General features: G+C 51.9%; 74 protein-coding genes, 1 pseudogene and 1 riboswitch (1 of these 76 cut by a window edge). Of the genes and pseudogenes, 2 read left to right on the forward strand and 73 right to left on the reverse strand.

The genetic code is table 11. The annotated features are described in order from the left end of the window. From cobA to uxaC, 32 genes and pseudogenes are all read right to left on the reverse strand, one after another. Nucleotides 1-824 carry the 5' portion of a uroporphyrinogen-III C-methyltransferase gene (gene cobA, locus ACTNDI_RS07560; protein ID WP_441100322.1) on the reverse strand. The gene continues 688 nt to the left of window position 1, outside the view, so only the first 824 of its 1512 coding nucleotides appear in the window; the start codon lies at nt 822-824; its stop codon lies beyond the left edge, outside the window. Nucleotides 825-1085: 261 nt separating this feature from the next. Continuing rightward, complete coding sequence (gene hemC / locus ACTNDI_RS07565; RefSeq protein ID WP_441100323.1) at nt 1086-2072, reverse strand: hydroxymethylbilane synthase; 987 nt, start codon at nt 2070-2072, stop codon at nt 1086-1088. A gap of 179 nt (nt 2073-2251) precedes the next feature. Further along, nucleotides 2252-2764, reverse strand: a complete 513-nt coding sequence (locus ACTNDI_RS07570; protein ID WP_441100324.1) for a precorrin-2 dehydrogenase/sirohydrochlorin ferrochelatase family protein — start codon at nt 2762-2764, stop codon at nt 2252-2254. Next, on the reverse strand, nt 2761-4008 hold the full coding sequence (gene hemA / locus ACTNDI_RS07575; RefSeq protein WP_441100325.1) for a glutamyl-tRNA reductase: 1248 nt from the start codon (nt 4006-4008) through the stop codon (nt 2761-2763). The genes ACTNDI_RS07570 and hemA overlap by 4 nt, the downstream gene beginning before the upstream one ends. Nucleotides 4009-4020: 12 nt before the next feature. Beyond that, nucleotides 4021-4851: a sirohydrochlorin cobaltochelatase gene (locus tag ACTNDI_RS07580; protein WP_441100326.1), complete on the reverse strand. Its 831-nt coding sequence runs from the start codon at nt 4849-4851 to the stop codon at nt 4021-4023. Between the two features lie 26 nt (nt 4852-4877). Then, nucleotides 4878-5609: an ABC transporter permease gene (locus ACTNDI_RS07585; RefSeq protein ID WP_441100327.1), complete on the reverse strand. Its 732-nt coding sequence runs from the start codon at nt 5607-5609 to the stop codon at nt 4878-4880. Nucleotides 5610-5690: 81 nt separating this feature from the next. Continuing rightward, the gene (locus tag ACTNDI_RS07590) at nt 5691-6536 is read right to left on the reverse strand and encodes an ABC transporter ATP-binding protein (protein ID WP_441100328.1); all 846 of its coding nucleotides are present in this window, start codon (nt 6534-6536) and stop codon (nt 5691-5693) included. A 173-nt stretch (nt 6537-6709) separates the two neighbouring features. Beyond that, entirely contained in the window at nt 6710-8050 is a 1341-nt protein-coding gene (locus ACTNDI_RS07595; protein WP_441100329.1) for a hypothetical protein, read from the reverse strand. Beyond that, nucleotides 8047-8730: a precorrin-2 C(20)-methyltransferase gene (cobI, locus tag ACTNDI_RS07600; protein ID WP_441100330.1), complete on the reverse strand. Its 684-nt coding sequence runs from the start codon at nt 8728-8730 to the stop codon at nt 8047-8049. Before cobI ends, ACTNDI_RS07595 begins: the two co-directional genes overlap by 4 nt. A gap of 110 nt (nt 8731-8840) precedes the next feature. Then, a riboswitch (cobalamin riboswitch) is annotated at nt 8841-8959 on the reverse strand. A gap of 157 nt (nt 8960-9116) precedes the next feature. Beyond that, nucleotides 9117-9461 (reverse strand): annotated as a pseudogene (gene hisI / locus ACTNDI_RS07605) (phosphoribosyl-AMP cyclohydrolase); the annotation flags it as partial. A 278-nt stretch (nt 9462-9739) separates the two neighbouring features. Continuing rightward, nucleotides 9740-10327 carry an imidazoleglycerol-phosphate dehydratase HisB gene (hisB, locus tag ACTNDI_RS07610; protein WP_441100331.1) on the reverse strand — a complete coding sequence of 196 codons (588 nt, stop codon included), beginning with the start codon at nt 10325-10327 and terminating at the stop codon, nt 9740-9742. A 12-nt stretch (nt 10328-10339) separates the two neighbouring features. Next, complete coding sequence (hisD, locus tag ACTNDI_RS07615) at nt 10340-11641, reverse strand: histidinol dehydrogenase (RefSeq protein WP_441100332.1); 1302 nt, start codon at nt 11639-11641, stop codon at nt 10340-10342. A gap of 100 nt (nt 11642-11741) precedes the next feature. Continuing rightward, on the reverse strand, nt 11742-12392 hold the full coding sequence (hisG, locus tag ACTNDI_RS07620; protein ID WP_441100333.1) for an ATP phosphoribosyltransferase: 651 nt from the start codon (nt 12390-12392) through the stop codon (nt 11742-11744). Beyond that, complete coding sequence (hisZ, locus tag ACTNDI_RS07625; protein ID WP_441100334.1) at nt 12389-13657, reverse strand: ATP phosphoribosyltransferase regulatory subunit; 1269 nt, start codon at nt 13655-13657, stop codon at nt 12389-12391. The genes hisG and hisZ overlap by 4 nt, the downstream gene beginning before the upstream one ends. 251 nt (nt 13658-13908) lie before the next feature. Beyond that, nucleotides 13909-14478, reverse strand: coding sequence for a Holliday junction resolvase RecU (locus ACTNDI_RS07630; RefSeq protein WP_441100335.1), 570 nt, complete (start codon nt 14476-14478; stop codon nt 13909-13911). A gap of 12 nt (nt 14479-14490) precedes the next feature. Beyond that, nucleotides 14491-15243 (reverse strand): signal peptidase I, encoded by a 753-nt coding sequence (lepB, locus tag ACTNDI_RS07635; protein WP_441100337.1) that lies wholly within the window; start codon nt 15241-15243, stop codon nt 14491-14493. Nucleotides 15244-15428: 185 nt separating this feature from the next. Then, nucleotides 15429-16574, reverse strand: a complete 1146-nt coding sequence (locus tag ACTNDI_RS07640) for an RluA family pseudouridine synthase (RefSeq protein ID WP_441100339.1) — start codon at nt 16572-16574, stop codon at nt 15429-15431. Nucleotides 16575-16675: 101 nt separating this feature from the next. After that, on the reverse strand, nt 16676-17248 hold the full coding sequence (locus ACTNDI_RS07645; RefSeq protein WP_441100340.1) for a hypothetical protein: 573 nt from the start codon (nt 17246-17248) through the stop codon (nt 16676-16678). 87 nt (nt 17249-17335) lie between these two features. Further along, nucleotides 17336-18169 carry a GTP pyrophosphokinase gene (locus ACTNDI_RS07650; RefSeq protein ID WP_441100341.1) on the reverse strand — a complete coding sequence of 278 codons (834 nt, stop codon included), beginning with the start codon at nt 18167-18169 and terminating at the stop codon, nt 17336-17338. 70 nt (nt 18170-18239) lie between these two features. Next, on the reverse strand, nt 18240-18905 hold the full coding sequence (locus ACTNDI_RS07655) for an ATPase (RefSeq protein ID WP_441100342.1): 666 nt from the start codon (nt 18903-18905) through the stop codon (nt 18240-18242). A 144-nt stretch (nt 18906-19049) separates the two neighbouring features. Then, a complete protein-coding gene (gene coaD, locus ACTNDI_RS07660) occupies nt 19050-19553 on the reverse strand; it encodes a pantetheine-phosphate adenylyltransferase (protein WP_441100343.1) in 504 nt (167 codons plus the stop codon). Between the two features lie 3 nt (nt 19554-19556). Then, nucleotides 19557-20120 carry a 16S rRNA (guanine(966)-N(2))-methyltransferase RsmD gene (gene rsmD / locus ACTNDI_RS07665; RefSeq protein WP_441100345.1) on the reverse strand — a complete coding sequence of 188 codons (564 nt, stop codon included), beginning with the start codon at nt 20118-20120 and terminating at the stop codon, nt 19557-19559. Then, nucleotides 20117-20527: a methylglyoxal synthase gene (locus tag ACTNDI_RS07670; RefSeq protein ID WP_441100347.1), complete on the reverse strand. Its 411-nt coding sequence runs from the start codon at nt 20525-20527 to the stop codon at nt 20117-20119. The genes rsmD and ACTNDI_RS07670 overlap by 4 nt, the downstream gene beginning before the upstream one ends. 260 nt (nt 20528-20787) lie before the next feature. Then, nucleotides 20788-21480 carry a DUF6465 family protein gene (locus ACTNDI_RS07675; protein ID WP_441100348.1) on the reverse strand — a complete coding sequence of 231 codons (693 nt, stop codon included), beginning with the start codon at nt 21478-21480 and terminating at the stop codon, nt 20788-20790. A 427-nt stretch (nt 21481-21907) separates the two neighbouring features. After that, nucleotides 21908-23986 carry an ATP-dependent DNA helicase RecG gene (gene recG / locus ACTNDI_RS07680; RefSeq protein ID WP_441100349.1) on the reverse strand — a complete coding sequence of 693 codons (2079 nt, stop codon included), beginning with the start codon at nt 23984-23986 and terminating at the stop codon, nt 21908-21910. 114 nt (nt 23987-24100) lie between these two features. Continuing rightward, nucleotides 24101-25771 carry a DAK2 domain-containing protein gene (locus tag ACTNDI_RS07685; RefSeq protein WP_441100350.1) on the reverse strand — a complete coding sequence of 557 codons (1671 nt, stop codon included), beginning with the start codon at nt 25769-25771 and terminating at the stop codon, nt 24101-24103. 20 nt (nt 25772-25791) lie between these two features. Then, on the reverse strand, nt 25792-26148 hold the full coding sequence (locus ACTNDI_RS07690) for an Asp23/Gls24 family envelope stress response protein (RefSeq protein ID WP_441100352.1): 357 nt from the start codon (nt 26146-26148) through the stop codon (nt 25792-25794). A 334-nt stretch (nt 26149-26482) separates the two neighbouring features. Beyond that, nucleotides 26483-27148, reverse strand: a complete 666-nt coding sequence (locus tag ACTNDI_RS07695; protein WP_441100354.1) for a bifunctional 4-hydroxy-2-oxoglutarate aldolase/2-dehydro-3-deoxy-phosphogluconate aldolase — start codon at nt 27146-27148, stop codon at nt 26483-26485. Beyond that, nucleotides 27145-28116, reverse strand: coding sequence for a sugar kinase (locus ACTNDI_RS07700; RefSeq protein WP_441100355.1), 972 nt, complete (start codon nt 28114-28116; stop codon nt 27145-27147). The genes ACTNDI_RS07695 and ACTNDI_RS07700 overlap by 4 nt, the downstream gene beginning before the upstream one ends. Nucleotides 28117-28243: 127 nt before the next feature. After that, a complete protein-coding gene (locus ACTNDI_RS07705) occupies nt 28244-29089 on the reverse strand; it encodes an SDR family oxidoreductase (protein WP_441100356.1) in 846 nt (281 codons plus the stop codon). 84 nt (nt 29090-29173) lie between these two features. Next, nucleotides 29174-30244 (reverse strand): mannonate dehydratase, encoded by a 1071-nt coding sequence (gene uxuA / locus ACTNDI_RS07710; RefSeq protein ID WP_441100357.1) that lies wholly within the window; start codon nt 30242-30244, stop codon nt 29174-29176. An 87-nt stretch (nt 30245-30331) separates the two neighbouring features. Continuing rightward, nucleotides 30332-31735: a glucuronate isomerase gene (gene uxaC / locus ACTNDI_RS07715; protein WP_441100358.1), complete on the reverse strand. Its 1404-nt coding sequence runs from the start codon at nt 31733-31735 to the stop codon at nt 30332-30334. Nucleotides 31736-31964: 229 nt separating this feature from the next. On the opposite strand from uxaC, the gene ACTNDI_RS07720 reads away from it, so the two are divergent. After that, on the forward strand, nt 31965-32852 hold the full coding sequence (locus ACTNDI_RS07720; RefSeq protein WP_441100359.1) for an AraC family transcriptional regulator: 888 nt from the start codon (nt 31965-31967) through the stop codon (nt 32850-32852). Between the two features lie 136 nt (nt 32853-32988). On the opposite strand, the gene ACTNDI_RS07725 is transcribed toward ACTNDI_RS07720, so the two are convergent. From ACTNDI_RS07725 to ACTNDI_RS07785, 13 genes are all read right to left on the reverse strand, one after another. Continuing rightward, entirely contained in the window at nt 32989-34389 is a 1401-nt protein-coding gene (locus tag ACTNDI_RS07725) for a glycoside hydrolase family 2 TIM barrel-domain containing protein (RefSeq protein ID WP_441100360.1), read from the reverse strand. 89 nt (nt 34390-34478) lie between these two features. Then, on the reverse strand, nt 34479-34664 hold the full coding sequence (gene rpmB / locus ACTNDI_RS07730) for a 50S ribosomal protein L28 (protein ID WP_441100361.1): 186 nt from the start codon (nt 34662-34664) through the stop codon (nt 34479-34481). Nucleotides 34665-34866: 202 nt separating this feature from the next. Then, complete coding sequence (locus ACTNDI_RS07735; RefSeq protein WP_441100362.1) at nt 34867-35259, reverse strand: GerW family sporulation protein; 393 nt, start codon at nt 35257-35259, stop codon at nt 34867-34869. A 265-nt stretch (nt 35260-35524) separates the two neighbouring features. Next, complete coding sequence (locus ACTNDI_RS07740) at nt 35525-36589, reverse strand: DUF2953 domain-containing protein (protein ID WP_441100363.1); 1065 nt, start codon at nt 36587-36589, stop codon at nt 35525-35527. A 123-nt stretch (nt 36590-36712) separates the two neighbouring features. After that, on the reverse strand, nt 36713-37078 hold the full coding sequence (locus ACTNDI_RS07745) for a hypothetical protein (protein ID WP_441100365.1): 366 nt from the start codon (nt 37076-37078) through the stop codon (nt 36713-36715). Further along, on the reverse strand, nt 37060-37506 hold the full coding sequence (locus ACTNDI_RS07750) for an NUDIX hydrolase (RefSeq protein ID WP_441100366.1): 447 nt from the start codon (nt 37504-37506) through the stop codon (nt 37060-37062). Before ACTNDI_RS07750 ends, ACTNDI_RS07745 begins: the two co-directional genes overlap by 19 nt. 111 nt (nt 37507-37617) lie before the next feature. Then, entirely contained in the window at nt 37618-39132 is a 1515-nt protein-coding gene (locus tag ACTNDI_RS07755; RefSeq protein ID WP_441100420.1) for a peptidoglycan D,D-transpeptidase FtsI family protein, read from the reverse strand. Beyond that, complete coding sequence (locus ACTNDI_RS07760) at nt 39014-40567, reverse strand: FtsW/RodA/SpoVE family cell cycle protein (RefSeq protein ID WP_441100367.1); 1554 nt, start codon at nt 40565-40567, stop codon at nt 39014-39016. Before ACTNDI_RS07760 ends, ACTNDI_RS07755 begins: the two co-directional genes overlap by 119 nt. Nucleotides 40568-40618: 51 nt before the next feature. Further along, the gene (locus ACTNDI_RS07765) at nt 40619-42979 is read right to left on the reverse strand and encodes a peptidase U32 family protein (protein WP_441100421.1); all 2361 of its coding nucleotides are present in this window, start codon (nt 42977-42979) and stop codon (nt 40619-40621) included. A gap of 7 nt (nt 42980-42986) precedes the next feature. Then, on the reverse strand, nt 42987-43358 hold the full coding sequence (locus ACTNDI_RS07770) for a cell division protein ZapA (RefSeq protein WP_441100368.1): 372 nt from the start codon (nt 43356-43358) through the stop codon (nt 42987-42989). Nucleotides 43359-43577: 219 nt separating this feature from the next. Next, entirely contained in the window at nt 43578-44579 is a 1002-nt protein-coding gene (gene ruvB, locus ACTNDI_RS07775) for a Holliday junction branch migration DNA helicase RuvB (protein ID WP_441100369.1), read from the reverse strand. Nucleotides 44580-44772: 193 nt separating this feature from the next. Next, nucleotides 44773-45396, reverse strand: a complete 624-nt coding sequence (gene ruvA, locus ACTNDI_RS07780; RefSeq protein WP_441100371.1) for a Holliday junction branch migration protein RuvA — start codon at nt 45394-45396, stop codon at nt 44773-44775. A gap of 617 nt (nt 45397-46013) precedes the next feature. Then, a complete protein-coding gene (locus tag ACTNDI_RS07785; RefSeq protein ID WP_441100373.1) occupies nt 46014-47000 on the reverse strand; it encodes a uroporphyrinogen decarboxylase family protein in 987 nt (328 codons plus the stop codon). A 505-nt stretch (nt 47001-47505) separates the two neighbouring features. Here ACTNDI_RS07785 and ACTNDI_RS07790 point away from each other — a divergent pair. Continuing rightward, nucleotides 47506-48738, forward strand: a complete 1233-nt coding sequence (locus ACTNDI_RS07790) for a ribonuclease H-like domain-containing protein (RefSeq protein ID WP_441100374.1) — start codon at nt 47506-47508, stop codon at nt 48736-48738. Nucleotides 48739-48846: 108 nt separating this feature from the next. Here ACTNDI_RS07790 and ACTNDI_RS07795 read toward each other — a convergent pair whose 3' ends face one another. From ACTNDI_RS07795 to rpmF, 28 genes are all read right to left on the reverse strand, one after another. After that, a complete protein-coding gene (locus ACTNDI_RS07795) occupies nt 48847-50130 on the reverse strand; it encodes a cation:proton antiporter (protein WP_441100376.1) in 1284 nt (427 codons plus the stop codon). Between the two features lie 4 nt (nt 50131-50134). Next, a complete protein-coding gene (locus ACTNDI_RS07800) occupies nt 50135-50746 on the reverse strand; it encodes a TetR/AcrR family transcriptional regulator (protein ID WP_441100378.1) in 612 nt (203 codons plus the stop codon). A 332-nt stretch (nt 50747-51078) separates the two neighbouring features. After that, on the reverse strand, nt 51079-52161 hold the full coding sequence (rpsA, locus tag ACTNDI_RS07805; protein ID WP_441100380.1) for a 30S ribosomal protein S1: 1083 nt from the start codon (nt 52159-52161) through the stop codon (nt 51079-51081). Beyond that, nucleotides 52142-52993 carry a 4-hydroxy-3-methylbut-2-enyl diphosphate reductase gene (gene ispH / locus ACTNDI_RS07810; protein WP_441100382.1) on the reverse strand — a complete coding sequence of 284 codons (852 nt, stop codon included), beginning with the start codon at nt 52991-52993 and terminating at the stop codon, nt 52142-52144. The genes rpsA and ispH overlap by 20 nt, the downstream gene beginning before the upstream one ends. A gap of 13 nt (nt 52994-53006) precedes the next feature. Next, complete coding sequence (gene cmk / locus ACTNDI_RS07815; RefSeq protein ID WP_441100384.1) at nt 53007-53690, reverse strand: (d)CMP kinase; 684 nt, start codon at nt 53688-53690, stop codon at nt 53007-53009. A 407-nt stretch (nt 53691-54097) separates the two neighbouring features. After that, nucleotides 54098-55378, reverse strand: a complete 1281-nt coding sequence (locus tag ACTNDI_RS07820) for an NAD(P)/FAD-dependent oxidoreductase (protein ID WP_441100386.1) — start codon at nt 55376-55378, stop codon at nt 54098-54100. 27 nt (nt 55379-55405) lie between these two features. Beyond that, nucleotides 55406-56509 carry a MurR/RpiR family transcriptional regulator gene (locus tag ACTNDI_RS07825; RefSeq protein ID WP_441100388.1) on the reverse strand — a complete coding sequence of 368 codons (1104 nt, stop codon included), beginning with the start codon at nt 56507-56509 and terminating at the stop codon, nt 55406-55408. Then, on the reverse strand, nt 56502-57158 hold the full coding sequence (locus tag ACTNDI_RS07830; RefSeq protein ID WP_441100389.1) for a DUF3786 domain-containing protein: 657 nt from the start codon (nt 57156-57158) through the stop codon (nt 56502-56504). The genes ACTNDI_RS07825 and ACTNDI_RS07830 overlap by 8 nt, the downstream gene beginning before the upstream one ends. 269 nt (nt 57159-57427) lie before the next feature. Then, entirely contained in the window at nt 57428-58840 is a 1413-nt protein-coding gene (locus ACTNDI_RS07835; protein WP_441100422.1) for an MATE family efflux transporter, read from the reverse strand. 400 nt (nt 58841-59240) lie between these two features. Continuing rightward, complete coding sequence (locus tag ACTNDI_RS07840) at nt 59241-59663, reverse strand: flavodoxin (RefSeq protein ID WP_441100391.1); 423 nt, start codon at nt 59661-59663, stop codon at nt 59241-59243. Between the two features lie 24 nt (nt 59664-59687). Next, a complete protein-coding gene (locus tag ACTNDI_RS07845) occupies nt 59688-60242 on the reverse strand; it encodes a DUF3793 family protein (protein ID WP_441100392.1) in 555 nt (184 codons plus the stop codon). 340 nt (nt 60243-60582) lie between these two features. Beyond that, entirely contained in the window at nt 60583-61269 is a 687-nt protein-coding gene (locus ACTNDI_RS07850) for a metallophosphoesterase family protein (protein WP_441100393.1), read from the reverse strand. Nucleotides 61270-61291: 22 nt separating this feature from the next. After that, nucleotides 61292-63235, reverse strand: a complete 1944-nt coding sequence (locus ACTNDI_RS07855; protein WP_441100394.1) for a BMP family ABC transporter substrate-binding protein — start codon at nt 63233-63235, stop codon at nt 61292-61294. Then, the gene (locus ACTNDI_RS07860; RefSeq protein WP_441100395.1) at nt 63232-65154 is read right to left on the reverse strand and encodes a YgiQ family radical SAM protein; all 1923 of its coding nucleotides are present in this window, start codon (nt 65152-65154) and stop codon (nt 63232-63234) included. Before ACTNDI_RS07860 ends, ACTNDI_RS07855 begins: the two co-directional genes overlap by 4 nt. Before the next feature lie 95 nt (nt 65155-65249). Beyond that, nucleotides 65250-66269: a GGGtGRT protein gene (locus ACTNDI_RS07865; RefSeq protein WP_441100397.1), complete on the reverse strand. Its 1020-nt coding sequence runs from the start codon at nt 66267-66269 to the stop codon at nt 65250-65252. An 18-nt stretch (nt 66270-66287) separates the two neighbouring features. Next, on the reverse strand, nt 66288-66980 hold the full coding sequence (locus ACTNDI_RS07870; protein ID WP_441100399.1) for an iron-sulfur cluster assembly scaffold protein: 693 nt from the start codon (nt 66978-66980) through the stop codon (nt 66288-66290). A 121-nt stretch (nt 66981-67101) separates the two neighbouring features. Next, nucleotides 67102-69144, reverse strand: a complete 2043-nt coding sequence (locus ACTNDI_RS07875) for a DNA topoisomerase (protein WP_441100401.1) — start codon at nt 69142-69144, stop codon at nt 67102-67104. A gap of 257 nt (nt 69145-69401) precedes the next feature. Next, entirely contained in the window at nt 69402-70487 is a 1086-nt protein-coding gene (gene asd / locus ACTNDI_RS07880; RefSeq protein WP_441100402.1) for an aspartate-semialdehyde dehydrogenase, read from the reverse strand. A 97-nt stretch (nt 70488-70584) separates the two neighbouring features. Next, nucleotides 70585-71961 carry an argininosuccinate lyase gene (gene argH / locus ACTNDI_RS07885; protein WP_441100403.1) on the reverse strand — a complete coding sequence of 459 codons (1377 nt, stop codon included), beginning with the start codon at nt 71959-71961 and terminating at the stop codon, nt 70585-70587. 132 nt (nt 71962-72093) lie between these two features. Beyond that, nucleotides 72094-72729 (reverse strand): epoxyqueuosine reductase QueH, encoded by a 636-nt coding sequence (locus ACTNDI_RS07890; RefSeq protein ID WP_441100405.1) that lies wholly within the window; start codon nt 72727-72729, stop codon nt 72094-72096. Between the two features lie 232 nt (nt 72730-72961). After that, nucleotides 72962-74173 (reverse strand): threonine ammonia-lyase, encoded by a 1212-nt coding sequence (ilvA, locus tag ACTNDI_RS07895; protein WP_441100423.1) that lies wholly within the window; start codon nt 74171-74173, stop codon nt 72962-72964. Nucleotides 74174-74286: 113 nt separating this feature from the next. Continuing rightward, nucleotides 74287-75216, reverse strand: coding sequence for a signal recognition particle-docking protein FtsY (ftsY, locus tag ACTNDI_RS07900; RefSeq protein WP_441100406.1), 930 nt, complete (start codon nt 75214-75216; stop codon nt 74287-74289). 53 nt (nt 75217-75269) lie between these two features. After that, the gene (smc, locus tag ACTNDI_RS07905; protein ID WP_441100407.1) at nt 75270-78836 is read right to left on the reverse strand and encodes a chromosome segregation protein SMC; all 3567 of its coding nucleotides are present in this window, start codon (nt 78834-78836) and stop codon (nt 75270-75272) included. Continuing rightward, nucleotides 78827-79570, reverse strand: coding sequence for a ribonuclease III (gene rnc, locus ACTNDI_RS07910; RefSeq protein WP_441100408.1), 744 nt, complete (start codon nt 79568-79570; stop codon nt 78827-78829). The genes smc and rnc overlap by 10 nt, the downstream gene beginning before the upstream one ends. Before the next feature lie 224 nt (nt 79571-79794). Further along, nucleotides 79795-80064, reverse strand: coding sequence for an acyl carrier protein (locus ACTNDI_RS07915; protein WP_441100409.1), 270 nt, complete (start codon nt 80062-80064; stop codon nt 79795-79797). Between the two features lie 9 nt (nt 80065-80073). Continuing rightward, the gene (gene plsX, locus ACTNDI_RS07920; protein WP_441100410.1) at nt 80074-81141 is read right to left on the reverse strand and encodes a phosphate acyltransferase PlsX; all 1068 of its coding nucleotides are present in this window, start codon (nt 81139-81141) and stop codon (nt 80074-80076) included. Nucleotides 81142-81264: 123 nt separating this feature from the next. Beyond that, entirely contained in the window at nt 81265-82008 is a 744-nt protein-coding gene (locus tag ACTNDI_RS07925; protein ID WP_441100411.1) for a hypothetical protein, read from the reverse strand. A 391-nt stretch (nt 82009-82399) separates the two neighbouring features. Then, a complete protein-coding gene (rpmF, locus tag ACTNDI_RS07930; protein ID WP_441100412.1) occupies nt 82400-82585 on the reverse strand; it encodes a 50S ribosomal protein L32 in 186 nt (61 codons plus the stop codon). Nucleotides 82586-82818 lie beyond the last annotated feature (233 nt).

Here is an 82818-nt window from a genome sequence, read left to right on the forward strand (position 1 = left end):
TGCGCTCTGAGCTTTGCGGCCATATCGGAGGAGAGACCTCTTGGACGAGTCACAAGAACCCGGAAGCCGGAGAGCGGAAGCTTTTCGTACCATTCGAAGGTATCCGCCAGCGTGCAGACCCTGCCGACCACAATGATAGCCGGTGTCTCCACACCCTGCTTTTTTACTTCATCCGGGAGTGTGGAGACGGTGGCGATGATTCTCTTCTGGCGTGCTGTGGTACCTTTCTGGAGCACCGCTGCCGGCATGTCCGGTTCCATTCCGGCATCCAGAAGTCCCTTGCAGATATCGTTGAGGGAGGCGATTCCCATGAGAAAAACGAGGGTTCCCTTTGTCTGTACGAGGGCGTGGAAATCGATGTCATAGACATCACCGGCTTTTTTGTGTCCGGTGATGATATGAAGGGACGAGGTGAAATCTCTGTGCGTGACCGGAATGCCATTGTACGAGGGAACCGCGATCGGCGAGGTGATGCCGGGAACGACCTCAAAGGGGATGCCGTTCTCGGCCAGGAGCTCCAGCTCCTCTCCGCCTCTTCCGAAGAGGAAGGGATCTCCGCCCTTCAGGCGGACCACCCGGTTTCCCTTCTGCGCTTCTTCCAGAATCAGCTCATTCATCTTCCACTGCGGCATGGTGTGATGGCTGGACCTTTTCCCGACATTGATGGTGCGCGCGGTGTCGGGAATCATGGCAAGCACGCCGGGACCCACGAGGCTGTCGTACAGCACTACATCTGCATTCTGAAGGACTTCTTTCCCCTTGATTGTGAACAGGCCCTGATCTCCGGGACCGGCTCCTACGAGCCATACTTTACCTTTCTTCATTTCTTGATTCCGTACCTTTCTTGCGATTGTGTCTTTCCATATCTGCGATTTTCCTGGATCTGTGTTTTTATGGATCTGTGTTTTTGGTGGATCTGTAGCAGAACGTTCAGAAAATAAGCAAACCAATTATTATACAGGACGACGCTCTGCGAAGCCGTGTCCGGTATATCTATTGGTCTGGACAAATAAAGAACGCTCTGGTAGTTTTTCCGGAGCTTCGTTGTTCGCGGATCTGCGCCTGAAGTCAGTGGTGTTATGTTTTCAGATCTCTGCCTGAAGTTTCCGAGCGAGAGCGATGCCAAGAGCGGCCGAATCGCCGGCGCGGGCAGCCGCAACGCCGGTGGAATACCTGCCGGTTTCTTCGCTGTAGTACAATCCGCGGAGGTAGATCAGTTTCTGACTTCTGCTTGCGGCTTTTTCGGGATCCATGCCTGCTTTAGGGGCGTGAAAAAGCTCCGGCGCCTTGTCCCCGAGGGCTTTCCGAAAAGCGTCTTCGTTCGCGTAGACAGTGGCGTGAGCAGCGATGGGCGAGGAACAGCCTCCGTTCAGATAACGGACGAACGCCCGCTCGCAGGTTGCGGCATAGAAGGAATCCTCGTCCGCAAAATCGTCAAATACAGAGGAGTCCTCTCCTCTTCTGCCCTGTACAGCCAGTATGGCCTGACCGGCAGAGGGAATCACCTCATCGACCGAAAAATAACGGCTGATCCGGTCCTGCATACCGAGACGTTTCATGCCTGCGGCGGCGAGTACGATGGCGCCATACTGTCCGTCGTCGAGCTTTCGGAGGCGGGTCTGAAGATTGCCGCGCACGCTCTGGAAGACGGCACCCGGGAACAGCTTTTTCAGCTGCAGGATTCTTCGGAGCGAGGAGGTTCCGATCGGTTTTGTGAGATCCGGCTCTGTCTGACCTTTCGGAAGGACGAGCACATCCCTGGGGTCTTCCCGCCTTGAATAAGCGACGACCGGAAGCTCATCCGGTACTTCCATGGGAAGATCCTTGAGGCTGTGAACCGAGTAGTCACTCCGGTGTTCCAGGAGAGCCTTGTCGAGCTCCTTGACGAAGAGCCCTTTTCCGCCGATCTGGTCGAGCCGGCGGTCGAGGATTTTATCTCCGGTCGTCTTCATGGTCAGAAGCTCGGTATCCAGCTCCGGATGATCCTTGTTCAGATATTGAATAACGAGATTGCTCTGTACCACCGCGAGAGTGCTCTCACGGCTTCCTATTATTATTTTTCGTTTCTTCATAATTGGATGCTCTTTCATGACAGATATCAGATGTTTGAATATGATGGATATACATGGCCGGGTTTGTATGCGCCGGCTCGCCGCCCTCGTACCGCTGGCAAATAACGAACTTACCGGTTCTCGTCCCGGTGGCGGAAGAACGGACATAGCGGTTCTCGTCTTGCTGGCGAAGAACGGACTTAGCGGTCCGTGGGGTCATCGGAATAGAGGGAGGTCTTGCATTGAAGGGCCTCTTCTACCCGCTGACGGACAGCCTTGACACGGTGATGGTCCGCGCCGCCTGCGTTGATGCCGACGACGATGCCGTCCTTCTGTACAACGCTCGGAAAGTAAAAATCGCATTTGTTCTTGTCGCTGCAGTCATTGACCATGATTCCGAGACACTTGCAGGCGACATAGATGTCGTTGTTCAGATCGGGGTCATCGGTGCAGGCAAGTACAAGGTCCGCATCCATGATATCGGTGCGCTCATAGGATTTCGGAATCCAGGTTACCGGTGCCTGCTGCGTATCGGAAGCGATCCGGCTGATGGCATCGGTGACTTCCGGCGCTATCACGGTGATGCTGCCGACAAAGCCGGACAGAGTAAGAATCCGGCGCTCTGCAATGGATCCACCGCCGACGACGACAACTTTTTTTTCGGATAAATCAAGAAATACCGGAAAAAATGGTTTTCCCTGAGAGGTGCTCATGAGTTCTCATCCTCCTTTTCAAAAACCTTCTCCATCCCTGCGACACACTCCCGGAATTCATGGTCGGGCAGATGGTCCTGAAGGTCAAAGATCAGCTTGGCAATTACTTTTCCGACGGCACGATCCATGTCTCCGTTAAGCACCATCTGCTCATCTCCGGTGAGGGGAAGCTTTCGGATGATCTTTCGCATCCGGAGGTTGTAGTCCTCCACCGCCTGATCCTTGATCCGGTGAATCCTCGGCACAAGATCGCGGTCATTCATCCAGAACCAGAACTCGCTTTCTTCTTCGGCAAGGATTTCCCGCGTCTGCCGATAGGCAGCCCGGTTGGCTTCATTTTCGGGGTCCGCATCCGAATGAAAGTCATCAATATTGTAGAGCGTGAAGCTCTTCAGATGAGAAATGCGGGGATCGATGTCCTGAGGGATCGCGAAATCGATCAGAATGATCGGGTGGTCCGGGTGCATGCCCAGAAGATCATCATATTCAATGGTGAGGTGGGGACTGGTTGTGGCGCTGACTACGAGGTCGCACTCCGGAAGATACTGCATGCGGTCGCCGTAATTGATGCGGCTGCATTCTGCAGGGATTTCCACATGGCCGCGGTGATACTGGCGGACCGTGACCGTGACATTGGCTCCGTTTTTGACAAGAGTATTGGCGGCGATTTTTCCGTATTCGCCATTTCCGATGACCATGCAGTTCGCGCCTTTGAAGTTGAAGCGCTGTTCCTTCAGCATGGACACGGCCTGCTCGATGGCAGTGGAATCGGCATGGGTGAAGGTCACGCTTGTCTTGACTTTCTTTGCGGCGGTCACGGCCATCCGGAACAGAACTTCGATGACGCTGTCGGTAAAATAGTTCTCTCGGGCAAAGGCGAGGGAGGATTTGACCTGAGTGAGAATCTGGTCCTCTGCGAGGATAGCGGATTTTAGTCCGCAGGTGAGAGCAAAGAGATGCTCCACAGCTTCCTCATCGGTGCGTCCCTGAAAATAGCCGCGGTATCTCTCCTCGTTCACATCCTTGAACAGGCAGATTTCATGGAGAAGGTTGTCCGGCTCTTCGCGGTCCGTGCTGACCCACAGCTCCATCCGGTTGCATGTGGACAAAAGCAGTACGCCGTCTGCTTTCAGATCTATCTGGATCTGTGTCATGAATTGTATACTCTCCTCTTTTGTAAAGGAGAAAAAGGACCTGACATTGACGGGTGCCAGTGTATGGTCCGTTCCGACCATCTGAATCATAACTTACCTCACTTACTTACCAAGGGCATGCCGGATCAGCAGGCGGCGAATCGCCTCTGATTCGCCGAGACCCTGCAGGACGCAGGTGACCTCATATCCGGCGTTTTCGAGCCGGGACTTCCAGGAATCCGGCTGGTTTCCGGCCATGTCGACGATCACATGATTTCCCGCAGTCATCAGAAAGGGCATCAGGATGAGATGATGGATGTGGCGTCCGTTTTTGGCAGCTGTCTGCAGTTCAGAGAGCACATGATCAAATCCGATTTCCGGGGAATCGATGGTGCCAAGCATGATGTTTTGAAGTCCCCGCTTCTCAAGTTCCCGATCAAGCGTGGAATAGATTCCGCCGAGCCCATAGGTGGTACCGTGGCCCATGAGGATGACGGCTTCATCATCTTTGCGGCAGGGGAAGCTGTCCGTGAGAAAGCGGATGATATCGTCCAGATCCTCATCGGAGCTGAGAAGCGGTCTGGCGATGCGGACTTTTTCAAACTTAGCGGACGCAGAGGAATTCCCGGCTTTCGTTTTTTCCCCTTTCTGAATATCCGCAAATCGGGCGCAGAGATCTCGGTACTCCTTTCCCTCGAATACGAATGCGGGGAGTACGAGCACATCCCGGATTCCGTCGCGAAGCATCCGCGCAATGGCCTCTTCTGTGCTGTCTGCCGGCGCGCGGCCGGAGGATAACAGACGTTTCCGGATAAAGGCACTTGTCCAGGCGCGGTAAAGAGTTCTGTCAGAGAAAAAAGATGCGGCCTCTGTCTCGAGAGCGCCAATCGATTTTCTCTGACTGTCTTCCTGGAGAGTGCCGAAGCTTGCAACAAGGATCGCTTTATCAGACATTGTATTTCCTTTCCGGCGAAGGCGCCTTACAGGTTTTTCTTTTTGTAAATAAACAGGACGGAGAGCAGGGTGAAGGCTGCCTGATAGATCAGCAGAATGACAACCCCGCCCCAGCCCGGATCGATTCCGGCTGAAATACTCCGGATCATGTTGCTCGCCTGGGACAGCGGGAGAAATCCCACAAAATACCGGAAAGCGGCAGGCATCTGATCCGTCGAGAAGAAGGTATTGCACAGAAACGACATGGGAACGATGATGTAGGCGTTGTATCTCGGTGCGTCGGAGTAGCTTTTTGCCAGAAAGGACAGAACCAGAGCCATCGTTGAAAAAACCATGCCGTTCAGGAACATGATCAGGAAGGATTTCCAGTTGAAGATCAGTCCCGTCCGGATCGACATGGTGAGAAGCAGGATGATGCAGGATGCGTACATCCCGCGGAGTGCGCCGCCGATAATCTGTCCCGCGATGAACTGCCACAGGGGCGTCGGCGAAATCATCACCTGATCGAGTGCTTTCTCATACAGCCGCTGAACGCTCATGTTCTGGGCCACCGCGCTAAAGCTTCCGGTCATAGTGGACATGGCTACGATGCCGGGAATCAGGTAGTTGAGGTACGGTTCTCCGTGCGAAGTTGCCTGTATACCGAGGCCGAATATGATCAGATACATCAGGGGCGAGATCATGGATGCCAGCGTGATCTTGAAAAAATCCCGCTTGAACTCCGCCCATTTTTCCCATAATACGGTAATTATTCCCATTCGTTCTTTCCTGTCTGTTCGTATGCCCGCTTTGCTATCGTTGTCGGTACTGTAAGGAAATCCATTGGTTCACTGCTGCCATCATCTGCGAATGCGGTTCCCGATGCGTTCCACAAACGCATCCTCAAGGGTGGTCCTGCGAAGAGATGCCGTAGCGTCCGGATCGAGTCCATCCAGATAATCAATCGCTGCCCTTCTGTCGGAGAAGAACCGGCTCTTCTGTCCCTCATCGGTGGCTTCATCGACAGCGTATTTTCCAAGGGAAAGGATGAGATTTGAGGGAGTGTCAACAACGTCCAGTTTGCCTTTGTGAAGAAAGGCAACCCGGTCGCAGAGCGCCTCTGCTTCCTCGATATAATGCGTGGTCAGGATAATTGTGATGTTCTGGCGCTGCAGCTTCCTCAGAAGTTCCCACATCTGCCGTCTCGCAAAAGCGTCCATGCCTGCGGTGGGTTCGTCGAGAAGGATGATTCCGGGATCCGTCATCAGCGCCCGGCAGATCATCAGCTTGCGTTTCATGCCGCCGGACAGATGTCGGACAATGCGCCTGCGGTAGTCGATGAGACCGGCGAATTCGAGCAGCTCATCGGTTTTCCGGCGAATAACCTTGCGGGGCATATAGTAGAGCCTGCCCTGATATTCCATTACCTCATCCATGGTCATGTCCTGACGCATGGAGTATTCCTGGGTGACGATGGAAAGCTTTCGTTTCTGCGCCGAGGATTTGCGGGTGACTTTTTCGCCGTCGATCAGGACCGCTCCCTCCGTAGGAAGAAGGACCGTCGAGATCATGCTGATGGTCGTTGTCTTACCGGCACCGTTTGAGCCGAGAAGTCCGAAAAATTCTCCGGTATTGATCGTCAGATTGAGATGGTCCACGGCAGTGAAGTCATCAAATTTTTTTGTGAGATTTTGTAATTCGATCATTTCGTATATCTGGTATTTCTGATTATCCGTTTGTTGCAAAATCGTCCGGAGAGTACCGTTTCACATTGCTTTTGGTGCGGAGAATGTCGCTTTGTACTGCTCTTTGGCTCGGAGAGCGTCGCATCACACTGTTTTAGGTGCTGAGAGCGACGGCTCCGTCCTGTGCGCGCGGCTCAGCGATACCGGGTCTTGCGGGTGAGAAAGCTGAGGACAGCGCCGGCCAGGATGATAAACAGGGCGACAATGAGCACCCGCCTCGTTGCAATCTGTGGAACAAGATTCCTGCTTCCGATCGTGTCCGCATAGAAGGTGAGCTGATAGCTGATTTCCACAGGATCCCCCATGGCGGTTGTGTCGGCAATTACCGGTACGGGCGCGTCCATGGAGGTGATCGGAATGATAAAGGTCGAGGTTCCGCCGTCTCTGGTGTTGTTCTGGTATTTGACGCCGTCAACAATCATGTAGTCGTAGTAGGTGCTGCTCCAGTAAAGCTTAGCGTATGCCTTTCCGTTCCGGATGATCAGAAGGGTGGGTGAGGTGACACTTGCTCTTCCGCTTCCGCCGGTCATGTTGACCTCGATGGAATACTCGCCGTCTTTCCGGTCAACCGATACGGCATTCCCGCTTTCGGCGGGGGCGTCCGGCGGGGATCCGGCAGAGGAAGCCGAGACTGAGGACAGGCTTTCGCCTGTGTCTGCGGAAACATCTGAGGAGGGCTCTTTGTCTGTGGAAGTGCTCTCTGAAGAAGAACCGGCAGTGCCAGAAGCGCCTTCTGAAGAAGAGCCGGAAGTCCCGGAAGCGCTTTCTGAAGAGGAACCGGAAGCCCCGGAAACGTCTCCTGAAGAGGAGCCGGCGATCTCAGAAGTGTCTCGTTTGGCTTTAGCGAGATCGCTGGCAGCGTCAAGCTTATCCGTGTCGTAGCCGATTGCCTTCAGTCCGTCCTCGATGGCATCAAAGTCCGGCAGAGTCACGCGAAGGCTCGATGCGGGCAGAGAGGTCGCGTCAAACAGGATTGTCCGGTCGTACCATTTATTCTTCCGTGTGCTGAAGGACGCAATGGAAATCTGCTTATCCAGCGCGTCCACCGGAATCGTGAAGGAGGCATAGCCTTCCTTATCCTCAATGATTTCAATATAATCAGAGACATCGGCCTTGGCGGCTTCTTTCCCGGTTCCGTTATAGATCAGCGAGTAGGAAAAGGTATCAAGCTGGATGGCTGCGGTCATTTTTCCGTCTTTGATTGTCAGTTTGCAGGAGTCAATCCGGAAAAACTGTGAGCTGACATCGACGTCGATATCGTAGGTGCCATCATTGACATCGCTTCCACTGATCGGTGTCATTCCGTATCGGCCGACAGGCCTGGTGGAAACGGTCTCTCCGCTTCCCGCCACGTCGCTGTGTTCCTGATCAGCGAAAACAGATATGGGGCCGAACGATGCGGCTGTGGTCATCAGAACCAGAAAGAGGACGGGAAGTACCCTTCGCAGGTTGTTTTTTAATGGAAGCTTCTTCATTTTTCCTTTGCGACGATCAGTGAAAAATATCCCGCGTCATCGGGAATCTCATCCAGAGAACGGTAGATCTTCTGCCCCGGCATGCCGCAGTTCTCGACCATCTCAACCTTTTTGCCCGAGGCACGGAGATTTTCCTTGACGGCGTCCATATGGCTGCCAGATTTCATCAGCACGTAGGTGCCGGGCTGGTCGAGGGGAACATCCAGCTTATGTACCGCGGGAATGATGTGAAGCTGCTCCGTCCACTCCGTGAGCGGTATGTTCAGGGTGGCGGCAGCGGCGCAGAACGAGGTGATTCCGCTGACGAGGGCGGTCTCATATCCGTCCGCCTCTACGATTTCCTGTACATAAGAGAAAGTAGAGTAAATCGTGGGATCCCCGAGAGTGATAAAGACGACATTTTTTCCCTCGTCGAGAACCTTTTCGATCTGACGGGCACCCTTTTTGTGATTCTCAATTTGTTCGGCCTTGTTCATGACCATCGGCATGAAGATCGGCATCAGCGTTTTGTCCGCGATTTCCGGGACCGCCTGCACCGCGATTTTATACGCGACAGTATCCTTCACAGATTCACCGGGAGCAGCGATGACCTCGTTTTCGCGGAGGATACGACAAGCCTTCAGCGTCATTAATTCCGGATCTCCGGGTCCGACTCCAATTCCAAATAATATTCCTGACATTATAAATTTCTCCTTAGACAAAAATAAAAGCCGTTTCCGGTAGGGGAAACGACCTGCGTGGGACACAAGCACAGTCAATCGCTATGTTCTGCAATCATCCATCCGTCGTGTCATTTGCAGTGCCGTATGCGGGTGCTCTGGCTTGTATCAGAACGATACTCACAGTTGCGGGACAGCGCAGGATTCGCACCTGCTTCCCCCTTCACATACAGTCAGAATTTGTGTTTCAAAATCTTCCGTGTGTATCCACTATTATAGTTTAACGGAGTAGTATATGCAAGGTAAAGATTATGAAATCGCAAGAGGTAAAGATTTTGAAATCGTCATAAACGAGAACTGTTCACATTTCATGACTTCACGCTGCGGTGAAAACAGTACTATGCCTCCTCGCGACGGTAAAGCTCCTTGAAGAAGCAGGAATAGCTTCCGGTGTGGCAGGCAGCTCCTATCTGCTCTACCTTTGCCAGAAGGGTGTCGTTGTCGCAGTCCAGGGTAAGGGACTGAACATACTGGAAATGTCCGGATGTCAGTCCTTTGATCCACAGCTCCTGCCTGCTCCGGCTCCAGTATGTCATACGTCCGCTCTCCAGCGTCTTCTGGAAGGACTCCTCGTTCATATAGGCGAGCATGAGAACTTCTCCGGTGCGGCAGTCCTGCACGATGCAGGGGACAAGGCCGCTCTCATTGAGTTTGAAGTCCTTCCAGGCAAGGCTGCACTTCTGTGTATTGGTCTTTGCTTTTTCTTCCTGATTTTGTATCATCAGCTGCGTCCTTTCCAAATTTTGCGGATTCATGATATGCGCGGGCAGTGAGCCACATCCGCTCACACAAAGTGTGAAGCGGTGGGGCGAACGCCGCGACAGACCGACGAAGTCGGTCACCTGTAGGATTGCAGGAGTGCGAAGCACGGAGCAATCCGTAGCTTATACAGTATGTGGCACGACTTATCGTATGAGGTTTATTATAAAATCGGGCCGGATATTCGATCTTCCGGTTTACGGGCAGTGGATCAGAGGCTTCCCTTCGTGGACAGGACGTCTGTGATTCTTGAATCCGGAGAGGTGGCCTGATCGAGGGATTTTGCGAAGGACTTGAACAGTGCCTCTGCCTTGTGATGATCGTTTTCGCCGTACATGACCTTCATGTGAAGATTCATTTCCGCAGAGTAGGAAATCGCGTAAAAGAATTCCCGGACCATCTGTGTGCTCATGTCTCCCATTCTGTCCGTGGTGAAGTCTGCGTCATATACGAAATAGGGACGGCCGGAAAGATCAATGGCAGTGAGCACAAGGGTTTCATCCATCGGAAGGATACAGCTTCCGAAACGGCGGATCCCCTTCTTCTCTCCGCAAGCCTGCCGAATGGCAGTGCCGAGGACGATGCCGGTATCCTCGATGGTGTGATGATCGTCAACATTCAGATCGCCATTTACGTGGATGGTCAGGTCGAAGAGACCGTGACGGGCAAAGCCGTCCAGCATATGGTTGAAAAAACCAACGCCGGTATCCAGGTCTGTTTTTCCGGTGCCGTCCAGGTTGATGGTGACGGTGATCTGCGTCTCCTTTGTATTGCGGGTTACGGTAGCTGTTCTGTTCATAAATTTGTCCTCTTAGTCCTCGTCATTTTCAAAGCGGACCGCAATGGAATTTGCATGTGCGGTGAGCTGCTCACATTTCGCGAATTGTTCAATATCCTTGTGAATCTCCTTGAGGGCCTCTCTGGAATAATGGATGATGCTGGATTTCTTGACAAAATCATCTACACTCAGAGGCGAGAAAAATCTGGCGGTTCCGCTCGTCGGAAGAATGTGGTTCGGTCCGGCAAAATAGTCGCCGAGCGGTTCACTGCTGTATTCACCAATAAAGATGGCGCCGGCGTTGCGGATCTTTGTCATAACCTCGAAGGCGTCTCTCATGACGATTTCCAGATGTTCCGGCGCGAATTCATTTGCCGCGTCGATTGCCTCCTGTCTGTTTCGCGCCACAAGAATCCGTCCGAAATTGTCCAGGGATTTCTGAATAATCTCACGTCTGGACAAAATCTTGAGAAATCCGTCAACTTCGGCGCTGACCTTCCGGGCGAGATCTTCACTTGTGGTGACGAGAACGGCGGAGGCCATCTCATCGTGTTCCGCCTGGGACAGAAGGTCTGCGGCGACGTATCTCGGATTGGCGGTCTCATCTGCGAGAACCAGGATTTCGGAGGGGCCGGCGACAGAATCGATGCTTACATTGCCGTATACTGCTTTCTTTGCAAGTGCGACAAAAATATTGCCTGGACCGACGATTTTATCAACTTTCGGGATGCTCTCCGTGCCGAAGGCAAGCGCGGCAATCGCCTGTGCTCCGCCCACCTTGAAGATCCTGTCAGCTCCTGCCTCATTGGCGGCAACAAGGACGACAGGATTCACCTTTCCCTCGGCATTGCAGGGGGTTGTCATGATGACCTCTTCGACACCCGCAACCTTTGCGGGGACGATGTTCATCAGTACGGATGAAGGATATGCTGCTTTCCCGCCGGGTACATAGACTCCGACTCTCTGCATGGGCGTGATTTTCTGCCCGAGAATGGTTCCTTTTTCCGTGGTCGTGATCCAGCTGTTCTGCTTCTGCTTCTCATGGAAGGCACGGATATTTACGAGTGCTTTGCGGACAACATCGAGGAGTTCCGGGGGCACCTCCTTGTATGCGGCCCGGATTTCTTCCTCTGTTACCTGGAAATTGCTTCCGGTGATCTCTGCGCGGTCAAATTTTTTTGTGTATTCAAAAACCGCCTCGTCGCCGCGCGCCTTGATGTCCTCGATGATGGAGCGAACGGTGGCCTCCTGTGTTCCAAAGGTGGAAGGACTTCTCTGGAGGATATTTTTCTGTACTTCCTTTTTGTTTTCTTCACTGAGTTCAACGATTTTCATTTTCTTATCTCCTGCAGTGTTCATGCTGCCTGTCACAGCCTTGTGTTTCATATGAAATAAATGAAAAGATGATTTCAGATGCCCGGTTCAGACCTGTTCTTCATGCCTGTTCCTGCGCGCGAACCGCCTTGATCCGGCGGATCAGGTCCGTGATTCGCATGTTGTCCATTTTCATGCTGACCGGGTTCACGACCATTCTCGCGGAGAGCGGGCATACCTCTTCGAGAACCTGAAGACCATTTTCTCTCAGGGTGGTTCCGGTCTCAACGATATCTACGATCACCTCGGACAGTCCAACGATGGGGGCAAGTTCAATGGATCCGTTCAGCTTGATGATTTCCATGTTCTGATTTTTTTTATTGTAAAAATAGTCCTTGGCGATGTTCGGATACTTCGTCGCCACGCGGATCAGCTGGTTGTGATCGAGGTATTCTCTTGCGGATGCCGGGCCGCAGACACACATCTTGCATTTCCCGTAGCCAAGATCGAGAACTTCATAGATCTTCCGGTTCTCTTCCATTATGGTGTCCTTGCCGACGATGCCGATATCGGCCGCGCCGTACTCGACATAGGTGGGGACATCCGGGCCTTTTGCCAGGAAGAAACGCAGACCGTACTGTTCGTTGGTGAAGATCAGCTTGCGGGTGCTCTTGTCCTTCATCTCATCGCAGCTGATGCCGAGCTTTTCAAGCGTGGCCATGGTCTGATCCGCCAGACGGCCTTTTGTGAGCGCAAAGGTAAGATATCTCATTGTGCCTGTCCTCCGTTTCCGCCAAAGGGATAGATTCTTTCGGTACTGCCGTTTGAAAGGTTGATCGCGTAGACCTCATCCATCGAGCGGAAATAGATGATGCCGCCGAACTGATTGCGCATCCCGTATCTGCGGTAATCGTCCAGAACCTTTCCGTATTCAAACCTTACACAGGCGACATCGAGGCCATTTGCTCTCCGGGAACCTGCATAATGAATGGCCATCTCCTCCAGCTCCGCCGGGTAAAGAATCATTGTCTTGATATCTTCTACGGGAAGGGAGATCTTCTGCCGCTCTATGGCGTTCAGAAGGGAGTCAATCTCCGTGGCAAAACCGACAGCAGCGCATTTCTTTCCGAAGTGTTCAATAAGCCGATTGTACCGGCCTCCCTTGATCAGCGCGTCACCTGAGCCATATGTATACGCCTGGAAGATGATCCCTGTGTAATACCGGTATTCGGTTACCAGACCGAAGTCAAAGGTAACGTAATTTTCACAGCCGTACATCTTCAGGAAATGATAGATCCGTTCCAGCCGGTCGACCGCGGCACGGCAGCTCCGATTTCCGGTCAGTGTTCTCGCCTGTTCCAGAACCTCCTCATTGCCGAAGAGACCGGGCATTTCGACCAGGGCTTTTTTCAGATCCGGCCGGATATTCAGGTGATCGATCAGCTCCTCCGCGCCGAAGCGGTTCTGTGCGGCAAGAAGGTTTCTGAGCTCCTGCAGAGAATCTTCGCTCATGCCGGCTTCTTCCGCCAGGGCATTGAAATAATCCACGTGGCCCATGCTTACCTGAAAATTCTCCAGTCCCGCCCTGCGCATGGTGGATACCACAAGGGCAATGATCTCCGCATCGGCCTCCGCACTGTCATCGTTCATAAATTCTACACCCATCTGAGTGCTTTCATTCAGGCTTCCGTGGTAAGAATGGTTGTTGCGGTAGATGCTTCCGTGGTAGCAAAGGCGGAGCGGCATCTCCTCTTCGCCGAAATACATGGCAACGGCGCGGGCAACGGAAGGCGTGAAATCCGAGCGCAGCACCAGAGTGTTACCGTCGCGGTCGAAGAATTTATAGAGGTCGCGGGAGGGAGTCGTACCGACTTCCTTTGCGAAGACGTCGAAGAATTCAAAGCCCGGGGTTTCGATCGACTGATATCCGAAGGAGCGGTAGAGCTTCTCGATCTGTCTCTCCAGATATCTCTTCCGGTCGCATTCGCGGCCGAATATGTCGCGGACACCCTCCGGGGTGTGGATTAATTTTTTCATGGCGTTCTCCTGTTTGTCTGAACGGTTAAGATTGTTCTTCAGATGTTTTTTATTCGTCACTTTAGTATGCTACCATACTACTACGCTAAATACAAGGAGTAATTGCAATGGTTTTCGATCCGCTTTTCACTCCCATACTCTTTCCCCTTCCCTGTGCACACGACGGAGAACATCAGAAAGGAAGTTCATGTGCGTTTCTTTTCCAGGTGCCCCTGCCTCCTGGGCACGGCGAAGAAAGACTGGAAGAGGGCTTATTCACCGTCAAAATCGGCACCCTCGGCTGCATCCGCGTCCCGCAGGGCGAGATCTCTCGAGATTCCGTCCAGATAAGGCACCAGAATGCCGGCTCTCTTCCGGAGAAAAAAAGCGGGCGTAAGCTCATCAAAATGAAAACGCTTCAGCCCGCCTGCTTCCATACGATTCCAGAACCGGAGCAGTTCTTCGTAGCGAAGATAATAATATTCATCCCGTGAGGAATAGAAAATGAGGAGAAAGGATATCCCCTGCTGCTTCTCGAAATCGGACATAAAACGGATCTGATGCGGATGAATATTTGCCAGAGGAAAGGTATCGGTCTTGCATTCCTTGGCATCGAAGCAGACGGGAATGCCCTGCACTGCTCCGATGTAATCAATGGTGCTTTTCTGATCGAAATATGCCAGAGTGATGCGTCGTGTCTCCTTGTCCATTCTGACCGGAGTAATCGGGGTTGGGATTTTCTGGATCAGCGCAAGTCCCTGGTCCCGGTACTGGTCATTTGTCCGGTTAATCATGTCTTCGAGGGTGGAACCGCGAAGCCCTCTTGAATTCCAGGTCGCCATCGTGAGGCCGCCTCAGAATCCGAATACAGAAGCAGGATTCAGCGCCGGGAATCCCGCAGATGTCGTTGCTGCCCCGGAAAATCCAGAGACCGAGGCACTGGCAGTATCTGCTGTCGGATCATAATAGTCCGCCTCTTTGCTGTTGATTACCGAGATCTTGTTCAGCGGCCAGTAGCGGAAGAAGGCCTTTCCAAGGATTTTTTCCTTCTTGACAAAGGGATTTTCCCAGTATCGGGAATCCTTGGAATAAACGCGGTTGTCGCCCAGCATGAAGTAGCTGTCTGCCGGAACGGTGAGCGGGAACGTCAGATTTCCGGTGTCGGTGGAGTCCGGCGCAGCGCAGAAACTGTCATCCAGAGGAGTCTTGCTTCCGTTGATATAGACATCACCGTTCCGGATGTCAACAGTCTCGCCCGGAAGGCCGATGACCCGTTTGATGAAAAGACGCGATTCGTCATCAGGATAGCGGAAAATGACGATGTCATATCTCTTCGGATCGCTGTTCAGGTAGGCCAGGCGGTTTCCAAAGATCTGGTCGTTGGTCATGATCGTCGGTTCCATGGATGCGGATGGAATCCGTGCATTGACAATGATGAATTTCTGAAGGACAAACATAACGATCAGAACGATCGCAATGATTTTCACGTAGTCGAAAACATCCTTACGGATACTCTCCTTCCGGTCGTCCGGTGTGGTTACCGGTGTTTTCTCGTCCGGCCCTTCCGGCCGGGGATCAGTAGAATTGGTATCAGGTTTTTTACTCATGTGTTCTTCTTTCCTGTCAGGTAAAATGAGGTTATTGTGCAGCCGCCAGTGCCGCAGCCTTGGGATGCGGAACCATGCGGACAGGCAGCACGCAGGCCTGTGTGACCGTGCGGCTGAATGACGGTTCGCATGATTTGTCTGATGAACAGTGCAGCACAAAGATAAGTATGATCATGCGGCGGATGTTACAGCCGGTTGGCTGCTTCAAGCTTTTTCAGCGTGGTTCTGAGGTCATCGGGCAGGGGAGCCAGAAAGGTTCTTCCCGACAGATCAGAGAGAACGCCGTTCATCGGGGGAAAAACAAGCTCCGACGCGTGGAGAAACTGTCTGCGAAGGCCGAAGTGCTTGCGGAAATCTTCGTTCCGGTTTCTGAGACCATATTTTACATCACCGATGATGGGATGTCCAATAAAAGAGAGATGGCTCCGGATCTGGTGAGTCTTTCCGGTGATCAGGTTTACCTTCAGTAAGGTAAAGGAAGCAGGCTGCCCGTGCGGGTCTGTGATCCGGAAATGCTTCACCGGGCTGTATTCCGTTTCGATGTATTCGCCGGGATTCTGCACACCTTCCGCGGCGAATGTCAGCTTCGCATCAGGGATCTGAACGTTGTCCGGTATGGATGCTGCAGATGTTCGGGAAGGCACTGCGTCTGCGGCAGATGTTCGGACGGATGCTCTGTCATGAACGGTCACCCGGTTGGTCCGGGGATCCTTCGTGAGATATGCACTGATGCGGGCGGGCTCCCGGATTTCGCCCTCTGTCAGGGCATAATAGTATTTGTGTACGGTCCGGTCTCTCAGGCATTCGGAAAGCTCCCGGGCGGCGGCGAGCGTCTTTGCGGCAAGCACAATTCCGCTTGTATTCCGGTCGATCCGGTTGACCACAGAAGGACGGAAGATGCGGAGACTCTCTTCTGTGAGCTCGCCCTTTTCGGTCAGGTATGACTGGATCATTTCCACCAGGGAGATGTCCTCGGGGGCTGCCTTCTGGGAGAGAATCCCGGCCTTTTTGTTCAGAATCAGCACGTGAGAGTCCTCAAAGAGGATGTCCGATGCGGCAAGTGGGGCAGGCCCGGGCTTTCCGGATTTGTTCTTCTGCGGGAGAGGTCCTGCTGCGGAAAATTTACGCAGCGTTTCATCTGAGAAAAAGATTCGGATTTCGTCTCCTTCCCGCAGAAGTTCCTTTCCGGTAGCCTTCGCTCCGTTGAGTGTAATATTCTTCTTTCGCAGCTGTTTATACAGAAAACCGCTTCCCGCCTCCGGAAGATATCTTCTGAGAAATTTATCCAGACGCTGGGAAGCAGTTTCGGTGTCAATGGTGATTTGAATCATTCTTTTTCCTACATATTATTGAAAGCGGCTGAAAGCCATAAAAAGCGAATAAAAATTAAAGCAATGCAAAACGATAAAAACAATTAAGTGCAATAAAACAATTAGAGGGCAAGCTGCCGGAGGATTGCTGCGACCTCGTCATCGCGGTCCATGCGGTATTCCGCCTGCTTTTCCCGCATCTGGTCGATGCGCTCCAGGAAATTCTTTCGATTAGAGAAGATCTTGACGGTGACCTTATATCCGCTCTGCAGAACCGATTTCCGGATGTGGCCTTCCATAAACTGAAGAACACCGGGCGCAGCATTCTCATGGGTATATGCGGTGATATACTCTCCGCACACGGCCGCCGCGTCAATAAAGAGATTCTGGTCGCGGGTGGTCAGGTACAGTTCGTACAGCATGGGGAGAGAGCCGGCGTGGGTCTCGATATCCGTATGGAGTTCCTGATCCATCGGCTTTCTCATCAGCATCATGATCATTCCAACCATTGACATTGCCGCGGGAACGCAGCCGACTGCTGCGATAATCGAATAGATGTTGCGGCGGCTGCCGTTGTTCATGATCAGGCCAAAAGCAAAGATGGCGAAATCAATCGCAAACGCGATAACGGTTCTCAGAACTCTCTTAAACTTTTCATGTCGGATGTAGCCGTACTGACCCTTTTCGATTTTCAAACCTCTGTCTCCTTTTATTCTTCACTGATTTTTTGCCTTCATCGACGCCGGATCCGTATCGTATCACGATCAGGGTCGGAGGAATCCTTATTCTTCACTGATTTTTATGCCTTCATCGACGCGGTTTTTCTGGGCGTGATAGGCCTGAGCGATAAGATCCAGCTGATGATGGTAGCGGACTAGCTCTTCCACGTCACCGGACTGATAGATCCGATAGAATTCTTCCTGAATTTTTTCCACCTCGCGCTTCGAGGTCATCCGGTAGAGACTCTCGATGGTATTTACGATATCTTCCACGAGATTGTAGCGGAGCTTGGAGGAAAGCTGGGCGTCCATGATCTCATCGCGGACGGAAGACATCTCGCTGTCCAGAGAAATGATGGCGTCCGCGGCATTGGACAGACGGCTGCCGACCCGCTCGGGGATTTGTCCTTTGTACTTGTACTGGAGAGAGTGCTCCGTCGTAGCCCAGAAGTCCATCGCCATGGTCCGGATCTGGATCTCGACCAGAATTTTCTTCGGCCCGTTGATGGTGTTCACTTCATAATGCACAACCATGTGATAGCTGCGGTAACCGCTCTGCTTCTGGTTGCGGATATAGTCCTTGATTTCGACCAGCTCGATGTCGGTCCGGCTGGTGATGAGACTGGCAACTCTGTTGATATCCTCGGTGAACTGGCAGATGATGCGTATGCCCGCAATGTCTTCTATCTGCTCTTCCATTTTTTCCGGCGGGATATTTTTCTTTGCCATTTTGTCGAGTATGCTGGAAATGCTTTTGACGCGTCCGGTCACATGCTCGATCGGGCAGTACTGCCCCTGCTCCTGAAATTCTCTCCGCAGGGAATCAAATTTCAGAATCAGTTCATCCACAGCCATTACATAGGGGCTGAGGACCTTATGCCACATGATGATATCCATATTCTGCACCTTGCTTCATAACAAAAAACAGCCCATCCCTTTCCGGAATGAGCTGCGATAAGTTCAAAATTTACTCTTCATCCTCGTAATCGGCGTCATCATCCTCATCCACGTCGTCGGAATCGTCATATGCTGTCTGTCCGCCGGTCTCCTGAGCAGTGTCCGCCGGATTGCCGGATGTGGAACTGTTGTCCTCCATCGGAGCAAGCTGACTTCTGTTCTGATTTACAAGATCATAGTAGCTCTGCAGGGAACCGGAGAAATCGTTGTACTTCTCTCCGACCTCGGCCATCGCATTGCTGAGGATCGAGGAAATATTCCCGAGAAGCTGATCAGTATAAGTGATCGCGCTCGAGCGGATGTTGTTCGCGTCATTCTGGGCGGAATCCAGAATATCCTGCGCCTGCTGATTTGCCTGATTGACGGTATCATTTGCCTGCGCGTAGGCTGCCTGCATGACCTCGGTCTCTGAAGTCAGCTCCTGGGCCTTCTTCTCTGCCTCCGCGATGATATTGTCCGCCTTTGACTGCGCGTCCGCAAGAATCGCATCCTTGTTGCCGATGATCTTCTGGTAGCGTTTGATCTCATCCGGCGTCTTCAGACGAAGCTCGCGGAGAAGCTCTTCCAGCTCTTCTTTATTTACAATGATCTTGGTAGTGGATAACGGCTGATACCGGCAGTTCTCCACATATTCTTCTATCTCCTCAATGATCTGTTCAATTCTGCTGCTGCTCATTATTTATACTCCTTACCTTAATTTACCTGTATCATCTGAATTCCGGAAGAATAATCCGTCCGATTATGACCGGCAACTGCCCCTCAGCTGTGCCGATCCGAATCCGCACGCGGCGTTGTCCGGAAAAAGTATTCAGCGGGTATCTCAGTCCTCGCTGTGAATGCGTCGGATGTCACCAAGCTTCCGGTGTATTTCACCCGCCACAAAAGGAGGCACAAATTCGCTGATATCGCCTCCGAACGCAGCAACCTCCTTCACGGTTGTAGAGCTCAGATACGAGTACTGAAGTGCCGTATAGAGAAAAGTGGTATCGACATCGGGGGCAAGCTTGCGGTTTGTCTGTGCCATCTGAAGTTCATATTCAAAATCAGTGATGAGGCGCAGCCCCCGTACAATCACGCTTGCGTGACAGGTCTTCGCGAAATCGACAGAAAGACCTTCGAATGCCTGTACCTCGACGTTCGGGATCCCACTCGTGGCTTTCTTAAGTATATTAACACGTTCCTTTGATGAAAACAACGGAGTTTTTGCAGAATTGTGCAAAACCCCAATGATGAGCTTGTCGTATAATTTTGACGCGCGGGTAATGATATCGAGGTGACCATAGGTCACAGGATCAAAGGTACCCGGATAAACGGCGATAACCATCTGTTATTCTCCTGCTGAATCGAGCCTCAGGAAAAGGTGCTCGTTAGTTTTGTATGTCTTCCATTTAATACATGTATAGCCTGAATTGTCAAGCCAGGAAAAATCGTTTTTGATGGAAGCCTCGACCACAAAAAGCGTATCCCCTGTCACACAGGAAGCGGTGCGGAGCGCCTCAAGTGCCTCCTTTTCCAGATCATGAAGATACGGCGGATCCAGAAAGACGACGTCAAAGGGCGCGTGGCCGGAAAGGTAACGGACTGCTGACATGACATCCATCTGAAGAACCGTTGCCTGATCCTCAAGCTTTGTAAAGCGAAGATTCTCGTTTATGATACTTACAGCCTGGCGGCTTTTGTCTACGAAACAGCAGCTTTCCGCGCCCCGGCTCAGCGCCTCGATACCGATTGCTCCGCTTCCTGAAAAAAGATCAAGGAAACGGCACCCCGGAATGTCATTCTGGAGTATGTTGAAAAGCGTTTCCTTGATCCTGTCAGTTGTCGGGCGGGTATCTTTACCGGGAAGTGTCTTCAGCGGAAGACTCCTGCATTTTCCGGCGATTACTCTCATTCTTCCTTTGCCTCTTTATATTGAATTCTCCAGTCAAGATCACCGCGGTCCAGCCCGAGGATCAGCATCTCCGCCGTGGCGATATTTGTTGCGATCGGGATGGTATACTGATCACAGCATTTCATGATCTTGACGACATCCGGCTCTCTCGGATCAATGATTGCCGGATTATAAAAGAAAATGACCATATCCATGTCATTTCTTTCAATCATTTCCGTAAACTGCTTGTCACCGCCGAGGCTTCCCGCCAAAAACTTATGAATGTGAAGATTTGTTACCTCTTCAATTCTTCGTCCGGTTGTACCGGTTGCATAAATTTCGTGCTTTGCAAGAATCCCCTTATATGCGATGCAGAAATCTTCGATCAGACTCTTTTTGCTGTTATGTGCGATTATTCCAATGTTCATGCGTTGTGATGCTCCCTTTCCTGCACTGCCTGAATCTCTGTCAGCGGCACGGAAGCTGCGTAGCAGTGAAGTGCCGCAGGGACATATACAAATAGTTGTGCTGATATAGCACGCGTGTATTCTAAACACATTATAACAAATGCACAAACATTTCGCAACTGCAAACGTTTTGATTATGGGTTTTTACTACAAAAAGAGGCCGCCGAGCAGATGTCCGCTGCGGAAGCCCCTTAGAGGTCTCACTTGAATTGGTGATAAACTCAGATGTCGAAACTGCCGATCTCTTCGCCGTCATTAAGTACGTAGTATGCCTTGTTCTCTTCCGGTTTTACATATACCTTGACTTCCTTCAGAGCGGCTTCGTCTTTGCCGGCTGCCTTCCAGGCATCGACTGCGCGGTCAACAAGCTCGCTGTAGGGAATCTCCTTCCCGAGGTACTGGAGAACAACGGTCTGCTTTGCCTCGGCAGCGCGTGCTTCCTTTGCGGCAACTGCCTTCTCGGCTTCCTTCTTCACGGTGGCTGCGGCCTTTGTCACAGCAGCCTTTGCGGATTTCGCCGCTTTGTGAACTGCCGGTCTGGATGCCTTTGAAGGCTTCTTTGCAGCAGTTTTTGCCGCAACGGCAGTCCTCTTCTCTGCGGCTTTAATATCAGCTGCGGTCTTTGCACCTGCAGTCTTAATGTCAGCTGCGGTCTTCGCGCCAGCAGTCTTTATATCAGATGCCGCCTTCTTCTCAGCGGTTTTGATCTCGTCGGCTGCCTTCTTCTCTGCAGTCTTGATGTCAGCGGCTGTCTTTCTGACCTCTGCTGCCGCCTGTTCGACCTTATGCTCCACCTTCTCGGCTTTCTTCTCAACCTTTGCCGCTACTTTTTCAACTACGTTCGTTTTCGCTGCTTCCGGTGTCTTTTTCATTTCGGTCTTAGCTACAGCAGCTGTCTTCTTAGCCTCTGCCATTTTCTCTCCTCCATAATGACTCAACTGATAATTGTTTAAAAATTTGATGGTCAAATATGATTCTTATCTATATTATTCTTTTTTCTTTATTTTTTCAAGAATACCGGAAAAAAATCAGCGATTCGGATATAACCATGATAGAATAAAGCGCTTCGGTCGGCATTTCGTACAACGTAGTTGCTCACACCTGAAGGATTTCAGGAGTGCGAAGGACGAAGCAATGAGCCGCTTATATATGAAAAAGAGAGCTCTTCGAAATCGGGTCCGGTAACGACGCATGATAGAATCTTGTGCAGAGATCGTTCGCACAAAAGGAACATCCCAGAACGACGCGCGCGACGCGCGAGAGAACCCCGGCCATTCGCGGGTAGGTGTTGTGGCCGTTAACGTAGAATGACGCGCGAGAGAACCCGGATACGAATATGTTTCACCCGGGAAATCCGGAAGCAATTCCCGAACGATTGATATACTGATCCAAGGCCTTTTTCAGCTCACGGTTCTGTGGCAGAGTAAGCTCCGGGTCCATGGAAAGCAGGTCATTTACTGCCTGGGATGCTGCTTTCAGGATAGCGGAATCCCGGTAGATGTCCGCAATCTGGAAAACCGCGATGCCGCTCTGCCTTACGCCGAAGAGGTCTCCGGGTCCCCGCAGCTTCAGATCCTGTTCTGCAATATAGAACCCGTCGTTGGATTCGTTGAGAATTTCCAGTCTCTTTGAGGTCTCTTTTTTTCCATCGCCCTGCATGAAGATACAGTAGGACTGGGCGCTTCCCCGGCCGACCCTGCCGCGGAGCTGGTGAAGCTGGGCGAGGCCGAAACGCTCCGCATTCTCGATCATCATTACGGTGGCATTCGGCACATTGACGCCGACCTCTACGACCGTCGTGGAGACGAGAATCTGGATTTCCCCGGCGGCGAAGGCGTTCATGATCTCCTGCTTCTGCTGCGGCTTCATCTGGCCGTGGAGGGCTTCGACCCGGATGGCGGCGTCAAAACGCTTCCGTATCTTCTGGCAGTATTCCGTAACATTCTCGCAGGGGATTTCCTCATTGGGCTCGACCATGGGGCATATGATATAGACCTGATGTCCGTCCGCAATCTGCTTTTCCATAAAACGGTAGGCGGTCTCCCGGTAGGAGGTCCCGACGACACAGTTCCGGATGGGAAGCCGGTTCCGGGGCATATCGTCAAGTACGGAAATGTCCAGATCCCCGTAGAGGATCATCGCCAGTGTGCGGGGAATCGGCGTGGCACTCATGACAAGCACATTCGGAGGATACCCCTTCCCGGCAAGCGTCATGCGCTGTCGGACACCGAAACGGTGCTGTTCGTCCGTAATGACGAGACCTAGATTCGGATATGTGACGGCCTCCTGGATGAGCGCGTGCGTGCCGACGATCATCTTTGCCTCTCCGGAGGCGATTTTCTCGTATATTTCTCTTTTTTCCCTTGCCGTACAGCTGCCGCGCAAAAGAACGGGGCATGCGTCCTCGATGCCGCTGCTTTCAAGAAGCGCCGTGAGGGATGCGAAATGCTGCTCGGCGAGAACCTCTGTCGGAACCATGATTGCGCTCTGCCAGCCGTTTTCAAATGCCATGATCATGGCCAGAAAAGCGAGAATCGTCTTTCCGCTTCCGACATCGCCCTGAATCAGCCGTTCCATCAGCCGGTTCGATGCAAGATCCTTCTCCAGTTCGTTCCACACCCGCTGCTGAGCGCGGGTGAGACGATATGGAAGGCTGTCGATGACTTCCTCTGTCTTCCACACGGTCTTCATCGGAAAATGGTTGACTCTGTCGCGATTCCGGTCCTTCATACGGGCGATTCCCAGAAGAAAGAAAAAGAACTCATCGAAGCAGAGACGGTTTCGGGCTGAGAGGAGGCTGTCACGGGAATCCGGGAAATGAATCTGATCGAGCGCAAAATTTATCTCCGCAAGACCAAGAGATTCACGGATTTCTTCCGGAAGGATTTCAGGGATGCGGTCCCGGGTCTGTATAAGCTGTGCCACAGCCTTCCGAATCGCTTGATTTGTGAGCCCCTTCGTAAGTGCATAAATCGGGAGCAGTTGTCCCCGCAGATGATCGTAAGCAGCCGGTGTGAAAAGCTCGGGATGCTCCATGATCCGTCTGCCGCTTTTCTCTATGACGGGCCCCCGGAAAATATAGACCATGCCGGGCTTCAGGGTGGAGGCGAGAAACGGCATGTGGAACCAGTTCACCTGAAGAGAACCGGTCTCGTCCTTCAGAACAGCCATGGTAATGGAATTTCCTCCGAATGTCCGGACCGAGGGTTTTCGGGTAATCCGCGCGGACACCGCGTTTTTCTGACCGGGGACGACCTCTCCGACGGAAACGGGCTCCTCGTATGAGTCATATTCTCTTGGATAATACCGGATCAAATCATCTGTGGTGAAAATTCCTGCCCGGTTGAACAGAATTTCGGATTTTTCCCCGATTCCTTTGAGGTTTCGGATGGAATGGGGAGGGATTTTTCTGGATGGCATATGTTCTTCCTCTGCAAAAGAAGCTGCCTCACCGGTCTTCTGACCGGACGGGCAGCTTCATAGATTTACGCGAACAGTGAGCCGCAGCCGAATGCGAAGTATTCGTGTGCGACTTTACTCAACGGACAGGATACAGTAGTAGACAGGCTGTCCGCCGTTGTTCACCTCGACGTCCACATCCGGGAACTTCCCGGTGATCTTTTGAGCAAGGCGGTTCGCGTTCTCTTCTGAGAATTCCTTACCAAAATATATGCTGATAAGCTCGGCGTCGTCGGACATCATCTTCTCCACGGATGCGAGAGAGGTATCCTCGATATCCTTGCCTACGGAGAGGATTCCGTCGTCGCCGACTGCCATGATGTCTCCCTGGTGAATTTCAACGTTATCGATCGTGGTATCGCGGATTGCGTAAGTTACCTCTGCGGTGCGGACATTTGCGATGGCATCCATCATTGCCGTTTGATTTGACTCCACATTCTGCGCGGGATCATATCCGAGCAACGCGGTGATTCCCTGCGGGATCGTCTTTGACGGGATCACGATGATGTTCTTCTCACGCACCAGATCCTGCGCCTGGCGGGCTGCCATGATAATGTTCTTGTTGTTCGGGAACAGGAAAATGTTCTCCGCATTGACCTGATCAATCGCGTCCAGTACATCCTCGGTGCTCGGATTCATGGTCTGGCCGCCCTTGATAATGTAGTCGGCGCCGAGCCCCCGGAAGATTTCCTCGAAGCCGTCGCCGGCGCAAACCTCGATGAAGCCTACCGCCTTGGCCGGCTGCGCTTTCCGGAGAAGCTCCTCCGCCTGATCCTTGGAGGCCTTTGCCGCATCCTTGATGAGCTTTTCGTGATGCTCAATCATGAGGTTGTCGATGTGGACCGTCTTCAGCTGCCCGAGTGTCAGTGCCCTGGTGAGAACCGCGCCCGGCTCATTGGTGTGCACATGAACCTTCAGTTCCCTGGCGTCGGGGATGATGACAACCTGCTCTCCGGTCTGCACAAGAAAGGCGCGAAGCTCATCAATCTGTGCCTGCGGGAGAGATTTCCCGCTGCTGATGATAAATTCTGCGCTGTAGATGAAACGCGGCTTCGCGGGTGCGGCCTCCTCGGCTGCCTCCTCTTCCGCTGCCTTTTCCTTCGCTTTTCCGAGATCCGGATCGACTTCCTTTCCCATGAGTCCGTCATAGGCACCCTCGAGGATGGTCATGAGTCCCTCACCGCCGGAATCCACGACGCCCGCTTCCTTGAGTACCGGGAGCATATCAGGCGTCTTTGCCAGAACCTCGTTGCCATAGTCGATGATATTCTTGATATAGACGTCGAGCGTCATCTGCGCATCTACAAGCTTGCGGGCGATTTCCGCCATTCCCTTTGCAACGGTGAGGATGGTGCCCTCCTTCGGCTTGATGACTGCTTTATAGGCGGTTTCTACTGCTTTTTCGCAGGCGTCCGCAATCATGGGAATATCGATCTCATCGGAACCCTTTACGGTCTTGGTGAATCCGCGGAAAAGCTGAGACAGAATGACACCGGAGTTCCCTCGTGCGCCCCGGAGAGAACCGGAAGAAATCGCCTTTGACAGATCCTTCATATTCATGCTGTCGATATCCTGCACCATCCGGACTGCAGACATGATCGTCATCGTCATGTTCGTACCGGTATCGCCGTCGGGAACCGGGAATACGTTTAGTTCATTGATCCAATCCTTTTTGGCATCCAGATTCTGGGCGCCGGTTAAAAACATATGCGCCAACAGACTGGCGTCAATTGTATTTTCAGCCAAAACAATATCCTCCTAAGAGATCAGTCTATTACCCGTACGCCTTCCACAATGATGCGTACATGCTCCACCTTCATCCCGGTAAACTCCTCAAGCTGGTACTTTACACTGTCGATCAGATTCTGCGCCACGGTCGAAATACTCACACCATAGGCGATGATTACATGGAATTCCAGAGAGATTTTATTCGCATTTATGGTTACGTTGATGCCGTGCTTCAGGCTGTCCTTCTTCAGAAGACGCACGAGGCCGTCTTTCATATTGACGGCAGCCATTCCGACGATTCCGAAGCACTCAACAGCGACACTTCCGGCATAGGTAGCGATGACATCAGGATTGATGACGACTTCGCCAAGTTCCGAATTTACCCGTCCTTTCATCTCCTGCTCCTTTCTGGTATCGATGATTTATGGATTTGTGAGCGGTTGCCTGTCCGGCAATTCCGAAAAACCCAATTTAACAGCCTTTAGTATAGCGTAAAAGATCGTGCTTGTGAAGCGAAACCTGCCGACTCAGCCTTTTTCCGTCTTTCTCCATTGGGAGCAGCTTCTGCATAATGGTAGTTGAGCTTCGGACTGAATTATTTCGATCTGTAAGCGCAGAAGGAGCGCAGGTGGATTTTCTGCTTTGGCATAAATCCGTCTGCGCTCTTTCTTTATACGTTTTTTCCGATATCTTCTCCTTTCCGATGGTACTGCTCTTAATCTGTAAGCTTTAAGCGTTTCGCGCGCGGATCCTGTCGGTGGCTTCCCTGGACAGAGCAGTGATTTCTGCAAAGCGACCATCTTCGATCAGGTCCTTCGGGCAGACCCAGCTTCCGCCGACAGCCGAAACACAGGAAAGCTTCAAATACTCTTCCATATTATCGCTGTTTACGCCTCCGGTGGGAAGAAATTTGAGATCCGGAAAGGGGGCGTGGAGCGCCTTGATGGCGGATACGCCTCCATAGAGCTTTGCCGGGAAAAATTTAACCATGGAGAGCCCCATCCGGACACATTCGGTAATTTCCGTGGGGGTTGCGCATCCCGGGACGACCGGAATTCCGTTTTCCTGACAGTACCGGACGATATCGGCGGAAAATCCGGGGGCTACGATAAACTGCGCACCGTTTTCCAGAGCCTGTACGCATTGTGTCATGGTCAGGACCGTTCCTGCTCCGACATGCATGTCCGGCACTTCATGAGAGACGTTTGCAATGGCCTGAGCCGCTGCCCTTGTGCGGAAGGTAATCTCCATGAAGTTAATACCTCCTGCAAGAAGAGCCTTTGCCAGCGGAACGGCGTTATCTGCGTGATCGAGCGCGACTACCGGGACGATTCCGGTAATCGCAATCTGCTCTGGGAACTTCGATTGTGATGCTGAAGAATTATTGGCATTCATTTTGATTCCTCCGTAGTGAAATGCGCATGGGTAAACTGCTGCAGTATGTGTCGGTCGGGAAGCGCGTCATTATCTCCGGGCGCGGCAATCATAAGCGCTCCCATGGCATTGCCTCTCCGAACGGCTTCTTGCATATCCATGCTTTCGAGCAGTGCGGAAAGGACACCTGCGGCAAAGGCATCTCCGGCGCCGACCGTATCGACAATTTGTGGTACAAAGAATCCGGGGACGTCTCCTCTTTCACCGTCAATGGTCTGATAATAAGCTCCCTGCGCGCCGTTTTTGATGATGACGGCTTTTTGTGTGCCATGTTCAAAGTAATAATCGGCGATCGCTTCCGGTTTACTCTTCCCGGTCAGGAGTCTTCCTTCGGCGATTCCCGGCATCACAAGATCGGATCGAAAAGCCAGAGCGTTGATTCTGGAGATCATCTGGTCTTCGGACTTCCAAAGGCTGAGGCGCAAATTGGGATCAAAGGTGAGGAACGGTCGATTAGCGGCGCTCCACGCCATATCCTGAATCCGAAGGGATGTTTCATAACAGCTTTCAGAGAGAGCGGCCGTAATCCCGGTCAGGTGGATGATATCGTTATCGGAGGCGGAAATATTCGCAAGCGAATCCGGAGATAGGTGCGATGCAGCCGAGGTTTTTCGCATATAAAAAACTTCAGGGTCTCCCTGCTCTGTCTTCGTTTTAAAATAGGTTCCGGTCAGATGGTCAGGGTCAATTTTTACCGCCGTCGTGTCAATGTGTTCTTTTTGCATTTTGCCGAGCAGAAAGCGGCCGGCAAAGTCATCGCCTACCGCAGAGAGGTAGGTTACCGTGTGACCAAGCCTTGAAAGACCGATGGATACATTGAGTTCTGCTCCGGCTGCCGCCTTCTGAAAATGTGTGACTTCAGAAAAACTTCCGGTTTCCTGCGGAATCCAGACAAGCAGCGGCTCTCCAAAAGTCAGTACATGTGTCATGTTGTTACCTCCGGCGTTATGGTATAAGCTATGGACTTCCCGACATCATGAATTTACGTAATTCTCATACAGCGATAGTTCGTGGATGTCCGAGAGTAGAAACAGGTAATTTTACGTGTGAAAATTTTCAGACTCCGGAATAAGCGGAAAATCCGCCGTCGATCGGGATGACAACGCCTGTGACAAAGCCGGACATTTTCTCATTCAGCAGATACAGCAGGGTTCCGTTGAGCTCTTCTGGTTCTCCAAAGCGGTTCATAGGTGTCGCCGCAAGGATTTTTTTTGTCCGAGCAGTCGGATTGCCATCGACGTCAAACAGAAGGTCCCGGTTCTGATTTGTCACAAAAAATCCAGGCGCCAGTGCATTGACGCGTATGCCGGCTCTGGAGAAGTGAACGGCAAGCCACTGAGTAAAATTACTGATGGCAGCTTTTGCTCCGCTGTATGCGGGGATCTTTGTCAGTGGGGTGAAAGCGTTCATAGAGGAAATGTTGATGATGCTTACGTTCTTCTTCCCGATCATATCCTTTGCGAAAACCTGTGTAGGAAGCAGGGTGCCGATGAAATTGAGGCTGAACACAAACTGCACGCCCTGTGGATCGAGATCGAAAAAGCTCACCGTTTCCGGATCCATTTCGTCGCCGGGTTCGAAATATTCCTTGTCTGTATTTGCCATTTTGTTGTTGCCGCCGGCACCGTTGAGAAGAATGTCGCAGCTTCCGAGATCGGTGAGAACCTGTTCGTGTACCTGCTTCAGGCTTTCAAGCTCCAGAACATTTGCCTTATATGCCTTTGCGATTCCGCCGGAAGCGCAGATCTCGTCGGCTACTATCTGAGCGGCTTCCTGGTTCAAATCCAGGAGAGCAACCTTTGCTCCCTGTTCTGCGAGTACTTTTGAGAACATCCCGCACAATACACCGCCGGCACCGGTCACAACCGCTACTTTATCGTTGATATCTAATGAATAATCCATGTTTTTTCCTCTCTATATCCAATGTTCGATAATTAAATGTTCGAGTTTAAATGTTCGAGTATTAATTGTTCCATTATGAAAGGCTCAATTACGGCTATTTTTCTCGATGGCCTCCCAGAGACCGTTGATATAGGCGGCGCCGAGCGCACGGTCATAAAGTCCGTAACCGGGCATGGCTTTTTCGCCCCAGATCATTCTTCCGTGATCGGGTCGGATGGGGCCGTCAAAACCGATATCGTGCAGAGCTTTTACGATTTCATACATATCAAAGGAACCGTCTGAGGAAAGATGCGCCGCCTCCTCGAAGTCCTGCTGTGAATGGAACTTGAGATTCCGAACATGCGCAAAGTGAATTCTTCCCTTCAGGGAACGAATGATATCGGGGAGATCATTCTGTAGATTTGTTCCAAGGGAACCGGTGCATAAGGTAACGCCGTTATGCGGATCATCGACCATATGCATCATGCGAAGGAGGTTTTCTTTGTTGATTATGATTCTGGGAAGTCCGAAGACACTCCATGCCGGATCATCCGGGTGGATCGCCATATAGATATCGTACTTCCGGCAGACCGGCATGATTCTCTCCAGGAAATATTTCAGGTTGTCGAACAGGTCCTCTTCTGTTACTCCTTTATATTCGGCAAAGAGCTCCTTGACATGTGCCATGCGTTCCGGTTCCCATCCCGGCATGACAGATCCGTTCATGTCGCAGGCAATGGACTGGAACATTTCTTCGGGAATCAGTGCATCCACAGCCTTCTGGGTATAGGCAAGTACGGTGGAGCCGTCCGGCCGTTTCCGCGCCAGCTCTGTTCTGGTCCAGTCAAAGACCGGCATAAAGTTGTAGCAGACCATATGGATATCTTCTTTTCCGAGATTCTCGAGCGTTTCGATATAGTGATCGATCAATACATCCCGATCCGGTTTTCCAAGCTTGATATCTTCATGTACATTTACGCTTTCAATTCCGGCTATCTCCAGGCCCGCAGATTCCACCTCTTCTTTTAAGGCGTTAATGCGCTCCCGGCTCCAGACCTCTCCCGGTTCTGTATCATACAGGGTAGTAATTACTCCCCGGACGCCCGGGATCTGACGGATCTGTTCGAGGGTGACGGTGTCGAATTTTTTTCCATACCATCGCAGTGTCATTTCCATGGTTCTTTTTCTCCTTTTCGTTTGCAGAGCATGTGTTCTATCTGGATTGTGAGGAAAACGCTTTCTCTCTTCCGGTTCTTTATCTCTTTACAATTCAAAATATTCTTTCGCGTTCCGCAGGGAAATGCGTTCAATCAGATCGTTCAGATAACCGCGATCATCCGGATATTCTCCGTTTTCCACCCACTGTCCGATCTTTCGACATAAGATTCTCCGATAGTATTCATGTCGAGAAAAAGACAGGAAGCTTCGGGAATCTGTTACCATACCAATGGAGGTCGAGAGCAGACCGAGATTGGCAAGACTGTCCATCTGCTGCTCCATTCCTCTACGGTGATCGCAGAACCACCAGGCGGTACCCAGCTGAATCTTTCCGCGGATGCCGCGGGAGTTACTCTGGTAATTACCTGCCATTGCCGCAAGCATGTCTGCGTCTTTCGGATTCAGGTAGTACAGGATGGTTTTGGGAAGCTCATCTGTCTGATCCATAGCATCCAGCAGAGCGGCGAGCTCCGGCGCGTAATTGAAATCATTGATGCTGTCGAATCCGGTATCCGGTCCGAGTTTCCGGTACATGCGAGTGGAAGTGTTTCGGATGGCTCCGATGTGAAGCTGCATGGCAAGGTCTCTGTGCGCGTACATTTTCCCCAGGTATGTCAGCAGGAATCCGTGGTACATTCCACAGCCTGTTTCTGTGAGCGCCTCACCGCGCAGTCTTTTCTGCAGGATCTTGTTTACCTGGTCCTCCGTGGCCGGGATATAGAAGTGATTCTCCAGACTGTGGTCTGTGACACGGCACCCGGCTTTTACAAAAAAGTCAAGACGAAGCTCCAGAGCTTTTAGAATGCCTTTGATATTGTCGCAGGGGACATTCGTAAGATCTTCCAGTTTCTTGAGATATTCCGGAAAACCCTCCTTCTCAATGCCGAGCGCCTTTTCCGGACGGAATGTCGGATAGACGTGAAAGGCATCTTCTTCCGATGCGAGAAGCTCATGATAATGCAGGGAGTCTGCGGGGTCATCTGTGGTGCAGAGAACCTGAACCTGCATCCTTTTCAGCAGGTTTCGGACGGAAAAATCCTTTTGGGAAAGCTTTTGGTTGCAGGCATTCCAGATTTCCGGAGCGGTTTCCGGAGAAAGACACTCGTCAATTCCGAAATATCTCTGAAGCTCGAGATGCGTCCAGTGATACAGCGGGTTCCCAACGCTGTTCCGGATGGTATCCGCCCATGCCAGGAATTTTTCGTAGGGATCCCCGTCACCGGTGACAAGTTCTTCCGGAACTCCGTTTGCCCTCATTGCGCGCCATTTATAGTGATCTCCGGCAAGCCAGGCTTCGGTAATGCTGCGATAGCACGGGTCCTCATAGATCTCTTGAGGGCTGAGATGATTGTGGTAGTCGATAATGGGGCTTCGGCTGGCCGCGCTGTGATATAGTTCGCGGGCGATATCCGTGTCGAGAAGAAAATCCGGATCCATAAATTTTTTCATGTGATTCCTCCGTGTTTCTTTCTGCTTTTACAAGGGAACTGTTAGATCCTATGATACCTGGTCTGCTTCGGAGGGCCCATTGTGTTCCTTGTCGGATACATTGCAAAAATTGCTGTATCATGGTATGCTCTTCGAAAATGCAAACGGTCTGGTTAACGAAAAGGTATGTGATGGACAAGGCGGTAAGTAAGGGTGAGATGCATGGAACAACCCGCATCAGGGGGCAGAAATGAAGAATGAACTGAGGTCGCCTTTTGCGCAGCGGCAATATATGCTATCGGGAGATTTTGAGCTGTATTATTATGATGATCAGACACTGACTTCGGTGGAGAACCATACGCACAGTTACTGGGAATTTTACTTCTTTCTTGAGGGAAGCGCGGAAATGTATCTGAAAAACCAGCCGGTTTCGCTGTGTCATGGGGACATTATAGCAGTTGCACCAAAGGTTCCGCATCATGCGGCGATTCATTCGGAAAAGACTTCTTACCGACGGTTTATTTTCTGGGTGAGCTGCTCGTTTCTGGAGAAGCTAATGGAGAGTTCGCCGGATTTCGGCTATTTGACGGAGCGGGCATCGGAAAACGGGTATCTGATTTTTCATGTAGAGGATCTGATCTTCAATGCAGTGCAGGCGGAGATTTTTGAGTTCCTGGAGGAAATCCATTCCCGGAGATTCGGGCGGGAGGCCCGTCTTATGCTGCTCGCCGGCCAACTTCTTCTGGAAATCAGCCGTATTTATCATGAACAGAAAAATCAAAGGGAAGACAATGGAGAACCGCTCTATGACAATATTGCACATTTCATTGAAGGGCATCTGGATGAACCTCTCTCTCTCGATCTTCTGGCACAGCATTTTTTTGTGAGCAAATATTATATTGCACATCTTTTCAAGGACAATATGGGAATTTCGGTTCATCAGTACATACAAAAAAAGCGGCTTCTGATGAGCCGCAATGCTATTTTGAATGGCGTCGGTGTAAATGAAGCCTGCCTCATGTATGGCTTTAATGATTACTCTGTTTTCTATCGCGCATTTGTACGGGAGTATGGCATCTCTCCAAAAAAATACAGAGAAAGAATGCTGAATGCCTCTAAAGAGAAGGAATGGGTGTAGAGAACACGATAGAAAGGAATCAGAAAGGAGCCTCTGCATGATTGTTTATACGACTTACGGAAAATTTCAGGAAGAAATGAAACGTTATCATCAGCGAACCGGAATGAGGCTGCGTTGCAGCCTCTGTTGGAATATTCTATGACTTTTTGATTTTGGTTAGCTCTGCATTTAGTGTTCGAATTTCCTCTTCGGAATAGTCTGGCTTTGCGAATGCAAAAAATTTGTCGAGCTCGAAAGTACCGACCATATCTCGCATGCCAGCTCCTACATCAGGCATTCTTCTGTCGATTGTCTGCATTGCCTTCTCGTTCGCCAGCAATTCGTTGATGGTGCTTCGAATAGATAAGAAACCTTCGGGAAACAGCTCAGCTTCTTCTTTTTCATCCAGGAACCAGTTGCGGACATTTAATCCGGGATGCTGATCTACATAGGTGTAGGAAGGATCTTCTTCCGTCTTCCGATAAAAGGTGGCTTCATCGCTGGTGTGCCCTGACTGTGCTGTAATCCTGTTTGCCCCCATGTTCAGTGCTATATTAGAAAAAACAGTGTTTCCATTTAATACAGCTTGCGTGACTGTCTTACCGTTAACGGTGAGTGTTACGTTTGGCTGATTTGAATATACCTTAACGGAAATCGATTCTTCTGCCCGGTTTTGATAACGTTTGCCTGCTATATAAACAAAGGGGTCTTTTGCCCACATCGCTTTATAATAGAAAAAGCTGTCTTTCCGGGTCTGTCTGTCAAAGGTTACCAGACCTTTGATGTTTCTGTTTTTAACGTCAGCGGTTTGCCGGATAGGACTGGTAAAATCGAACATATTCCATACAAAGCTGCCCCAGACGAAATCGCGCTGTGCGATCATTGGATATACGGTCTCGTGATAGAGGGCCTGGAATTCTTCTGAATAATCATTTACCTTTGGATCTGCACTGTGAAATTTTATGCTTGCGTCTGCTCCGTATTCCGATATTGCAAGCGGCATATTGGGATTAGTCTTATGAAAATCGTCTAAGAATTTACCATTGTCCGCGAAGTCTCCATAATACCAGCCGTAATATATATTATATGCGGTAACATCTGTGATTTGGTTCAGAGTACTTTCAGGATGTACCACATTCAGATTGGCACATGCGGTTAGACGGGTTGAATCCAGTGCGTGCGCCATCTCGTTTAAGGCCTTCATCTTTTCGGTCATAAACGGAAATTCCCCGTAAATCGCGATCTCATTCTGGAGGCCCCAAAAACAAATGCTGGGATGGTGCATGTTTTGAAGGACCATTTCTTTCAATTGTTGTTTGGCATTTGCAAATAATGTCTCGTTTTCCGTGAGTTTTAATAGTGGGATTTCCGCCCAGACAACAAAGCCATATTTATCACATAGATCGTAAACTTCCGTTGGATGCGGGTAATGCGATAAACGAATGGCGTTGGCTCCTATTTCATGAATAAGAGCGATATCTCTTTGCCACTGGTCCATTGTAGCGGCGGAAAAGACGGAATCAGAATCCTGATGCTTTGCTACACCGTGAAGTTTCATGAGGATTATGAAATAGAAAAAAGCTATGCAGAAACACTTTTGTATTTCCGCATAGCTCCCGGATGTTTTCTTCTTATGGAGTCGTGACTTCAGGCACGCTCTACAGCACCGCTTCTCAGGCAGCTGGTACAAACGTACATCTTCTTTGTACCCTGTGGTGTCTTTACACGTACAGCCTTAACGTTAGCTTTCCACATATGATTAGATCTTCTATGAGAATGGCTTACATTATTGCCAAAGTAAACAGCCTTATCGCAAATAGCACATTTTGCCATGATCACACCTCCTTAACCACAAACTAAAGCCGATTCTGACACAACGGCTTACAACACTCAGCTATTGTATCAGAAGGTCCCGTTCTTTGCAAGAACTTTTTGAGAATTTCGCGGGAAACTTTTTTGAGTGGTGAACAAAAATTCGAGGGCCCACCGCACCAGCGCCTGGAATGGAAGAAAATTGCTCCGAAATACTCCAGGCTTATTCTTCCGCGTCCGATTCTCCAGCGGAGGATCCGCTGCCATCTTTACCGACAGCTTCCTTGATCTTGGTCACGATGTCCGGGGCCATATCAATGATCTTGGAAACAGCATCCTGGCTCTTCATGCTGATCAGCTTTGTGGTGCCGTCCTTCGCTACCATCAGGACAGCGGCAGGAACCATCTTGGCGCCTGCCGCGCCGCCGCCGTTATCCTTGGAATTGTTGCTGAAAGCGCCGGCACCCATACCGAAGGAAACCTCTGAGAGGGGAATCATGATGCTGTCGCCGACCGGAACGGGCTGGCCGACAACTGCCTTCGTGGTAAGGAAGTTATTCAGTCCCTTGAAAAGCGAGTCAACATTATTTTCAAAGCTGTTCTTCTTGTCTGACATAATCCGTATTCCTCCTGTAGTCCGTTGTTATTTCAGATTCCTGCCGGCGGCGGGCTGCCTGTCCGATTTGTTTCGGGATTCCCGTTATGACGGCCCTGTACGGCCGGGTGTTTTTTTTAAATATGAAAACTACTGCCTGGTTTAAAACTACTGCTGCCTGGTTGGGCATGACAGCGTGGAGACTGTATGGCCGGGTGTTATGCAAAATCATTTGAAGACTCTGCAGGCTGTCCTCCTGTCTGTCGGTGCAGCAGCTGAATCGCAATCAGGCAGCCCTCTTTCTGCGAGGAATGATGCCTTTTCTCTTTTTGCGACCGGTATCCGGTTTTCCCTCGCTTGTATCCGCTTGAGAGGACCCCTTGCGGCGGATCCGCCGCATCAGGATCCGGAATTCTCTGGCGGTGACGATTCTGAGAATTCGCACGAGTGGTACAATCAGAATGATATGACCTCGAAGATCCATATCTGCCTCAAGGATTTTCTGTTGAAAATCCGGCCGAATCTGCAGGCTGCCCGGTATCTTCGGATAAAAAATCGCGAAGATGCCGAGAAGCTGTCCGGTCAGTGCCGGATCGTCCGTGCCAAATTCGGCGTACCCGTCAATCCTCCGCGGAAGAATATGATGAAGCAGAGCTCCGATCTGCTTCAGTGCCATTTCCTTGAAGCAGTAGAAGGATTCCGATTCCAGGTAGTCGATCCAGTCCGCCGCGATGTTCAGAAAATGACGGATTTTCCGGAGAGCTTCCCCTGCAGAGGTGAAAAACCGGCGGATGGCCTTTCGAATCCGGCAGAACAGACTGCTGATCCGCGCTCCGAACCGGGCGAGCGGACCAGGCGTTTCACTTGCAGCCACCTCTATATCGAGTGCCGCAGCGTTTTCTTCGGTGCTCCTGTCGGGCATGTATTTCCATTGACCGGGACTTACCGTCGGCCGTTTCTTTGCCGCGGACCAGGTCTCTCCCCTGGCCTCAGAGGCACTGCGGAATGTTTTCGCACCGGCCCCGGTGGCTTCTTTTGTTTCTGTTGATTGGTGATTCCTTTTCTCTTTTCTTCTGTTGATCAGCTTCAGGAGTGGAATCCCGAGAATTCGTATCTCCCCGCTGTGCGTGCTGCTTCCGCCGCTTCGTCTGAAATGAAAGTCAGCATGGAAGAAGTGAAACAGCCACCAGACCTTTGCGTCTGCGCGGATTTCGTCTCCGTGCTTCTTCAGTTTCACCCGGTATAAAAAGGGGGTGAAAAGCAGGAGAAGGATGAGGACAAGAATAATCCCGATTATCCACAGCAGAATGATACCAATCGTTGACAGAATGTGAAGAAAAACTGACAGCATCCTTCCTCCTCTATCTTTCTGTCCGTGTCAGCTGCGACAACGGTGTCGCAGTGAGCGACATCTGTGCGTCAGTCTGCGGCAACTGCGTCTCAGTGCGCGGCAGCTGTGTCCTGGTCCGGAGATTCAGGATATGCTTCTGCTCCGGGTGCACATTCCGGGAGCATCCGTCTGCCTCAGATAGGATTTCATATCACATGATCCGGTCGCCTGGAATGTTTCCCCGGCGATCTGCGCCAGAACCTCGTACGATTCACGCTTTCCGACTGCCAGGCCTACTACCGGCGGAAGCGTACGCAGGATGATATCATTTCTAAGATATTTTGCCTCAATGATATCCAGCTGCTCCGCCTCGTTCAGAGGGTAGGTGATCAGAAACAATCCGGGAAACCAGGCACCCTTTCGGAGCGCGCGGCGGATTTTCGCTTCCTGCTCCTCCGCCCGTGTGCCGAGATACAGTTTGCCTGAAAATTTTACTTTTTGGGTACCCATAATCCTGATTTCTTCATCTCCATGTAAGTGCTGTATCCCTTTTCGAGGATCTGGCGCTCATTCGTGAATTTCAGCAGATGATAGGCCTCGTGGTATTTGTAATATCCGGAATCGATGAAATATTCCTCCCACTGCGGCTTGCTGTAATAACTGCTTCCCATCATCAGATACCAGTGGACCTGTTTGTCTACCGCTCCCTCCGGAACCTCAAATGTATAGTGGCTCGTTCCGATATATTTCATGATTGTAGCCTTTGCCCCGGATTCTTCACGAACTTCCCGAAGAGCCGTATCTGTGAACGCTTCTCCCTGTTCGACAGTACCCTTTGGGAGAACCCAGCCTTCATAGCGACCTTTGAAATTTTTATACAGGACGAGGATTTTTCCCCGGAAGATGACGATTCCTCCGCAGCTTACCGCATTTATCATGTGTCTTATCCTCCCATAATTATGATAAGTATACGACAGTTGTGCGCCGTTCGCAAGGAAGGATATAAAATGCGGGAGTGCCGGATTCCGTCTGATTCCGACAGATCCCGTTCAGCTTTCGCTTCCGAAATATGTGGCGAATACCTGGCGGACGACATTGATTGCAGGGGCTGTGCCATCTCCTCCGTTTTCCACAATGGCGCAGACCACGATATCATTATTCCCGGTGTTGGAGAAACCAACAAACCAGGAGTGGGAGTCACCCGCACTGTCGTATTCGGCGGTTCCGGTCTTTCCGACAATGTCATAGGGAAGGTCGGCGATGGCAGTTCCGGTTCCGCCCTGCACAACGCCTCTCATCGCTTCCGTCAGGTTTGCAGCCTGTCCCGCGTCCATGACCTGCTTTAAGGTTGTGGTCTGTGTGGTTTTTACCGTTCTTCCCTCAGCGCTTACAACGCTTTTTACAAAATAGGGCTTCAGCATCACGCCTTTATTGGCAACAGCCTGCCCGATCATGCACATCTGAAGCGGCGTGACTCTGGTGTCGCCCTGTCCGATCGCGGTCTGCATGGTCAGCTGGTCCGGTGTGCTGGAATCCAGCGTGAAGGTACTTGTTGTGACATCAAGATCGGTATCAACCGCCTGATTCAGACCGAAATCATCGGCAGTCTGCCGTAAGGTGGATTTGTCGATGTCGTTCTGACTCATGTAGGCGAAGGCACAGTTACACGAATTTGCGAACGCGCTGGCAAAGGTCTCCTGCCCATGCGCCTCGTAGTTGTAGCAATGTATCGTGAAACCTGCGTTTTCGTATGTTCCGGTGCAGTTGTAGGAAAAATTGTCGAAGCTGCCATTCTGCCGCAGGTACGCGAGCGCGGTGACGATCTTGAAGGTGGAGCCCGGCGGATAAAGTCCCTGGGTTGCGCGATTCAGGAAGATGCCGTTGTCGGAATTCGTCAGGGTGTCCCAGTTCTCCTCGACGGTGTTCGGATCATAGGTCGGGCTGCTGTAATCCACGAGGACGCTTCCGGTATCGACATCCATGGCGATTACTGCTCCCGAATTGTCACCCATCGCAGCGGCTGCTGCCTGCTGAAGGGGCACATTGAAGGTCGTCACGATGTTGTCGCCTGCCTTCTTCTGCTCGTTCAGATCGTTTTCCATCTGGGTGACGATGCCGGAGTGAGACTGGATCAGATCGTTGTTGTGGGTCGATTCCAGCCCGCTTCCTCCGTAGACGGAGTAACCGACTGACTGGGCAAACAGTGAGCCATAGGGATAGACTCTGGTTTCTGTACCGTCGTCTGCCGTGTCAGTTCTTGCCAGGGCGGTTGTGCCATCATCCGCCAGAATGGATCCGCGGATGATCTCCCGTGCCGCTTCCTCCTGCCGTTTATTGTACGGGCTGTTCAGCAGGGCATCACTGTCGTTGATCTGAAAGTATACCATGTAGACGATCAGAGACGCAAAAAGCGCAAGGGAGACGAAAGACACAATCCGGTAGGGCCTAATGATTGCGGAGCGCGAGATCTTCTTTTGTCTGTTCTTCGATCTTTCGTTCGAGGTCTCCGGTGTCCTGTCGTACCTGTCCGGATTGTCCCTGCGGTCTGTACGGCTGCTGTTCATACTGCTGTTCCGGTCGGAACGGCTGCTCCGGCCGGTACTGCTGCGGCCGGAATCCCTGATCCCGGTTCTGCGGCTGCCTCTGGAGCTCTCTGTTTCTCCGTATCCTCTCTCGTCTTTCTTCCTCAAGTTCTTCGTCCTCGTCCTTTCTCATGATGTACAGTCCCTGGATGATGGATATCATGGCAATTGTGCACATCAGTGAACTTCCTCCGTAGCTGACCAGCGGAAGCGTGATGCCTGTCATCGGGATGAATTTTGTCGTGCCGCCGATCGTCAGGAATACCTGAAAGGCATATTCCGTACCGAATCCGATCGCGACCAGCTTATAGAAGGGCCGGTCAAGGCGGAGAGCGATGTTTACGATCAGCAGATACATTCCCATGCAGAGTAGGATCAGGCAGATGGAAAAAATGATCCCGAATTCCTCACAGATAGCTGCAAAGGTGAAATCCTCATACGCAAGAGGAATCATCTCCGGATGACCGTTGAACAGGCCGGTGCCGAACCATCCGCCCGCGCAGACACCGAAGAGTGCCTGGATGATCTGATATCCGGTGCCTTCATAGTCGGAGAACGGATCCTTCCAGACCTGTACCCGGACGCGGACATGCTCAAAACGGCGGTAGGCAACGACACATGCGCCTGCCATGCCTCCCAGACCGAGAGCTATGTAGCCGGGATTCCTGGTGGCGACGTAAACCATGACGATATACGCGACAAAATATACAAGCGCAGCGCCAAGATCGGCGGACAGCGCCAGAATCCCGACATGGATCGCGACCACGATCGTGGTGATGACAACCTGCTTAAAGTCGGTGCGCTTCTGAAGCATGCCAGCCATGAACAGAACGACACTGATCTTGACAAATTCGGAAAACTGGAAGGAAATGCCTCCGATGTTCAGGTTGAGGTTAGCGCCGCCGGTAACCCGGCCGAGCGCCAGAACTGCTCCGAGCAGCAGGATGCCCACTATGCCGTAGAGCCATGTGAGCTTTGAAACCCAGCGGACTCTCCGGACAAAGACCGGGATAATGAAGCAGACCATCGTGGCAAACGCGGCTATGATGAACTGCTTTCTGGCATTATCGATTCCAAGCCTTGACTGCATGACCAGCCCGACGGTCAGGATCATGCACATTGTATTCAGCAGAATGAGAGAGGCTTTCCGGTATATAATCCGGTACAAAATCTGCACCACCAGGATATATCCGATCACACAGATCAGCATGAGGATCATATAAGGCTCCTCGGACTGAAGGTACATGATGACATAGCTGACAGTGTTGAAAAGAACCATGAGCCAGATCTGGTTTCGCATGATCCGGCGCCGTGCCTCATCTGATTTCCTCTTGAGGACCATGAAAGTTTCCACCGTGAAAAAAATCATGATCAGAAGAAGAACGTATTTCGATACCTGTACTAATATTTTTACCATGAAACGGACACCTCATGTTGTGGGGATCTTTCTGTCTTCTGCCATTTACGCCTACTCTACACCGCGGCGGAAATGTCCACGTGTGGTTTCGATATCCGAAAGATCACGCCGTTCAAGGAAGGCGGTCGCGATTTTCGAGGCGAGCGGACCGCTTTCATCTGTAAACTGCAGACGGAAGGATCGAAAATGCAGCCTGTCCAGCGGGGATAAGGAATCTCTGCCGTCGCTCAGATGCTCTTTTAACAGCGAGGAAGGCAGACTGTTGTAGATGATATTGTAGCAGGAAACGCAGTGACATTCCGCGGGGAACCTGGCTCCCTTTCTGTCCTTCAGAACAAGACGCGCATCGGAATGAGTGCAGCGGTCCATTGTCTTCTTCAGGCAGTGAGCCGACAGCATCATCGGAGCGCGGCCGTATACAATGATTTCGCTCGTGCGGTTATCTCTTTTTTGAAGTTCCCGGTAATTGAGTTCGAGGGAGGCCGTGTTGCGGGAATATCCCCAGCGGGCCAGGAAATCTTCTGCCCGCGTATTCATCGTGTAGATTCCGGCGTCTGCCACTGTATATCCGGTAAGACCAAGGAAGCGGAGCAGGCCGAGCTCCTCGAGGTTTCGCACCAGAATGGCACAGGAAGACGCAGCCGTGGATTCCGGGAACAAGGACATATATGCACGGACAAGGGAGGTCAGCGACGCTTCGCTGTCTTTTCGCATCACATAGGGGAGCATCAGAAAGGCGGACTTTCCAGATTCCTGTGTCCTCCGTACTGCTTCTGACAGAAATCCGGAGTGTGCGTTGTCTCCAAGGAACATCTCGGCGTCGAGCCAGAGTGCGGAGAGACCCTTTACGTCCAGAAGAGCACGGAGCTGTTCCACGGTGCTGACGGATGCGGTACAGCAGGTCCGCCCTGGCTCCGCAGCATCTGTATCTGTACGGAAGAAATCCCTTGATGTATTTGAAACAGCCGGGGCGCTGCGGCGGTATGTCTCGCGGATTTTTTCGGAAAGCGCAGAAAAACCCTCTCTCCGAAGCTCGTTTAACAGCTGCATCGGAACGAAGAGATTCTTCTCCGCTTTCAGACGCAGATCCTGAAAATAGAAAGGGCTGTTACCGGTTTTGTTCATTTGCGCGAGAATTCGCTCTTCGGTGACCGGACGGTTTTCTGCGATCTGTACTCCGCCTTTTTGAATCCGGACATGAACAGATCCGGTTTCGCCGGAGACAATTTTCCCGGAAAAATCCGGGCCGGCAGGGAAACGGGGCGTCTGGTCCGCTGACCATGACAGATCAAGAACGGCGCCTTCGTCTACAGTGAGTCTGAGCCTTGCGGCGACAGGAGTCTGTAGCCTGTGGGCAGCCTCGCGGGTGCTGAGATCGGCGCGTATTCGTCCGGTCAGCTCCTGTGCCGCTTTCTGACGGACATCGCTCAGCTTTTCATTTTTGAGGGCAATCATATCCCTGCCGTTTCGCTGCAGATAACAGCCGGGATGAAAGCCGTCGCGGTTGAAGAGATTCCATAGAAACTCCAGGTCTTCGCTGTCTATGCGGTAGTGGTCCGGATCCGAGAGGAAGCGGTCGATGTATTTGCGGTAGACCTGCACGACGCCGGCGGTGTACTCCGGTTTTTTCATGCGGCCTTCTATTTTAAAGGAAGAAATACCCGCGCGGATGAGATCCGGGAGAATCTTAACTGTGTTCATATCCTTCATGTTCAGCGGATATCTGGTGTTCTTCCCGGTGAGGAGCTTTCCGTCTTCATAGACTTCGAAAGGAAGGCGGCAGACACCGGCACATCTGCCCCGGTTTCCGCTGCGGCCTCCGATAAGGCTGCTCATCAGGCACTGGCCGGAATAGCTGTAACACATCGCTCCGTGGATAAAGCTCTCGATCTCCATACCGGTCTTGTCGTGAATGAGACGGATCTCTTCCAGAGAGAGTTCCCTTGCGGGGACGATTCTGGACATGCCGATCTCCTTCAGGAAGGCAGCACCGTGAACACCGGTCACCGTCATTTGCGTGCTGGCATGGAGGGAAAGATCCGGAAATACATGCTGAAAAAGATCGATGACGCCGAAATCCTGTACAATGACCCCGTCAAGCCCCTCCTCCACATATGGTTTCATGAAGTCTTCGAGGTCTTTTTCCATCTCGGAATCCTTGACCAGAGTGTTGACGGTCATGTAGAGCTTTTTTCCGAGCCTGTGTGCAAGGTCAATGGCTTCACAGAGCTCGGTTTCACCGGGATTGTCGGCATACGCTCTCGCGCCGAACCGGCTGCCTCCGATGTATACGGCGTCGGCTCCTGCAATGTAGGCGGCCTTCAGAGCTTCGACAGAACCGGCAGGGGCCAGAAGCTCTGTTTGAACGGCGGGGATGCCTGCCTTTCTTCCACCGGAAATCCTTTCGGTCATCTCTCGCTTATTTGCGGGTACTGTCATTGCTTCTGCTTTCACGAAGTCTTGCATTTTCCTTCTTGAGCCTTTCAATTTCCATCTGTGCCGCCACGAGGTCGTGCTTGATATCGTAGGTGCTCTGGTCCTTGTTCTCGAGATCCTGCTCCATAGAATCTACCTGGGATTTTGCCTTGAAGTAGTCATCTGCGATGTTGAACTCGAGAAGCATGGATTTCGTATCCTGTGTCAGGCGGCCGTAGCCGCTGATGGAGCTGAGCTCGGCGATCTTGTTGTTGAGATAGAATGCAACTCTCTGCAGGTATTCCTCACTCTCGTAACCGGAAAGAGTAATTGCCTTTCCGTCAATCAGAACCTTTACTGAATGCTTTTCCGCCATATGTTTATCCCTCTGTATCTGTATTGTCTATATGTTATAAATACGGATTCTGCCGGATGCAGGCGATCCGGTTTCCGCTTCCGGTGTATCTGTGCTGCGGATTGTTCTTTTGACAGATTTGCTGTATCTGCGGTGCAGATTCCTCTTCTGTCACATCCGCGGTGCATCTTCCGCACCTGGTATGTCTGCGCTTCTTCTCTGATGAATCTGCGCTGTGCCTTAGTTCTCGGGGATATCTATCCCGAGATGGTGGTAGGCGAGCTCGGTCGCCACTCTTCCGCTGTGCGTCCGGTTCAGAAAACCGTTCTTGATCAGATACGGTTCGTAGACATCCTCGATGGTGCCGGAATCTTCGCCTATGGCAGCCGCAAGCGTATCCAGGCCTACCGGTCCGCCCTTGAACTTGTCGATGATTGTGGTCAGCAGCTTGCGGTCGGTGCGGTCCAGCCCGTACCGGTCCACCTCCAGAAGATTCAGCGCCATATTCGCGACATCCGCGGTGATCCTTCCGTCATACTGAACCATTGCGAAATCCCGGACACGTTTCAGAAGACGGTTGGCAATCCGCGGGGTTCCACGTGACCGTCTGGCAAGCTCGTGCGCACCTTCATCGTCAATTTCAACGTCCAGAATTCGTGAGGAGTGAAGGATGATTTCACTGAGCTCATCAACGGTATAGAATTCCATGTGCTGGATCACGCCGAATCGATCCCTCAGGGGCGCGGTCAGGAGTCCTGCTCTTGTCGTGGCACCCACCAGAGTGAATTTCGGGAGATCGAGCCTAATGGACCGCGCAGAGGAACCCTTGCCGATCATAATATCGATGGCGTAATCCTCCATCGCCGGATAGAGGACTTCCTCCACCTGCCGGTTCAGGCGGTGAATCTCGTCGACAAACAGGATATCGCCCTCCTGAAGATTGTTCAGGATCGCTGCCATCTCTCCCGGCTTTTCAATTGCCGGTCCTGATGTCACCTTCATATGCGTGCCCATCTCATTGGCAATGATGCCGGCAAGGGTGGTTTTCCCGAGACCGGGCGGACCGTAGAACAGGACGTGATCCAGAACATCGCCTCTCTGCCGGGCGGCCTGTATATAAATCCGAAGATTGTTTTTGGCCTTTTCCTGGCCGATATATTCGTCGAGGCTCTGCGGACGGAGACTTTTTTCTACCGGTTCATCTTCCTGCCGTGCCTCGGTTTGTATGATTCGTTTTTCCATAAATACCTGAATGATGTATTACGCCACTAATTATGTCAGTTACAGATCGTTCCGTGCTGTGTGCTCTCGCAACCCTGTACATGGGCGGATCTGCGGCCTGCCGCGGAGCGGATAGAATGCAGGTCAGAATAAAAAATTCAGCAGCTGTCTCTGCGGCAGATGCGCGCCGTTGAGAGAGCGGACAGAACGCAGGTCAGAATAAAAATTTCAGGGCTGCCTTCAGGATGGCTTCAGAGTCCATGCTTTCATCGGTGGCTGCCTTTCGAACAGCCTGCAGGGCCTCGGCTCCCGAGTAGCCGAGAGCGACAAGTGCCTGCACGGCATCATCCGCAGCGGCGGACTGTCCGCCGGAACCGGGCTCAGCGGCACTGTCCGCTTCCGCCCCGTGTGCAAGCTTTTTCTCAAAGGCTTCGTCGAGACGGAACTTGTCCTTCAATTCCAGTATGAGCTTCTGGGCGGTCTTTTTTCCGATGCCCGGCGCCTTCGCAATCGCGGCAGCGTCGTCGGCGAGCACCGCAAAGCGCAGATTGTCTGATGTCATGGTGGAGAGAACGCCGAGAGCTCCCCTCGGACCGATTCCGCTGACATTTAACAGGAGCCGGAAGACCTCGAGATCATCTCTTGTGAAGAACCCGTAGAGAGTCACCGCGTCTTCGCGGACGGCCATATGTGTGTACAGCTTCACGTCATCTCCTGTGCGGAGATCCCGGTCGATGAGGGCTGCCGGTACATAAACGATCCAGCCGATCCCGTGATTGTCTATGACGACGTAATCCGGGCCTGTTTCTTCAATTGTGCCTTTCAGAAATCCTATCATGCGCGTGTGCCTTTCAGAAATTCTATCCCTGGTACAGAGTGACCCATATTTCAATCATATTACCACGAAACGGAGGATTTTGTAAACCGTGCCACAAACCGTACAGGGATGTTTCACGATTGTATACTCTACACGACTTTCTCTTAAGCTGCGTTTTTTTGTTGCCTTCGATCTCGGATTCTCTTTTGACAGCATTCTTCTTCCGTTAGGACAAAAAACGCACATTACTCCTATATATGAGCATAACAGAAAAAGCAAAAAAGAAAGGCCCCCATACCAGGTGTGTAAATATAAACCCAGCATGACAGCCATATCATCACTTTATTTGATTGTATAGTTCATTTATGAAACAGCCCCAAAGTGATTTTGTCAGATTTTATGTGAGTTTCTAGATGATCAGTTCATCTGCGAAGGATTCCGTATCGGTAGATCATATCGATAAATACATCAATGATTGAATCATACCTCTTGTCCCCTGCTGCGAAAATGTCCTGTCGGCACAATCTTTGCAGCTTCTGCCGCACCGAAAATTGTACCAAGACTCTCCCTCTATCCATCCGGTTGCTGTAAACCAGACGGTCTGACGGATATCTGACACATGCTTTTTTAGCCCACGTTTATGTAACAGGGTGCTCCTGCGCATACCTTCTTCCGTATTTTTCCAGCTCATCACGATAGATTTGGTTATTCCATTCCCGGAAGCAGACGCCGTTCGGAATGGACGGATAGAACCGCCCGGCAGGACAGTATTCATCAATTGCTCTTCTGACTTCCTGCCGGATTGCCTCTTCCGAGATGCCGTCCACATCTATGGCAGGACCGTCCACCCCGCCGACCATGGCAAGTTTGCCCTCCGTAATCTGCTGGATTTTAACAATGTCATTCTGCGCAATGACTCCCTGCCAGATATCAATGCCCAGATCTACCATATCGGTCACCAGAGGCTGGCAGATGCAGTCTGCATGGTGCATGTAAATCATGCCGCAGTCATGGATCGCGTCGGAAATTTCCTGCTGCAGAGGTTTTATGATGTTTCTCCAGACAGCCGGAGGCAGAAAGACATTCTGCTTGGAGCCCCAGTCATCATGATAGAAAATGATTTCCGGGTGAACCTTTTCAGCCATCTGCCTGATGTAGGCAATTTTGAAATCCTTGATGACGGACAGCAGTTCCTTCATCTCATCCGGATATTCCAGATAATCAATCAGGGCATTTTCCATACCAAGAAGGAAATGCGACCTCTCAAACAGTCCTCCTCCGAACATTATTCCGACAAATTTTTCTTTCCGGTCAACTCCCTCGGCCACTTTCTGCGCAGGCCCCCAGTCCAGATTTTCCAGAGACGGCACGTTGACATAGCGGTCCCAGTTTTCGATATCCTTAATGACCACATTATCGGGAGTGATATACGGATGAGCCCCCGGCGCACCCGGTTTCCAGACGTAGGGGACTCCCCAGGAATCCGGATGAATTTTCCCATCCTGCGGCGGGATATCCCGCATCAGTACCGGATCCGGAAGCAATACAATCGCATCCATCAAATCCCCGTAGTAATCCGGCTGTCCTCTGTTGTAAACTGCTATAGCATTTTCCCTTGGTGTCATTTCTCAGCCTCCTTTATGTATCTTTTTGCTAAAACTGCCAGAGTATGATTGCACCATAGAGTCATCACCCCATCGGCGGGAATTCTCTCCATATTTCGTAACTTTTATTGCTGTAATCACCATTGTAAGAAAGGCATGCGTTCTGCAACAGATGCCGACAGCACAATTATTACACGTCTCTTCTTTGGAATTTTGTGCCCGCTGCGAAAATGCTGAAGGGTTAGCTGGAAAACGGAACTTCTGTTGAAGAACTTTCTGCTTCCGGGCAGGAGAAAGCTGCCAAATATCTGCAGATTCGGCATTACGGGAGTAAAACAACCGTTGTTTTCAATGAAAAAGTAATCCGCGAGCTAGTTCATTCGTGATACAGCTCTACAAACTGTACAACTGTGCAATGCTCCGTGCTTCGCTTGCGGCAGGATGGCGTGAAAGCTATAATGTAGGAATATGACTGCAGGATACAGACGTTTTGACTTGAGAAAAACTGTGCAGAAAGGAGAAGATAATGCGGAAAAGACAGGAAACTGCGGAGCAACATCTGACGGAAAAGATCCGGGAATATTTTCCGGATGAGGACGTGGTTTTGTTTGATATAGAGACGACGGGACTTTCCTGGAAAACCTCTCATGTATATCTGATCGGTGTCCTGTACTGCTGCTGCGGCGAGTGGATTCTGGTTCAGTGGTTTCTGGACAGGCCTTCAGAGGAGAAAAACCTTCTGCAGATGTTCGGAGATTTTCTGCACGATCTGAAGGGGAAAGAAAAAAACGGGAATTCCGAAGAAGGTGGAGGCAGTGTGCGGCTTCTGCATTATAATGGCAATTTGTTTGATCTTCCGTATATCCGGCATAAATGTGAGTTTTACGGTCTGACAGACCCGTTTGAGAGTATGGAGAGTGTTGATATCTACCGGGAGGTGCGTCCTCTTCAGAAGTTTCTCGGCCTGCCCTCTCTGAAGCAGAAGGATGTGGAGAAATTTCTCGGGGTCGAAAGAGAGGATCGCTCAAGTGGCGGTGATCTGATACCGGTATACCGGCGTTATCTGGAGAGCCGTGATGAGGAGCTGCTGCATCTTCTCTTCCTTCACAATCATGACGATGTCGCGGGCATGGCTGATATTCTGCCGGTACTCTCCTATCCTCTCTTTTTCAGCGGAGGCTTCCGACTGTCCGGAGAAGCAATGGTTGGAGAATCCGGAGAAACAATGGCTGGCGGAGATGACTCGTGCTTTGAAGAGAACGGGGAGAATCCATCGGAGAGACAGGCACTGCGGATCCGCATGAAAGCCGATCACGCCTTCCCTGTTCCGGCTGCGGTCGCGGACCGGGAGTACGGGGCGGTTCTCCGTTTAGGATGCGAGGAGAATTCGCTGAGCGCGGATCTTCTGATCCGCACACGAAAGACGGAGATGAAGCATTTCTTTTCCGATTACAGGAATTACTTCTATCTGCCGGATGAGGACAGGGCAATTCATCGGGACGTTGCGATATATGTAGATCCGGAGCATCGGGAAAAAGCCAGGGCGGCAACCTGTTACCAAAAAGCCCGGGGGACCTTTCTGCCGCAGTTCTCCGGTAAGATCGAGCCGGCCTTTTACATGGACTACAAATCAAAGCCCGCCTATTTCCGGTGGGAGGACCTTCGGCCAAAGCCTGACGGGAGCGAAGAAACGGAAAATGCGGTCCTCCGACAGTATCTTCTGGATTTTTTGGAAGTTTTTCGCAGGACCAGCCGCTAAACCGGTCATTAGACCAGCCGTTAAACCGGTCGCTTAGAAAAACCGCTAAATTATCCCCTTAGATAGCCGTTAAGGGGCATACCGGCTCCGATCTTTTGCCTCTGACAGTCAGTTAACCGGGCCTGAGGTCCTGTCCGTTGTGCTGTCGGATGCATGAATGGTCTTTGACTTTGCTTCAGTCTCTCCGGCAAGTTCAAAGCCCTTTTTTGCCGCGATTACCGCGATGATCTCATTGATCACGGCTGCGGCCGCGATGGTCCCCTTCACCAGTGATGAGAGCTCGGGCCGGGAAGCCGCGAGAACACTGCATACAATTCCGGTAAACACCAGAGATACACCGGAATGCGGGAGAAGCGTGAGCCCAAGATATTTCTGAACCGTGACCGGCATATGCGTTGCCCTGGCACCTGCTCTTGCACCGAAATATTTTCCAAAGGCACGGGAAGCAATGTAGACAAAGGTATAGAGCCCCGCTCCCAGAATCAGGTGATAGTCAAGCGGAGCACCAAGGTCGGTGATGGCGGCCAGCAGGCTGACGCCGAGGATGGGATGAAACCATGTCGTTGTCTGCTCCAGCTGTCTCTGCGGGATCTGGTTGGAGAATACAGCGGAGAAGGATACTCCCATCAGCATGTAATTCAGTGTGATATTTGTAAAAACCACCCGGTTGAAAAACAGACCAATTGCTGCGGTAAGCGTAATTCCGGCCAGTAGAATCAGAAGTGTTCCGGACTTTCCCGGTTTTTTCTTCAACAGCATTCCTGCCGGAACACCGGTTACAATGCCGATCGCGATCGGCAGAAAAATCATGACAGGAATCATATACAGGGGTACTGCTCCGCCGGAAACTCTGCTGGCAATAAAGGAATTTACGGTAAAGAAGACGGCAATTCCGACAATATCATCCAATACCGCCATGGGAAGCAGCGTGTCTGTAACCGGCCCTTTCGTATGAAATTCCTGGACAATGGATAAGGCAGGCGCAGGAGCTGTGGCAAGAGCGATGCCTCCAAATGCGGGCGCAAGCCAGACGGGCTGACCCGCAAAACAAAGCACCACAGCGAAGGTCACAGAGACTATGGCAAAGGTTCCGAGGGACTGCGTCAATGTCGTAATGATTAACGCCCGCCCATAAGATGCTATTTTCGTCCAGATAAGTTCCGTCCCCAGCATCAGTCCAAACGCGCACTGCATCCAGATAATCATCATCTTATACCATCCGGTATCCAGAATTGACTGTGAAAGCAGGTCCGCTCCGCAGGGACCGAGCAGCATGCCGGCAATCAGCCATCCCAGAATCGCCGGCATTTTTATTTTTGTGATCAGCTTTCCGCAAAGCCAGGCAAGAACCAGGGTCCCTGCCCAGCGAAGAATCATAACCAGAGTCTCCATGTCTTTACTCCTCTCTTTTCAGAATTCCGTACAAGAAGATATTCACGAGAGTTCTGCAATCCTTTTCGTGTTTCGCCAGATCCAGACCGTCCTCTGACGGATGATGGTAACTGGCATTCAGTGAATCCTGCATCATGCGAAAAGCTCTTATGATTTCTTCTTCCGTGAGATCACTGCGCAGCTTCCGGTTTCTGAGAATCCTGCGCAGGTAATTATCATTCACTTCGTCAAAATCCCGCCGGATATCTGCGATTTTGCTCTGCAGACAGGCCGGTGGAAAAATAACGGCACCGCAGAAAATACGGGCATAGTCCTCGTGTGCCTGAAAAAAATCCAGGCGGGTGCTGAAATAGGCGGTAAGAGGATCCTCCGGTTCTGCTTCCCCGGTGAGATGATCCTTCAGGTATCCTGTAAGAGAGTGAAAACATTCCTTCAGACAGGCCAGATAAAGATCGTCCTTGGATTCGAAATAATGATAGATGATCCCCTTGGAAATGCCGCCGGAAAGGCAGACGGTATTCAGTGAGGCGGCCTCATATCCATGCGCCGCAAATTCAGCGGTTGCGCCTGCCAGAATTTTCGCCCGGGTCTGACGGTTCTTCTCTTCTCTGTTCATACATATAATCCTTTCGTTTGCTGCAGTCGGAAACCCACTGCCTTGCCAATGCTGGAACTGACAGATCAGGTATCTCTGAAATAAATGACCATGCGGTCGATACATGAAATATACCACTTATCGACTACATGGTCAATATATTGCTGTATAAGCTCTTCGAAAAAGCAGACAGGCCGCCTGCCGCGAAGCGCGCGTAAGAGACTGTATGCGATATTGAGCTTTCATGAAACGAAGAAGAGAAAAAACCCGCAAATCCTGAAAAGGCAGGATCTGCGGGTTTTACATGCTATAAACTCTGATATATAAGAGAAATCCGGGGATTCTCCGGCGGATTACTGTTCGTCAGAAGTCTCATCCTGAGAATCGTTCTGAAGAGCCTTGATGCTGAGGGAGATCTTGCGATCCTCTGCATTGAAATCAACGATCTTCGCAGTGATGATGTCGCCGACATTCAGCACATCAGACGGCTTGTCGACATGATCTCTGGAAATCTGAGATACATGAAGAAGAGCGTCAATGCCGGGCTCAAGCTCAACGAAAGCGCCGAAGTCAGTCATGCGGGCTACTCTGCCCTCTACAACGGTTCCAACCGCGTACTTCTCATCGGCGGTAAGCCACGGATTCTGATCGTCAAACTTCAGGCTCAGCGCAATGCGATCGCCTTTGATATCCTTGATCAGGCAGGTAACCTTCTGTCCTACCGAAAGGATAGAACGCGGATTGTCAACGCGGCCCCAGCTCATCTCGGAGATATGAAGCAGACCGTCCGCTCCGCCGAGATCAATGAATGCACCGAAATCAGTGATATTCTTAACAGTTCCCTCGACAACATCGCCCACGTGAATTCTGGAGAAGAGCTCCTCCTGGGCTTTCTTCTTCTCGGCTACAACAAGCTGCTTGCGGTCGCCGATGATTCTTCTTCTTCTCGGATTGAACTCGATGATCACGAATTCAATCTCCTGATCCATGTATTTGTTGAGATCCTTCTCAAAGGTGTCAGATACGAGGCTGGCCGGGATGAATACACGCGCGCCGTCTACGTTGACACTCAGTCCGCCGTTCAGAACGCGGACAACCTTTGCCTTCAGAACCTCATGGTTCTCAAATGCCTCTTCGAGTTTCTTATTGCCTCTCTCGGCAACCAGCTTCTTGTAGGTGAGAAGTACCTGACCCTCGCCATCGTTGACCTTCATGACCTTGACTTCCATCTTGTCACCGACTTTAACGACGGTTGTCAGATCCAGAGAGTTATCATTAGAATACTCGTTTCTGGTCAGAATGCCATCAGCCTTAACCCCGATGTTCAGGATGATTTGCTCCGGTTTGACGTCGATGACCGTTCCCTCGACTACCTCTCCGTTATGTACGGTCTTGAAAGACTCGTTCAGCATTTCTTCAAAGCTTAATTCTGACATGTTCTGTAACCTCCTCAATTATACTATTTGGAGTAGATGCTCCAGCTGTGATACCTACACGAGAATAAGATTGAAAAGGTTTCAAATCCAAATCAACAAGTGTCTCAATGAAGTAAGTATTCGCACATTTCTCACTGCAAATATGATACAGCTTTTGTGTGTTAGAACTATGCCTGCCTCCGATGACAACCATAGCATCTACTTTCTGCGCAATCTCCCGCGCTTCTGTCTGCCGCTCGTCAGTTGCATTGCACACAGTATTTACAACATAACTACTATAACGCGTTCTGGCAAAAATTTCAACAATATCTTCAAATTTTACTTTATCAAAAGTGGTCTGGGCGACCAGAACCGCCTTCCGGCCCTCCGGGATCTTCAGATTCTGCAATTCTTCAGGGGATTCGACTGCATAGACCTCTCCTTTGGTCCAGCCCATGATGCCCTGTACTTCAGGGTGATTCGGGTTCCCGGCGATGATGAGGATGTCACCGTTTTCGCCTGTCCTCCGGGCAATCTCATGGATTTTTTTGACAAAGGGACAGGTGGCGTCCACAAGGTTCACTCCCAGTGATTCCATTTTTTTCTGTATCCGCTCGGGAACGCCGTGAGAGCGGATGATGATGGTACCCTCATGGATCTGATCGAGCTCTTCCTCTGAGCGGATGACCCGGACTCCCTGGGCCGCGAGCTTATTTACCACCTGTTCGTTGTGAATGATCGGTCCATAGGTATAGACGGGCTTCCGGCCATCGCGAATCTGTTTCTGAACCTCGTCAACTGCTCTTTTTACGCCGAAACAGAATCCTGCGCTCTTTGCTTTGATAATCTCCATCTGTCTCCTCCTCTCAGCAGCTGCCCTTTTCTGCAATTCTGGCACGGGCAAGGTCCGTGATGGTATCTGCAACCTCCTCGATCGTCATGTCAGAGCTGTCTACGAGGACGGCGTCTTCTGCCTTTCGAAGCGGGGAATTCTTCCGGTGCATGTCCTGGTCATCCCTTGCGGCAATGTCCTTTTCAATCTCCTCAAGAACGGGAGTCTGACCCTTCTGAAGTAGTTCCCGGTACCTGCGGAGAGCGCGGACCTGAACGCTTGCGGTCAGGTAGATCTTCAGCGGCGCATCAGGCAGGACGACGGTTCCGATATCTCTTCCGTCCATCACAACGTTCTGCGAGCGGGCGATCTCCTGCTGCATGGCTACCATTTTCTCACGGTTCGCGGCGTACCGGCTTGTCTTGGAGGCCATCATTCCCGCCTCCTCGGAACGAATCCGTCCGGTAACGTCTTTTCCGTTTAAAAATACATGCTGACTGCCCTCGATGATTTGAAGACTCAGTCTGGCGCCGGGAAGGGACGCGTTGACGGCGTTTTCATCCTCTGTGTCGATCCCCAGGTCCAGAAAATATAGGCCCATGGCCCGGTACATGGCTCCGGTGTCAACGTAAATAAAGCCAAGCGCTTCGGAAACTCTCCTGGCTATGGTGCTTTTCCCCGCTCCGGCGGGGCCGTCAATTGCAATCTGAAAACTCATTTCTGACCTCGTGCCTGCCGGACGTCGGAGACGCATATAATTTACGCGAACAGTGAGCCGCAGCCGAATTCGAAGTATTCGTGTGCGGCGAGCGTCGCGATAGCGAGATAAAACTCGCGCAGCGTGTTTTATCTCGTTGGACAATCCGCAGGCTGAATAATTGTTGTGTCCCGCCCTCGCGGGCGGCTGTTTGCCTAGTTACATTGCCGGCACATGATAAACCGTCCGGCAGAAATAATGCGGCGCTCCGCGGTGGCGGAGCAGCTGTTTGCATAGATACACTGCAGAAAATTATAAACGATCCGGCAGAAATTGTGAAGAGCGTCATCCGCTTCCCTGTCCACGAGTGACTCGACTGAGTCCGTTTCTTCTGTCCAGAGCTGCCACGGCCGGCCCATCTGAGCTGGTTATGAAGACCGGTTATTGTCTGAAAGCGCGTCGGCGCATACCTTTGCCGTAGACCACGCGATCTGCAGATTGAAGCCTCCGGTGACGGCGTCAAGGTCAAGGACCTCTCCGATCGCGTACATGCCGCGCACCAGACGGGATTCCATGGTGGACGGATTGATTTCCTTCACAGAGATCCCGCCCTGGGTGATGATGGCCTCGTTGTAACTGCGAAGACCGGTTATGGTGAATGGAAAGGCTTTTACCAGTCGGCGGAAGCCGGCTCTTTCCTCTCTGGTGATTTCATTGACCGGTTTGTCTTCGGGAATTGCGCTCAGCTTCATCATGACCGGGCGAAGTTTCGCCGGGAAAAGGGAGGCGGTGGCGTTCTTCAGTTCTTTATTCCGCGCGTTTTCGAATTCTCTGAGGAGCCTTGCGTCAAGCTGTTCGTCGGTGAGAGCGGGCTTCAGGTCAATGTATGCCGCAAGAGGTCCGTCTTCCAGGTACTTTCCAATATACGAGCTCGCGGTCAGAGCAAGTGGACCGCTGACTCCGAAATGGGTAAAGAGCATTTCGCCGAATTCGCGGAACTGTTTTTTCTTTCCGTAGGGGATGGTCAGTGTGACATTCCTCAGGGACAGTCCCTGCAGTTCGGGTATATAGGGCTCGGCGGTCTCGAGAGGAACCAGCGCGGGGCGTTGCTTCTGGAGGGTATGGCCGAGACTTTCCGCGATGATAAGGCCGTCTCCGGTGGAGCCGGTGGAAGGATAGGAAAGCCCTCCGGTCGCAAGGATCACATCATCGCAGGGGATTACGGATCCGTTTTCCAGAAGGATGCCGCTGACTCTCCGGTTCTGCTTCTTTATGGTTTCCTCCGGGGAGAGATCCTCCGTCAGAACTTTCATGACCCTGGTCTTCAGATGAACCTTCACATCCAGCAGCCGGAGACGGCTTTCCAGCGCGCGGATGATGTCAGAGGAGTGATCAGACGATGGGAATGCCCGGTTGCCGCGTTCCACCTTTGTGTGCACGCCAAGGCTCTCAAAGAGACGGATGGTATCCTGACTGCTGAAGCTGTTGAAGGCGCTGTACAAAAAGCGCGGATTGGTCACGACGTGGGGGAAAAGCTCGTCTTTCTCACACGCATTTGTAAAGTTGCAGCGGCCTTTGCCGGTAATAAAGAGCTTTTTGCCCAGTTTTTCGTTTCGCTCAAAAAGGTGAACTTTGAAGCCGCGTTCCGCCGCGAACATGGCACAAGCCATGCCTGCCGCTCCGCCTCCGATCACGCAGATTTTAGACATAGATATTCCCCCGGTCTTTTGAAAAATTCAGTCATCAATTGTATTCCGGTCAGGATCCTTCAGGTTTATCCCACGGTGATCATCCAGAGGATTGATCTCGTCGCGCGAGTATACCTGGTATTCATTCCAGATCCGCTCCAGTGTGGTCATGGTGTTCACGACCTCATTCTGCCGCCGCATGGAAAGCGCCACAATCAGCGCGTTGATCACGGAGAGGGGCGCAGCCAGCGAGTCTACGATGGAAGCCATATCGCTTCTGGCAATCAGATTGCAGGAGGAATACAGGTTCATCGGGGAGTGAATGCTGTCGGTCAGCGTGATGACTTTTGCGTTGCGGTTGTTGGCAAATTCCATCGCCTTAAGCGTGCGCATCGAGTATCTGGGAAAGCTGATCCCGATGATGACATCCTTCTCTCCGATTCGGATCAGCTGCTCAAATACCTCACTTGAGCCTGTGGAATTCACCAGCCGGACATTGTCAAAAATTTCATTCAGATAGAAGGCGAGAAAAGCGGCAAGCGGCGCGCAGCTCCGGAGCCCCATGACATAGATGGTTTTCGCGGAGAGAATGGTCTCGATGGCCAGATGGAAGGCTTTTCGGTCCATGTGCTCCTGTGTCAGCTTGATTTTCTCAATGTCGCTTGTCAGAACGGTGTCCAGAATTTTGTCCTGAGGAATTCGTTCGTAGGTGACCTCCATACGCTGGATAGAATTCAGACGGTTGCGGACGAGCTCCTCCAGTGTCTGGTGAAATTCGGGAAATCCGCGGTATCCCAGAAGGGTTGCGAAGCGCACCGTGGTGGATTCGCTGACGCGGGCCTGCTTGCCGAGCTCTGCCGCAGTCATAAAGGCGGCTTTCTCGTAGTGCTCGGTGACATAGTCGGCAAGCCGTTTCTGCCCCTTGCTCATGTTTGGATAGAGCCGGCTGATTCTGGAGGAGAGACTGTCCTCCTGTGCTTTCCGGTGATCTGCAGAGGGACTGCTGATGGAGAATTCCTGAATGTGTTTCTTTTCGCCGGGATCCGGGGATTCGTCCGGTTCCGGACAGGAGCTGCCTTCACAGATGTTTTCATCTGACCTGCCGGACCGGGGCGCCGCGCTGAAAGAAAAGCTTTCGTCTTCCTTACGCATGATCTGCCTCCCATGCACTGAAGGCGTTGAGGCAGACGCCGCCGGCCTCTGCGAGGTCGTAGGTCGCGAATGCTTTTTTGAAGTTATCGGAAAAAAGAATCTGAGAGGATGCCGGGAATTCGTCATCGCCTTCCCACAGGATAAAGCGGATGTACAGCTCCGGGAGAAGCTCGACGTCATAGCAGGCGTCGGCATAGTCTACCTTTGTGGCTCCCATACCCTCAAGGACTTTTTGAAAGACGCTTTTCCGGCTGCCGTATTTGTGATTGAAGCGGAAGATGCATCTGCCCTGGAAGGGACCGAAATACAGATCGCCGGAAGGCATGTCGCGGAACGAGATGAAGTGATTGCTGAATGCTTCATATTCCGCAAAAAGCAGATAGCGGAGAATCAGTACTCTTCCGCTGTTGTCTGCGATTTGCGGTGTGATCTCAAAGCCGGGCCAGGAAATGCTGTAATCCCTGCCCAGAAAACGCAGGGTGAAGCGCTGCTTCTCTTCGTTGTAATCTGTGTGAGTCCTGGCCGCAATCTCTGCAGGATCGGCTTCACGAAACTTTTGCGTATAGAATTCGATGGGCTGCTCCTGCAGGCTGTGTCTGTTGTAGTCCGGCTTCCTGTTTTGTGCTGCTGTTTCTGTTTTTTCTTCCATTGATATACCCCCGGTATTATTATGACGGATATTTATTCATATCGGCCCCGATTTTTGAGCCGGCAGCAAAAAAACAGGTACTGCCGACAGTTTTTCCGGGGATTCTGCAAGATTACACGTCATACTTTTTATGCCGATGGTATCACACTTCCGGTTCGGGTGCAACTGACAGGAAAAAGATTTCCAGGTGTCCTTTCCGGCGCTGCAGCGACAGAAATAACTGTGAAAGCAATGCCCGTCAATTGCGCTGTTAACAGCAGCCGTTATTTTCATTTCGCAGACTGGGTTTGATTCCTGCTCCAGTTCCTCATCGGTTCAATCTTCTGAACGCGGGTGCGCTTCAGGAGGAAAGCGGCGACGAGCATGGCGACAGCCTCTGCGATCGGGAAAGCAAACCAGATCAGGAATTCCGCGCTCTCCATGATAGAGAAGAGGTAAGCGAGGGGCAGAACAACAATAACCAGCCGCAGCAGAGAGACATACAGAGAGTATGTGCCCTTTTCAAGCGCCTGAAAGATTCCCTGCGAGGAAATGTTGATTCCGGCGAAGATGAATCCGGGAGCGATAATGCGCATCGCCCGCGCGCAGAGAATTTCCGTGTGTTCGGACAGGCCGAAAATCTGTGCGAGCGGATGCGCGAACACCTCCATGGCGATGATTCCGATGATCATGATAAGACTTGTGTCAAGGATTCCGTACCGGACTCCTTCTTTGACCCGTTTATAGCTTCCCATGCCGTAATTGTATGCGATCAGCGGCGTGATGGCATCACGGAGGCCGAAGCCGGCGAAGAAAATGAACTGCTGGATCTTGTAGAAAATGCCATAGGCGGTGACGGCTGCTGTCGAAACTCCTGCAAAGATGATGTTTACGCCATAGGTCATGACGGACATGAGGGCCTGCATGATGATGGCGGGAATACCGATCTGGTAAATTTCCTTCACCGTCTGCGCGTCGAGCTTCAGATAGCGGATACCTGCCGGAACCTCCTTGTTCATCTTGTAGTGGAAGAACATATCGAGGGCGAGAGATACGAACTGACCGAGGACTGTCGCGTAGGCGGCGCCGGCAACTCCCATGGCGGGACAGCCAAGCAGTCCGTAGATCATGATCGGATCGAATATGATATTGGTGAGAGCACCGGCAATCTGGGCAATGGTGGAGAGCAGAGTTTTTCCTGTGGACTGCAGCAGCTTCTCATAGATTCCGTACATAATGTTTCCGAAGCTGAGGTAGGTGCAGATCGCCAGATAGGTTGTACCCATGGAGAGGATTACGGGATCGCTGGTCTGGGTTTTCAGATATCCGCGGATACCGAAGACGGCAAAGACAAGAAAACACAGGTAGATGATGATTCCGAGCATAATTCCGTTTCCCGCGGCTTTCGCGGCTTTCGTCCGGTTTCCCTGCCCGAGGGTTCTTGACATCAGTGCATTCACGCCGACGCCGGTACCGATGCCAAAGGCGACGATCAGCATCTGGATGGGAAACGCCAGAGTCAGCGCGTTCATGGCGTATTCTCCTGTGTGAGCCAGTCCGTTCATATCCGGCATCCGGCTTACAAACATGCTGTCCACAATGTTGTAGCACGCCTGCAGGATCATCGAAACGATGATTGGAATTCCCATCGCCCACAGGATACGGCCCATCGGCTGCGTCCCCATTTTGTTTTCTGTGTGCACGGTATCTGCTGTTTCGTTCATGATATGAATATCCTCCTGTTCTATAGATCAGCCGGTCTGCACAGGGGCCGGCTGCGGCACAAACGAGATAAAACACGCTGCGCGAGTTTTATCTCGCTATCGCGACGCTCGCCGCACACGAATACTTCGCATTCGGCTGCAGTTCACTGTTCGCGTAAAAAAAACAGCGTGTGCAATCAACTGGAATTACGCAGTAACTGCAACACGCTGTTTCCCTTATTTTAGTATATTATGACCAAAAACTCAATGATATTTTTGATGAAAATTGAGAACTGAGGATATCGGAGAATATCCCGGAAGGTATCCGGAATCAGACGAGAGGCACCGAGTGAGCGAATCACAGCTGTACTTCCGGGTGAGTTCCAACGGGTATGCGGAATCAGACGAGAGAGGCACCGAGTGAGCGGCATGCCTCGACGGCGTCGTCGTCAGGAGCTTCGTTCGCAATGACGGGGTCAGATGCAAGCGTGATGCCGAGCTCTTTACATTCCGCTTCCCAGCTGCGCATCCATTCGCCGTCTCCCCAGCCGTATGAACCGAAAATGCCAACCTTCTTTCCGATCAAATTGCCCTTCACGGAATCCCACAAGGGCTGAAATTCGGAATCCTCCAGCTGCTCGTCTCCCATGGCCGGGCATCCGAAGGCAAGCCCCTGATACCCGGAGACGCTGGCAGGTGAAAAATCAGATGTCTCCAGAAGATCGACATCTGCGCCTGCATTCTTTGCGCCGTCGGCTACCGCCTGTGCCATCTGCTCCGTGTTCCCTGATTGTGTCCAGAATATTACTGCTACCTTGCTCATGACATTTTCTCCTTTTTTCTTTGATTACCGGTTAGAAACCAGAAGCTTCTCCAGGGGAATACCAACCGACAGAAGCTTCTGGTAACACCGGGTGCATTTTCTGTACCGGTCGAAGGAATTTCTAGCCTCATCCTCGTTTGCGTAAACCTTCCAGGTCCCGACAAATTTGAAGTTTTTCGCATGGTTCTGTATGAACCCTTCGACATCTTCCGGCGGATATCCGAGAAAGACGCCGACTTCGTGGGGAAAATCCCGGTTCTGCCGCATGCGGCAGACAAGTTCACAGACGCACTCCGAGGCATGTGTCCCTGTGTAGCCCGCTGACGCGAGGATTCGCCGGCTCTTCTCCTGCCCGAGATCCCGGTCCAGATCTTTTCCGCGGTACAGATACAGCAGAGCGCGTCCGTCTCTGTAGCGGACCGGAAGAAGCCGGAGCCCGGCCGTCTGCATGCGTCTGTTGTAACGTCGAATATCTTCTCTCATGGATTGTTCGTCCGGGTAATGAACAGGAAAAAGGGCCCCTGTCTTCAGTCCGGCGAGTGTAGGCGAGGCGTGATCGACAAGTGTCTGGTCTGACATGATTCCTCCGATATCCGGCCTTCATCAATAATGAATGACCTGAATCATACCGGCTCTGCGGCTTGAATAACGCGGTTTCTCCGGCATCTGTGCACAGAAGTACAAGTTTGTTTACAAATATTAGATATATCTAACGCAGATTCAATATATCATACGAATGTAGCGCTGTCAACGGGAAGTGTGTGCAGAATCGGATAAGGATCAGATAAGAATCCAAGAAGAATCCAAGAAGAACTGAATTCATATCGCGCCGATGAATCCCCCGGTTCTGTGAACTACTCCGACTTCTATAAGTCGGAGTAGTTCACAAAGAAGGTTCATCGGCGTGATTCTGCTGTTGTTAATATGGATTCTTTTTGTTCTTCATGGACATTACAAGGTCGTAAATAAAAGAACCGGTATGTCCGACGGAAGGATATTCGTCATCACCGATCTCCAGCTCGTATTTCTGGTAGGCGTTGATCAGACGGGCTCCGCTCGGATGAAGGATTTCGCGTTCGAAATGGCAGTTGTTGTAGGATTTGTGAACGTGGCCGTAGAACATGTATTTCGGGTGCCATTTGTTCATCAGCTCATTGAAGCATTCAAATCCCCTGTGCGGGAGATCCTCGAGGTCTCCGTAGCCCTTTGCGGGAGCATGGGTGACAAGGACGTCGAAGCCGTTGCGAAGACGGATTTCGCGCGTGATTCTGCGAATACGGTCTTCCATCTCCTTTTCGTTGTACATGTTGTCGGCGTCCGGACGGTAGCGCATGGATCCGCCCAGTCCGAGAAGCCGCAGACCATGGTAGTCATAGACGGTGTCTTCAATGCAGATGCATCCTTCCGGCGGCTGTTCCCTGTAAGTTTTGTCGTGGTTGCCCCGGACGTAGAGGATCGGGCAGCTCGCCATTGTGACAAGAAATTCCAGGTATTTTCTGTTGAGATCTCCACAGGATACGATCAGATTGTAATCCCTGAGCATGCCGGGTCTGTAGAAATCCCAGAGCTGTTTGACTTCCTCGTCGGCCAGTAGCAGTAATTTCATTTTTATCTCTCCGTTCTGTTCCTTATTTCTGCTCTTCGGCAGTGGGGATTCCCTGAACTCCGCTCCGCTCCATCGTGGAATGAATCGTATCTGTGAGCTGCGAGGGATCCGGGAGTGATCCGATGATGTTGTCGTTGAGCCAGTTCATGTGAATGATCTGGTCATTGGTCAGCTGTGATCCTCCGCCTGCATCCTGGATGAGTCCGGTCTGGCTGCGAAGTTCGCCGCAGAATGGGTTGATGGTTCCGTTCTCGATTCCCTGCTGGAACAGAAATGCCATCTTGCGGGAATAATACGAAATATTCTGGGAGAGAATCACATTGATGGCGCCGCTGGAAAAGCCGAACCAGTAGTTGATTGCCTGCTCCTTGCTGATGTTCTCGCGGTTGTTCCAGGAGCCGTCGAGGATGGTGTCTACAATCTGAATATAAAACTGTCCCCAGTTCCACAGGGGCGCGGCGATATTGTGTATGGTTCCGTCCGCCAGACGTTTGTACACACCGTATTTCCGGGATGCTTCATCCGGCCGGATAAGATCCGGACCGGAAATGACACCGATCGCCTGCTCATTGAACTCCTCCTCCCATCGGCTGTTCTTTATGCCGCTCCATTTCAGGATGATCCTGACCTCCGGATCAATCATGGCGGCTCCGATCGCGAAAGCGTTGATGTTCGCGATGTTTCCGTTCAGCGGATAGTCTGCCACGTAGCCGATGCGGTGGTCGTCTGAGTAGGATGCGGCCAGTGCGCCCATGATGAGCTTTGCCTCGTACATCTTCGGATAATAGGTGCGGACCGCGCTGCTCATAAGGTCGATGGAGCAGTTAAGGATCTTCATGTTCGGATATCTTATAGCGGCGCGTTTGGAAGCGTCCATCATGTCCGGTGAGGTGGTGAAGACCACTTCATCGAGATCCGCCGCAGCGGCATCAAAGGCGGCGTCGAGCTTTTCCTCTGTATTGCAGTCATCGAAACAGATGGCATCCACGACGCCCTCGTAGGTCTGATTCAGCTCATTTCTGCCGAGCTCATGTCCATAAAGCCAGCGCGAGGTCTTCGGCGGACGGGAGTAGAGGAAGGCGACACGGAGAGGCTGCTCTTTTGTGTATACAGGGGTAAACAGATTGGTGAGGATGTTCCCTTTTCGTGAGGTGTCCGGAGTATCGAGCAGGGCCGCATTTCCCTCGTTCTCTGCGCTTAGGAGCTCGTTCCAGATCAAGCCGATTTTTTTCTCGATGGAGGACCGGCTGTCTTCCTGAAGACTCTGGCGGTGGTAGAACCCCAGATAAATCAGGAAGGCGTCACCTGCGGAAATTCGAAGATTTTCACCGCCTTTTGCGTCATATGCGTCGGAAAAACGGTTGAAATCCGAGCGCAGGTCTTCGACTGTCTCGATGGGCCAGGGTTCGGTCAGGTCTCTTCCGTACAGTGTGGCCAGTCTCGCATAGCAGCCGGGTTTGGAAAAAACAATACCATAGAGCTGAGTGACTTTGTAGTAATCCAGGAATTCATAATATACGCGGATATCGATGTCATCCGACTTTATCGGAAGAATGCGGGTAATGTCCGCGGCAATCGATCTGGCTCCGCAGTAGCTGAGCACGGATACCCGTTTGTTGCCCTCGAGAACATAGAAACGGTTGAGATATTCAAAGCACTTGATCGGGTCGTGGATTCCCTCGGCCTGCTGGGCGTCGTAGAGGGTGGACCACTTCTGCCCGAATTCGGTGTAGTATCTCAGAGTCGGCAGAAAGTTCCAGGTAAAAGCATTCTGCCGGCTTTCTGTTACGGTGCCGGCAATCATGCGGATGGGGATGTCCTTGACTCCTACGGGTACCTTCGCCAGTGTCATGTAATTGGGAAGGAAACTGTCCAGAGAGGTCAGATACGGATATCTTCCCTCGCTGGCTGCTTTCCGGAGCGCCTTGTCAGCCTGTTTTTTTGCCTTTACATAATCTTCTCTCATCTTCTCTTCCTCCTTCCGGACGGTTTTTTGTGAGGATGAACGTTTCTTCCGGTGCTGTGTGCGGAATGCTCTGCCATTTTTCTCGGCGGGATCAGACAACGGGGACCGAATCCGATCAGATCCTCTCTCCCCTCTTTCTGGAGGGCCTCTTTTACCAGATCATAATTTTCCGGCCTGCGGTACTGGATCAGGGCCCGCTGCATCGCCTTTTCGTGCGGATTTCTTGCAACATACACCGGCTGCATGGACAGAGGGTCCAGGCCGGTATAATACATGGTGGTGGAAACCGTGCCGGGTGTCGGATAGAAATCCTGAACCTGTTCCGGCATGTATCCCATGTCGCGGATATATTCGGCGAGGGCAATTGCGTCTGAGAGACGGCTGCCGGGGTGGGAAGACATCAGATACGGAACGATGTACTGTTTCATCCCGAGCTCACGGTTCACCTTTTCGAACTCATGTACGAAGGCATTATATACCTTCACCGGCGGTTTTCCCATCTCCCGCAGAACATTGTCGGAGATGTGCTCGGGGGCGACCCGGAGCTGTCCGCTCACATGATAACGGCAAAGCTCCCGGAGAAAATTCCTGTCCCGGTCCGCCATGAGATAATCGAAGCGGAAGCCGGACCGGACGAATACCTTTTTCACACCGTCGAGACTTCTCAGCTCTTTCAGAAGCTTCAGGTAGTCGGAGTGGTCGACGCGCAGATTGCTGCAGGGGCGGGGATAGAGACATCGTTTGTGCACGCAGGCACCGTACTTCAGCTGCTTGTCACAAGCGGGAGCGCGAAACTCCGCCGTGGGACCTCCGACATCGTGGATATAGCCCTTGAAGTCCTTCTCCTTTATCATCTGCCGCGCCTCCCGGAGAATGGATTCATGGCTTCTGGCCTGGACGATTCTGCCTTCGTGCATGGTGAGCGCGCAGAAGTTGCATTCGCCGAAACAGCCCCGATTGCTGGTCAGACTGAAGCGGATCTCGGCGAGGGCGGGGATTCCACCCTGCCTGTCGTACATCGGATGCCAGCGGCGCATATAGGGAAGCGCGTAGATGTCGTCCATCTCCATCTGCGTCAGCGGTTTTGAGGGCGGGTTCTGGACGACATAGGTCATCCCGGACCCGTGATCGGAGCCGTCGCTGCCGCGGACACCGTTCCCATAGCCCTCATAGATCCGTTTTGCCTGAAAAGGATCTGTATTGGCGTATTGCACCGCATAGCTTTCGGCGTATTTTCTGCGGCCCCTTTCACTGTCCTCGCTGATCTCGCTGAAATCGGGCAGTCGGACGGCATCGTAGATGCTCTCTTCATCTCTGGTCTTGTAAACGGTTCCGTCGATGTAGGTAATATCCCTTGCGGGGATGCCGGAGGCGAGAGCGTCAGCGATCGCAACAATACTGCGCTCTCCCATCCCGTAGGACAGGAGGTCCGCGCCGGACTCCAGAAGAATGGACCGGCGTACCTTATCGGACCAGTAGTCATAGTGGCCGAGTCTTCGAAGACTTGCCTCAATTCCTCCGATGATGACCGGGGTGTGCCTGAAGGTTCGCCGGATCAGGTTGCAGTAGACGATTACAGCCCGGTCGGGGCGGCAGTCGCCCTTCCCGCCGGGACTGTACAGATCCTCGTGCCGGCGCTTTTTCGCGACAGTATAGTGGAGAACCATGGAATCCATATTCCCCGCGGATACCAAGAAACCGAGCCTCGGCTCACCAAGAACGGCGATGCTTGCCGGATCCCTCCAGTCGGGCTGGCAGATCATACCGACGCTGTAGCCGTGGGAAACAAGGACTCTTCCGATGATCGCGGAACCGAAGCTGGGGTGGTCCACATAGGCGTCTCCGCAGACATAGACAAAGTCAAGCTGTGTGATGTTCTGCTTTTTCATGTCTTCTCTGGAAACGGGCAAAAAACTCATGTAACAGTGCCTCCGTTATGAAAAAACCCCGGAACATCCGATTCGGATGTTTCCGGGGTGTGGAAACCGGTGTATACAGCCCGGGCGGTGTCAGATCAGAAACGTCCTGCCTTTGCAGCTTCCTCAACCGCAACGGCAACCGCAACGGTCATGCCGACCATGGGGTTGTTACCTGCGCCGATCAGACCCATCATTTCTACATGAGCCGGAACGGAGGAGGATCCTGCGAACTGAGCGTCGCTGTGCATACGTCCCATGGTATCTGTCATACCGTAGGATGCAGGGCCTGCAGCCATATTGTCCGGATGAAGGGTACGGCCTGTGCCGCCGCCGGAAGCAACGGAGAAGTACTTCTTGCCTGCCTCGAGGCGCTCCTTCTTGTAGGTGCCTGCGACCGGATGCTGGAAGCGGGTCGGGTTGGTGGAGTTTCCGGTGATGGAAACATCAACGTTCTCATGCCACATGATGGCAACGCCTTCCTGTACATCGTTGGCACCGTAGCAGTTAACCTTTGCGCGCGCGCCGTTCGGATCCTTGGAATAGCAGGTGCGGCTTAATTCCTTGAGCTCGCCTGTCTTGTAATCATAGGAGGTCTCCACAAAGGTGAAGCCGTTTACACGGGAGATGATCTGAGCCGCATCCTTTCCGAGACCGTTCAGGATGACACGCAGCGGTTTTTTACGTACCTTGTTTGCCTTCTCGGCGATACCGATCGCGCCCTCTGCTGCTGCGAAGGACTCGTGGCCGGCGAGGAATGCGAAGCACTCGGTGTCCTCTTCCAGGAGCATCTTGCCCAGGTTTCCATGTCCGAGACCAACCTTGCGGCGGTCAGCTACGGATCCCGGGATACAGAAGGACTGAAGTCCCTCACCGATTGCGGCAGCAGCCTCAGCGGCTGTGCGGCAGTTCTTCTTGATCGCGATTGCTGCGCCTACAGTGTAAGCCCATTTTGCGTTCTCAAAGCAGATCGGCTGGATGCTCTCAACCTGATGGTATACATCAAGACCTGCGGCCTTTGTTACTTCTGCTGCTTCTTCAATAGAGTTGATCCCGTACTCAGCAAGCTTTGCGAGAATCTGTTTTTCTCTTCTTTCATATGATTCAAATAAAGCCATCTTTGTCGTCCTCCTCTATCAATCTTTTCTCGGGTCAATGAACTTCACGGCGTCAGCTACGCGGCCGTACTGACCGGAAGCCTTCTCAAATGCGGTATTCGCATCGTCGCCGGCTTTGATGAAGTCCATCATCTTTCCGAAGTTTACGAATTTATATCCAATGATCTCATCATTCTCGTCAAGAGCAAGTTCCTTTACGTAGCCGTCTGTCATCTCAAGATAACGCGGTCCCTTCGCAAGAGTACTGTACATGGTTCCGACCTGAGAACGATGACCCTTTCCAAGATCTTCAAGACCAGCGCCGATCTGAAGACCATCCTCGGAGAACGCACTCTGGGAGCGGCCATAAGCGATCTGAAGGAAGAGCTCACGCATAGCAGTATTGATCGCGTCGCAGACAAGGTCTGTGTTCAGAGCCTCCAGAACGGTAAGTCCCGGAAGAACCTCTGCTGCCATTGCAGCGGAATGGGTCATACCGGAGCAGCCGATCGTCTCGATCAGAGCTTCCTGGATGATTCCTTCCTTGACGTTCAAAGACAGTTTGCAGGCACCCTGCTGCGGTGCACACCAGCCTACACCATGTGTAAACCCGGAAATATCTTTAACCTCCTTTGCCTGAACCCATTTAGCTTCTTCAGGAATAGGAGCAGCGCCATGATGTACGCCCTGATGTACAACGCACATATCTTCTACTTCTTGTGAATAAATCATTGTAAAACTCCTTTCAAAAAAGTTTTTCACATAGCCGTTTATATTCTCGCATAAATCCGCCTTTTCGTAAAGGGGATTTCGTCAGAAAAAGAACGATTCCACACGGGGATCACGGGCGTCTTTATGATTTTTTGCGCCGGCCTTTCTTGTAGAACTGGGAGATGTAATCGTATCGTTTCTGAAGGATTGCCCGGTTGTTCGTCTGCTTGACCGCGTTTGTGTGGTTTGCCACGAAGGTCTCGAGTTTGTTCAGATATTCAGAGGGCTCAATGGTTCCTTCCGCGACATAGGTGAGTCCCTTCTCCCAGGATGCGGTGAGCTCCGGATTCAAAAGAGAGCGGATTGAGCAGTAAACCACATCATGGATCATTTCTCCGATCTGTGTAGGTGTGATGACCTGGGTTTTTTTGTTCAGTTCGAGGTATTTATTGTTGAATAGCTTTTTCAGGATTTCCGCGCGGGTCGCGGAGGTGCCGATGCCGCTTCCCTTGATCTGTTCCCTCAGCTCTTCGTCCTCGATCAGCTGTCCGGCGTTTTCCATCGCAAGTATCATGGAACCGGAAGTATATCTCTTCGGCGGAGAGGTTTCCCCTTCCCTGATCTTATAACCGCTGACCGGAAGAACACTTCCCTTATGCAGCTGTTTTAATGCTTCGAGGAATCCCGTGTCGACCTGCTCTTCGGCATTGTCCGGCGGAGAGGATTCTCCGGAGTCATCTGCAGACGCGTTTGTTTTTTTGGCCGGGTTCCGGTACGCCAGCTTCAGGTATCCCTCTTCTGTGAGTACGCTGAAATTGGAGAAGAAATGCTCGGTCTCGATCTGTGTCTCGAGACTGACCTTCTGGTAGACTGCGGGCGGATAGAAAATGCTCAGGAATCTCCGGACAATCAGATCATAGACCTTACCGGCGAGCGGAGTCAGATTTTTCAGGTTCTGGAGGCCCTGTCCGGTCGGTATGATCGCATAGTGGTCGGTGATCTGTTTATCGTTGGTGTAGCGGGTCTTTCCGATGCCCTTCCAGGTACCCTTCTCCAGAATCTCGGAGGCGAAGGACGCAGCCGGGGCGTAATTCCGGAGGCCTCCGATGTTCCGGTTGATTTCCTTTGCGATCGCGGTGGACAGAACACGCGCGTCCGTTCTGGGGTAGGTCACCAGTTTCTTTTCGTAGAGCTCCTGAATGATGTTCAGTGTCTGGTCGGGGCTGATCTTAAAGAACCGGGAGCAGTCGTTCTGAATTTCCGCCAGATTGTACAGGAGGGGAGGATTCTTCCGGGCGGTCTTCTTCTCCACGCGGACCGCTTTCATTTCCTGCGGATGGATTCCGCCAAGATATTGTATCAGCTCTTCCGCATCCTCTTTCTTCCGGAAGCCGTTCTCTTTGTAAAGCTTCGGGGACTGAAAGCAGCGGCTGCCTTCAACGGCTTTCCATTCGCCCTCAAATGACCGGCCCTGCCAGGACAGGCTTGCAAGAACACGGAAAAACGGGGTTTTTACAAAATCCCGGATTTCCCGCTCTCTGCGTACTACCATTCCCAGCACACAGGTCATGACTCTTCCGACAGCAATGGCGTGATATTTGCCGCCAAGGTAGGAGGAGAGATCGTAGGAATAACGCAGGGAAAGGGCCCGGGAAAAATTGATTCCCATCAGATAATCCTCCTTTGCCCGCAGAAACGCGGCTTCGGACAGATTGTCGTATTCGGATATGTTTTTCGCCTCGCGGATTCCTCTGAGAATTTCTTCCTCTGTCTGTGAGTCGATCCACACTCTCCGCTGGTCCTTGGCAGGGGGAACCTTCGCCATCATAGCGACAAGGCGGTAGATATATTCTCCTTCCCGTCCTGAGTCGGTGCAGACGTAGATGGTTTCTACATCTGCGCGGTTCAGAAGCCCGCTGACAATCTGGAACTGTTTTCGGACGGAGCTGATGACTTCATACCTGAATTGTGCGGGAAGAAAAGGAAGGGTGTCAAAAGACCACTTTTTGTATTTTTCGTCGTATTTGTCCGGATAGGACATGGTCACGAGATGCCCTACACACCAGGTGACGACACTGTTATCGGATTCCATATATCCGTCATGGCGGACCGGGTTTTCATGGAGCGCCTTGGCAAATTCCTGCGCAACGCTGGGCTTTTCGGCGATATAGAGTGATTTTGGCAATGAGGGGCCTCACTTTCCTTTATACAGAGATACTGCGCCTGCTGTGGATGGAGCTTTCTTTATTAACGTGAACAAGGGTTCTTCTACAAAGACTCTGATTGTCATATGGAAGACGGGACAGACAAGGGCTGGCGACAAAAGGGAAAATAGAAGGGAGGGGGAAAAACGGAAAAAGATCCTGCCCGGCATTGCCGCGGCAGGATCCCGGCTTTCTGAAAAAGGTGTCGGTCGGCAAAGCACCTTCCGACGATCGGATTTTATTTTGCGGTGATATAGCCCTTGTCAACGAGGGTCTCTGCACAGAGAACAGCGCCGCCGGCAGCTCCGCGGAGTGTGTTGTGGGAGAGGCCGACAAACTTCCATTCAAAGATGCTGTCCTCGCGGAGACGTCCTACACTGATGCCCATTCCATTTTCGAAGTTTACATCCAGACGAACCTGAGGACGGTCATCCTCGGTCATATAACGGATGAACTGCTTCGGAGCGCTCGGAAGATTGTGCTCCTGCGGATATCCGCGGAAGCTCTCCATGGCTTCGATGAGTTCTTCCTTGGAAGGATTCTTCCGGAAGTTCACAAAAGCGGCGGCGGTGTGTCCGTTCAGTACGGGAACACGAAGACACTGACTGGTGATCTTCACACCTTCCGCTTTTACGATTTCGCCGTTCTCAATATGACCCCAGATGCGGAGCGGCTCCTGCTCGCTCTTCTCTTCTTCACCGCTGATGAAGGGAATGACATTTCCCTCCATTTCCGGCCAGTCCTTGAATGTTTTGCCTGCGCCGGAAATCGCCTGGTATGTCGTGACAACAGCCTCGGTCGGCTCGAACTTCATCCACGCGGTGAGAACCGGAGCATAGCTCTGAATGGAGCAGTTAGGCTTTACGGCGATGAATCCGCGGGTGGTGCCGAGCCGCTTTCTCTGATACGGGATTACATCAAAGTGAGAATCATTGATTTCCGGAACGACCATCGGTACGTCCGGTGTCCAGCGGTTTGCGCTGTTATTGGATACAACAGGAGTCTCTGCCTTTGCGTAGCGATCCTCGATTTCGCGGATCTGATCCTTCGGCATATTCAGAGCACAGAACACAAAATCAACGAGAGCGGTGACCTTTTCAACCTCCGTAATGTTCATTACTGTCATGTTCTTTACATATTCAGGCATCGGAGTTTCCATTTTCCAACGGCCTCCGACAGCCTCCTCATAGGTCTGTCCGGCGCTTCTGGCGCTGGCTGCCACAGCTGTGACTTCAAACCAAGGATGATTTTCCATGAGTGTGACAAAACGCTGACCTACCATTCCGGTGGCACCGAGGATACCGACTCTTAATTTTCTGTCCATTGTTCAATCTCCTTACATTTGATCTTTCATTGTTTTCACGTATTCTATTCCTTTTTTTTCATTAATGCAACCGGTATCCCGCAAAAAGTTGATTTTATCAGGCGGAGAGGTACTTCCGGTTCCGTGCGATCTCTGCGCGGATGGCTTCGGGTCCGGGGGCACCGGTGGTGTTTCTGCGCTCCACGCAGGTTTTCATGCTGATGGCTTCGTAGATGTCGCTATCGATGACCGGAGAGTATCTACGGAACTCTTCGAGGGGAAGATCATCCAGGGAACAGCCTCTGTCCAGGCAATCGAGGACAAGACGGCCGGTGATTCCATGTGCGTCGCGGAACGGAATTCCCTTGCGGACCAGATAATCCGCGACATCGGTGGCGTTGGTGAAGCCGTGCTTTGCGGACTGTTCCATTATGTCTTTTCGGAATTTCATGGTGTCAAGCATGCCGGTGAAGAGGACCACGCAGCCCTTGACAGTATCGATGGCATCAAAGGTGAGCTCCTTGTCTTCCTGCATATCCTTATTGTAGGCAAGAGGCAGGCCCTTCATGCTTGTCAGCATCTGCATCAGCGCGCCGTAGACACGTCCGGTTTTACCCCTTACGAGTTCGGCGATGTCGGGGTTCTTCTTCTGGGGCATGATCGAGCTTCCGGTGCTGTATGCGTCATCGATTTCCACAAAACGGTACTCGTTTGAGTTCCAGATGCAGATTTCTTCGCTGAAACGGGACAGATGCATCTGAATGGTGGCGAGTGCGGAAAGAAGCTCGATGATATAGTCGCGGTCCGATACGGAATCCATGCTGTTGGCGGTCGGCTCGTCAAAGTCAAGCAGCTGGGCGGTGTATGCGCGGTCAAGCGGGTAGGTGGTGCCGGCGAGGGCACCTGCTCCGAGCGGGCATGTGTTCATTCTTCTGCGGATATCGGCGAGGCGGCTTCTGTCGCGGCGAAACATTTCGAAATATGCGCCGAAGTGATGTGCGAGAGTGACCGGCTGCGCTTTCTGCAGATGGGTGAAGCCGGGCATATAAGTTTCCGTGTTCTCCTCCATGATCCGCTCGATCACAAGAAGAAGCTTCTTCAGGATCGGATCAAGCTCGTCAATTTCGTCCCGCACATAAAGCTTCATATCCAGAGCAACCTGGTCGTTCCGGCTTCTTCCGGTGTGGAGCTTTTTGCCCACATCGCCGATCCGGTCGATGAGATTTGCCTCGACAAAGCTGTGGATATCTTCATACTCGTCGGTAATGCTGAGCGTGCCGTTCTCGACATCCCTCAGGATGCCGTTCAGTCCGTCGATGATCTGATCCCTCTCCTGTTCAGTGAGGATTCCCTGCTTTGCGAGCATCCGCACATGGGCAAGGCTGCCGCGGATGTCCTGCCGGTAGAATTTCTGATCAAAACTGATTGACGCGTTAAAGTTGTATACGAGTTTGTCGGTTTCTTTGGTGAACCGCCCGCCCCAGAGCTGTGCCATAGTGAATGTTCCCTTTCTGATACTGAAAAAAACAATGCCATCGGGTTGCTGACGCTGAAAAACGAGATCGTCGGATTGCTGAGATCTGAGATCAAGGCACCCGGCGGCTGACGATAAAAACAATATCTTCTGCTATACTCTGCCTTCCCTTTCCGCCTGCCTTCTGGAATAGACGCAGCCGCAGTAGTTCTGGCGGTAGAGATGATATTCTCTGGAAAGTTCGGTGGAGCGGCGGAATCCGTTCTTTTTCTTAAAGTCGGAAACCAGATAGGGAATGCCGTACTCTTCTCCGAGCCGGATGCCGATCTCATTGAGCTTCTGCGCGTCCTTCAGCGGACTGATCGACAGAGAGGTGGTGAAATAATCCATATGCAGGCGGAGAGCTTCCTGTGCCGCCTCGCGCAGACGCATCTCAAAGCATGCAAAACAGCGCTCCCCGCCCTCGGGGATATCTTCCTTACCCCTTGCCATCTCGTAGAAACGGTCAGGGTCGTAGACACCTTCCTCGAATTCCACGGGATGCGGCAGAGGCATCTCGCGGATCAGGCGCTGCATCTCGTTGACACGTTTCCGATACTCCTCCGCCGGAGCTATATTCGGATTGTAGTAGAAGTCTGTGATAAAAAAATACGGTGACAGGTATTCCAGCACATAGCTGCTGCAGGGGGCGCAGCAGCTGTGAAGCAGAAGCCGCGGTGTACGCCCGTCTGCTTTCAGCTCTGCCAGAACCTTTTCCATTTCTTTCTGATAGTTGATTTTCTGATTCATGCTTTCCGACCGTTGATTCTCTGATATGCCGTTTCCTGCCTGCAGGCGGTGAGCACAGATCCGGTTCGCAGGCGCATCCGCTCTGAGACAAGGCTGCCTGCGGGATTGACTCTGCCTGCCCGCTCTGAGACAAGGTTGCCTGCGGGATGACTCTGCCTGCTGATCCGGATAAATGCCGGAAGTGCTTCTAAAGTACTTTCTATGTTTCTGTGGTGCCTTCGTACCAGAGGGATCAGAGACTTGTGTGCTTCTCCTTCGGGTTGAATCCCGCCTCTTCGAGTGCCTTGAGGATCTGATTCTTGTGGTCGGTTCCGAAGGCCTCCATGGTAATCCGGAGTTCAACAGCAGCGTTCCGGTTGGTGCTGTAGAACTGATTGTGCTCCAGCTTGATGACGTTGCCCCGGTTCTGCGCGATGACGGTGGACACCCGTACAAGTTCGCCCGGGCGGTCCGGCAGAAGGACGGAGACGGTGAAGATTCTGTCGCGCGCAATCAATCCGTTCTGAACGACGGAGGACATGGTGATGACATCCATGTTGCCGCCGCTCATGACAGCTACAACGCGCTTGTTTTCCGGTTTCAGATGCTTGAGGGCTGCTACTGTGAGAAGACCGGAGTTTTCGACAATCATCTTGTGATTTTCCACCATATCCAGGAATGCCACCACGAGCTCCTCATCCGGAATGGTGATGATTTCATCGATGTTCTTCTGAATATATGGGAAAATCTTTTCGCCTGGACGTTTTACCGCAGTGCCGTCTGCAATTGTGTTCACACTCGGAAGCTCGGTGACTTTGCCGTTTTTCAGGGACACCTGCATGCAGTTCGCGCCAGCCGGTTCCACACCGATGACGTGGATCTTCGGATTCAGAAGCTTGGCGAGGGTGGAAACGCCGGTCGCGAGACCGCCTCCTCCGATGGGAACCAGGATGGTATCGACGATCGGAAGCTCCTTGATGATTTCCATGGCGATGGTGCCCTGTCCGGTCGCGACGGTCAGGTCATCAAAGGGATGGATGAAGGTGTAGCCGTTTTCCGCAGCGAGCTGAAGAGCCTTCTTGCAGGCATCGTCATAGACATCTCCGTAGAGAACAACCTCCGCGCCGTAGCTCTTTGTCCGTTCTACCTTGATCAGGGGCGTGGTTGTCGGCATTACAATAACTGCCTTGCAGCCGTAGGCCTTTGCAGCATACGCGACTCCCTGTGCGTGGTTGCCCGCGGATGCGGTGATGAGTCCCTTCTGACGGTCCTCTTCACTCATCGTGCTGATCTTATAATAGGCGCCGCGGATCTTGTAGGCGCCGGTTACCTGCATGTTCTCCGGCTTCAGATAGCAGCGGTTTCCAGTCTGAGCACTGAAATATTCGCTGTAGACCAGCTTGGTGTCGGAAGTGACCCTCTTTACGATCTCTGAGGCTTCTTCAAAGGCGTTCAGTGTAAGCATTTCTTTCTCACTCATCTTGTTTTTCCTTTCTGCGGTGTGGGATCTGTCATTGTGCTTTTTCAGGGAGGAAGGGGATCCGCGTCAGGATACGCACTTCTGTCCCGGCTTTCTTGTCATTGTGCGTTTTCAGGATTGGATTCGAAGAGCGCGTTTACATACGAATCAGGATCGAACTTCTGCAGGTCGTCAAGCTGTTCTCCAACTCCGATGTATTTGACCGGAATCTGAAGCTCGGACTGCACGGCGACGGCGATGCCGCCCTTCGCTGTGCCATCGAGCTTGGTGATGACAAGGCCTGTGATGTGTGCGACCTCGGCGAAACTTTTGGCCTGAAGAATGGCGTTCTGACCGGTGGTTCCGTCAAGAACGAGCAGGGTCTCCAGATATGCTTCCGGGTAGGAATTGGCGAGAATTTTATAAATTTTCTGAAGCTCGTTCATGAGATTTTTCTTATTATGGAGACGTCCCGCTGTGTCGATCAGCAGAACGTCGGCTTTGCGGGCTTTCGCCGCGGCAACCGCGTCGTATACGACGGAAGCGGGATCCGCGCCTTCCTGTCCGGTGATGATATCCACCTTCGCGCGGTCCGCCCAGGTCTCCAGCTGCGGAATCGCTGCCGCGCGGAAGGTATCCGCGGCTGCGATGATAACCTTTTTGCCCTGATGATGGAGCTTGGCGGCGAGCTTGCCGACGGTCGTCGTCTTGCCGACCCCGTTAACGCCGACGACGAGGATGACGGATTGTCTGTTCTCAAATTCGTAGGCGTTTTCTTCCACCTTCATCTGCTGGCGGAAGCAGTCAACCATGTATTTCTTGCAGTCCGCCGGCTTTTTGAGATCGAGATCCGACACAATTTCCTTCAGATTGTCGATAACCGTCTCGGTGGTTTCAATTCCCATGTCGCTTGCGACAAGGGCTTCCTCCAGACATTCATAGAACTCGTCGTCGATCTCCGAGCATCCGAAGGCCTCGTCCAGATTTTCGTTCATGCTGTCACGGGTTTTGGACAGTCCCTTAAACAGCCGGCTGAAAAAACCTGCCATATTTTTTCTCCTTTAAAATCATGAAGCAGCCGTATTTGTTCGCTGCGCTGCTGTCAGTTGTCGAGCTGCTCGCGGATGAGGTCAACGGAGACAAGAACCGATACGCCCTTTTCCTGCATGGTAATTCCGTACAGACGGTCGGCCGCCGCCATGGTTCCGCGTCTGTGAGTAATAATAATAAACTGCGTATTTTTTGTCAACTTGTGCAGATATGCGGCGAAGCGGCCTACGTTGTTGTCGTCGAGCGCGGCTTCGATCTCATCCAGCAGACAGAAGGGAGACGGCTTCAGGTTCTGAATCGCGAAGAGAAGCGCGATTGCGGTGAGCGCCTTTTCGCCTCCCGAGAGCTGCATCATGTTCTGGAGTTTTTTCCCCGGCGGCTGTGAGGTGATGGTGATGCCGGATTCCAGAATGTTCTCCTCATCGGTCAGCTCCAAGGTTCCTTTTCCGCCGCCGAAGAGCTGCTGAAATACCTTGTTGAATTCCACCCGGATCTGTTCGAAGCGTTCCTTGAATTGTTTGCGCATGCCTTCATCAAGCTGTCGGATGATTCCCTTCAGATCGTCGGAGGCTTTGATCAGATCATCGTGCTGGCTCTGGAGAAAATCGTGGCGCTCCTTCAGCTCACGGTATTCCTCTATGGCGTTTACGTTTACGGTTCCGAGCGCCTTGATTTCGGATTTCAGCTGTGTGATCTGCTTGCGCAGGGGGGTGCGGTCGGGCATCTCGTCGAAATGGACAGCCTCGGCCTGATCGGGTGTGATCTGATATTCCTCGTACAGATAATTGATCTGATTTTCCTTCTGCTCGCGAAGCTTTTCAATCTGGGAATCGAGACGGAAGATCTCCTGATCCATCTCTGTTTTCTCTGTGGATAGGCGGTCGCGTTTTTCGAAAAATTCCCTGTGGTTTCTGGCCAGCTCTTCTTTTCTTGCCTGAAGAGTCTCGCCGTTCTCGCGGGCGTCTGAGATTGTCCCGGTCAGCTCGTCTATTTTGTTCTGAATTGCCGTGATCATTGATTCTTTGCTGTCGGTGTCGCTCTCACCGTCGTCAATGGAGTGAAGAAGAGTTTCCCGCTCCTCGTCGAGACGGCGGATTTCGGATTCCGTGGTGCGGAGCTTCTCTTCGAGGAAGGCAGCCTGCTGGCGGATGTTGGAACATGTGAGCCGCGCCTGATCCCTCTCGGCAATAGCATTCTGCTGCTTCTGACGCAGCGCCTGTGATTCATCTGTGATCTGCCGGAGCTTATCCTCTAGATTCTCCTCTTCCTTCTGAGAGCTTTCCAGTTCGCCGCCGATCAGGGAGCGCTTTTCGCGGATCTCGGCGATCTGGCCGTTGATCTCGTCACGCTCTGCCGTCAGATGGGCAAAATCTGCGCTCAGAGAATCACTCTTTTCCTTTGCGCCGTCGCGGTTTACGCGGGCAGTGTTCTGACGGATCAGAAGCTTTTGGAGGGCATCCTGCTCTTCCGCGAGGCGGCTTCGCAGGTCATTTCTCTGAGCGCGCTGTCCCTCGATTTTTTTCTGAAGCTCCTGCATTTCCTTTTTCAGGGACTGGACGCTGCTCTCGAGCTCCTTGATCTGTCTTCTTCGGCCGAGGAGATTGCTGTTGTATTTGAAGGAGCCTCCGGTCATGGAGCCTCCCGGGCTGAGCAGCTCGCCTTCAAGTGTGACCATCCGGACGGACTGACGGTGACGCCGGCTGACGGCGATCGCGTGGTCGATGGTATCGACGACGACGGTTTTGCCGAGAAGACGGCGGATTACGCTCTGATAGATTTTATCGCAGGAGACGAGCGTGTCGGCGACGCCGAGGACTCCATCCTCCCGAAGAACCGACTGGATATTCTGAGAGAGGGGGGTGTCGTCTCTCATGGCAGTCAGAGGAAGGAAGGTGGCTCTTCCAAAGTGACCGCGTTTCAGGTATTCAATCAGGTATTTCGCCGTGCTCTCGTTGTCTGTCACAATATTCTGGAGAGCACCGCCAAGTGCGGTTTCAATGGCAGTCTCGTATTTTTTGTCGGTCTTGATCAGATCAGCTACGACGCCGTGAATGCCAGGGTTGCTGTCTTTCTGTTCCATCACGCGCTTGATGCTGTTGCCGTATCCCTCGTACCGCTCGGCAATGTTCCGGAGAGATTCGAGACGGGAAGCCTCTCTGTGATAGGCGGTCTGACCGGTTTCCAGCTGATGGTTCTCCTCATCGAGCATCTGTTTGAGGGCGATGATCTGCTTTTCCTTTTCCGCTTCCGATTTGCGGTATTTTTCGACCTCGGAGCTGACTGCGGAAAATTCTTCCTCATATTTTCTGAGGTTTTCCTTTTCCCGGGATTCGTTTTCCTTCATCTGCAGGATGCGGGAGGAAAGCTCGGATTTTCGTATCTCGATCTGCTCAAGCATCGTGTCGTAACGCTGAAGGCGTTCCCGGATCGTCGTCCGGTTGTTCAGGAGGGCGATCGTGTCGCTGCGGCTCTGTTCTGCGGCGGAATTTTTTCCGGCGATCTCCGCCTCGATTTCGGCCGCGTCGTGCTTGCGGGCATTCTTCTCCTCTTCGGCTGCTGTGAGCTTTTCTGCCAGTTGCTGCTGTTCCTGCCGCTGTTTATCTGCGTTGCGTATCCGGGAGGCTTTGTCTTCTTCAATGGCAGCAAGCCGGTCACGAAGGAGCTTCCGATTGGTCTCTGCCGCGCGGATCTGTTCGCGGAGAACGTTGATCTGGCCTTCGTGCTGCTGCTTTTCGAGCGCAGCTGCCTGCAGGCTTTCTCTGGAACTGCTGATGTTTGACTCAAGGTCTTCCAGCTCTTTCTCGACTCGCTGATATTCGAGCATGGTTTCTTCAAACCGGGCATTGAGATCGCGAAGATGCTCTTCCGCGATCTGCTTATTCTGATTCAGGTCCTGAAGCTGCTCCTCGGTCCTCCCCTCATCAATCTGGAACAATTGAATGTCAAGGGTTCTGAGGCTGTCACGCTTTCTGAGATATTCCTCGGCCTTCCCGGATTGCTTCTCCAGAGGACCGATCTGACGGGTTACCTCACTGAGAATGTCGTTGACGCGGACAAGATTCGCCTCCTCATCCTCGAGTTTTTTCAGGGCGGTTGCTTTTCTTCGCTTGAATTTTACGATGCCGGCCGCTTCGTCAAAGAGCTCTCGCCGTTCGTCCGGCTTGCCGCTCAGGATCTTCTCCACCTGTCCCTGTCCGATAATGGAATATCCTTCTTTTCCGATTCCTGTGTCATAGAAAAGTTCGTTGATGTCGCGGAGTCTGCAGTTCCTTCCGTTGAGCTGATATTCGCTCTCGCCGGAGCGGTAAAGCTTTCTCATGACCGTCACTTCGTCCGCGTCAAAATTGAGCTTCCGGTCGGCGTTATCCAGCGTGATGGCGACCATGGCGAATCCGACCGGTTTCCGGTTTTCGGTTCCCGCGAAAATAACGTCCTGCATGTTGCCGCCGCGCAGAGATTTCGCGCTCTGTTCACCGAGAACCCAGCGGACCGCGTCGCCGACATTGCTTTTGCCAGATCCGTTCGGCCCGACAATTCCGGTAACGCCATTATGAAATTCAAGCCGGGTTCTGAGCGCGAAGGATTTGAAACCCTGCATTTCGATTGATTTTAGATACATGGATTTGTGCTTTCCTTCTGTGATCCGTTCTGTGTTTCTGCCGTAAGATCAGCCGGTGAAAAATGCATAATTGCCTGATATGCTGCCTGCTGCTCCGCCGCTTTTTTGGAATGACCGTCTCCCTGACCAAGGAGTTTTGTGCCAAGCCATACCTGTGCCGTGAACTTCTTGTTGTGATCGGGCCCGCTTTCTCCGGTGATTTCATAGCGGATTGGCTCTTCAGAAACAGCTTGAATCATTTCCTGAAGGTGGGTCTTGGAGTCGTGGAACAGCTGCTTGTGCTCCACGTCATCCATCACGAAGCGGAGAATGAAAGCTCTTGACTGTGCAAAGCCTCCATCCTTGAAAATTGCGCCGATGACGGACTCAAGGGCGTCGGAGACCACGGAGTCTCTTTTTCTTCCCCCGGTCGCGTCCTCTCCTTTTCCGAGCAGCAGATAATGCTCAAGCCCGAACAGTCGCGCATCATAGGCGAGTGTCGGTTCACATACGAGACTCGCCCGCAGTTTTGTCAGCTGCCCTTCCGGGAGCTGTGGGTAATGATCATAGAGGTATTCGCTTGATACCAGTTCAAGAACCGCATCCCCGAGGAATTCCAGCCTCTCGTTACAGCCCTCATGCCCGAGGTTGTGCTCATTGGCATAAGAGCTGTGACGAAGTGCCAGCTCGAGCCAGCTGACGTCTGTAAAGGTATAGCCGATTTTCTGCTGCAGTTCCGACAGCTTTTCTTCCATTTTTTCTTCCTTTCTGTACTGCGTCGCCGAAGCGGTAAAGATGCTGCCGTCTGCGGACAGCTGACAGGAGTGCTGTAAAAATAGCCTCTTGTCAGGTGTCAGGCAGCCAGCAACATAAAGACTGCTGACGGTTACAGGATGCAGTTAACCGGGAGCAGTCTTTTTGTACGCTTGCTGATACATATTTTGGTGCCCCGCTTGCGAAGCGCGGAGCAATCCGCAGCTTATACAGTATGTGGTGCCCCGCCTGCGGGACGCGGCGGTTTACTGGTTTTATTCCGGATCAGTTTCACGAGGTCTCCAGCTGTTTTGATATTTAGAAATTCGTCTTCGGTGATCTCTATTTCGAATTTTTCGTCTGTCAGCGCGGCAATCTGGAACAGATCCAGAGAGTCGGCACCGAGATCCTCCGCGAAGGTGGTGTTCATTGTGACCTCTCTTGGATCAACGTGCAGGATCTCCACGATGATTTGTTGAAGCAGTTGAAATTCCATTCGTCAGCCTCACTGCGGATCCCCTGCAGCAGAGGCGGAAGCGTCCGAACGCCCGCTCTCTCGCGCAGCGGATTCCTTTGCAAGAAATTCCTGAATTTTTCCATTTACGTCCTCTTCCTTAAACTGGATGCACTGAAGAACGGTATTTTTGAATTCGACAGCTTTTGAACTGCCATGCGTCTTGACGACAAGGCCCTTCAAACCGAGCAGTGGCGCGCCGCCGTAGGCGGTTGCGTCGAATTTCTTCAAGGTGGACTTCAGAGCCGGCTTGATCAGAAGCCCTCCGATCTTGCTTCGGGCGGAGGAATAAATCGCGCCCTTGATCTCGTGAAGCAGAGTGCTTGCGACGCCCTCGTACATCTTCAGAATGACATTGCCGACGAAGGCTTCTGTTACATAGACATCTGCAACGCCCTTGGCGATATCTCTAGCCTCAACGTTTCCAATGAAGTTTATGTCCTTGCATTCTCTGAGAAGAGGGAAGGTTTCCTTGCAGAGCGCATTGCCCTTCTCTTCCTCGACGCCGATGTTTACAAGCCCGACACGGGGGTTCTGGATACCCAGAACACTCTTCATATAGATGGATCCGATAACGGCAAACTGTACCAGGTGAGCCGGTCTGGCATCTACGCTGGCGCCGCAGTCGATCAGAAGCGATACCCCGTTCGCGGTTGGAAGGAGGGGCGCAAGAGGCGCGCGGTGAATCCCGCGGATCTTCTTGACAATCGCCTGACCGCCGACAAGGACGGCTCCGGTGCTTCCGGAGGATACAAAGGCATCTGCTTCGCCCTTGTGAACGAGATTGAGCCCAACCACAAGGGAGGAGTTCTTTTTGGTCTGGATGGCTTTCACCGGCGGCTCTCCGGTTTCGATGACTTCGGGAGCGTCTACAACCTTCACACGGCTTTCCTCATAGGTATACCTGGAAAGCTCCGAGCGGATGCGGGCCTCCGGACCGGTCAGGATGAGCTCGATTCTGCTGTCCTCCTGAAGCGCTTCCAAAGCCCCCTTCACGGGCTCTTCCGGAGCATAATCACCGCCCATGGCATCTACAACTACTCTGACTTTTTCATTCATAATCTCTTCACTTCCATTATATAAAATATGAGCTGAGCGGCTTTCGCAGCTGTTCATTATTCCGCGGCAGTTTCCCGAGGCGAGGGAGCAGCAATCCGTCTGTCCCGCCGGAACCGTACGATGTTACTGGGCGGAGGAGGACTGCACCGCGTCGTCTGCGGATGCGTTGCTGTCCGAGGATGAGCTTTCAGAAGCATTTTCTCCGAACTGTGTCACATCGACATAATCGCCGGTGTCCGGATCCACCGCGAATCCGCTGTCATTGAAGGTGTAAGTGACGCCATCGATTTCCATCGAGGTATTACTGGGATAGGATCCGTCGTCGTGGTTCAGATACTGATAGCCACCATTGTCCGCGTTCCGCTGCCAGTACATATTCGCCCAGACGGTGACGCTGTGGGTGGAGCTGGTGGTCTCGTTGACCTGTCCCTTCACGGTATTGATCGCGACCACATAGTAATAGGTGGTCCCGCCTTCTGAAGTATCGGGTGTATAGTCTGCAGAGGTCGCTCCGGGGATCTTCGTTCCGCCGCCGTTTGAATCCACGTTGTTGGAGTACCATTGATAGGAAATTGTGCCACCGTCAGAAGCGGATGCTTTGGCTGAGAGGGTCGTCTTTCCGTTGACTGCTACATCGGTGGAACCGGAAAGATCGCTTTTAAAAGCCGGTGCCGCTACATCTGTATTGAAGGAAAGCGCCTGAACCGGCGTGCCCTCTTCACTGGAAGCCGAGACAACCGTCTCCTTCCCGGTGTCTGTGACGGTGCCGACCAGACGGTTCATGCCGCCTGAGAACGAGCATCCTGCAAGAAGCATCGCCGTGCTTATTCCGGCAGCAAGTATTCCTGAAATTTTAAGAGCCTTCATACTGTATTCCCCTTTTGATTGCGCAGCTCTTACCGGAGGATATTCGTGAGCCGGTTCGCCGGCTGCAGCGGTTGTCTGTATCCGATAAAAGTTACAGGTTTGTTACAATCTCACAGTTATTCGAAATTATATCACGCGATTCCGGTGACTGTCAATGTCACGCAAAATGCGCCTGCCGGCGTTATCACGCAAAATGCGCCTGTGGGCGTCGAACCGTTGCCTGAAGCAAAATGAGACAACGAGATAAAACACGCTGCGCGAGTTTTATCTCGCTATCGCGACGCTCGCCGCACACGAATACTTCGCATTCGGCTGCGGCTCACTGTTCGCGTAAAAAAAGGACTGCCACTCTCGTGACAGTCCGGATCGTTCACATATTGGATGCAGAAGTTTATGCCTCTTCTACGTTGATAACCTGTTTTTTGTTATAGGTTCCGCAGTTCTTGCATACTCTGTGAGGCATCATAAGTGCTCCGCATTTGCTGCACTTAACAAGGTTCGGAGCGGACATTTTCCAGTTTGCTCTTCTCTTGTCTCTATGTGACTTGGATGATTTATTTTTTGGACAGATGGACATTATAACACCTCCTCATACTTCCTGAATTCAAAATAAACCGCTGATTTTCTCAATCGCACTTTAAGAATTATACACAGGAGGTATGGGTTTGTCAAGGAAAATTATTTACCTCCGCCGAGGATTATAAGCCATAAATGATAAAGTCCTGATGTACCACAAATGAAAATGTCCCGATTATGGTAGAATATTACTTTCTATAATCTATCAGATCGGAGGACATAGCTTATAAGAAG

The organism is Bilifractor sp. HCP3S3_D3 (genome assembly GCF_052063915.1).
Lineage (GTDB): Bacteria > Bacillota > Clostridia > Lachnospirales > Lachnospiraceae > Bilifractor.

Excerpts from the sequence above, each read along its gene's own strand:
- ilvA (WP_441100423.1), bottom strand. The coding sequence starts at position 74,173 with ATGCTTACACTGAACGCCTTTGAAGAAGCCTCAGAGATCGTAAAGAGG.
- ACTNDI_RS07640 (WP_441100339.1), bottom strand. The coding sequence starts at position 16,574 with ATGATTCAAATCACCATTGACACCGAAACTGCTTCCCAGCGTCTGGAT.
- ACTNDI_RS07840 (WP_441100391.1), bottom strand. The coding sequence starts at position 59,663 with ATGAGCAAGGTAGCAGTAATATTCTGGACACAATCAGGGAACACGGAG.
- ACTNDI_RS07765 (WP_441100421.1), bottom strand. The coding sequence starts at position 42,979 with ATGACCGAAAGGATTTCCGGTGGAAGAAAGGCAGGCATCCCCGCCGTT.
- ACTNDI_RS07725 (WP_441100360.1), bottom strand. The coding sequence starts at position 34,389 with ATGAAACTTCACGGTGTAGCAAAGCATCAGGATTCTGATTCCGTCTTT.
- ACTNDI_RS07790 (WP_441100374.1), top strand. The coding sequence starts at position 47,506 with ATGCGGAAAAGACAGGAAACTGCGGAGCAACATCTGACGGAAAAGATC.
- ispH (WP_441100382.1), bottom strand. The coding sequence starts at position 52,993 with ATGGAGATTATCAAAGCAAAGAGCGCAGGATTCTGTTTCGGCGTAAAA.
- ACTNDI_RS07785 (WP_441100373.1), bottom strand. The coding sequence starts at position 47,000 with ATGACACCAAGGGAAAATGCTATAGCAGTTTACAACAGAGGACAGCCG.
- ACTNDI_RS07755 (WP_441100420.1), bottom strand. The coding sequence starts at position 39,132 with ATGAACAGCAGCCGTACAGACCGCAGGGACAATCCGGACAGGTACGAC.
- rnc (WP_441100408.1), bottom strand. The coding sequence starts at position 79,570 with ATGGAAGAAAAGCTGTCGGAACTGCAGCAGAAAATCGGCTATACCTTT.
- cmk (WP_441100384.1), bottom strand. The coding sequence starts at position 53,690 with ATGAGTTTTCAGATTGCAATTGACGGCCCCGCCGGAGCGGGGAAAAGC.
- ACTNDI_RS07570 (WP_441100324.1), bottom strand. The coding sequence starts at position 2,764 with ATGAGCACCTCTCAGGGAAAACCATTTTTTCCGGTATTTCTTGATTTA.
- ACTNDI_RS07825 (WP_441100388.1), bottom strand. The coding sequence starts at position 56,509 with ATGCGTAAGGAAGACGAAAGCTTTTCTTTCAGCGCGGCGCCCCGGTCC.
- ACTNDI_RS07770 (WP_441100368.1), bottom strand. The coding sequence starts at position 43,358 with ATGGCGGAAAAGCATTCAGTAAAGGTTCTGATTGACGGAAAGGCAATT.
- ACTNDI_RS07655 (WP_441100342.1), bottom strand. The coding sequence starts at position 18,905 with ATGAGCAGCAGCAGAATTGAACAGATCATTGAGGAGATAGAAGAATAT.
- ACTNDI_RS07855 (WP_441100394.1), bottom strand. The coding sequence starts at position 63,235 with ATGAGAGAAGATTATGTAAAGGCAAAAAAACAGGCTGACAAGGCGCTC.
- hisZ (WP_441100334.1), bottom strand. The coding sequence starts at position 13,657 with ATGAAAAAATTAATCCACACCCCGGAGGGTGTCCGCGACATATTCGGC.
- lepB (WP_441100337.1), bottom strand. The coding sequence starts at position 15,243 with ATGAGTAAAAAACCTGATACCAATTCTACTGATCCCCGGCCGGAAGGG.
- ACTNDI_RS07845 (WP_441100392.1), bottom strand. The coding sequence starts at position 60,242 with ATGTCAGACCAGACACTTGTCGATCACGCCTCGCCTACACTCGCCGGA.
- ACTNDI_RS07675 (WP_441100348.1), bottom strand. The coding sequence starts at position 21,480 with ATGGCAGAGGCTAAGAAGACAGCTGCTGTAGCTAAGACCGAAATGAAA.
- hemC (WP_441100323.1), bottom strand. The coding sequence starts at position 2,072 with ATGAAGAAACGAAAAATAATAATAGGAAGCCGTGAGAGCACTCTCGCG.
- hisB (WP_441100331.1), bottom strand. The coding sequence starts at position 10,327 with ATGAACAGAACAGCTACCGTAACCCGCAATACAAAGGAGACGCAGATC.
- ruvB (WP_441100369.1), bottom strand. The coding sequence starts at position 44,579 with ATGGAAAAACGAATCATACAAACCGAGGCACGGCAGGAAGATGAACCG.
- smc (WP_441100407.1), bottom strand. The coding sequence starts at position 78,836 with ATGTATCTAAAATCAATCGAAATGCAGGGTTTCAAATCCTTCGCGCTC.
- coaD (WP_441100343.1), bottom strand. The coding sequence starts at position 19,553 with ATGGTTATCGCCGTTTATCCGGGTACCTTTGATCCTGTGACCTATGGT.
- ACTNDI_RS07700 (WP_441100355.1), bottom strand. The coding sequence starts at position 28,116 with ATGACACATGTACTGACTTTTGGAGAGCCGCTGCTTGTCTGGATTCCG.
- ACTNDI_RS07590 (WP_441100328.1), bottom strand. The coding sequence starts at position 6,536 with ATGATCGAATTACAAAATCTCACAAAAAAATTTGATGACTTCACTGCC.
- ACTNDI_RS07695 (WP_441100354.1), bottom strand. The coding sequence starts at position 27,148 with ATGAATGCCAATAATTCTTCAGCATCACAATCGAAGTTCCCAGAGCAG.
- rsmD (WP_441100345.1), bottom strand. The coding sequence starts at position 20,120 with ATGAGAGTAATCGCCGGAAAATGCAGGAGTCTTCCGCTGAAGACACTT.
- ACTNDI_RS07860 (WP_441100395.1), bottom strand. The coding sequence starts at position 65,154 with ATGAGTTTTTTGCCCGTTTCCAGAGAAGACATGAAAAAGCAGAACATC.
- ftsY (WP_441100406.1), bottom strand. The coding sequence starts at position 75,216 with ATGGCAGGTTTTTTCAGCCGGCTGTTTAAGGGACTGTCCAAAACCCGT.
- ACTNDI_RS07915 (WP_441100409.1), bottom strand. The coding sequence starts at position 80,064 with ATGGAATTTCAACTGCTTCAACAAATCATCGTGGAGATCCTGCACGTT.
- ACTNDI_RS07830 (WP_441100389.1), bottom strand. The coding sequence starts at position 57,158 with ATGGAAGAAAAAACAGAAACAGCAGCACAAAACAGGAAGCCGGACTAC.
- rpsA (WP_441100380.1), bottom strand. The coding sequence starts at position 52,161 with ATGTCAGAATTAAGCTTTGAAGAAATGCTGAACGAGTCTTTCAAGACC.
- ACTNDI_RS07865 (WP_441100397.1), bottom strand. The coding sequence starts at position 66,269 with ATGGCTTTATTTGAATCATATGAAAGAAGAGAAAAACAGATTCTCGCA.
- ACTNDI_RS07800 (WP_441100378.1), bottom strand. The coding sequence starts at position 50,746 with ATGAACAGAGAAGAGAAGAACCGTCAGACCCGGGCGAAAATTCTGGCA.
- ACTNDI_RS07670 (WP_441100347.1), bottom strand. The coding sequence starts at position 20,527 with ATGAACATTGGAATAATCGCACATAACAGCAAAAAGAGTCTGATCGAA.
- argH (WP_441100403.1), bottom strand. The coding sequence starts at position 71,961 with ATGGCACAGCTCTGGGGCGGGCGGTTCACCAAAGAAACCGACAAACTC.
- ACTNDI_RS07760 (WP_441100367.1), bottom strand. The coding sequence starts at position 40,567 with ATGGTAAAAATATTAGTACAGGTATCGAAATACGTTCTTCTTCTGATC.
- uxaC (WP_441100358.1), bottom strand. The coding sequence starts at position 31,735 with ATGAAAAAATTTATGGATCCGGATTTTCTTCTCGACACGGATATCGCC.
- ACTNDI_RS07750 (WP_441100366.1), bottom strand. The coding sequence starts at position 37,506 with ATGATAAATGCGGTAAGCTGCGGAGGAATCGTCATCTTCCGGGGAAAA.
- ACTNDI_RS07870 (WP_441100399.1), bottom strand. The coding sequence starts at position 66,980 with ATGATTTATTCACAAGAAGTAGAAGATATGTGCGTTGTACATCAGGGC.
- ACTNDI_RS07925 (WP_441100411.1), bottom strand. The coding sequence starts at position 82,008 with ATGAAGGCTCTTAAAATTTCAGGAATACTTGCTGCCGGAATAAGCACG.
- plsX (WP_441100410.1), bottom strand. The coding sequence starts at position 81,141 with ATGAATGAAAAAGTCAGAGTAGTTGTAGATGCCATGGGCGGTGATTAT.
- ACTNDI_RS07595 (WP_441100329.1), bottom strand. The coding sequence starts at position 8,050 with ATGAAGAAGCTTCCATTAAAAAACAACCTGCGAAGGGTACTTCCCGTC.
- ACTNDI_RS07890 (WP_441100405.1), bottom strand. The coding sequence starts at position 72,729 with ATGAATCAGAAAATCAACTATCAGAAAGAAATGGAAAAGGTTCTGGCA.
- uxuA (WP_441100357.1), bottom strand. The coding sequence starts at position 30,244 with ATGGAAATGACACTGCGATGGTATGGAAAAAAATTCGACACCGTCACC.
- ACTNDI_RS07650 (WP_441100341.1), bottom strand. The coding sequence starts at position 18,169 with ATGGATATCATCATGTGGCATAAGGTCCTCAGCCCCTATGTAATGGCT.
- rpmB (WP_441100361.1), bottom strand. The coding sequence starts at position 34,664 with ATGGCAAAATGTGCTATTTGCGATAAGGCTGTTTACTTTGGCAATAAT.
- hemA (WP_441100325.1), bottom strand. The coding sequence starts at position 4,008 with ATGATTCAGATGGTCGGAACGGACCATACACTGGCACCCGTCAATGTC.
- cobI (WP_441100330.1), bottom strand. The coding sequence starts at position 8,730 with ATGTCAGGAATATTATTTGGAATTGGAGTCGGACCCGGAGATCCGGAA.
- hisG (WP_441100333.1), bottom strand. The coding sequence starts at position 12,392 with ATGAGATATCTTACCTTTGCGCTCACAAAAGGCCGTCTGGCGGATCAG.
- ACTNDI_RS07585 (WP_441100327.1), bottom strand. The coding sequence starts at position 5,609 with ATGGGAATAATTACCGTATTATGGGAAAAATGGGCGGAGTTCAAGCGG.
- ACTNDI_RS07580 (WP_441100326.1), bottom strand. The coding sequence starts at position 4,851 with ATGTCTGATAAAGCGATCCTTGTTGCAAGCTTCGGCACTCTCCAGGAA.
- hisD (WP_441100332.1), bottom strand. The coding sequence starts at position 11,641 with ATGAAAATCGTTGAACTCAGTGAAGAAAACAAAAAGGAAGTACAGAAA.
- ACTNDI_RS07630 (WP_441100335.1), bottom strand. The coding sequence starts at position 14,478 with ATGGCGACCTGGAATTCAAGAGGGCTTCGCGGTTCCACCCTCGAAGAC.
- ruvA (WP_441100371.1), bottom strand. The coding sequence starts at position 45,396 with ATGATAGGATTTCTGAAAGGCACAATTGAAGAAACAGGCCCGGATTAC.
- rpmF (WP_441100412.1), bottom strand. The coding sequence starts at position 82,585 with ATGTCCATCTGTCCAAAAAATAAATCATCCAAGTCACATAGAGACAAG.
- ACTNDI_RS07690 (WP_441100352.1), bottom strand. The coding sequence starts at position 26,148 with ATGAAAGGACGGGTAAATTCGGAACTTGGCGAAGTCGTCATCAATCCT.
- ACTNDI_RS07720 (WP_441100359.1), top strand. The coding sequence starts at position 31,965 with ATGAAGAATGAACTGAGGTCGCCTTTTGCGCAGCGGCAATATATGCTA.
- recG (WP_441100349.1), bottom strand. The coding sequence starts at position 23,986 with ATGCCATCCAGAAAAATCCCTCCCCATTCCATCCGAAACCTCAAAGGA.
- ACTNDI_RS07735 (WP_441100362.1), bottom strand. The coding sequence starts at position 35,259 with ATGTCAGACAAGAAGAACAGCTTTGAAAATAATGTTGACTCGCTTTTC.
- ACTNDI_RS07795 (WP_441100376.1), bottom strand. The coding sequence starts at position 50,130 with ATGGAGACTCTGGTTATGATTCTTCGCTGGGCAGGGACCCTGGTTCTT.
- ACTNDI_RS07705 (WP_441100356.1), bottom strand. The coding sequence starts at position 29,089 with ATGGATTATTCATTAGATATCAACGATAAAGTAGCGGTTGTGACCGGT.
- ACTNDI_RS07740 (WP_441100363.1), bottom strand. The coding sequence starts at position 36,589 with ATGCTGTCAGTTTTTCTTCACATTCTGTCAACGATTGGTATCATTCTG.
- ACTNDI_RS07850 (WP_441100393.1), bottom strand. The coding sequence starts at position 61,269 with ATGAAATTACTGCTACTGGCCGACGAGGAAGTCAAACAGCTCTGGGAT.
- ACTNDI_RS07820 (WP_441100386.1), bottom strand. The coding sequence starts at position 55,378 with ATGTCTAAAATCTGCGTGATCGGAGGCGGAGCGGCAGGCATGGCTTGT.
- asd (WP_441100402.1), bottom strand. The coding sequence starts at position 70,487 with ATGGACAGAAAATTAAGAGTCGGTATCCTCGGTGCCACCGGAATGGTA.
- ACTNDI_RS07745 (WP_441100365.1), bottom strand. The coding sequence starts at position 37,078 with ATGGGTACCCAAAAAGTAAAATTTTCAGGCAAACTGTATCTCGGCACA.